Origin of the sequence: Rhodococcus sp. MSC1_016, from assembly GCF_023667485.2 — a bacterium.
GTDB classification, from domain to species: Bacteria; Actinomycetota; Actinomycetes; order Mycobacteriales; family Mycobacteriaceae; genus Rhodococcus_F; species Rhodococcus_F oxybenzonivorans.
The window spans coordinates 3735943-3849076 of the sequence record NZ_JAMOZI020000001.1 but is presented as its reverse complement, the minus strand read 5'-3'; the positions used below and the strand labels follow the sequence as shown (position 1 = coordinate 3849076).

118 protein-coding genes, 4 tRNA genes and 1 pseudogene (2 of these 123 running past the window's edge) are annotated in these 113134 nt (G+C 66.2%); 88 read left to right on the top strand and 35 right to left on the bottom strand.

The window, feature by feature from the left end; translation table 11 throughout:
* Nucleotides 1–185 carry the beginning of a class I SAM-dependent methyltransferase gene (locus L1080_RS17840; protein WP_159920232.1) on the bottom strand. Its footprint begins 649 nt before the window's first position, so the window shows 185 of its 834 coding nt (coding positions 1–185); it begins with the start codon at nt 183–185; its stop codon lies off the left edge, out of view.
* Between the two features lie 57 nt (nt 186–242).
* On the opposite strand from L1080_RS17840, the gene deoC reads away from it, so the two are divergent.
* Nucleotides 243–908, top strand: coding sequence for a deoxyribose-phosphate aldolase (gene deoC / locus L1080_RS17835; protein ID WP_250772744.1), 666 nt, complete (start codon nt 243–245; stop codon nt 906–908).
* Nucleotides 909–921: 13 nt separating this feature from the next.
* Here the strand turns inward: deoC and L1080_RS17830 are convergent, their stop codons facing one another.
* A complete protein-coding gene (locus L1080_RS17830; RefSeq protein WP_109327789.1) occupies nt 922–1689 on the bottom strand; it encodes an LmeA family phospholipid-binding protein in 768 nt (255 codons plus the stop codon).
* A 113-nt stretch (nt 1690–1802) separates the two neighbouring features.
* Here L1080_RS17830 and L1080_RS17825 point away from each other — a divergent pair, with 113 nt between their 5' ends.
* Nucleotides 1803–2420: a type IV toxin-antitoxin system AbiEi family antitoxin domain-containing protein gene (locus L1080_RS17825; RefSeq protein WP_159920236.1), complete on the top strand. Its 618-nt coding sequence runs from the start codon at nt 1803–1805 to the stop codon at nt 2418–2420.
* Nucleotides 2421–2502: 82 nt separating this feature from the next.
* Here L1080_RS17825 and L1080_RS17820 read toward each other — a convergent pair whose 3' ends face one another.
* The 3 genes from L1080_RS17820 to L1080_RS17810 all read right to left on the bottom strand — a co-directional run bounded on the left by L1080_RS17820 (nt 2503) and on the right by L1080_RS17810 (nt 4431).
* Nucleotides 2503–3327, bottom strand: coding sequence for a class I SAM-dependent methyltransferase (locus L1080_RS17820; protein ID WP_159920238.1), 825 nt, complete (start codon nt 3325–3327; stop codon nt 2503–2505).
* Between the two features lie 21 nt (nt 3328–3348).
* Entirely contained in the window at nt 3349–3849 is a 501-nt protein-coding gene (locus L1080_RS17815; protein WP_109327795.1) for a DUF2505 domain-containing protein, read from the bottom strand.
* Nucleotides 3850–3933: 84 nt separating this feature from the next.
* On the bottom strand, nt 3934–4431 hold the full coding sequence (locus L1080_RS17810; protein ID WP_201453525.1) for a DUF2505 domain-containing protein: 498 nt from the start codon (nt 4429–4431) through the stop codon (nt 3934–3936).
* A 25-nt stretch (nt 4432–4456) separates the two neighbouring features.
* Between L1080_RS17810 and L1080_RS17805 the strand changes: the two genes are divergently transcribed.
* Nucleotides 4457–5548 carry a UDP-N-acetylmuramate dehydrogenase gene (locus tag L1080_RS17805; protein WP_374434348.1) on the top strand — a complete coding sequence of 364 codons (1092 nt, stop codon included), beginning with the start codon at nt 4457–4459 and terminating at the stop codon, nt 5546–5548.
* Between the two features lie 34 nt (nt 5549–5582).
* Nucleotides 5583–6767 (top strand): L,D-transpeptidase, encoded by a 1185-nt coding sequence (locus L1080_RS17800; protein ID WP_250772833.1) that lies wholly within the window; start codon nt 5583–5585, stop codon nt 6765–6767.
* A gap of 228 nt (nt 6768–6995) precedes the next feature.
* Here the strand turns inward: L1080_RS17800 and L1080_RS17795 are convergent, their stop codons facing one another.
* Entirely contained in the window at nt 6996–7742 is a 747-nt protein-coding gene (locus L1080_RS17795; protein WP_250772742.1) for an SDR family NAD(P)-dependent oxidoreductase, read from the bottom strand.
* A gap of 23 nt (nt 7743–7765) precedes the next feature.
* Nucleotides 7766–8728 (bottom strand): TauD/TfdA dioxygenase family protein, encoded by a 963-nt coding sequence (locus L1080_RS17790; RefSeq protein WP_250772740.1) that lies wholly within the window; start codon nt 8726–8728, stop codon nt 7766–7768.
* 373 nt (nt 8729–9101) lie between these two features.
* Here L1080_RS17790 and L1080_RS17785 point away from each other — a divergent pair, with 373 nt between their 5' ends.
* Nucleotides 9102–10376, top strand: a complete 1275-nt coding sequence (locus L1080_RS17785; RefSeq protein ID WP_250772738.1) for an ROK family transcriptional regulator — start codon at nt 9102–9104, stop codon at nt 10374–10376.
* An 81-nt stretch (nt 10377–10457) separates the two neighbouring features.
* Here L1080_RS17785 and L1080_RS17780 read toward each other — a convergent pair whose 3' ends face one another.
* The gene (locus tag L1080_RS17780) at nt 10458–11489 is read right to left on the bottom strand and encodes a tocopherol cyclase family protein (RefSeq protein WP_250772830.1); all 1032 of its coding nucleotides are present in this window, start codon (nt 11487–11489) and stop codon (nt 10458–10460) included.
* Between the two features lie 120 nt (nt 11490–11609).
* Nucleotides 11610–12383 (bottom strand): PIG-L family deacetylase, encoded by a 774-nt coding sequence (locus L1080_RS17775; RefSeq protein WP_250772736.1) that lies wholly within the window; start codon nt 12381–12383, stop codon nt 11610–11612.
* A gap of 53 nt (nt 12384–12436) precedes the next feature.
* Between L1080_RS17775 and L1080_RS17770 the strand changes: the two genes are divergently transcribed.
* The 7 genes from L1080_RS17770 (at nt 12437) to L1080_RS17740 (ending at nt 19759) form a co-directional block, all read left to right on the top strand.
* On the top strand, nt 12437–13264 hold the full coding sequence (locus L1080_RS17770) for an alpha/beta fold hydrolase (protein WP_250772734.1): 828 nt from the start codon (nt 12437–12439) through the stop codon (nt 13262–13264).
* Between the two features lie 25 nt (nt 13265–13289).
* Complete coding sequence (gene mshA / locus L1080_RS17765; RefSeq protein ID WP_374434313.1) at nt 13290–14660, top strand: D-inositol-3-phosphate glycosyltransferase; 1371 nt, start codon at nt 13290–13292, stop codon at nt 14658–14660.
* On the top strand, nt 14657–15148 hold the full coding sequence (locus tag L1080_RS17760) for a type III secretion system chaperone family protein (RefSeq protein WP_109327811.1): 492 nt from the start codon (nt 14657–14659) through the stop codon (nt 15146–15148). Before mshA ends, L1080_RS17760 begins: the two co-directional genes overlap by 4 nt.
* A gap of 149 nt (nt 15149–15297) precedes the next feature.
* Nucleotides 15298–16887 (top strand): AMP-binding protein, encoded by a 1590-nt coding sequence (locus L1080_RS17755; protein ID WP_250772732.1) that lies wholly within the window; start codon nt 15298–15300, stop codon nt 16885–16887.
* Nucleotides 16888–16958: 71 nt separating this feature from the next.
* Complete coding sequence (locus L1080_RS17750) at nt 16959–17714, top strand: phosphoglyceromutase (RefSeq protein ID WP_201453526.1); 756 nt, start codon at nt 16959–16961, stop codon at nt 17712–17714.
* Nucleotides 17715–17864: 150 nt separating this feature from the next.
* The gene (locus L1080_RS17745) at nt 17865–19073 is read left to right on the top strand and encodes a sensor histidine kinase (RefSeq protein ID WP_308202163.1); all 1209 of its coding nucleotides are present in this window, start codon (nt 17865–17867) and stop codon (nt 19071–19073) included.
* Nucleotides 19070–19759, top strand: a complete 690-nt coding sequence (locus L1080_RS17740) for a response regulator transcription factor (protein WP_109327819.1) — start codon at nt 19070–19072, stop codon at nt 19757–19759. The genes L1080_RS17745 and L1080_RS17740 overlap by 4 nt, the downstream gene beginning before the upstream one ends.
* Nucleotides 19760–19766: 7 nt before the next feature.
* On the opposite strand, the gene L1080_RS17735 is transcribed toward L1080_RS17740, so the two are convergent.
* Together L1080_RS17735 and L1080_RS17730 are read right to left on the bottom strand one after the other, a co-directional pair.
* Nucleotides 19767–20111 (bottom strand): hypothetical protein, encoded by a 345-nt coding sequence (locus tag L1080_RS17735; protein WP_250772730.1) that lies wholly within the window; start codon nt 20109–20111, stop codon nt 19767–19769.
* 97 nt (nt 20112–20208) lie between these two features.
* Nucleotides 20209–20994 (bottom strand): hypothetical protein, encoded by a 786-nt coding sequence (locus L1080_RS17730; protein ID WP_109327823.1) that lies wholly within the window; start codon nt 20992–20994, stop codon nt 20209–20211.
* 66 nt (nt 20995–21060) lie between these two features.
* Between L1080_RS17730 and L1080_RS17725 the strand changes: the two genes are divergently transcribed.
* From L1080_RS17725 to L1080_RS17680, 10 genes are all read left to right on the top strand, one after another.
* Complete coding sequence (locus L1080_RS17725; RefSeq protein WP_250772728.1) at nt 21061–22014, top strand: Ppx/GppA family phosphatase; 954 nt, start codon at nt 21061–21063, stop codon at nt 22012–22014.
* Nucleotides 22011–23369, top strand: a complete 1359-nt coding sequence (locus L1080_RS17720; RefSeq protein ID WP_250772726.1) for a hypothetical protein — start codon at nt 22011–22013, stop codon at nt 23367–23369. Before L1080_RS17725 ends, L1080_RS17720 begins: the two co-directional genes overlap by 4 nt.
* Before the next feature lie 7 nt (nt 23370–23376).
* Nucleotides 23377–24318, top strand: a complete 942-nt coding sequence (locus L1080_RS17715; protein ID WP_159920275.1) for a sugar phosphate isomerase/epimerase family protein — start codon at nt 23377–23379, stop codon at nt 24316–24318.
* Between the two features lie 111 nt (nt 24319–24429).
* Entirely contained in the window at nt 24430–25062 is a 633-nt protein-coding gene (locus L1080_RS17710; protein WP_250772724.1) for a MerR family transcriptional regulator, read from the top strand.
* Nucleotides 25059–25901 (top strand): thioesterase family protein, encoded by an 843-nt coding sequence (locus tag L1080_RS17705; protein WP_250772722.1) that lies wholly within the window; start codon nt 25059–25061, stop codon nt 25899–25901. Before L1080_RS17710 ends, L1080_RS17705 begins: the two co-directional genes overlap by 4 nt.
* Nucleotides 25902–25937: 36 nt before the next feature.
* On the top strand, nt 25938–26753 hold the full coding sequence (gene proC / locus L1080_RS17700; protein ID WP_159920281.1) for a pyrroline-5-carboxylate reductase: 816 nt from the start codon (nt 25938–25940) through the stop codon (nt 26751–26753).
* Between the two features lie 124 nt (nt 26754–26877).
* Nucleotides 26878–27114 carry a helix-turn-helix domain-containing protein gene (locus L1080_RS17695; RefSeq protein WP_109327837.1) on the top strand — a complete coding sequence of 79 codons (237 nt, stop codon included), beginning with the start codon at nt 26878–26880 and terminating at the stop codon, nt 27112–27114.
* A 194-nt stretch (nt 27115–27308) separates the two neighbouring features.
* Nucleotides 27309–27410, top strand: a complete 102-nt coding sequence (locus L1080_RS17690; RefSeq protein WP_003402602.1) for a 30S ribosomal protein bS22 — start codon at nt 27309–27311, stop codon at nt 27408–27410.
* Nucleotides 27411–27572: 162 nt separating this feature from the next.
* Complete coding sequence (locus L1080_RS17685) at nt 27573–28649, top strand: NAD-dependent epimerase/dehydratase family protein (protein WP_201453527.1); 1077 nt, start codon at nt 27573–27575, stop codon at nt 28647–28649.
* Entirely contained in the window at nt 28646–29671 is a 1026-nt protein-coding gene (locus L1080_RS17680) for a lysophospholipid acyltransferase family protein (protein ID WP_159920283.1), read from the top strand. The genes L1080_RS17685 and L1080_RS17680 overlap by 4 nt, the downstream gene beginning before the upstream one ends.
* 44 nt (nt 29672–29715) lie before the next feature.
* Here the strand turns inward: L1080_RS17680 and L1080_RS17675 are convergent, their stop codons facing one another.
* Nucleotides 29716–30693: an HAD family hydrolase gene (locus tag L1080_RS17675; RefSeq protein WP_159920285.1), complete on the bottom strand. Its 978-nt coding sequence runs from the start codon at nt 30691–30693 to the stop codon at nt 29716–29718.
* A 179-nt stretch (nt 30694–30872) separates the two neighbouring features.
* On the opposite strand from L1080_RS17675, the gene L1080_RS17670 reads away from it, so the two are divergent.
* From L1080_RS17670 to L1080_RS17630, 9 genes are all read left to right on the top strand, one after another.
* The gene (locus L1080_RS17670; protein WP_159920287.1) at nt 30873–31133 is read left to right on the top strand and encodes a glutaredoxin family protein; all 261 of its coding nucleotides are present in this window, start codon (nt 30873–30875) and stop codon (nt 31131–31133) included.
* A 140-nt stretch (nt 31134–31273) separates the two neighbouring features.
* Nucleotides 31274–32143, top strand: a complete 870-nt coding sequence (locus L1080_RS17665; RefSeq protein ID WP_250772822.1) for a redox-sensing transcriptional repressor Rex — start codon at nt 31274–31276, stop codon at nt 32141–32143.
* Nucleotides 32140–33561: a glutamyl-tRNA reductase gene (locus L1080_RS17660; RefSeq protein WP_213573108.1), complete on the top strand. Its 1422-nt coding sequence runs from the start codon at nt 32140–32142 to the stop codon at nt 33559–33561. Before L1080_RS17665 ends, L1080_RS17660 begins: the two co-directional genes overlap by 4 nt.
* The gene (gene hemC, locus L1080_RS17655; protein ID WP_109327851.1) at nt 33558–34523 is read left to right on the top strand and encodes a hydroxymethylbilane synthase; all 966 of its coding nucleotides are present in this window, start codon (nt 33558–33560) and stop codon (nt 34521–34523) included. Before L1080_RS17660 ends, hemC begins: the two co-directional genes overlap by 4 nt.
* A 75-nt stretch (nt 34524–34598) precedes the next feature.
* Entirely contained in the window at nt 34599–36164 is a 1566-nt protein-coding gene (locus L1080_RS17650) for a bifunctional uroporphyrinogen-III C-methyltransferase/uroporphyrinogen-III synthase (RefSeq protein ID WP_109327853.1), read from the top strand.
* Between the two features lie 78 nt (nt 36165–36242).
* Entirely contained in the window at nt 36243–37220 is a 978-nt protein-coding gene (hemB, locus tag L1080_RS17645; RefSeq protein ID WP_250772720.1) for a porphobilinogen synthase, read from the top strand.
* 37 nt (nt 37221–37257) lie between these two features.
* Entirely contained in the window at nt 37258–37881 is a 624-nt protein-coding gene (locus L1080_RS17640) for a hypothetical protein (protein WP_250772718.1), read from the top strand.
* Between the two features lie 259 nt (nt 37882–38140).
* A complete protein-coding gene (locus L1080_RS17635; RefSeq protein ID WP_250772715.1) occupies nt 38141–38620 on the top strand; it encodes a hypothetical protein in 480 nt (159 codons plus the stop codon).
* The gene (locus L1080_RS17630; RefSeq protein WP_236603399.1) at nt 38617–38952 is read left to right on the top strand and encodes a hypothetical protein; all 336 of its coding nucleotides are present in this window, start codon (nt 38617–38619) and stop codon (nt 38950–38952) included. Before L1080_RS17635 ends, L1080_RS17630 begins: the two co-directional genes overlap by 4 nt.
* On the opposite strand, the gene L1080_RS17625 is transcribed toward L1080_RS17630, so the two are convergent.
* Nucleotides 38884–40830, bottom strand: coding sequence for an acyl-CoA dehydrogenase family protein (locus L1080_RS17625; protein ID WP_250772713.1), 1947 nt, complete (start codon nt 40828–40830; stop codon nt 38884–38886). The genes L1080_RS17630 and L1080_RS17625 overlap by 69 nt on opposite strands.
* Nucleotides 40831–40865: 35 nt before the next feature.
* Here L1080_RS17625 and L1080_RS17620 point away from each other — a divergent pair, with 35 nt between their 5' ends.
* Nucleotides 40866–41672, top strand: a complete 807-nt coding sequence (locus tag L1080_RS17620) for an amidohydrolase family protein (RefSeq protein ID WP_250772710.1) — start codon at nt 40866–40868, stop codon at nt 41670–41672.
* On the opposite strand, the gene L1080_RS17615 is transcribed toward L1080_RS17620, so the two are convergent.
* Nucleotides 41627–42109, bottom strand: coding sequence for an Lrp/AsnC family transcriptional regulator (locus tag L1080_RS17615; protein ID WP_159926982.1), 483 nt, complete (start codon nt 42107–42109; stop codon nt 41627–41629). The two genes, L1080_RS17620 and L1080_RS17615, sit on opposite strands and share 46 nt — an antisense overlap.
* Nucleotides 42110–42227: 118 nt before the next feature.
* Here L1080_RS17615 and hppD point away from each other — a divergent pair, with 118 nt between their 5' ends.
* The 9 genes from hppD (at nt 42228) to L1080_RS17570 (ending at nt 51628) form a co-directional block, all read left to right on the top strand.
* Nucleotides 42228–43436 (top strand): 4-hydroxyphenylpyruvate dioxygenase, encoded by a 1209-nt coding sequence (gene hppD, locus L1080_RS17610; protein ID WP_250772708.1) that lies wholly within the window; start codon nt 42228–42230, stop codon nt 43434–43436.
* 80 nt (nt 43437–43516) lie between these two features.
* Complete coding sequence (locus L1080_RS17605) at nt 43517–44002, top strand: VOC family protein (RefSeq protein WP_250772706.1); 486 nt, start codon at nt 43517–43519, stop codon at nt 44000–44002.
* Between the two features lie 75 nt (nt 44003–44077).
* Nucleotides 44078–45403 carry a glutamate-1-semialdehyde 2,1-aminomutase gene (hemL, locus tag L1080_RS17600; RefSeq protein WP_250772704.1) on the top strand — a complete coding sequence of 442 codons (1326 nt, stop codon included), beginning with the start codon at nt 44078–44080 and terminating at the stop codon, nt 45401–45403.
* 73 nt (nt 45404–45476) lie between these two features.
* Nucleotides 45477–46136, top strand: a complete 660-nt coding sequence (locus L1080_RS17595; protein WP_109327872.1) for a histidine phosphatase family protein — start codon at nt 45477–45479, stop codon at nt 46134–46136.
* A complete protein-coding gene (locus L1080_RS17590) occupies nt 46133–46732 on the top strand; it encodes a TlpA disulfide reductase family protein (protein WP_159920309.1) in 600 nt (199 codons plus the stop codon). Before L1080_RS17595 ends, L1080_RS17590 begins: the two co-directional genes overlap by 4 nt.
* Nucleotides 46729–47559: a cytochrome c biogenesis CcdA family protein gene (locus L1080_RS17585; RefSeq protein WP_159920311.1), complete on the top strand. Its 831-nt coding sequence runs from the start codon at nt 46729–46731 to the stop codon at nt 47557–47559. Before L1080_RS17590 ends, L1080_RS17585 begins: the two co-directional genes overlap by 4 nt.
* Nucleotides 47556–49220, top strand: coding sequence for a cytochrome c biogenesis protein ResB (gene resB / locus L1080_RS17580; protein ID WP_250772701.1), 1665 nt, complete (start codon nt 47556–47558; stop codon nt 49218–49220). The genes L1080_RS17585 and resB overlap by 4 nt, the downstream gene beginning before the upstream one ends.
* Complete coding sequence (gene ccsB, locus L1080_RS17575) at nt 49217–50188, top strand: c-type cytochrome biogenesis protein CcsB (protein WP_250772699.1); 972 nt, start codon at nt 49217–49219, stop codon at nt 50186–50188. Before resB ends, ccsB begins: the two co-directional genes overlap by 4 nt.
* Before the next feature lie 96 nt (nt 50189–50284).
* The gene (locus L1080_RS17570) at nt 50285–51628 is read left to right on the top strand and encodes a nucleotide-binding protein (protein WP_159920317.1); all 1344 of its coding nucleotides are present in this window, start codon (nt 50285–50287) and stop codon (nt 51626–51628) included.
* 25 nt (nt 51629–51653) lie between these two features.
* Here L1080_RS17570 and L1080_RS17565 read toward each other — a convergent pair whose 3' ends face one another.
* Together L1080_RS17565 and L1080_RS17560 are read right to left on the bottom strand one after the other, a co-directional pair.
* A complete protein-coding gene (locus L1080_RS17565) occupies nt 51654–51857 on the bottom strand; it encodes a hypothetical protein (RefSeq protein ID WP_159920319.1) in 204 nt (67 codons plus the stop codon).
* 170 nt (nt 51858–52027) lie between these two features.
* Complete coding sequence (locus L1080_RS17560) at nt 52028–52255, bottom strand: BldC family transcriptional regulator (protein WP_109327888.1); 228 nt, start codon at nt 52253–52255, stop codon at nt 52028–52030.
* 187 nt (nt 52256–52442) lie between these two features.
* Here L1080_RS17560 and L1080_RS17555 point away from each other — a divergent pair, with 187 nt between their 5' ends.
* On the top strand, nt 52443–52826 hold the full coding sequence (locus tag L1080_RS17555) for a DUF4229 domain-containing protein (protein ID WP_250772696.1): 384 nt from the start codon (nt 52443–52445) through the stop codon (nt 52824–52826).
* Nucleotides 52823–53932 (top strand): L-cysteine desulfhydrase Cds1, encoded by a 1110-nt coding sequence (cds1, locus tag L1080_RS17550; protein ID WP_159920323.1) that lies wholly within the window; start codon nt 52823–52825, stop codon nt 53930–53932. Before L1080_RS17555 ends, cds1 begins: the two co-directional genes overlap by 4 nt.
* Before the next feature lie 31 nt (nt 53933–53963).
* On the opposite strand, the gene L1080_RS17545 is transcribed toward cds1, so the two are convergent.
* A complete protein-coding gene (locus L1080_RS17545; protein WP_159920325.1) occupies nt 53964–54509 on the bottom strand; it encodes a GNAT family N-acetyltransferase in 546 nt (181 codons plus the stop codon).
* Between the two features lie 129 nt (nt 54510–54638).
* On the opposite strand from L1080_RS17545, the gene L1080_RS17540 reads away from it, so the two are divergent.
* From L1080_RS17540 to L1080_RS17525, 4 genes are all read left to right on the top strand, one after another.
* Entirely contained in the window at nt 54639–55391 is a 753-nt protein-coding gene (locus L1080_RS17540; RefSeq protein WP_250772694.1) for a lysophospholipid acyltransferase family protein, read from the top strand.
* 62 nt (nt 55392–55453) lie between these two features.
* Nucleotides 55454–55669, top strand: coding sequence for a helix-turn-helix domain-containing protein (locus L1080_RS17535; RefSeq protein WP_109327895.1), 216 nt, complete (start codon nt 55454–55456; stop codon nt 55667–55669).
* 6 nt (nt 55670–55675) lie between these two features.
* Nucleotides 55676–56239, top strand: coding sequence for a Clp protease N-terminal domain-containing protein (locus L1080_RS17530; RefSeq protein WP_250772692.1), 564 nt, complete (start codon nt 55676–55678; stop codon nt 56237–56239).
* 62 nt (nt 56240–56301) lie between these two features.
* Nucleotides 56302–56682: a phage holin family protein gene (locus tag L1080_RS17525; protein WP_109334935.1), complete on the top strand. Its 381-nt coding sequence runs from the start codon at nt 56302–56304 to the stop codon at nt 56680–56682.
* A 6-nt stretch (nt 56683–56688) separates the two neighbouring features.
* Here the strand turns inward: L1080_RS17525 and L1080_RS17520 are convergent, their stop codons facing one another.
* The 3 genes from L1080_RS17520 to L1080_RS17510 all read right to left on the bottom strand — a co-directional run bounded on the left by L1080_RS17520 (nt 56689) and on the right by L1080_RS17510 (nt 59910).
* On the bottom strand, nt 56689–57558 hold the full coding sequence (locus L1080_RS17520; RefSeq protein WP_159920333.1) for a 1,4-dihydroxy-2-naphthoate polyprenyltransferase: 870 nt from the start codon (nt 57556–57558) through the stop codon (nt 56689–56691).
* A 94-nt stretch (nt 57559–57652) separates the two neighbouring features.
* Entirely contained in the window at nt 57653–58393 is a 741-nt protein-coding gene (locus L1080_RS17515; protein ID WP_250772690.1) for an IclR family transcriptional regulator, read from the bottom strand.
* Entirely contained in the window at nt 58393–59910 is a 1518-nt protein-coding gene (locus tag L1080_RS17510) for an APC family permease (RefSeq protein ID WP_250772687.1), read from the bottom strand. Before L1080_RS17510 ends, L1080_RS17515 begins: the two co-directional genes overlap by 1 nt.
* 226 nt (nt 59911–60136) lie before the next feature.
* Here L1080_RS17510 and L1080_RS17505 point away from each other — a divergent pair, with 226 nt between their 5' ends.
* The 4 genes and pseudogenes from L1080_RS17505 to L1080_RS17490 all read left to right on the top strand — a co-directional run bounded on the left by L1080_RS17505 (nt 60137) and on the right by L1080_RS17490 (nt 62879).
* Nucleotides 60137–61717: a flavin monoamine oxidase family protein gene (locus L1080_RS17505; protein WP_250772685.1), complete on the top strand. Its 1581-nt coding sequence runs from the start codon at nt 60137–60139 to the stop codon at nt 61715–61717.
* A gap of 26 nt (nt 61718–61743) precedes the next feature.
* Nucleotides 61744–62418: a Rid family hydrolase gene (locus L1080_RS17500; RefSeq protein WP_250772683.1), complete on the top strand. Its 675-nt coding sequence runs from the start codon at nt 61744–61746 to the stop codon at nt 62416–62418.
* Nucleotides 62418–62585, top strand: a pseudogene (tatA, locus tag L1080_RS17495) (Sec-independent protein translocase subunit TatA). Before L1080_RS17500 ends, tatA begins: the two are co-directional and overlap by 1 nt.
* 144 nt (nt 62586–62729) lie before the next feature.
* Nucleotides 62730–62879, top strand: coding sequence for a hypothetical protein (locus L1080_RS17490; protein WP_308202162.1), 150 nt, complete (start codon nt 62730–62732; stop codon nt 62877–62879).
* A gap of 796 nt (nt 62880–63675) precedes the next feature.
* On the opposite strand, the gene menE is transcribed toward L1080_RS17490, so the two are convergent.
* The 8 genes from menE to L1080_RS17450 all read right to left on the bottom strand — a co-directional run bounded on the left by menE (nt 63676) and on the right by L1080_RS17450 (nt 68909).
* Nucleotides 63676–64845: an o-succinylbenzoate--CoA ligase gene (menE, locus tag L1080_RS17485; RefSeq protein WP_284708187.1), complete on the bottom strand. Its 1170-nt coding sequence runs from the start codon at nt 64843–64845 to the stop codon at nt 63676–63678.
* Nucleotides 64818–65117, bottom strand: a complete 300-nt coding sequence (locus L1080_RS17480) for a DUF3349 domain-containing protein (protein ID WP_250772671.1) — start codon at nt 65115–65117, stop codon at nt 64818–64820. Before L1080_RS17480 ends, menE begins: the two co-directional genes overlap by 28 nt.
* A 3-nt stretch (nt 65118–65120) precedes the next feature.
* Nucleotides 65121–65468, bottom strand: coding sequence for a DUF3349 domain-containing protein (locus L1080_RS17475; protein ID WP_250772669.1), 348 nt, complete (start codon nt 65466–65468; stop codon nt 65121–65123).
* Nucleotides 65469–65515: 47 nt separating this feature from the next.
* Nucleotides 65516–65785 (bottom strand): hypothetical protein, encoded by a 270-nt coding sequence (locus L1080_RS17470; RefSeq protein WP_250772667.1) that lies wholly within the window; start codon nt 65783–65785, stop codon nt 65516–65518.
* Between the two features lie 12 nt (nt 65786–65797).
* Complete coding sequence (locus L1080_RS17465; RefSeq protein ID WP_159920347.1) at nt 65798–67012, bottom strand: inorganic phosphate transporter; 1215 nt, start codon at nt 67010–67012, stop codon at nt 65798–65800.
* A 79-nt stretch (nt 67013–67091) separates the two neighbouring features.
* Entirely contained in the window at nt 67092–67487 is a 396-nt protein-coding gene (locus L1080_RS17460; RefSeq protein ID WP_159920349.1) for a VOC family protein, read from the bottom strand.
* A gap of 3 nt (nt 67488–67490) precedes the next feature.
* Complete coding sequence (locus L1080_RS17455) at nt 67491–67940, bottom strand: hypothetical protein (RefSeq protein WP_159920351.1); 450 nt, start codon at nt 67938–67940, stop codon at nt 67491–67493.
* Nucleotides 67941–68015: 75 nt separating this feature from the next.
* Nucleotides 68016–68909 carry a 1,4-dihydroxy-2-naphthoyl-CoA synthase gene (locus tag L1080_RS17450; RefSeq protein ID WP_159920353.1) on the bottom strand — a complete coding sequence of 298 codons (894 nt, stop codon included), beginning with the start codon at nt 68907–68909 and terminating at the stop codon, nt 68016–68018.
* Nucleotides 68910–68981: 72 nt separating this feature from the next.
* Here L1080_RS17450 and L1080_RS17445 point away from each other — a divergent pair, with 72 nt between their 5' ends.
* From L1080_RS17445 to L1080_RS17435, 3 genes are read left to right on the top strand one after another with little or no spacing between them, the layout of a single operon-like run.
* Complete coding sequence (locus tag L1080_RS17445; RefSeq protein WP_250772664.1) at nt 68982–69635, top strand: PaaI family thioesterase; 654 nt, start codon at nt 68982–68984, stop codon at nt 69633–69635.
* 4 nt (nt 69636–69639) lie between these two features.
* Nucleotides 69640–70641: an o-succinylbenzoate synthase gene (locus tag L1080_RS17440; RefSeq protein WP_308202161.1), complete on the top strand. Its 1002-nt coding sequence runs from the start codon at nt 69640–69642 to the stop codon at nt 70639–70641.
* A 45-nt stretch (nt 70642–70686) separates the two neighbouring features.
* Entirely contained in the window at nt 70687–71133 is a 447-nt protein-coding gene (locus L1080_RS17435; RefSeq protein WP_109327928.1) for a DUF6918 family protein, read from the top strand.
* A 56-nt stretch (nt 71134–71189) separates the two neighbouring features.
* Here the strand turns inward: L1080_RS17435 and L1080_RS17430 are convergent, their stop codons facing one another.
* Entirely contained in the window at nt 71190–72017 is an 828-nt protein-coding gene (locus L1080_RS17430; protein ID WP_250772662.1) for a siderophore-interacting protein, read from the bottom strand.
* Nucleotides 72018–72076: 59 nt separating this feature from the next.
* Complete coding sequence (locus L1080_RS17425) at nt 72077–72673, bottom strand: flavin reductase family protein (RefSeq protein ID WP_250772659.1); 597 nt, start codon at nt 72671–72673, stop codon at nt 72077–72079.
* 93 nt (nt 72674–72766) lie between these two features.
* Between L1080_RS17425 and menD the strand changes: the two genes are divergently transcribed.
* The 4 genes from menD (at nt 72767) to L1080_RS17405 (ending at nt 76855) form a co-directional block, all read left to right on the top strand.
* Nucleotides 72767–74392 (top strand): 2-succinyl-5-enolpyruvyl-6-hydroxy-3-cyclohexene-1-carboxylic-acid synthase, encoded by a 1626-nt coding sequence (gene menD, locus L1080_RS17420; protein ID WP_109327934.1) that lies wholly within the window; start codon nt 72767–72769, stop codon nt 74390–74392.
* The gene (locus L1080_RS17415) at nt 74389–74826 is read left to right on the top strand and encodes a DUF3592 domain-containing protein (protein WP_250772657.1); all 438 of its coding nucleotides are present in this window, start codon (nt 74389–74391) and stop codon (nt 74824–74826) included. Before menD ends, L1080_RS17415 begins: the two co-directional genes overlap by 4 nt.
* 73 nt (nt 74827–74899) lie before the next feature.
* The gene (locus L1080_RS17410) at nt 74900–76045 is read left to right on the top strand and encodes a glycosyltransferase family 4 protein (RefSeq protein ID WP_250772655.1); all 1146 of its coding nucleotides are present in this window, start codon (nt 74900–74902) and stop codon (nt 76043–76045) included.
* Nucleotides 76046–76156: 111 nt separating this feature from the next.
* Nucleotides 76157–76855, top strand: coding sequence for a demethylmenaquinone methyltransferase (locus L1080_RS17405; protein WP_159920367.1), 699 nt, complete (start codon nt 76157–76159; stop codon nt 76853–76855).
* A gap of 6 nt (nt 76856–76861) precedes the next feature.
* Here the strand turns inward: L1080_RS17405 and L1080_RS17400 are convergent, their stop codons facing one another.
* Complete coding sequence (locus L1080_RS17400; protein ID WP_250772652.1) at nt 76862–78124, bottom strand: geranylgeranyl reductase family protein; 1263 nt, start codon at nt 78122–78124, stop codon at nt 76862–76864.
* Between the two features lie 129 nt (nt 78125–78253).
* Here L1080_RS17400 and L1080_RS17395 point away from each other — a divergent pair, with 129 nt between their 5' ends.
* Nucleotides 78254–79309: a polyprenyl synthetase family protein gene (locus tag L1080_RS17395; RefSeq protein WP_159920371.1), complete on the top strand. Its 1056-nt coding sequence runs from the start codon at nt 78254–78256 to the stop codon at nt 79307–79309.
* Nucleotides 79310–79450: 141 nt separating this feature from the next.
* Nucleotides 79451–80314, top strand: a complete 864-nt coding sequence (gene htpX / locus L1080_RS17390) for a zinc metalloprotease HtpX (protein WP_159920373.1) — start codon at nt 79451–79453, stop codon at nt 80312–80314.
* 68 nt (nt 80315–80382) lie between these two features.
* On the opposite strand, the gene L1080_RS17385 is transcribed toward htpX, so the two are convergent.
* Nucleotides 80383–80874, bottom strand: coding sequence for a YajQ family cyclic di-GMP-binding protein (locus tag L1080_RS17385; protein WP_109327953.1), 492 nt, complete (start codon nt 80872–80874; stop codon nt 80383–80385).
* A 199-nt stretch (nt 80875–81073) separates the two neighbouring features.
* On the opposite strand from L1080_RS17385, the gene L1080_RS17380 reads away from it, so the two are divergent.
* From L1080_RS17380 to L1080_RS17265, 24 genes are all read left to right on the top strand, one after another.
* A tRNA-Tyr gene (locus tag L1080_RS17380) sits at nt 81074–81156 on the top strand.
* 203 nt (nt 81157–81359) lie between these two features.
* Nucleotides 81360–81432, top strand: a tRNA-Thr gene (locus tag L1080_RS17375).
* Between the two features lie 45 nt (nt 81433–81477).
* Nucleotides 81478–81550, top strand: a tRNA-Met gene (locus tag L1080_RS17370).
* A 61-nt stretch (nt 81551–81611) separates the two neighbouring features.
* Complete coding sequence (gene rpmG, locus L1080_RS17365) at nt 81612–81779, top strand: 50S ribosomal protein L33 (RefSeq protein WP_005252089.1); 168 nt, start codon at nt 81612–81614, stop codon at nt 81777–81779.
* Between the two features lie 88 nt (nt 81780–81867).
* Nucleotides 81868–82431: a (3R)-hydroxyacyl-ACP dehydratase subunit HadA gene (gene hadA / locus L1080_RS17360; RefSeq protein WP_109327955.1), complete on the top strand. Its 564-nt coding sequence runs from the start codon at nt 81868–81870 to the stop codon at nt 82429–82431.
* Nucleotides 82418–82843 carry a (3R)-hydroxyacyl-ACP dehydratase subunit HadB gene (gene hadB / locus L1080_RS17355; protein ID WP_109327957.1) on the top strand — a complete coding sequence of 142 codons (426 nt, stop codon included), beginning with the start codon at nt 82418–82420 and terminating at the stop codon, nt 82841–82843. The genes hadA and hadB overlap by 14 nt, the downstream gene beginning before the upstream one ends.
* 185 nt (nt 82844–83028) lie before the next feature.
* A tRNA-Trp gene (locus L1080_RS17350) sits at nt 83029–83101 on the top strand.
* 32 nt (nt 83102–83133) lie between these two features.
* A complete protein-coding gene (gene secE / locus L1080_RS17345; RefSeq protein ID WP_159920374.1) occupies nt 83134–83583 on the top strand; it encodes a preprotein translocase subunit SecE in 450 nt (149 codons plus the stop codon).
* A gap of 58 nt (nt 83584–83641) precedes the next feature.
* Nucleotides 83642–84472 carry a transcription termination/antitermination protein NusG gene (nusG, locus tag L1080_RS17340; protein WP_250772650.1) on the top strand — a complete coding sequence of 277 codons (831 nt, stop codon included), beginning with the start codon at nt 83642–83644 and terminating at the stop codon, nt 84470–84472.
* Between the two features lie 59 nt (nt 84473–84531).
* Complete coding sequence (gene rplK, locus L1080_RS17335; protein WP_109327963.1) at nt 84532–84966, top strand: 50S ribosomal protein L11; 435 nt, start codon at nt 84532–84534, stop codon at nt 84964–84966.
* Nucleotides 84967–85094: 128 nt separating this feature from the next.
* Nucleotides 85095–85811 carry a 50S ribosomal protein L1 gene (gene rplA / locus L1080_RS17330; protein ID WP_005252097.1) on the top strand — a complete coding sequence of 239 codons (717 nt, stop codon included), beginning with the start codon at nt 85095–85097 and terminating at the stop codon, nt 85809–85811.
* A gap of 429 nt (nt 85812–86240) precedes the next feature.
* A complete protein-coding gene (gene rplJ / locus L1080_RS17325; RefSeq protein WP_109327965.1) occupies nt 86241–86798 on the top strand; it encodes a 50S ribosomal protein L10 in 558 nt (185 codons plus the stop codon).
* 78 nt (nt 86799–86876) lie between these two features.
* On the top strand, nt 86877–87266 hold the full coding sequence (rplL, locus tag L1080_RS17320) for a 50S ribosomal protein L7/L12 (RefSeq protein WP_012688867.1): 390 nt from the start codon (nt 86877–86879) through the stop codon (nt 87264–87266).
* 301 nt (nt 87267–87567) lie between these two features.
* A complete protein-coding gene (locus tag L1080_RS17315; protein WP_109327967.1) occupies nt 87568–88656 on the top strand; it encodes an ABC transporter ATP-binding protein in 1089 nt (362 codons plus the stop codon).
* Between the two features lie 9 nt (nt 88657–88665).
* The gene (locus tag L1080_RS17310; RefSeq protein ID WP_109327969.1) at nt 88666–89460 is read left to right on the top strand and encodes an MlaE family ABC transporter permease; all 795 of its coding nucleotides are present in this window, start codon (nt 88666–88668) and stop codon (nt 89458–89460) included.
* A 4-nt stretch (nt 89461–89464) separates the two neighbouring features.
* On the top strand, nt 89465–90325 hold the full coding sequence (locus L1080_RS17305; RefSeq protein ID WP_159920377.1) for an MlaE family ABC transporter permease: 861 nt from the start codon (nt 89465–89467) through the stop codon (nt 90323–90325).
* Entirely contained in the window at nt 90322–91680 is a 1359-nt protein-coding gene (locus L1080_RS17300; protein ID WP_159920379.1) for an MCE family protein, read from the top strand. The genes L1080_RS17305 and L1080_RS17300 overlap by 4 nt, the downstream gene beginning before the upstream one ends.
* Entirely contained in the window at nt 91677–92756 is a 1080-nt protein-coding gene (locus tag L1080_RS17295; protein WP_109327975.1) for an MCE family protein, read from the top strand. The genes L1080_RS17300 and L1080_RS17295 overlap by 4 nt, the downstream gene beginning before the upstream one ends.
* Entirely contained in the window at nt 92753–93748 is a 996-nt protein-coding gene (locus L1080_RS17290) for an MCE family protein (RefSeq protein ID WP_109327977.1), read from the top strand. Before L1080_RS17295 ends, L1080_RS17290 begins: the two co-directional genes overlap by 4 nt.
* Nucleotides 93748–95007 (top strand): MCE family protein, encoded by a 1260-nt coding sequence (locus L1080_RS17285; protein ID WP_250772648.1) that lies wholly within the window; start codon nt 93748–93750, stop codon nt 95005–95007. Before L1080_RS17290 ends, L1080_RS17285 begins: the two co-directional genes overlap by 1 nt.
* The gene (locus L1080_RS17280; protein ID WP_159920383.1) at nt 95004–96287 is read left to right on the top strand and encodes an MCE family protein; all 1284 of its coding nucleotides are present in this window, start codon (nt 95004–95006) and stop codon (nt 96285–96287) included. The genes L1080_RS17285 and L1080_RS17280 overlap by 4 nt, the downstream gene beginning before the upstream one ends.
* Nucleotides 96284–97531, top strand: coding sequence for an MCE family protein (locus L1080_RS17275; protein WP_159920385.1), 1248 nt, complete (start codon nt 96284–96286; stop codon nt 97529–97531). The genes L1080_RS17280 and L1080_RS17275 overlap by 4 nt, the downstream gene beginning before the upstream one ends.
* Nucleotides 97532–97665: 134 nt before the next feature.
* Nucleotides 97666–98328, top strand: coding sequence for a hypothetical protein (locus L1080_RS17270; protein ID WP_159926984.1), 663 nt, complete (start codon nt 97666–97668; stop codon nt 98326–98328).
* An 80-nt stretch (nt 98329–98408) separates the two neighbouring features.
* Complete coding sequence (locus L1080_RS17265; protein ID WP_250772646.1) at nt 98409–99350, top strand: hypothetical protein; 942 nt, start codon at nt 98409–98411, stop codon at nt 99348–99350.
* Between the two features lie 113 nt (nt 99351–99463).
* On the opposite strand, the gene L1080_RS17260 is transcribed toward L1080_RS17265, so the two are convergent.
* Nucleotides 99464–101635, bottom strand: a complete 2172-nt coding sequence (locus L1080_RS17260; protein ID WP_250772644.1) for an MMPL family transporter — start codon at nt 101633–101635, stop codon at nt 99464–99466.
* A 420-nt stretch (nt 101636–102055) separates the two neighbouring features.
* On the opposite strand from L1080_RS17260, the gene rpoB reads away from it, so the two are divergent.
* Together rpoB and L1080_RS17250 are read left to right on the top strand one after the other, a co-directional pair.
* A complete protein-coding gene (gene rpoB, locus L1080_RS17255; protein ID WP_109327991.1) occupies nt 102056–105562 on the top strand; it encodes a DNA-directed RNA polymerase subunit beta in 3507 nt (1168 codons plus the stop codon).
* Nucleotides 105563–105681: 119 nt separating this feature from the next.
* Entirely contained in the window at nt 105682–109638 is a 3957-nt protein-coding gene (locus L1080_RS17250) for a DNA-directed RNA polymerase subunit beta' (protein WP_109327993.1), read from the top strand.
* 112 nt (nt 109639–109750) lie between these two features.
* Here L1080_RS17250 and L1080_RS17245 read toward each other — a convergent pair whose 3' ends face one another.
* Nucleotides 109751–110263 (bottom strand): SixA phosphatase family protein, encoded by a 513-nt coding sequence (locus L1080_RS17245; protein ID WP_250772642.1) that lies wholly within the window; start codon nt 110261–110263, stop codon nt 109751–109753.
* Between the two features lie 68 nt (nt 110264–110331).
* Between L1080_RS17245 and L1080_RS17240 the strand changes: the two genes are divergently transcribed.
* Complete coding sequence (locus L1080_RS17240; protein ID WP_250772640.1) at nt 110332–111201, top strand: alpha/beta fold hydrolase; 870 nt, start codon at nt 110332–110334, stop codon at nt 111199–111201.
* On the opposite strand, the gene L1080_RS17235 is transcribed toward L1080_RS17240, so the two are convergent.
* Nucleotides 111198–112214 (bottom strand): aldo/keto reductase, encoded by a 1017-nt coding sequence (locus tag L1080_RS17235; protein WP_250772638.1) that lies wholly within the window; start codon nt 112212–112214, stop codon nt 111198–111200. The two genes, L1080_RS17240 and L1080_RS17235, sit on opposite strands and share 4 nt — an antisense overlap.
* 134 nt (nt 112215–112348) lie before the next feature.
* On the opposite strand from L1080_RS17235, the gene L1080_RS17230 reads away from it, so the two are divergent.
* Nucleotides 112349–113134, top strand: the 5' portion of a protein-coding gene (locus L1080_RS17230; RefSeq protein WP_159920397.1) for a helix-turn-helix transcriptional regulator. 51 nt of this gene lie beyond the right edge of the window; 786 of the gene's 837 nt are visible here — the first part of the coding sequence; its start codon is at nt 112349–112351; its stop codon lies beyond the right edge, outside the window.

The window sequence follows — 113134 nt, the reverse complement described above, 5'->3', positions numbered from 1 at the left end:
GGCCCCACGGCGGTAGCGGCGGGGATCGCCGAAGCTCCTGCACCGCAACACACGTCGAGCACGGCATCGCCGGGGTGCAGTCCGAGCTGGAAGACGAGGGACTGCCCGGCCGGTGACCACACTGCCGTGGTGAGTCGATCGAACTCCTGGCGGGCCTCGTCGAAGATCGCTCCGGGATTGGTCATACCGCGATGCTAGGCCGTGGACGCGGGTCGCCGGCGGCGTTGTGCGAAGCTCGGAGCATGCCGGACGTTGCACTGACCCGTTCCGAGGTGGCCGCCCTCGTCGACCACACACTCCTCAAACCCGAAGCGACCACCGCCGACGTCGACGCGCTCATCACCGAGGCCCGCTCGCTCGGCGTTCTCGCGATCTGCGTGTCACCGTCGATGCTGCCCGTCCGGGCCGCGGGTCTGGTCACGGCGGCAGTGGTCGGGTTCCCGTCGGGAAAACACCACTCACTCGTCAAGGGTGCCGAAGCCCGGCTCGCGGTCGATCAGGGCGCGCAGGAAATCGACATGGTGATCGACATCGGCGCCGCGGTCGCGGGTGATTTCAACGCCGTCCTCGCCGACGTGCTCACCGTGCGCGAGGCCATCGGCGACGGCCCGGTGCTGAAGGTGATCCTCGAAACAGCGGTCCTGACCGACCATGCCATCGTGGAGTCGTGCCGCGCCGCCGAACGCGCAGGTGCCAACTTCGTCAAGACCTCCACCGGATTTCATCCTGCAGGCGGAGCGTCGGTCGACGCCGTACGGCTGATGGCCCAGACCGTCGGGGGACGGATCGGCGTGAAGGCGAGCGGGGGCATCCGCACCGCCCAGGCAGCGATCGACATGATCGACGCCGGAGCGACGCGACTAGGCCTGTCGGGAACCCGCGCCGTCCTCGACGGGCTGCCCGACTGACCCGTCCGCTCGATTAGACGAGCAGTCCGCAGCTGCTCTGCTGCTGTTCCTGCTGCTGCTGGGTACCGGCTGCCGGCATCGTGTACGCGCCGCCCTCGAGGGTGATCTCGATGGCGTCGTCGGTGACCTCCAGCGAGGTCGGCTGCATTCCGAGCGGGTACGTCTGCAGGCTCGAGGTGAGGGTCTGCACGATTCCGTCGACCAGGTCGGTGGGAAGACCGAACCCGAGGATCTCGGCGTTCACCGTCTTCACCTGAACCGTTCCGCCGCCGGCCTCGGGCCGGACGGTCAGCTCGGCGAGTCCGGCAGGACCGACCGAGAAGGTCAGGGTCCCGGCGTCCGCATCCGCCTTGACGGCGCTGACGAGGGAGCCGAACGCCTGCTGCTGCAGCGTCGCCAGAATTCCCTCGGTCGACCAGTGAATGTGGGCGTCCGAGCTGCCGATGGTGCCGCTGCTCTCGGGGGTGTCCTCGATGCGGATGTCGTTGATCTGGGCGTTGACCTGCATTCCCACTGCGGGACCGAACTTCGTGTCGTCACTGTCGATGGTGATGTAAGGGACGTTCTTGTCCAGCGATTGCAGCAACACGGGTTTCCAGCTCAGGCCCACGTCCACCTTGGACCCGAGCTGGCTCTCGAACTGATCTGCCATGCAGCTCTTCACGCTGTGGCGGACATAGAGTTCACCGCCGACCAGCACGGCGACGAGCGCGGCGATGACGATCAGCGAGATGACGAGCACACGGTTACTTCGGGATGCGGAGTTCGTTCGGGCTGCCATTGCACGGATTCTTCCCGACAACTCTGAACAATTTCTGTGAATACCGCCGCGGGGCGCACGCGAAGTTCGCGAGAAAGTGTGATTCACGACACAGGAGACCGTAATGTGAGGGAATGTCCGGATGGTTGGCTCCACGTCCCGGCGGCCCCGGGCGTGACGGTGTCGGTGAAGAACTGACACGTCTCGCTACGGCGCAAGCCGGATATTTCACCACGGCGCAAGTACTGCGCCTCGGCTTCACGGCCGATGAGATCGGTGAGCACGTCAGCGCAGGATCTTGGGACAAGATCGAGCGAGACCTGTTCCGACTGAACGACAGTCCCCACTCCGACCTCGACGAGTTCGCGAAGTGGTGCACGTGGTTCGGTGCCGCCGCGGCCGTCTCGCACCAGAGCGCGGCCGAACTGCACGGTCTCGGGCACCTGTACCCGCGGTTCATCCACCTCTCCACCGTGCTGTCGCCACCCTCGCCCACGCAGCAACTGGCGCTGCACCGCCGTTCGCTTCGCGCGGAGGACTGCGAGCAGGTGGGACCACTGCGGATCACCACACCGACGTGTACCGCGCTCGACCTCGCCGCCAGCGGCATCTCACAGGAACTGCTCGACGAGGTGGTCTCCGACGGGGTCGCGATCGGTCGCCTGGATGTGCGGACCCTGCACGGCGAGTGTGGGTCGCTGCCCGCGCAGGTCGCTCAGCGCGTCGAGCATGCGCTGGCCACCTGCACCTGACGAAGGCTCCGCCGAACAACCCCGACGTGCAACGTCTTTCGGCGAGGAACGTGACGGGACGGCTCTGTGGGGGAGTGCGGGATTACCTCGGCGACTGCGCCGGCGCCACCAGGTCCCACGGAACGGTGAGCACGTTGTCGCGAATACGCCTGCGCTGCGGTTGCACCGGTACACCCTGCGCACGTAGCAGCTGAAGGGACGCTCGCCACCGCACCCGGGGGCCGAACGAGCCGTGCGGTGCGGCGATGGCCCAGGCCCGGTCGACGGCGGCGAGCAACGCGTGGATCGGTTCGCCGGGAACGTTGCGGTGGATCAGCGCCTTCGGCAGGCGTTCGGCGATGTCCGATGGAGTCTCGACGTCGAAAGGATCCCAGGCCAGCGTCAGCGACAGGGGGCGGATGGCGTCGAGCAACACCCAGGCGCAGCGTCGGCCGAGTTCGTCACACGTGCCCTCGAGAATCAGCCCGCCCGGCGCAAGGCCGGACTGCATGAGCGCCCAGGCCGGCCCGACCGACTCCTCCGGATACTGCCGCAGCACATTGAATGCGCGGACGAAGACCGGACGCAGGCCGGACAATTCGAAACCGCCCCGCGCGAAACTCACTCCGTTGCCGCCCTCGACCACCCGTTCGGGATCGATCTCGAGACCCACCACCCGTCGATCACGCCGTACCGAGAGGAGTCGGTCGGCGAGTTCGAAGGTGGTGTGCGGGCGATTGCCGTAGCCGAGGTCGACGACGAGTGGGTCGGCGCTGTCCCCGAGCGTGCGGCGCACCAACGCGTCGTTCACAAGCCAGCGATCGCTGCGCCGCAGACGGTTGATGCCGGTAGTGCCCCGAGTGATGACACCTCGGGGGGTGAGGCCGGCCTGGGCACCACGGGGCCGCCTCAGCGTCGCTGAAGTCATGGGAACTGTGTGCTGTGGAAGCTACTGCTGGGATAACCAGTTCTCGGTGATCTCGGCCTCGGCGCGGAAGAGGTCGATGAGGTTGACGAGCATCAGCTGCTCGAGCTTCCCGCCGATGAACGGCAGGTACACCTTTGCCTCGGACGACGTGCGGAACGTGCATCCGGTGTCGGTGGCGAACAGTTTCATGGTGCCCGTCAGGCTGCCGGGTCCGGCGGGGATCGATGCCTCGTACGTTCCGGTGGTCGGGTCACCGAACGGGGTGTACGACTCCTTACGAGTGATGACCATGTCTTTCTTCATCACGGTCTGCGCGATCTCCGGGAGTTCGGAGCGCGGCAGGATGTGGTGAAGGACGATGTCGATTCCGTCGTCGCTGACCTCGAAGTGCTCGATGTGGTTCTCGGAGTACTTCCGCATCTCCTCGATGCGCGCGTCCCAGTAGTCGCGGTTGGTGAACGCGCCGTACACCTCTTTCGGGGTGTACTTGTAACGGGCTGAGTAGTCGATGCGGCGAGCCATGATCGTCAAGGTTACCGGACTGTGACCGAACACAATCGACGCCCGCCCCAGGTCGGGGACCGTCGAGACGCCGCTCGGCGGGTATCAGGCGCCGAGCCACCGCTGCGTGAACTCCTGCTCCTTGTCGATCAGGCGCAGCACCTCGTCTCCGATGGCGCCTTCGATCTTGCCGCCGATCAACGGGATTTTGACCTCGGCCTTGCCGGTGACCTGGACTTTCGTGCCGGAGCCCTCGCTGGTGAGGGTTTGCGAACCCGAGATCTCAGCCGGTGCGCCGGTGACCCGAGCAGTGAAGGTGCCGGACGCGCGACCGCCGTCGAGCGCGTTCCACGTTTCGGTGCGCGTGATCACGAGGTCCCCCGATCGGACCTTCGCGACGATGCTCGGCAGATGGTCGGCGGGAATCGACTGCGTCATGGACACCGAGATGGTCCCGGGCCCGGTCGTGACCTCGTCGAGCGTGGCTCCCGGCCCGCCGACCTCGGCGATCCGGTCGCGCCAGTACTGCTCGGTGGTCAGGCCGGCGTGGACCTGTTCGACGGGGAAGGAGTAGGTCGAGGAATGCTCGATGCGGCGGCTCACGGTGCGCAGGCTACCGTTTGCGGATGTGTGGGATGTGAGCATTGTCAGTCAACTCGTCGATTCCGGCGCCTTCGTGTCCGAGAATCTCGACTTCTCGGAAATGACCACCCTGCGGGTGGGCGGGCCGGCGCGCATTGTGGCCGAGTGCCCGACCACCGAGGTGCTGGTCGATGTGGTCCGCCTGCTCGACGCCAGTGGCATACCGACGCTGATTCTCGCGGGCGGCTCCAATCTGGTGATCGGTGACGACGGTTTCGACGGTGTGGTGGTCCGTGTGTCGAACACCACCGTGGAATTCGACGAGGGATTCGTCACTGCCGAGGCCGGTGCCGAGTGGGATCAGGTCGTGGCGCAGACCGTCGCCGCCGAACTCGGCGGGCTCGAATGTCTGTCTGGGATCCCCGGCTCGACGGGTGCCACTCCGGTGCAGAACGTCGGGGCGTACGGCGTCGAGATCGGCAGCATGTTGCGGCGCGTGCGGCTCCTCGACCGCCGCACCGGCGAGGTCCGATGGGTGCAGCCCGACGCACTGGGACTCGGGTACCGCACGAGCGTCCTGAAACACACCGACGCCGCCCTCGTGCTCGCGGTGGAACTGACAGTGCACCGGGACGGTTTGAGCGAGCCGTTGCGCTACCGGGAACTGTTCTCTGCCCTGGAGGCGGAGGAAGGGGACCGGCGACCGTCGATCGAGGTCCGCAACGCCGTCCTCGACCTGCGCAGAAGCAAAGGCATGGTGCTCGACCCCGACGATTACGACACCTGGAGTGCCGGGTCCTTCTTCACCAATCCCGTCGTACCCGACAGCGAACTGGCCGCCGTTCTCGCTGCCGTCGAAGCTCGACTCGGTGACGTCTCGGTGCCGCAGTATCCGGCCGCCACGGGCACCAAGCTCTCCGCCGGATGGCTGATCGAGCGGGCCGGGTTCTCGAAGGGGTATCCCGCCGAAGGCGCCGCAGCCCGCTTGTCCACCAAGCACACCCTGGCACTCACCAATCGCGGCGCGGCGAAGACCGAGGATCTCCTGGCCCTTGCGCGGGACGTGCGGGACGGTGTCCAGTCGGCGTTCGGTGTCCGCCTCGAACCGGAACCCGTCACGGTGGGCTGCGCGATCTGAAAGGTTGGTCCGTAGCGCAGGTAACGTGTCAGTCGTGCATGAACTGGGTTCTCGGACAAGCAGGAAGCGGGTCGCGTATGTCGCGGCGGCGCTGATCGCTCTCGTCGCCTTGCTCGCCGGTTGCACGGTGGGCTCGCAGTCCGGGACGCCCGTCGCCCCGCCCGAACCGGTGGTTCAGGTCACCCAGAATCCGGAGTCCGGTTCGCAGGACGTGAACCCGGTGTCGCCGGTCTCGGCCACCGCCGCCGAGGGCACTTTCACCGATATCGCTCTCGTCAATGCGGAGGGCCGTGTCGTACAGGGGGTCCTGTCGCCCGACCGAACCACGTTCACTGTCGGTGAGGCTCTCGGCTACGGATCCACTTACACGTGGCAGGGCACTGCAGTCGGTACCGACGGCAAGACGGTCACCGTCGACGGCAGCTTCACCACCGTGCAACCCGAGCAGACGATCTCGGCCAACCTGAACATCGGTGACGGTCAAGAGGTCGGTATCGCCGCGCCCATCATCGTGCAGTTTCACGACACCGTCGAAGACAAGGCCGCGGTGGAGAAGGCGATGACGGTGACGACGACGCCGCCCACTCCGGGGTCGTGGGCCTGGCTGCCGGACGACAACGGGTCGCGCGCGCACTGGCGACCGCAGAACTACTGGGCACCGGGCACCACCGTGAATCTGGACGCCAGGCTGTACGGGCTCGACTTCGGTGACGGAGCCTACGGAGCAGAGGATCTGTCGCTCGACTTCACCATCGGCCGCAGCCAGATCGTGATCGCCAACGCGCCCAGCCACCGTATGCAGGTGGTGCGGGACGGCCAGACCATCATGGACATCCCGGTCAGCTACGGCGAGGGCAACGAACCGCGCAACGTCACGCGAAGCGGCATCCATATGGTGACGGAGAAGCACGAGGACTTCCTCATGTCCAACCCGCCGTTCTACGAGAACGTCCGCGAGCGGTGGGCGGTGCGCATCTCGAACAACGGCGAATTCATCCACGCGAATCCCGAGACGCTCGGTGTGCAGGGGTCGTCGAACGTCACCAACGGCTGCATCAATCTGTCGCTGGGCGACGCCCAACAGTATTTCGGCACGGCCATGTACGGCGATCCTGTGGAGGTCACCGGCACCTCCATCGCATTGTCGGCAGCCGACGGCGACATCTACGACTGGGCCGTCGATTGGCCGACCTGGCAAACGATGTCCGCGCTCGCGTAGGGGAACCGAACCGGCCCCCGCTGCGTCTACCTGAACGAGTCCCGATTTTCGGGACAGGTCGAACGGTAGGGGGCTGCGGTGGCGGGATGGATGCTGTTGGGATCGGTGGCGTTGATCGTTGCCGCGGTGTGGGCCGTGGTCCTACTGCTCGAATATCAGGATCGCCGCGCCGACGGACGGGACCGGTGACGAGCCGCAGTGAGGCTCGTCGGTTCCTGACGTCTCGGGTCACGTCGTGCGGTGGAAACGTCCCGAGGAGGCCTGATCTCGGGGCTTGACGACGATCTGGTCGATGTTGACGTGCGAGGGGCGCGATGCCACGAACCCGATGATGTCGGCGACGTCGGCGGCTACCAGCGGAGTGATCCCCTCGTACACCTTGTCGGCGCGCTCCTTGTCGCCCTCGAACCGCACCAGCGAGAACTCCGTCTCCACAGCGCCCGGCGCAACCTCGGTGAGGCGAACGGGCTTGCCCAGCAACTCTCCACGCAGCGTCCGATGCAGCACGGCCTGTGCGTGTTTGGCCGAGGTATAACCGGCGCCGTTGTCGTAGGCCTCGAGCGCCGCCACCGACGTGATGGTGACGATCAGCCCGTTGCCCGAGTCGACGAGTTTGGGCAGGAGCGCCCTGGTCACCCGCAGGGTTCCCAGGACGTTCGTCTCCCACATCCAGCGCCAGTCGTCGAGGTCGGCGTCGAGGACCGGCGCCAGCCCCTTGGCCCCACCCGCGTTGTTCACCAGTACATCCACCCGGGGCAGGACTGCCGTGAAGGCGTCCACCGAGTCGTCGTCGGTGACGTCGAGCTCGAGCGCCGTACCCCCGATGTCCTCGGCGATCTTTTCCAGTCGATCCACCCGCCTCGCTCCGATGACCACATGAAAACCCTGGTCAGCCAGTGTGCGGGCGGTGGCTTCGCCGATTCCGGAGCTCGCTCCGGTGACAACGGCGACGCGGGTGTCGGGTGAGATGATCATGCGGCCATGGTAGGGCGGGGGCCCTACTCGCGAACGGGCGCGGGCTCGTCGATGACCGAGTAGCTGCTCGCGTCGCCTGCGATGCTGCGGCTGCGTTCGCCGTGGATGTCGACGGGCACGTCCCCGGCCAGGGTGATGCGATTGAGCCGGCGGTACTGATCCCCGTAGTCGGCGACGGCGTAGTGCTGCGTTGCGCGGTTGTCCCAGACGGCGACATCGCCCGGCTGCCAGTTCCACCGGGTCGTGTACTCGAGGGAGATGGCGTGATCCTGCAGAATCCGGAACAGCGCCTGCGATTGCGCAGAGCTCAGGCCGACGAGATTCTTCACGAAATGGCCGAGCAGCAGGGTGCGTTCGCCGGTCTCCGGGTGCACCCGCACCACCGGGTGCACCGTCTCGAAGTAGGTGGACTGGAACTCGGCGCGGTACTCCTGCGTCTTCTCGTTCTGCGCCCGCTCCGCGCTCGTCGCGGCGTAGTCGTAGACGTTGGTGTGGGTGGCCCACAGGTTCTCGGCGAGAATCTTGAGAGGCTCCGGTAGCGCGTTGTATGCCGCGACCCCGGACGCCCAGGTGGTGGAGCCGCCGTAGGTCGGAAGTTGCACGGCACGCAGAATCGACGCTTTCGGGATGCGGTCGACGAAGGTCACGTCCGTGTGCCAGCTGTTGGCCTTGCCGTAGTCGGAGTCGATGGGCAGCACCGTGGTTCCCCGGGAGGTGACGGTGGGGTGCGCGGTGGTGGGGGAGCCGAGCAGCTGCGCGAACTCGTACTGGGAATCGTCCGTCAGGTGCTGCTGTCCGCGGAAGAAGATCACTTTGTGGGTGAGCAGCGCCCGGTGGATCAGCGACACCGTGGCGGGGTCGAGGTCGCCGCCGAGCCGAACACCGTCGATCCGGGCCCCGATGTGTTCGCCCAGTTGTACGACGCCGGCAGCACCCGGAACGGCAGGGGAGTCGGCAACCTGATCGGGCGCGAAATCGATAGACATGATGGGCCTTTCGGGTATCGGAAGCGATGTGCAGTCCTGCAACCGAACCATCGGCGCGGCACCGCTGGAAGGTTTGGCGTCACTCTGATCGCAAGAGTCGCGGGGACCGCCGAATCGGCAGAGATTGGTGAAAGCGACCGAAGGTGCTATTTTTCTTGGCATGTCCTCAGGCCAGCCGACCGCTCCGCGGGTCACCTATGTGACTTCCGCGCTGGGATCGCGGCTGCCGTTGGCGCGGGAACTGTGTTGTCGCTGTTTCAGCGTCTCCAGCTGACCCGCGCAGTCTTCTCCTGATCAGCCGTCCGCGTCCCCGCAGGGACGACGCCGTGTTCGGACGAAGGTGCGCACCGCCTCCGTACGCAAGGACTACTCCGTGTCTACCCCCACTCTTTCCAGTTCGAACCTGAGCGCCTCTCCCCGGTTCCAGCGTCCCCTGTCTCGTCCGCGCCTGACCATCGTTCCTCCCGAATTGCGGATCAGCGACGGTCCCGCCGCCGGTGTCCTGCGTGTGGCCCGTGCTCGCGGCCCCCTGTCGCGGGATGTGGCCGCCAAGGCGACCGGCCTCAGTATTGCGACCGTCAATCGTCAGGTATCGACGCTTCTCGATCTCGGGTTGCTCCGCGAGCGCGGCGATCTCACGCCCTCCGGTGCGATCGGTCGTCCCCGCGTCCCGTTCGAGGTGAACCACGAGCCGTACCTCACCGTGGGAATCCACATCGGCGCCGTGGTGACCAGCATCCTCGCGAGCGATCTGCGCGGGAAGGTGCTCGGGGCTGTGGAAGTTCCGACGCCGCGCGGTCCGTCCGCCGAGGCCCTGACCGGTATCGCCCGCAGCGCACGGGCTTTCGCGTCCCGCTGGCACCGGCGCCGTCCGCTGTGGGCGGGCGTCGCTCTCGGTGGACGCGTCGATGCACAGACGGGTGTGGTCGATCATCCCCGGTTGGGGTGGAAGTCGGCGCAGGTCGGAGCCATCATCGCCGCCGGCCTCGGATTGCCGGTGTCCGTCGCCGCCCACGTCGAAGCGATGGCCGCGTCGGAACTGTTACTGAGCCCGGACAGTGAGGATTTCGTGGCGCAGGGTGAAACGGGGCTGTACTTCTACGCGCGCGAAACCGCGGGAATTGCCATCACCATCGACGGCCGGGTGCACACGCCGTCGAGTGGGCCGGGTTCCATCGCGCACCTCCCCACCGGTTCCTCGGCGCAGTGCTCCTGCGGCTCGAGCGGATGCCTCGAAGCCACGATCAGCGATCGTGCAATTCTCGGCGCCGCAGTGTCGGCGGGCATCCTGCCGGAGTCGGCACGGCTGCCGTCGATGAGTGCGCTGTACAAGGTGGCGGCGTCCGGATCGGTTGCTGCGCACGGTCTTCTGGTCGAGCGCGCCCAGGTGCTGGGTAAGACGGTGGCAATGCTGCGGGACCTGTTCAATCCGGATCGGGTGATACTCGGTGGTCAGGCCTTCACCGAGTATCCGGCCGGAATTCCGCACGTAGCCGACGCGTTCGCTCGAGCGTCGTCGTTGGAGCGCAAGGACATTCGCATCACGGGCTTCGGGAACCGGGTGCAGGAGTATGCGTCGACGGTGGTGTCATTGAGCGCTCTGTACTCGGACCCGGTCGGTGCGATGCGGCGTGTGTCTCTCGAGTAGGTGCGGATGGATTGGTCAGCCGCGCGCGTACTAGGCTGCGCAGCTGACTTTTCCGTCGGCAACGGCGCCGTCGGACAGCGGTCAGCTGAGGGGTGGCGCCGACGTCGCGTCCGGCGCGGCTCCGCGTCGCCGCAGTTCCTCGCGGGCGCGCTCGATGCCCCCGTGTTCGAGCGCTGCCAGAGGAGATTCGTCTGCCCACACGAGACGACCACGGCGACGGACCGTGACGCTCATCGACCCGGCGAGATGTTCGAGGGCGCCCGCGATGTTGCGACGTTCCTCGGGCAGTGGGACCGGCAGCACGTGTGCGGAGCCCAGCGGTGAAGTGCCCTCGACCTCGACGCTCCAGGTGCGGTTTCGCCCCCGCAGCGACCAGCGATCTTCGGTCACGTGCGCTCGTACCGGGGAGGTGACGGGGTTGCCGAGGCGAAACACGGTGCCGTCGGGCAGGGCGACGACCACGGCGGTCACCTCGGTCCGCAGCGGACCTGCGGAGATCTCGCCGCCCGCGAACGCCACGCACGCCTGGCGGTCGGCGAATCCCTGAGCCTGCCCCCACCACCAGGAGTCGGGGAAACCGCCCTTGCCCCAGTTCTTCTCGGCGTACACCTGTGCGCCGCCCAGATCGATTTCGGTGTCGCCGAGCACCGCAGTGCCCTCGGCTCTGCCGCCGAGCAACCACGGATGCCAGTACTGGTTGAGCGCCGGAACGCTCTGGAACACGCTGGATCCGCCGAAGCGGCGATGCGGCCACCCGACCCGATCGGTCACCCGGACGTCGAGTCGCGCATCCGGTCCGAGATCTACCTGCACGCGGTCGGCGGTGCCGCGGAACGCCTTGCCGGCGAACGCTCCCAGACCAGCGGACTCCGCGTGTCCCTCCGGGTAGGCGTCGGTGCGCAGGAACCGGCTGGGATGGGCGGCCAGGCCGAGCGTCGACCACTGGCCGTCCGTAGCGTGGTTGATGCCGGCCAGCGCGACGACCACCTGGCCAGTGGCCGGCTGGGTGAACCGCCAGAAGTAACCCTCCATTGCGACGCCGTGCGCCGCGAGGAGGTTGCCGAACGGCAGGTCGGCTCCCGTGGCGCGGTAGGCGCGCAGCAACGAAGACATCGGATCAGCGCGCCGGTCGCAGGCCCGCCTGACGTTGGTGAGGAGATCAGCGGGTCCCATACCCGTGGATGCTAGGCGCGGAGTCCGGTCCCCGCAGGCAGTTCACAGGCCTCGAGTTCCTCAGAGCGGGAGCGACGACTCCGCGAGACCGTCCGGCGCCCCGCGGCGGCGGAACCACTCCTGGCCGAACACCGCACGGAGCTGCTCGTCCGGCATGGCGAGGAAGGGCCCGAAATCGCCGATCTGGGTGGCGTGCGCATGCATCGCCGCCCGCTTGACCTCGAGAACTCCACTGACATCGACGACCGTGGTGATCTCCGACTCGGGTAGGCCGAAGCTGTCGAGATCCGGCGGCTGCGCGTCCTCGGACCATTGAGGGTTGGCGGCCAGCAGACCCCGGATGTGGTCGCGGCTCACGGCGGCCTCGTACACGTGCGGCACACCGGCCATCTCCGCGGCGCGGACTCCCACGTGGTGCACCTGGACGTGGTCGGGGTGCCCGTACCCGCCGTTGGGGTCGTAGATGGTGACGACGTCGGCGGCTTCCTCGACGAGTACGGCGGCCAGCCGGGCGGCCGCCTCCTCGACGTCGGCGTTGCAGAACGCCGCCGGGTTGTCGTTCTCCGGCGTCCCGGCCATCCCCGAGTCCGCGTAGTGGAGCATCACGACCCGCGCGGCGCCGAGGAGGGCGGTCGAGTGCTCGAGCTCGCGCCTGCGCCGTTCGGCGAGCGATTCGCCTTCGCTCAGGATCCCGTCGGGAACCTCGCCGAGCGCCCCGTCCGTGGCCGTGACGACGACCACGCGATGACCGGCATCCGCGGCCTGCCGCATCACACCGCCCGTCGTGAACACTTCGTCGTCGGGATGGGCGTGGAAACACACCAGGACACTCATGAGGGCAATACTTGCACGCGCCCGGCAGGGCGGCGGCCCCCTAGGGTGGCCGCATGGCTATTCGTGAAACCTTCGGCGTCGACGGAACGCCGCTCGTCTACTCGGTCACCGGCGCCGAGGACGCGCGCCCCCTCCTCCTGCTGCACGGTTGGGCGCAGTCCTCGAAGTGCTGGGGCACCGAGGTGCTGGACGAACTGGCGGCCCGGTACCGGGTGATCGCTCCCGATCTGCGCGGGCACGGGTATTCGGGCGTGCCCACCACCGGCTACGACGACTCCGCGGTCTGGGCCGGAGACGTGCGCGCGGTCCTCGCCGCCGAAGACGTCACATCCGGGGCCGTCCTCCTCGGATGGTCGTACGGCGGGCTCGTCATCTGCGATTATCTCGCCACGCACGGGAGCGCCGCGGTCGACGGGGTGGTGCTCGTCGGTGCGATCACCAGCATCGGCCGGGGTGAGAAGGGCGGCAAAGTCGGCCCCGCGATGCGGGAAGCGGTTCCCGGTGCGATGTCGGAAGAGCCGCGCGTCGCCATTCGCGCGCTCGGCGCGTTCGGGAGCGCCCTCACCGGCCCGCCCGAAGGAAAGGGTGCGCAGTCTCAGGCGTTGTTCGGTGCGAGCCTCAGCACCCCGCCGCGGGTACGTGCGGCCCTCTTCGACCGCGCTGCTAGTCATGACGACCTGCTGCGGCGGCTCGACGTCCCTGTTCTGGTGATCCACGGCACCGAGGACTCCGTCGTGGACGTCGCGGCAGGCAGGCACGCCGCCGACCTCGTGCCGAACGTGCAGGCGTCGTTCTGGGACGGCTGCGACCACGGACCGTTCGTCGAGGATCCGGCCCGGTTCGTCAAAGAGATCGGCGAGTTCGTCGGCAACCTCGATTAGAAGCCCCGCCGAGCGAGGGGGCAGTATGGAGCCCGTGACGCCCATGTACAACGACCTCGGCGGGCTCGGCCGGGGTGCGCGCCCCCGCAGGGTGGCCGTGCTTTCGGTCCACACCTCACCGTTGGCGCAGCCGGGTACCGGCGATGCGGGCGGAATGAACGTGTACGTCCTGCAGACCGCCATGCAGATGGCCCGGCGCGGGGTCGAGGTGGAGATTTTCACCAGGGCCACGTCGTCCGCTGATCAGGCGGTGCAGGAGGCGGCACCCGGCGTGCTGGTCCGCAACGTGGTGGCCGGCCCGTTCGAGGGACTGGACAAGCAGGACCTGCCCACGCAGCTCTGCGCGTTCGTTGCGGGTGTGCTCCGCGAGGAGGCGCGCCACGAACCGGGCTACTACGACGTCGTGCACTCGCATTACTGGCTGTCCGGTCAGGTCGGCTGGCTCGCCCGCGACCGGTGGGGCGTGCCGCTCGTGCACACCGCGCACACCCTGGCCGCGGTGAAGAACGCGTCGCTCGCCGAGGGCGACACCCCCGAGCCTGCCGCTCGCCAGATCGGCGAACAGCAGGTCGTTGCCGAATCGGACCGTCTCGTCGCCAATACCGCCGAAGAGTCCGAGCAACTGGTCCGGCATTACGGCGCCGACCCGAGCCGGATCGATGTCGTGGCCCCCGGTGCCGACCTCACGCGGTACCGGCCCGGCGACAAGGGTGCGGCCCGGCGCGCGCTCGGCATCGACCCCCGCGAGACCGTGGTGACCTTCGTCGGCCGCATCCAGCCACTCAAGGCCCCCGACGTGCTGCTCTGTGCCGCCGCGGAACTCATCGCCCGCGATCCCGAGTCGAGCCTGCGGGTCCTCGTCGTCGGTGGTCCGTCCGGTACCGGGCTGGCCCGACCCCACGCACTGATCGAACTCGCCTCCTCGCTCGGTATCGCGGCCCACGTCACCTTCCTTCCACCGCAGGCACCCGACAGACTCGCCGACGTCTACCGCGCATCCGATCTCGTTGCGGTACCCAGTTATTCGGAATCATTCGGTCTGGTCGCCATCGAGGCGCAGGCCTGCGGCACCCCGGTGATCGCCGCGAACGTGGGCGGCCTCGGTGTCGCGGTACGCAACGGCGAGACCGGACTTCTGGTGGACGGACACCGTACGGGGGACTGGGCGACGGCGTTGCACTCGCTGGTGTCCGATCCCGGGCGGCTGGCTGCCTTGGCCGCCGAGGCACCGCGGCATGCCGAGAATTTTTCGTGGGAGCACACCGCGGACGGGCTTCTCGAGAGTTACCGGAAAGCGACAGTCAACTACAACTACGGAATCGGGCCGAGCGAGTTCTCCCCGCGCCGCGGACGCGGATTGTGGAAACTGCGCCGGGTCGGGGGAGTGCGCGCATGAGCGATCTTGCCGAAGTCATCGAGTCTGCCCTTACCGAGCGTGAGATGGAGTTCACCAGGAAGGACTCGACGCATTTCATCGTCGAGTTGCCGGGTGAGCGCAAGTTGAAGACCACCACCCTGCTGACCGTCGGCACGCATGGTGTTCGGGTGGAGGCGTTCGTGTGCCGCAAACCCGACGAGAACTTCGAGGGCGTGTACAAGTTTCTGTTGCGCCGCAATCGGCGGCTGTACTCGGTGGCGTACACGCTGGACAAGATCGGCGACATCTATCTGGTCGGGCAGCTTGCCGGCCACGCCGTGAACGAGGACGAACTGGACCGCGTGCTCGGGCAGGTCCTCGAGGCAGCGGACGGCGATTTCAACACCCTCCTGGAGTTGGGATTCGCCAGCTCGATCAAGCGGGAATGGGACTGGAGGGTCTCCCGTGGGGAGTCGCTCGCCAACCTCAAGCCGTTCGAGCATCTGATCGACGACACGGAGGAATGAGGTCTCGACAACCGCCCGCGGCACCGAATTACGCGCGGGTAGAGTTGCTGCAGCCTGTGACTGTCATCACAGGATAGGTACATGTTTCTGACTTTCACAGAAACTTGTGTCGACAACTGCTGCTGCAACATTTCGAGGGAGAGGCCCCAGTGAGCTTCAAGAGCCCGTTTCCGGACGTCGAGATTCCGAACCTCAGCGTCTACGACTTCCTCTTCGGCCAGGTCGATGCGGCCGATGGGGATCGGCCGGCGCTGATCGACGGCGCTTCCGGTGCGGTCACCACCTATCGGGCGTTGATCGCCCAGATCGACGGGGTCGCGGGGGCGCTCGCCGCGCGCGGGTTGGCCGTCGGTGAGGTGGCGGCGTTGCATTCGCCGAACGTGCCGGCGTTCGCGTCGGTGTTCCACGGGATCCTGCGGGCCGGTGGGGTCGCGACCACGATCAACGCGTTGTACACCGCCGAGGACATCGCCAAGCAGCTCACCGACTCGAAGGCGAAGTTCCTGTTCACCGTCTCCCCGCTGCTGCCGCAGGCGAAGGCCGCGGCCGCGCAGGTCGGGATCCCGGCCGCGCACGTGATCGTCCTCGACGGTGCGGACGGGCACCCGTCACTGCAGGATCTGCTGGCCGAGGGGGCGCCGGCGCCGGAGGTGTCGTTCGACCCGGGCACCCAGTTGGCGGTGCTGCCGTATTCGTCGGGCACCACCGGCCGGCCGAAGGGGGTGATGCTCACCCACCGCAACCTGGTGGCCAATGTCTGCCAGATCGACCGGCCGATCGGGATCGGTGCCGACGACAAGCTCCTGGCGGTGTTGCCGTTCTTCCACATCTACGGGATGACGGTGCTGCTCAACGCCGCCCTGCGTAAGCGGGCGGCGCTGGTGACGATGCCGAAGTTCGACCTGGTCGAGTTCTTGACGATCGTCGCGGAGCAGAGGTGCACGTATGTGTTCATCGCCCCGCCGGTGGCGGTGGCGTTGGCCAAGCATCCGCTGATCGATCAGTACGACCTGTCGAGTGTGCATTCGATCTTCTCCGGGGCCGCCCCGCTGGATCAGGAACTGGGTAAGGCGGTGGCGAACCGGCTCGGGTGCCGGGTGCGGCAGGGGTACGGGATGTCGGAGATGAGCCCGGTCTCGCATGCGATTCCGTTCGACCGGGACGATATTGCGCTGGACTCGGTGGGTCCGACCATCGCGAACATGGAATGCAAGCTGGTCGATCCCGGGACCGGTGCGGAGATCGAGCAGCCGGCCGAGGGGGTCAGTGCGGCGGGGGAGTTGTGGTGCAAGGGCCCGAACATCATGGCCGGGTATCTCGGTAACGAGGAGGCGACCGCGGAAACCCTGGATGCGGATGGGTATCTGCATACCGGGGACATCGCGACGGTGGATTCGGAGGGGGTGGTGACGATCGTGGACCGGATGAAGGAGTTGATCAAGTACAAGGGTTATCAGGTGCCGCCCGCGGAGTTGGAGGCGTTGTTGTTGACGCATCCGCAGATCGCCGACGCCGCCGTGATCGGGGTGCTCGACGAGGAGGGTGAGGAGGTGCCCAAGGCGTTCGTGGTCCGGCAGCCCGGCGCCGACCTGGACGAGGACGCGGTGATCGCGTTCGTCGCCGAGAAGGTCTCCCCGCACAAGAAGGTCCGCAGGGTCGAGTTCATCGACCTGGTGCCGAAATCGGCCGCCGGCAAGATCCTCCGCAAGGACCTACGCGCCGCCGAGGCCGCAAAGTAGACACTCCCGGCCGGCCTGTGGGCGGGCGGTAGAGGGGTTCAGGACGCAAGGGTTCCGGGACGCATGCCAGGATGAACGGCATGAGTACCGGAACCCTTGTGCTGCTCCGTCACGGCGAGAGCGAATGGAATGCACTCAACTTGTTCACCGGCTGGGTGGACGTTCACCTGACCGATAAGGGCATCGCCGAGGGCAAGCGCGCCGGCGAACTGCTCCGCGAGCACGACCTGCTTCCCGACGTGTCGTACACGTCGCTGCTGCGCCGGGCGATCAGCACGGCCAACATCGCGCTCGACGCAGCCGATCGGCACTGGATTCCGGTGGTGCGCGACTGGCGTCTCAACGAACGCCACTACGGCGCCCTTCAAGGGCGCAACAAGGCTCAGGTGAAGGAAAAGTACGGCGACGAGCAGTTCATGCTGTGGCGCCGCAGCTACGACACCCCGCCGCCGCCGATCGACGCGGGTAGCGAATACAGCCAGGACACCGACGCCCGGTACGCGGGGCTCGACGAGGTACCCCTCACCGAGTGCCTCCTCGACGTCGTCAAGCGCCTCATCCCGTACTGGGAAGACACGATCTCCGCCGACCTGCTGGCGGGCAAGACCGTCCTGGTCACCGCCCACGGCAACTCGCTCCGAGCCCTGGTCAAGCACCTCGACGGCATCTCCGACGACGCCATCGCCGGGCTCAACATTCCGACGGGGATCCCGCTGCGTTACGACCTGGACGAGAACCTGACACCCCTCAACCCGGGTGGTACCTACCTCGATCCCGAAGCGGCGGCCGCGGGCGCTGCCGCGGTGGCGAATCAGGGCGGTAAGTAGTCCGTGTGGGCCGGCCGGGTGCCCCGTGCGCGGGGCGCCCGGCCAACAACGGGTGAACGACGGGCGAAGAGTGCGGTTCCGACGTGTGACGTGCACGGAAATGGCTGAACCCTGCATCACCAGCGGTTCCCGCGAACGTACGATTCAGGCGTGAGCGTTGTTCAAGGCGTACTGCTTGCCGTCATGGGCGGCTTCGTCGGTTACCTGATCGGTGGTGTGCTGATTCCCATGCTGTCGACACGGCACTCGCAGCGGATGGCGGAGCAATCCGGTCTGACCATGTCGCAAGTGCTCGACCTGATCGTGCTGGCGTCGGAAAGCGGCATCGCCGTGGTCGACCAGTTCCACGACGTGGTTCTGTTCAACCCCCGCGCCGAGGAACTCGGCCTGGTCCGCAACCGGCTCGTCGACGACCGCGCCTGGGTGGCGGCTCTGCGCGTCCTCGAGACCGGTGAGCCCGTAGAAGTCGATCTCAGCGCGAAGACCCCCCAGCGCGGACGTGACCGGATCGCTGTCCGGGGTACCGCACGGCTGCTCAGCAAGGAAGACCACAAATTCGTGGTCCTGTTCGCCGACGACGATTCCGAACAGGTGCGGATGGAGGCGACCCGCCGCGATTTCGTCGCGAACGTCAGCCACGAACTGAAAACCCCGGTCGGGGCCATGGGACTGCTCGCCGAGGCACTTCTCGAGTCGGCGGACGACCCGGAGTCGGTGCGACATTTCGGGGAGCGGGTGCTCCACGAATCGGTCCGCCTCGGCAAAATGGTCACCGAACTGATCGCACTGTCCCGGCTGCAGGGCGCCGAGAAGCTCCCCGACCTCGAGGCAGTGTCGGTCGACGAGGTGGTGGACGAGGCCCTGCAACGGTGCAAGATCTCTGCGGAGGCGGCCGGCATCGAGGTCACCACCGATCATCCCAGCGGCTTCGAAGTGCTCGGTGACCGTGCACTGCTGGTCACCGCCCTCACCAACCTGGTGCAGAACGCCATTGCCTACTCACCGAAGCGGACACCGGTGTCGGTGAGCCGCTCGATGCGGGGCGCCAACGTTGCGATCTCGGTCACCGACCGCGGCGAAGGGATCGCCAAAGCCGACCAGGAGCGGGTGTTCGAGCGCTTCTTCCGGGTCGACAAGGCCCGGGCACGGGCGACCGGCGGCACGGGACTCGGACTCGCCATCGTCAAGCACGTCGCCGCCAACCACAACGGATCCATCGAACTGTGGAGCAAGCCCGGAACGGGTTCGACGTTTACCCTGCAAATACCTGCACACATCGAGACAGTAGATCCGAACGGCGGGGACGCCGACGGCGGAAACGTCGGAAAGAGAGAAATCGGTATGGAGGCCAAGCGATGACAAGTGTGCTGATCGTGGAAGACGAGGAATCCCTGGCCGACCCGTTGGCATTCCTGTTACGCAAGGAAGGGTTCGAGACGACCGTCGTCGGCGACGGACCCTCGGCCCTTGCCGAGTTCGATCGTTCCGGCGCGGACATCGTCCTCCTCGACCTCATGCTCCCGGGTATGAGCGGCACGGACGTGTGCAAGCAGTTACGCAGCCGATCCGGTGTTCCCGTCATCATGGTGACGGCGCGCGACAGCGAAATCGACAAGGTGGTCGGACTCGAACTCGGAGCCGACGACTACGTGACCAAGCCGTACTCCGCGCGGGAACTGATCGCCCGGATCCGCGCGGTCCTGCGCCGCGGCGTCGACAACGACCTCGACGTGGCGCAGGACTCGGCGGTCCTCGAGGCCGGCCCGGTCCGCATGGACGTCGAACGTCACGTGGTGCAGGTCAACGGCGAGGCGGTCACCCTGCCGCTCAAGGAATTCGACCTGCTCGAATACCTGTTGCGGAACTCGGGCCGGGTCCTCACGCGGGGTCAGCTGATCGACCGCGTGTGGGGTGCCGACTACGTCGGCGACACCAAAACCCTGGACGTCCACGTCAAGCGTCTCCGCTCGAAGATCGAAACTGACCCGGCCAAGCCCGAGCACCTGGTGACCGTCCGCGGCCTCGGCTACAAGCTCGAGGCCTGAGCCGACCTCAGAACGGGTTGTAGACGTAGACGGGCCGGAACGGGACGAACATCACCTGCGTGATGGCGTGCTCGCGTGCCTGGTCGTCGAACTGACGGCACGACACGGCGACATAGTGTCCGTCGCCCTTGCACTCGATGACGCGGGACGTGCCGAAGGGGCTCAACACGATGGCCTTGTCGCCCCTGTCGCCGAATGCGCCGGGGTCGAGCGGCGCGACGAAGTTCGCGGTCTTGTCGTGATAGGTGTTCCAGCCGTACGGGTCGTCGGCAGGGTTCGCGGCGGCCACCGGGGCGAGGGTCAGTGCGGCGGCGGCGGTCAACAGGGCAGCGGACAGAATTCGAGCAAGCATGTTCTCTCCCATCGTGGCTGTGCCCGCGAACGGGCCGTGCCGTGGCTGTGCCCGCAAGCGGGCCGTGCCTGGGAAATCGACCGCTGGGTCCGATCCGTTACCGGGCCGGGTTCCGTTGCGCGATAGAGGTGGCGGGATGGACGGCGATGAGACCGAGTCCTGCACGGCGAGCACACAACTTCGCCAACTCGGCGTAGGCGGCCTTACCGAGCAGTTCCGCCAGTTCGGGCGCATACGACTGCCACACCGCCTTGGCGCCGACATGGGCGTCGGGTGAGCCGGAGCAGTACCAGGCGAGGTCCTCGCCACCCTCGCCCCAGCCGCGCCGGTCGTACTCGGTGATCGTCGTCTTGAGTATCTGCTCACCGTCCGGGCGTTCGACCCATTCCTGGGTGCGGCGGATCGGCAGCTGCCAGCACACGTCCGGCTTCACTTCGAGGGGCTCGATCCCTCGCTTCAACGCCATGGAGTGCAACGCACACCCGACGCCGCCCGCGAATCCGGGGCGGTTGAGGAAGATGCACGCGCCTTTGTATCGGCGGGTGCGCAGGGCGGGCTCGTCCTCGAGGTCGTCTTCTTCGACGTAGCCCTTCTTGCCGAGACCCTTGTCCATGAACTGCCAGTCCTCGGGTGTGAGCAGCTTCACCGACTCGTTCAGCTTCTCGAGATCCTCATCGTCGGAGAGGAAGGCCCCGTGCGAACAGCAACCGTCATCGGGCCGGTCCTCGAGAATTCCCTGACACGCCGGCGTGCCGAACACGCAGGTCCAGTGGGAGAGCAGCCACGTCATGTCGGCAGCGATGATGTGCTCGGCGTTGTCCGGATCGGGGAATTCGACCCACTCGCGAGCGAAATCGAGGGGAACTTCGGGGCTGGGCGTCATCTTGTGGGAACGCCCTGCTTTACCTGCTGTCACAAAGACCGACGGTAGACCCAGTACCGTGTCAATGTGCGACTAGGGGTACTCGACGTCGGAAGCAACACCGTCCATCTGCTCGTAGTGGACGCCCACAGGGGCGGCCACCCCACACCGATGAGCTCCACCAAGTCGACATTGCGGCTGGCGGAGAACACGGACGAACTCGGTGACATCACAGCTGCGGGCGCAGACCGCCTGGTGGCGACGGTCGCCGACTTCGCAGCGATCGCGAAGACCTCGGGCTGCGGCGAGCTGATGGCCTTCGCAACCTCGGCCGTGCGTGACGCGAAAAACTCGGATGCCGTTCTCGGCCGTGTACATGTCGAGACCGGGGTGAGACTCGAAGTGCTGTCCGGCGTCGACGAAGCGCGGCTGACTTTTCTCGCCGTGCGCCGCTGGTACGGATGGAGCGCGGGGCGCATCCTCAACATCGATATCGGTGGCGGATCCCTCGAACTGACGAGCGGGGGCGACGAGGACCCGGACGTCGCGCTGTCGTTACAGCTCGGGGCGGGCCGCCTCACTCGTGACTGGCTCGAGGCCGACCCGCCGGGGAAGCGCAGAGTCGCGGTGCTGCGCGACTGGCTCGACGCCGAACTCACGGTCCCGTCGAAGGAGCTGCGGGCGGCAGGGGAGTGGGATCGTGCCGTCGGCACGTCGAAAACCTTCCGTTCCCTGGCCCGGCTCACGGGTGCCGCGCCGTCCGGTGCCGGTCCCCGTGTGAAGCGCACGCTGACCTCGAGCGGTCTCAGGCAACTCATAGCTTTCATTTCGAGGATGACGGCGGCGGACCGTGCAGAATTAGAGGGAGTGAGCTCCGACCGGTCGCAGCAGATCGTCGCCGGAGCACTCGTCGCGGAGGCCAGCATGAGAGCTCTCGGGGTAGACGAATTGGAGATTTGCCCCTGGGCTCTGCGGGAGGGTCTGATCCTCCGAAAGCTCGACACGGAAATGGGCGGTGAATTGATGGTGGGTGCTCGATGACCGAGGACAGTCAGCAGATATCTGTTTCAGAACTGCTCAAACGCAATGGGCAGCAAGTGGAGTCCCGTGGGGGAAGACGTCGTCGCGGCGTCAAGGGCGGAATCTCCGTTGCCGAGCTGACCGGTGAGATCCCGGTCGTCCGGGATTCATCCGAGTCGCGGGCACTCGATTCCGAGTTGGAGCCCGAACGTAAGTCCGAGCCCGAACGTAAGTCCGAGCCCGAACGTAAGCCCGAGCCCGAACGTAAGCCCGCGCCCGAACCTGCGGCGACGCCCACGCGGGCCGCCCCGCGATCGGTGACGGCAGATGAGCGCACTGCCGCATTCAAGGCACCGTTCGACGATGACGACGATGACGAGCCCATCGCCAGTCGCCCTGCCGCCCGTCGCCCCGCCGCCGGTCGCAATGGCGCCTCCGCCACGGGAACATCACGTGATCATCAGGGCGCCTGGGTGAGTCGGTCCGTCACGCAGGAGCGCTCGAAGCCGGCCGCCGCACCTGTCGCGCCGGCGGCCGCCGAACCCGCTTCGGTGTCGAAAACGCCGGAACCGGCGCCCACCGTCGCCGCACCCCGCGTGCAGCCGACTCCCGCCAAGCCTGGCCCCGCCGGCAAACCTGGCCCCGCCGGCAAGTCTGGTCCCGCCGCGAATCAGGCTGCTACCGCCAAGCCGGCTCCGGCGGCGAAGCCGGAGGCGGAGACCAAGGCCGTCCCGAACGGCACGCCGGCGCCAGCCGCTGCCGGCATGCTCGTCAAGACACCGAAGAAACCCGAGACCGCACCCCAGAACAAGGCGGCCGAGCAGTCGGGAGTCAAGCAGTCGGGGGTCAAGCAGTCGGGAACACAGCAGGAGCCTGGGCTGCTGTCCGGCTCGACGCTTGCCGGCGACCTGATGCGGCAGTCGCGCGACGCGGACGCCGCGAAGGCCGGTGAGGACACCGAATTGATCGCCGCCGCCGCCGCCACCGACGAGGCGCCGGAGGCGGAAGCCGAACAGGCCGACACTCCCCGTCGCTCGCGTAAAGAGGCGAAAGCGGAAGCCGCCAGAGCTGCCAAGGCCGCGAAGGACGTCGACGGCGCCGAGCAGGAAAGTAGTGCCGCCCGCGAGTGGGCGGTTCTGGCGGGTCAGGGTGTGATCGCGGTGATCGCCGGCGCCCTGTTGTTCAAGGGCTTCGAGAAGCTGTGGGACGTGTTCCCGTGGGTCGCGCTGATCCTCGCCTTGCTCGTCATCGTTGGGTTGGTGGCTATGGTGCGCATCCTGCGCCGCACCGACGACATCACCAGCTTCGTGATCGCCGTCGTGGTCGGAATGATCGTCACTCTGGGGCCGCTCGCCTTCATGCTTGCGTCGGGCTGAGTTGCTCATGGTCGGGGACAGTGGGTACGTGCAGGCGCGGCAGACACCGCGCGGGCGCAAGGTTCTGGTCGGGCTGTCGACGGCGTCGGTGTATCCGGAGAACACTGAGGCCGCCTTCCGATACGCGGCGGAGCTGGGGTACGACGGCGTCGAGTTGATGGTGTGGGCCGAGTCGGTGAGTCAGGACATCGGTGCCGTGGCCGCGCTGGTTCGCAAGTATGCGATGCCGGTTCAGGCGATTCACACCCCGTGTCTGCTGATCTCGCAGCGAGTGTGGGGCGCCGACCCGGTCGCGAAGCTCGACCGTTCGGTGCGCACCGCGGAGGCGTTGGGCGCGACGAGCGTCGTGGTGCATCCACCGTTCCGCTGGCAACGCCGGTATGCGGAGGGGTTCAGCGACCAGGTCGCCGCGCTCGAGGAGCGCAGCGACGTGATCGTCGCAGTCGAGAACATGTTCCCGATGCGGGCGGACGGCTTCTTCGGAAGCAAGGAGCGTTCGGCCGAGCGGCTTCGTCGTCGCGGCGGTCCCGGGGCCGCGTTGTCGGCGTTCAGTCCCTCCTACGACCCCACCGATTCCGGTCATGCCCACTACACGCTCGATCTCTCGCATACCGCGACTGCGGGTATGGACGCGATGAAGCTGGCGGAGCGGATGGGGTCGGGGCTGGCGCATCTGCACCTCGCCGACGGCCGGGGAGCCTCGATGGACGAACACCTCATTCCCGGGCACGGTGGACAGCCGTGCGCAGAGGTATGCCGTCACCTCGTCGACTCCGGCTTCGAGGGACAGGCTGTGATCGAGATCAACACTCAGAACGCGCGGACCCGGCGCGAGCGGGCGTCGATGCTCGGTCAGGCGCTGGCCTTCGCCAGGGAACACCTCGGGACGGGCCGTGCCACGTCCGGTTCGGCACGTAGCCGCCCCGGCGGCGATCACGACGACACCTGACCTGCACCCGCGGGCGATGAGGCCATTCCTGCTGCGGTAAGCTGACACCACCATTGGATAGCTGGAGTATCCAAGGATGGAGTCCCTGATCGAGTCGCGGTAGGAGGCACCGTGCGCGTGTCGGAACTGGTTGCCTGCACCGGCGTTCCTCTGGCAACCGTGAAGTACTACCTGCGCGAGGGTCTGCTGATGCCGGGCGAGGCGACGAGCGCGACTCAGGCCAGGTACGGCGAAGAACACGTTCGGCGCCTCGGGCTGGTGAAGGCACTCGCCGGGGCCGGACTCCCGATCCCGCGCATCCGGAAGGTCCTCCAGCTCATCGACCACCCCGACGGCTCGCTGTTCGAGGTGCTCGGCCAGGCGATCGGTCAACTACCGCCCTACCTCGACATTCCGGCCGATCCCGTTGACTATCCGCGGGCGCGCGTCGTGCTCGAGAAACTCGGGCAGATCTACGACCCCCGGTACGTGGCGGTCGCGCAACTCGAACGCGCGCTCGAGGCCTTGGAAGATGCGGGTATCCCGATGACCGAGGAGCGCCTCGACGCCTACGGGCGGCACATCCGGGGTATCGCCGAGGTGGACATCGGGCTCATGCCCACCGGCTCGGCAGAGGATGCTGTGCGCTGCGCGGTGCTCGGGACTGCGATCTACGAACCGGTGATCGCCGCGATGCGCCGACTCGCCCATCAGGACATTGCCCAGAATTTCTTTCAGAACACCGATGAACAGGACGTTTCGTGAGCTCTGCACCCTTCCGCGACCTCAACGCCCTCACCCCCGGCGGTGACGGCACGTTCCAGGCGCACATCGATCCCATCTGGACCATCGGGCCGAAGGTGCATGGCGGCTCCATGATGTCGCTGTGCGCGGCGGCCGCACGCGCCCGCCTGGTCGACGACGGCGGTGCAGGCGATCTCGCCCGGGTTCAGCCACTCGCCGTGGGGGCCAACTACCTGGCCGCTCCCGACCCCGGCGAGGTCACCCTCTCGACCACGGTGCGCAAGCTAGGCAAGCAGGTGTCGTTCGTCGACGTCGAGCTCCGGCAGGGCGACCGGGTCGCGGTCCATGCCTCGGTCACGCTGGGTGTCCCCGACGCGGGTGAACCCCACTACAGCGTCGATCATGCGCTGGCCCAGCTCCCGGTGGAGCCGCCCGCCGACGCGGTGACACTCACCCCCGACCACCCGATGGGCCAAATCGTGCACGTGGCTCAGGGATGCGACATGCGCGTCGACGGCACGTCCGCCCACTTCCTCGCCGGCAATCAGGGCGAGCCGGAGGTGCGCATGTGGGTCCGACCGCGTGCCGACGACGAGAACGACCCCGACACCGCCGCACTGTTCGCCATCATGACGGGCGACATCAGTGCACCCGTGACGATGAACCGCGGAATGTTCGGGTGGGCACCCACCGTGCAGCTCACCACCTATCTGCGCAGGCAGCCCGCACCGGGGTGGCTCCGCGTGATGGCCAGCAGCACGGTGCTCGGCAGTGCGTGGTTCGAGGAGGACCACACGGTCCTCGACTCGACCGGTGCAATCGTCGTGCAAAGCCGTCAGCTGGCCATGATCCCCCGCTAGAAACACGCCGCCACGGGTCGTGGCAGGCTGTCCGGCATGACGAGAATTGCGGTTATCGGAGGCGGCCGGATCGGCGAGGCGCTCATCTCGGGCCTCCTGCAATCAGGACACGCGGTGAAGGATCTCGTGGTGGCCGAGCAGCATCCACCGCGGGCCGCCGAACTGGCAGCCGAGTACTCCGTGTGTGTGAGCAGCCCCCAGGACGCCGCCGAGGGAGCCGACGTCATCGTGGTGGCCGTCAAGCCCGGTGACGTCGAGTCCGCGCTCACGGCGGTGTCGAAGGCCGACCTCGACGGTGAGCGTGAACAGATTCTCGTGTCCCTGGCGGCGGGCATTCCCACCTCGTACTACGAGAAGCGCCTGCCTGCCGGGTTCCCCGTCGTCCGGGTCATGCCGAACACGCCGATGCTGGTAGGGGAGGGCGTCAGCGTGCTCGCTCCCGGCCGCCATGTGAAGAAGGACCACCTCGACCTGGTGCGTGGGGTGTTGTCTGCCGTGGGCAAGGTCGTGACGGTGCCGGAGTCGCAGATCGACGCGGTCACTGCCGTCTCCGGGTCCGGGCCCGCCTACTTCTTCCTCGTCGCCGAGGCGATGATCGACGCCGGTGTGGGTCTCGGGCTGACCCGCGCGACGGCGTCCGAGCTGGTCGTGCAGACGATGGTCGGTGCCGCGGCCATGCTCGACCAGTCGGGGGAAAGCACGACGGAACTCCGCGCGGCGGTCACCTCGCCCGGTGGAACCACTGCCGCCGCGATCCGTCAGCTGGAAAAGAACGGTCTCCGATCGGCGTTCTACGACGCGCTGGAGGCGGCGAAATCGAGATCGGCCGAGCTCGGCACTTCTACCGAATGATATTCGATTGCCCACACCCGTCGCAGTAACCCCATCCGTCCCGCTAAGCTCGAAGTAGCACGTGCGTGTCTGTTCCGCCGGAGGGGAAGCCGGCGGCGCGAGACGTGCCGGAGGTAAGTGTTTGATGACGTCTGGAAAAAAGCCGTCGAAGGGCTCAGCCCAAGACGGACAACCGGCCCTGGCCGGAACGCAATTTCTCACCGTCGCCGAGGTAGCGACGCTGATGAGAGTGTCCAAGATGACTGTGTATCGGTTGGTGCACAGCGGCGAACTGCCTGCCGTCCGGGTGGGCCGTTCGTTCAGAGTGCATGCGAAAGCGGTGCACGACTACCTCGAAACCTCGTACTTCGATGCCGGTTGACCGATCGGCACGAAGAGGGTGACCTCGGTTTCTCCCGGGCGAACCTCACCGGTACGATTAGCGACTGTCGTACCAGCCAGCTGGTGTCGTAAGGCGCTGAGCTAGTTAAAACGAGGCCCAGGCGCCAGAGAGGCGCAGGCGTACGTGACCGGCGTGCGCAGGAACGCTAGAGAAGAACGTGAGGGACACCCGCTATGGGTTCAGTGATCAAGAAGCGACGTAAGCGTATGTCGAAGAAGAAGCACCGTAAGCTGCTTCGCCGCACCCGAGTGCAGCGCAGGAAACTCGGTAAGTAAAGAGACACGACGCGATGCCCGCCACCTCGAGTGGCGGGCATTTCGTCGTTTCGGACGGGTCGACTTCTGGGCGACCGACCAAATGTCGTTGTGCGAAGCGCTATCCTCCCGCTGCACGTATCGTTGACCTCACTCGCTACGTGATCGGGGGTTCTAGTGGTTGTGAGTGACGATGGCAGCTCTGAGCGTACGGCGCCACCGCGCGTCGCGCTGGTCACCGGCGCGAGCCGGTTCCTCGGGGGATACCTCGTCACCAGGCTGGCACAGAACCCGGATATCGAGCGGGTCATCGCGGTAGACGCGGTGTCGCCGAGCAAAGACATGCTGCGGCGAATGGGCCGCGCTGAGTTCGTGCGCGCCGACATCCGCAATCCGCTGATCGGCAAAGTGATCCGCAACGCCGGGGTCGACACGGTAGTGCATGCCTCCACTCTGGCTCGTCCGCCGAAAGCGGGCAGCCGGGCGGCGATGAAAGACATGAACGTCATCGGCGCCATGCAATTGTTCGCGGTCTGCCAGAAGGCGCCCACGGTGCGGAAGGTGGTACTGCGCTCGGCGTCCGTCGTCTACGGCAGCACGGCGCAGGACCCGGCGAAGTTCACCGAGGAGATGAGCGCGCGCCGCCGTCCCGGCGGCGCCTACGCACGGGACTGCATCGAAATCGAGGGCTACCTGCGCGGCATGGGACGCCGGCGTCCCGACATCGCGGTGTCCATCCTGCGCCTCGCCCCGCTGGTCGGTCCCCGCCTCAACGCGACGGTCGCGCGGTACCTGACGTCGCCGTTGGTACCGACGATCCTGGGCCGCGACGCACGCCTGCAGGTACTGCACGAAGAGGACGCCCTCGCGGCTCTGGAACGCGCAACCGTGTCGGGTCCTGCCGGAACGTTCAATGTGGCAGGCGACGGCGTCGTCATGTTGTCGCAGGCGATCCGCCGGGCCGGACGTGTCGAGGTGCCGATGCCGTTCAGTCTGTTCCGCAACGTCGGCCGTGCGCTGATGGGGCCGGTCATGCGGTCGTATTCCAACGAGCAGCTCGAGTACTTCCACTTCGGTTGCGGACTGGACACCACGCGCATGCGAACCGAACTATCCTTCGAGCCACGGTGGACCACGATGCAGGCGCTCGACGACTTCGCGCGCGCCGCGGGGGTCACCGCCATCATCAAGAACGAATGGATCGACGCAGCAGAGAACGCACTACTCGCTCTGACCGGTACGGCGAAAGGGGAGAGGTGAACGAAGTGGCGAAGGTCATTCCGTTGCACGGTGCATCAACCGCGCGCGGGGCTGCACTGGGACGTTCGAGGCGCGAGCAGAGCGAGAGCCGACATCCGTCCGCAATGCCCCCACCGGCCGTGATCAGCCCGCCGGAGCCCCAGCCCGACACCGGATCGTCGGCGGTCGACGCCGTCCGGCGGGTCCTTGCCGATCAGATCGTCAATACCGCGGAGTTCGTGCGCCGACGCCTGTCGGGTGACTATCACGTCGACGACTTCGGTTACGACCCGCACTTCGCCGAGAACGTGTGGTTGCCGATACTGCGGCCCCTGTTCGACAAGTGGTTCCGCGTCGAGGTCAGTGGTCTGGAGAACATTCCGTCGACCGGTGGCGCCCTGGTGGTGGCCAATCATGCCGGTGTCCTTCCCCTCGACGGCCTGATGACCTCGGTCGCCGTGCACGACCACCACCCCGCTCATCGGCCGCTGCGCATGCTGGCGGCCGATATTGCGTTCGAGATGCCGGTGGTCGGTGACCTCGCCCGTAAGGCCGGGCACACCCTGGCGTGCAACCCCGACGCTGTTCGCCTGCTACAAACCGGTCAGGTCGCGGCCGTGTTCCCCGAAGGTTTCAAAGGGATCGGCAAACCGTTCAGTGAGCGCTACAAGCTGCAGAGATTCGGTCGCGGTGGTTTCGTGTCCGCCGCCATGCGGACCGGGGCACCGATCATTCCGTGCTCGATCGTCGGTTCCGAGGAGATCTATCCGAAGATCGGTGACCTCGGAACGCTCGCCCGCCTACTCGGCATGCCCTACTTCCCGGTGACACCACTGTTTCCGCATTTCGGGCCGCTCGGGCTGGTTCCGCTGCCGTCCAAGTGGTACATCGAGTTCGGCAAGCCCATCGTCACTGATACCTACGACGCGTCGGCCGCCGACGACCCCATGGAGCTGTTCGAGGTCACCGACCACGTTCGTGAGACCATCCAGCAGACGCTCTACCGGCTCCTCGCGAAGAGGCGCAACGTCTTCCTGGGCTGACACCGACACGTCGTAGCCGGGGTCGAAACCGGCGCAGTGACGGGTCAGATCGCGTGCTCGCGGCGGCGGGCGACCACGGCCGCCAGCGCGCCGCCGGCCGCGCCGAGCAGCAACGCGGTGGGGACGCCGATCTTGGCGGCCTTGCGGCCGGTGCGGAAGTCCCGGATCTCCCAGCCCCGGTTCTTGGCCAGCTCGCGCAGGTCGGTGTCCGGGTTGATGGCGACGGCCGTGCCGACGAGCGAGAGCATGGGCACGTCGTTATGGCTGTCCGAGTAGGCGGTGCAGCGTTTGAGGTTGAGGCCCTCGCGGACGGCCAGCGCACGCACCGCGTGGGCCTTGCCGAGGCCGTGCAGGATGTCGCCGACCAGACGTCCGGTGAACACGCCGTCCTCGCTTTCGGCGACGGTGCCGAGGGCCCCGGTCAGGCCCAGCCGCTTCGCGATCACCTGGGCCAGTTCCACGGGAGTGGCCGTCACCAGCCACACCTGTTGTCCGGCGTCGAGATGCATCTGCGCGAGTGCCCGGGTACCGGCCCAGATCTTGTCGGCGATCACCTCGTCGTAGATCTCCTCGCCGAGCCGGGCGAGTTCGGCGGTGGACCGACCGGCCACGAACGAGAGGGCCTTCTCCCGGCCGGAGGCGACGTCGACGCTGCTCTCCTTGCCGGTCACGCGGAACTTGATCTGCTTCCACGCGAAGTCCAGGAGGTCGGCGGACTTCAGATACTTCCTGGCGGCGAGTCCGCGGGCGAAGTGGATGATCGACGCACCCTGGACCATCGTATTGTCGACGTCGAAGAAGGCCGCGGCGGTCAGGTCCAGGGGAACCTGGGGCTCTTCGGTCTCTGGTCCGGCTTCGTGGAGGGCCAGCGCGGCGTCGGCGCTGGCCTCGCCCGCAACGTTTGCACGTACCTCGGCCTCACTCGGGCCCAGCGGATTCCTGAACTGCCGACGGCCCGGAAGGATCATCCCCGCCAGTCCTGAACCGAAACCCGAGCCGTTCGGTAGTGATCGCGCAGGCACTCGCACCTCCCCTATCGCTGAAGCCTCTGGACGCAGCCTATCCCTCGGTTCCGACCCTGGGCGGGCGGATGGCTGCGTGCACCGAATCGTGTGACGTTCATCTCCGAGCCGGGTGGCGTTACCGGCCCCGGAAACGGCACAGTGAGTCCCGTAGAGGTGGCGAAAGGAAAGTATCCGACATGAGTACCAGCGAACACGAGGTGACGCTCCTCACGCGGGCGGGCTGCGGGGCGTGCACGCCGGCACGCGAGCAGTTGCTGATTCTGTGTGAGGAGTTCGGGCTGGAACTGACGTGCATAGACGTCGACGAGGCGGCTTCCACGGACCCGGAACTGCGGGCGGAATTCGGTGACCGATTGCCGGTCGTCCTGCTCGACGGACGTGAGCACAGTTACTGGGAGGTCGATGAAGAGCGCCTCCGATCGGATTTACGCAAGTAAGGCGACCCTAAAACTGCGAACTTCGGATGCTGTGCAGGTAGGAGTGCATGTCGCGCAGTCGCAGCGACTTTGTGCATGGGTTCACAAGCAGTTACCGTGGTGTGAACAATTCCCCGGAGCATCGTGGAGAACGGCAGCGAATGCCGGTCGGACGAGGAGCCAACGACGTGACCGAAACGCACCAGACGCATGGGTCTGTGGCCCATGGCGTCACGGGCGCAGTCGGTCCGTCCGCCGTCGAGTCACCAGCCCCCGGATCGCCGCTCCCCGAATCGCGGGACATCCCCCAGGCTACGGTCACGCGGCTGGCGACGTACTTGCGGGTCCTCGGAATGCTGGCGGACCGCGGCACGATCATCGTCTCGAGTGAGGAACTCGCCGCCGCTTCCGGTGTGGGTTCGGCCAAGCTCCGCAAGGACCTGTCTTTCCTCGGCCCCAACGGAGTGCGGGGGGTCGGCTACGACGTCACGCGGCTGCGGGCACGCATCGAACGAGCACTCGGTCTGGACCGCGGGCACAAGGTCGTCCTCGTCGGTGTCGGAAACCTCGGCCAGGCCCTCGCCGGTTACGGCGGTTTCGGACGCCGCGGATTTTCGATGGTGGGTCTCTTCGACAGCGACCCGGAGCGTGTCGGCACCCCGGTAGGCGACCTGGTGGTCCGCCACGTCGACGAACTCGAACAGGCCTGCGCCGAACTCGAAGCCACCATCGGCGTCATCTCGACTCCGGACGAGGCCGCACAGGACGTGTGCGACCGCCTCGTCGGCGCCGGGCTGCGGTGCATCCTCAGCTTTTCGCCGACCGCACTCGACGTCCCGGACCACGTCGAGATGCGCCGCGTCGACCTTGCGGTCGAGATGCAGGTCCTCTCGTTCAACAGCGCACGCAACACCGAGTCGGCTCCTGGCGCTCGGGCCGCGGAGGTCGTACCCACGGCCCCGCGCGTGCGCATCGGACATTCGGCTGTCCCGTCCACCGCACCAAGAAACGGATCAGTGATCGCGCCGTGAGTGTTCTGCTTGTCGGGGTCTCGCACCGGACGGCTCCCGTGCCGGTTCTCGAGCGGGTTGCTGTCACCGAGACCGATCGCCCGAAGCTGACGGACAAGCTTCTGGCGTCGACGCACATCTCGGAAGCGATGATCGTCTCGACCTGCAACCGGGTGGAGATCTACGCCGTCGTCGACGCGTTCCACGGTGCGCTCACCGAGGTCGGTGAACTTCTGGCGGATCATTCCGGGCTCGACCTCACCGACCTGCACCGTCACGCCTATGTGCGGTACAGCGAGGCGGCCGCGGAGCACCTGTTCGCGGTGGCCAGCGGACTCGATTCGATGGTGATCGGCGAACAGCAGATTCTCGGTCAGATCCGGACCGCCTACGCGTCCTCGGACGCCCAGCAGGCCGCCGGACGCACGTTGCACGAGCTCGCCCAGCAGGCGTTACGCGTCGGCAAGCGGGTTCACGCGGAGACGGGAATCGACTCGGCGGGCGCGTCGGTCGTCTCGGTGGCCCTCGACCGCGCCGCCGGCGTCATCGGCGCCGGTGGGCTCAGCGGCCGGACCGCGGTGGTCGTCGGCGCCGGCTCGATGGGCGGGCTCTCGGTCGCATACCTCACCCGTGCCGGCATCGGCCGGATCCTCGTCGTCAACCGCACCGCGGAGCGGGCCGAGCACCTGGCCGACACGGCCCGGTCGGGCGGGGTCGAAGCGGAGGCGTTCGAGCTCGGTCACCTGCCCACGGCGATGGCGCAGGCGGATGTGCTCGTGACCTGTACCGGCGCGGTCGGTGCCGTCGTCACGCTCGCGGATACGCACCGTGCGCTGGCCCAGCCCGACCGCGACCCCGAACGTCCACTTGTCATCTGCGACCTCGGTCTGCCCCGCGACGTCGAGCACGCGGTCTCGGGACTGCCCGGGGTCACCGTGCTGGACATGGAGTCGCTGCAGCGCGACCCCGCCGCGGGGGCCGCCGCGTCGGACGCCGATGCCGCTCGGGCCATCGTGGCGAGTGAGCTCGCCCAGTATCTCGCCGGCCAGCGGCTGGCGGAGGTGACGCCGACCGTCACCGCCCTGCGTCAGCGCGCCGCGGACGTCGTCGAAGCCGAGTTGCTGAGACTCGATTCCCGGCTCCCCGGGCTCGACGACCCCGAGCGCGACGAGGTGGCCCGCACCGTCCGCCGAGTGGTCGACAAGCTGCTGCACGCTCCTACCGTGCGGGTGAAACAGCTCGCGTCGGCGCCGGGTGGCGACTCGTACGCCGCCGCGCTACGCGAACTGTTCGAGCTGAGCCCCGGATCCGTGGAGGCGGTGGCAAAACCGACCGACCTCGGTGCCATCGACATCACCGACGGATTCATCGCGGGTCAGGACCCCCGTCTGCGCCGTTTCGTCGCGGGCGACAACCAAGGGAAGGAACCGCAGGCATGAGCGCCGTCGGCACCCGCACCCTGCGGATCGGTACCCGCGGAAGCGAACTCGCCACCACCCAGGCCGGCACCGTGCGTGACGCACTGATCTCCGCCGGACACGAAGCCGAACTCGTCATCATCAAGACCAAGGGCGATCAGTCCATGGAGTCGGTGGAGAAGATCGGGGTCGGTGTCTTCACCGCGGAACTTCGGGAAGCGCTGGTCGACGGCCGCGTCGACGTGGCCGTGCACTCGTACAAAGATCTGCCGACCGCCCGGGACGAACGGTTCACCATTGCCGCGATTCCGCCGCGCGAGGACCCGCGTGATGCGCTGGTCGCCCGCGACGGACTCGTTCTCGGTGAACTTCCGGTCGGGTCGAAGGTCGGTACGTCGGCGCCGCGCCGCACCTCGCAACTGCGGGCACTCGGCCTCGGTCTCGACATCCGCCCCCTGCGCGGCAACCTGCAGCGTCGGCTCGGCAAGGTGGAGTCGGGCGAGCTCGATGCCGTCATCCTGGCGCGGGCGGGGTTGGCGCGTATCGGCCGACTGGACCTGATCACCGAGTCCCTCGAACCCGTCCAGATGCTGCCTGCACCTGCCCAGGGTGCGTTGGCCGTGGAATGCCTGTCCGGCAACACCGCGCTCGTGTCGATCCTGGCCGAGCTCGACGACCCGAACAGCCGCGCCGCCGTCACCGCGGAACGTGCTCTCCTCGCCGAACTCGAGGCCGGATGCACCGCACCTGTCGGGGCAATCGCGGAAGTCGTCGAATCACTCGACGACGACGGCCGCAGCTTCGACGAACTCTCCGTCCGTGGTTGCGCAGCAGCCATCGACGGTTCGGACGTCATACGCACGGGGGCAGTGGGCTCCCCGGACAACGCCGAAGAACTCGGCCGCTCGGTCGCACGGGAACTCCTCGAACTCGGGGCGCGCGAGCTGATGAACGTCACCGAGGCCGGTGATGCCGATGTTTGATGTGCGAAGGCCGACCGATCGGCCGGCCCGCCCCCTGTACCCATCTCGACACATGATCGCACTGGAGAATTACCGATGAGCCGAGTCCGAAAGAACACCCCCGGACGGATCCTGTTCGTGGGATCCGGACCGGGCGATCCGGCCCTGCTCACTGTGCACGCACGGGACGTCCTTGCCGCAGCGACGCTGGCCTTCACCGACCCCGACGTCGACAAGGGCGTCACCGTCCTGGTCGGCACCGACCTGGGCGTCGACGCGGAAACCGGTGAGCCGCTCGCCGAGGTCCGCCCGGCTCTCGGTGAACCGGCCGAGGTCGCGAAGACCCTCGTACACGAGGCCCGCAACGGCCACGACGTCGTCCGCCTCGTGTCCGGTGACCCGCTGACCACCGATTCGGTGATCGCCGAGGTCGCGGCAGTGGCGCGCACTCAGGTGCAGTTCGAGGTCCTGCCCGGACTCCCTGCCGCGTCTGCTGTGCCGTCGTACGCCGGCATGGCGCTGGGCTCGGGACACACCGAGGCCGACGTCCGCGGTGAGGTCGACTGGGCGGCGCTGGCCGCGGCGCCCGGACCGCTGGTGCTGCACGCCACGTCGGGGCACCTCGCCGAGACGGCGAGCGCGCTCGTCGAACACGGTCTTGCTCCGCAGACCCCGGCCGCGATCACCGTTCGCGGCACCACCCGGCAGCAGCGCACCGTCGAGGCCACCCTCGCCACCCTCAACGAGGCCGGTTCCGAACTGGTCGGCTCGCTCGTCGTGACGGTCGGCAAGGTGGTGGCCCAGCGCAGCAAGATGTCGTGGTGGGAATCGCGTGCCCTGTACGGCTGGAAGGTCCTCGTGCCCCGCACGAAGGATCAGGCCGGGGAGATGAGCGACCGCCTGGTCACCCACGGCGCCATCCCGATCGAGGTGCCGACCATCGCCGTGGAGCCGCCCCGCAGTCCCGCGCAGATGGAACGTTCCGTCAAGGGCCTGGTCGACGGCCGGTACCAGTGGGTGGTGTTCACCTCCACCAACGCGGTGCGTGCGGTGTGGGAGAAGTTCGAGGAGTTCGGGCTCGACGCCCGCGCGTTCTCCGGCGTCAAGATCGCTTGCATCGGCGAGGCCACGGCCGCCAAGGTCCGGTCGTTCGGGATCAACCCCGAACTCGTGCCGTCCGGTGAGCAGTCGAGCGAGGGTCTGCTGGCCGAGTTCGCTCCGTACGACGACGTGTTCGATCCCGTCAACCGGGTTCTGTTGCCCCGCGCTGACATTGCCACCGAGACACTCGCCGAGGGTTTGCGTGAACGCGGCTGGGAAATCGACGATGTCACCGCCTACCGCACCGTCCGGGCTGCGCCGCCGCCGGCCGAGACCCGCGAGATGATCAAGACCGGTGGGTTCGACGCGGTCTGCTTCACCTCGTCGTCGACGGTCCGCAATCTCGTCGGTATCGCAGGAAAGCCGCATGCACGGACCCTCGTGGCCTGCATCGGTCCCAAGACCGCGGAAACCGCAGTGGAGTTCGGACTTCGCGTGGACGTACAGCCGGAGACCGCTCAGGTCGGCCCGTTGGTGGAGGCTCTCGCCGAGCACGCCGCGCGACTGCGCGCCGAGGGTGCACTGCCCCCGCCGCGCAAGAAGTCCCGCGCCCGGCGATAGGCGCTACGCGCCTGTGCGCCTTTTTGGTTGTTCCCACTACCAAAAAGGCGCACAGGCCCGACGAAGGAGGGCCCTTCCGTGTTCCCGACCCACCGGCCGCGGCGATTGCGCCGCACACCGGCGTTGCGCAGACTCGTCGCCGAGACTTCGCTCGAGCCACGACATCTGGTTCTGCCGATGTTCGTGGCGGACGGCATCGACGAGCCGCGCGAGATTTCGTCGATGCCCGGCGTCTTCCAGCACACGCTCGCATCGTTGCGGTCGGCTGCCATCGAGGCTGTGGAGGCGGGTGTCGGTGGGCTGATGTTGTTCGGTGTGCCGCGTCCCGACGACAAGGACGCCGAGGGTTCCGGCGCCAGCGATCCGGACGGCATCTTGAACCGTGGGTTGCGCTCCCTTGCAGAGGAACTCGGTGACGCGACCGTCATCATGGCGGACACGTGCCTGGACGAGTTCACGGAGCACGGTCACTGTGGGGTGCTCGACGACAGCGGCGCGGTCGACAACGATCGGACGCTGCTCAGGTATGTGGACATGGCCGTTTCACAGGCCGATGCCGGTGCCCACCTGCTCGGTCCGAGCGGGATGATGGACGGTCAGGTTGCCGCCATCCGGAAGGCGCTGGACGCCGCGGGTCACACCGAAGTCGGTCAGCTGGCGTACTCCGCGAAATACGCCTCCGCTTTCTATGGGCCGTTCCGTGAGGCTGTGGGCTCGTCCCTGCAGGGTGACCGGAGAACGTATCAGCAGGACTCGGCCAATCGGCGGGAGTCGCTGCGCGAAGTGGATCTCGATATCGAGGAAGGTGCCGACCTCGTCATGGTCAAGCCGGCGATGTCGTATCTGGACATTCTGCGCGACGTGGCGGACAGGTCACCGGTTCCCGTTGCGGCATACCAGATTTCGGGTGAGTACTCAATGATCACGGCGGCTGCGCAGAACGGCTGGATCGATCGGGACGCCGCCATCCTCGAATCGTTGACGAGCATTCGGCGGGCGGGCGCCGACATCGTTCTCACCTACTGGGCCACCGAAGCGGCGGGCTGGCTGGGATGAATGCGGCGCGGCGTCCGGTGGCGGATACGGTGGTGCCATGACTTCGCAGTGGCCGCACACCCCGCCACACCAGACACCGCAACACCAAATTCCGCAACAACAGGCACCGCCGCAGGGTCCGAATCAGTACGGGGCCTATCCGCCGCCCGTGCCGCAGCCGAAGCCTGAGCGCCCCGCCCCGGTCGATGTGGGCACGGCGGCGCAATTGCTGTGGGTGGTGGCCGTGCTCGGTGTGATCCAGGCGGTGGCGGCGATGGTCCTGGTGGTTCGTGAGAAGTCGACCTTCGTCGACGAACTGATGACCAATCCCAGCGTGAAATCCGGCGAGGTCGCGATGACGCGGGAGAACGTGGAGATGCTCTTCTACGTAGGCATTGCCGTCACTGGTGTCGTCATTTTGCTCCTGACGGGCCTGTTCGTCCTTTTCGTCCATTTCATGAGGAAGGGCAGGAACTGGGCGAGATCCTTGCTGACGGTCGTGAGCGTCACGATGGTGGTCTGGACGGTGCCGGTGCTGTTCGGAATCGGATCGGACGGCAGTAGTATCGCTCTCGCCGTCGGAGGTGTGCAGATCCTGCAGGCTGTGGTGGCGGTGGGTGCCGTCGTGCTGATGCACCGGAAAGACTCGAACAGTTATTTCTCGAAGCTGCCCGCGTCGTAGCTCGAGTTTGATCGTGAAACATAAAGATGTACCGTGAAGTACGTCACAACAGCACACGGCAGACTTCTTCTACCGAAGGGCTTTTCTACATGCGCGCTGAAGATCGGGCACACGGGTCACGCAGGGAAGCACTGATGTTCGCCATTATCGTGGCCTTCGTACTGCTGACCCTGCTGCTCGTCGTCATTCCCGGTGCCGTTTCCTGAGGTGATCCCGCCGGGCGTGGACCACCGCGCGACCGCAAGAATCCGGGCGGTCCGTGGCTGAGGAGATTTTGTTCAGTGAGCCCGGCGCGCGCTGGCGGTTGGTGGCATTCGGCCCGGTGTTCTGCACTGTCGCGCTGGTAATCGAACTTTTGACGGGCCCGGTGGTGCACTGGTTCGCCCTGCCGTTGTTCGCCGCCCTCCTCAGCGGGTTCCTCTACGTGCAGGTAGTTGCCGCCCGCCGGCACGCGAGCGTGGAACTCACACCTACCATGCTGCGGCAGGGCACCGAGGAGCTACCGATCACCGAGATCGTGAAGATCCTGCCTCCGCCGGACACCGAGTCGTACGCACCCCAGCCCTGGGAGACGGCCCGGACGCTCGGTGAGCTGTCCGCGGTGCCCCGGCGACGATCGGGTATCGGGCTTCGACTGCGGGGCGGCGCACTGGTGCAGGCTTGGGCGAAGGACGACGAGGGGTTGCGGGCACAGCTCGAGTCGCTGCTCGCAAAGGCCGACGGAGGGGCGGAACAGTGAATCGACGCGCCATGGGGTCGGCGGGGGAGATCGCCTCTGCCGTCGTCCTATCAATTCTGGCGGTGTGGTGCTGGACGTCGGCACGAGTTACCTCCGATTTCGGCCCGGTCGCGCCGGGCGCGCCGTCCTACCAGGGAACCGAGTATTCGGGTTCGTGGATCGCCGGCGCCGCCGCCCTCGTCACCGTTGCGGGCCTGTTGGTGATCGACGCGATCCGCAGGTGGGTTGCCGGCCCGGCGGGTCACCCCGCCGAGCCGTCGACGTCACCGGAAGATCTGAGTCTTGCGGATCGTGTCGGTTCCCGGCCCGTCGATCATCGCGGAGCCGAGTAGCGCCTCCGGCACTCCCAGTCCCTCGACGAGCGTCGCCGCGTGGGGGCGCAGCTTGCGGCAACGGTCGTTGATTCCCCGCTGCACCGCTTTGGACCGCTCGACCGACAGGTGGCGGTGTTCCATGAACCACGCCTTGTCTTCCTCGATGATGCTGAGCGCGTAAAGGTCGCAGACGTCGCTCAGAAGGTTGCGTGCTTCCTCGTCCTGACATTCGTCGATACCGGCGATGAATGCTTCGAGCACCACCCGGTCGATGTGCGCCTGCGCGGCGTGCATCACGTGATCCTGGACGAAGTTGAACGCGTCGAACGGGTTTTCCTCGCGCTTCTGCGCACCCTGGAGCCGGCGAGCCGCGGTCGAGAGCAGGTACTGCTCGCGGTCCTCGAACATGGTGAGCTGTGTCCCGCGGTTGAAGAGGCTGCCGTCCTCTTCGTTGTCCTGACGCGTGTCGAGGATGGTCTGAATGATCTGCTGCGCCGCTGTGCGGGTCTTGACAACGTCCGACACGGTCGTGGCAGCGAAACGCATCCACTCGACGGGACTCATCCCGCGGACCTCGTCGGCGTAGGACGTGAGCAGTTCCTTGGCAACCAGTTGGGTGAGCACGTGGTTGTCGCCCTCGAAAGTGGTGAACACGTCGGTGTCCGCCTTGAGAGCCGTCAGCCGGTTCTCCGCCATGTACCCGGCGCCGCCGCACGCTTCCCGGGCTTCCTGGATGGCGCGGGTCGCGTGCCAGGTGTTCGCTGCCTTGAGGCCGGCCGCCCGACCTTCGAGTTCGCGCTGCTCCTGCGGATCGGCATCCTCGATGCTCTGGATGTCATGCATCTTCGATACCAGCTCGTTCTGCGCGAACTGCAGCGCGTAGGACCGTGCGATCAACGGGAAGAGCCGTCGCTGGTGCACGAGGTAGTCCATGAGCAGAACTTCGTCTTCGCTCTGCGGCGCACTGAACTGGCGGCGCTGCAACGCGTATCGGGTCGCGATCGACAGTGCGACGCGGGCCGCGGCGCCGGCTGATCCGCCGACGGTGACGCGTCCCCGCACGAGGGTTCCCACCATCGTGAAGAAGCGGCGATTGGCGTTGTCGATCGGGGAGGAATAGGTGCCGTCCTCCGCGACGTCGGCGTACCTGTTGAGCAGATTCACCCGCGGAATGCGCACCTGATCAAAGGTGATGCGGCCGTTGTCGACTCCGGGGAGCCCACCCTTGTAGCCGCAATCGGAGGTATGAACGCCCGGAAGGTCGTTGCCGTTCTCGTCGCGAATCGGGACGAGGAAACAGTGCACGCCGTGGTGTTCACCCTGCGTCACCAATTGCGCGAAGACGGCCGCCATCGTCGCGTGTTGTGCGGCCCCGCCGATGTAGTCCTTGCGGGACGACGGGGTGGGGGAGTGGACGACGAATTCACCGGTGGCCGCGTCGTAGGTGGCAGTGGTCTCGAGTGCCTGGACATCGCTGCCGTGGCCGGTCTCCGTCATCGCGAAGCAACCGAGTAGGTTCAGGTCGATGAGAGGCTTGACGTATGCCTCGTGGTGGCGAGCGGTGCCCAGATTTTCGATGGCTCCGCCGAAAAGTCCCCACTGCACGCCCGCCTTGACCATCAGCGACAGGTCGGACATCGCCAGCATCTCGATGCTCGTCACCGCGGCCCCTGCGTCCCCGGTGCCGCCGTGGTCCTTCTTGAACCCGTCGGCTGCATAGCCGTTGCCCGCAAGTAGACGCATCTGCTCTAGCGTCTTGGCTCGCGCTTCTTCCAGATCGGGGGTGTAGTGCGGAGCGAAATCGGGCGTGGCGGACAGTTCCGCCCGCACGCGCTCGCGTACTTCCCTCCAGCGCCCGTCGAGTGTGCTTCTCAGGTGGTCAGCTGTGGTGGCCATGAGTCGACCCTAGCGGGAGCCCTACAGTTGCGGGTGTGAGTACCGGCAACGACGGCACGGGCGGACGACGGGTTTTCGACGCACATCTGCACGTCGTGGATCCCCGCTTCCCACTCGTCCCGAACGACGGCTATCTGCCGCCGGAGTTCACCGTGTCCGACTACACGAGACGGGTGGCCGGACTCGGTGTCGTCGGGGGCGCCGTAGTGTCCGGATCGTTCCAGGCATTCGATCAGACGTATTTGCTGGACGCGCTGGGAGCGCTCGGTGACGGCTTCGTCGGGGTGACGCAGCTGCCCGCCTCGGTGGCGGACGAGGAGATTCTGAGTTTGGACGCGTGCGGAGTACGAGCCCTGCGGTTCAACGTCCGCCGGGGTGGGTCCGAGTCGTTGTCGCACCTCGACACTCTCGCCCGGCGAGTGCACGAACTCGCCGGATGGCACGCGGAGCTGTACATCGATGCCCGCGATCTCGACGACCTCGGTGATCTCGTGGGGGCACTTCCGGTGGCGAGCATTGATCACCTCGGTCTGTCCGCAGAGGGTCTGCCGCACCTCCTGTCCGTGGTCGAGAAGGGGATCCGGGTCAAAGCGACAGGCCTAGGCCGGGGAACTCTAGATGTCGCCGCCGCGCTGACGGCGCTGGTGGCAGTGAACCCGCGCGCCGTGATGTTCGGGACCGACCTCCCGTCCACCCGGGCGCCGCGACCGTTCGCCGACTCCGACCTCGAGATCGTCGCCGACGCCGTGGGGAGTGAGCACGTCGAGGCGGTGTTCTACGGGAACGCGGCCGAGTTCTACCGCATGGCGGAACCGTTGGCCGCCGCCCGGACGAGTTGCTGATGGCGTAGTGCGATCTGGGTCTGCGTGGCGATCACGGTGGACGAGCGTAAGACGTTGCGGCCGTCGACGATCGAATTGATCACACGTTGCAGATCGGCATTCGTGCGCGCCACTACCCGCACCAGGACGTCACCGGCGCCCGTGATCGTGTGCGCTTCCAATACTTCGGGGATGGCGGTCAGATGCTCGACCACGGCGGCGTGTCCGGTGCCCTGGGCGATCTCGAGAGTGGCGAATGCGATGACCGGAAAGCCCAGGGCCTCGGGATCGAGGGTCGGCGCCGAGCCGGTGATCACCCCGGAGCGTTCGAGGCGGTCGAGCCGCGCCTGGACTGTGCCACGCGCCACCCCGAGTCGGCGTGAGGCCTCGAGGACCCCGACCTTTGGTTCGTCATGGAGAAGATCGAGGAGTGCGGCGTCGAGCCGGTCGAGAGCCATCGTCATCCCCTGGTCATCTTGTACGATGGAATGCGGATACTGTCCAGCATTGTGTACACATTGACCATCCTAAAATCGCACAGTTGCGCATGGCAGTGATCTGAATCACAGTTTTTGCATGACTACTGCCGACATTCGACTGACTCCGCGTGAAGTGGCCGCCCGGCTCGACACCGCCGGGCTCCGGCAACTGGTCGGCCTCGTCGAACACGACGACGCCTCGGATCCCTTTCCCGTAGTCGCCTTGGACGCCGTGGTGTTCGTGTGCGGCAATGCGACGCAAAGCATGCAGTACTACGTGTCTACCTGGGGGATGACACTCGTCGCGTACGCCGGACCCGAGACCGGTCAGCGCACGCACAAGTCGTTCGTGCTCGAGTCGGGTTCGGCGCGATTCGTGCTCCACGGTGCGGTGGACCCGAAAAGCCCTCTCGCTGATCATCACCGGACGCACGGCGACGGCGTCACGGATCTCGCGATGGAGGTGCTCGACGTCGACCGGTGCATCGCCCACGCGCGCTCGCAGGGCGCCACGATCCTGGAAGAGCCGCACGACGTCACCGACGAGTTCGGTACCGTCCGGCTGGCGGCGATCGCCACCTACGGCGACACTCGGCACACCATCGTCGACCGCAGCCGGTACGACGGCCCGTACCTACCGGGATACGTCTCGCGCAGTGGCACTTTCGTACCGAGGCCGGGAAGGCCGAGGCGGTTGTTCGAGGCGCTCGATCATGCGGTGGGCAACGTCGAGATGGGCCGGATGGACCATTGGGTCCGCTTCTACAACCGGGTCATGGGATTCACGAACATGGCCGAATTCGTCGGTGACGACATCGCCACGGAGTACTCGGCGCTCATGTCGAAAGTGGTCGCCAATGGAAATCATCGCGTGAAATTCCCGCTCAACGAGCCCGCCGTCGGCAAGAAGAAGTCGCAGATCGACGAGTATCTCGAGTTCTACGGTGGGCCGGGATGCCAGCACCTCGCACTGGCGACAGGCGACATCCTCGCGGCCGTCGACGCGCTGCGAGCGGAGGGCGTCGAATTTCTGAGCACCCCCGATGCGTACTACGAGGATCCAGAGCTTCGCTCCCGGATCGGCAAGGTCCGAGTGCCGGTGGAGGAATTGCACAAACGCGGAATCCTCGTCGACCGGGACGAGGACGGCTATCTGCTCCAGATTTTCACCAGGCCGCTGGGCGACCGGCCCACCATGTTCTTCGAACTGATCGAGCGGCACGGATCTCTCGGTTTCGGAGCGGGAAACTTCCGGGCGCTGTTCGAGTCCATCGAGCGGGAGCAGGCGGCGCGCGGCAATCTGTGAGTCCCCGAATGGCGAACAGGGCATCATCCAGGAATGAACAGGAAAGCCGAATCTCCGCGCGGCCTGACGGAGCCCGGGGCATGAGCCTCGTCACCGGACCGATATTTCAGATCTGCTGGGTGGTCGAGGACCTCGACGCGGCGGAGCGCCATTTCACCGACCAGTTCGGAGTCGCGAAATGGTTGCGACTGCCGAATGTGCATTTCGGTCCCGATCACTGCACGTACCGCGGGGAGCCCGCCGACTACGTCGTCCACGTGTCGCTCGGGTACGCCGGAGGGCAGCAGCTCGAACTCATCGAACCGGTGTCGGGCCGCAACCTCTATGTCGAGCAGTTGGAGAGGAGCGGTCCCGGAGTGCACCACGTGGCGTGGGTTCCCGACGACTTCGAGGCCACGCTGGCGGAGGCGGCGAGCCGCGGGCTGCCCATCGTCCAGCAGGGGCGGTTCGAGGGAGTCGGGATGGAATTCGCCTACCTCGACGGCGGCCCCCTCGGCGGCTACGTCGAGCTGATGAAGCTGTCCGAGGTGATGCGGGCGATGTTCGACTCCCTCGTCCCCGAGTGACCGCACGGAAGTGATACTGGCCACCCACTACACCCTGTCGTTGGCAAATTCGACAGAACTGGGACACTGGAGGCCGTGACTGTTTCCTCCGGTGGCCCCGACGTGCACGCTTCCCGTTCCGCTCAGCTCTTCGACCGGGCCGACGTGGTCATTCCCGGCGGCGTCAACTCGCCGGTGCGGGCCTTCGGCTCGGTCGGCGGAACCCCGCGTTTCATCGAGAAGGCTGCCGGTTACACGCTCACCGACGTCGACGGCAACGACTACGTCGACCTCATCTGTTCCTGGGGTCCGATGATTCTGGGCCACGCCCATCCCGCTGTCGTCGAGGCAGTCCAGAAGGCGGCCGCCACGGGGCTGTCCTTCGGAGCACCCACCGAGGGTGAGATCGAACTGGCCGAGGAGATCGTCGCCCGCGTCGCGCCGGTGGACAAGGTGCGGCTGGTGAATTCCGGCACCGAGGCCACCATGAGCGCGGTCCGACTTGCCAGGGGATTCACCGGCCGGACCAAGATCGTGAAGTTTTCGGGTTGCTACCACGGCCACGTCGACGCCCTGCTCGCCGACGCCGGTTCCGGCCTGGCCACGTTCGGCCTGCCGACGTCGCCCGGCGTGACCGGCGCCCAGGCGGAGGACACCATCGTCGTGCCCTACAACGATCTCGAGGCCGTCGCGCAGGCGTTCGCCGCCAACGAGGGCCAGATCGCATGCGTCATCACCGAGGCTGCCGCAGGAAACATGGGTGCCATCGCACCCCAGCCCGGATTCAACGATGGACTGCGCACGCTCACCCGCGAGCACGGCGCGTTGCTGATCATGGACGAGGTGATGACGGGATTCCGCGTCAGCTCGGCCGGCTGGTACGGACTGGAGGGTGTCGCAGGCGACCTCTACACGTTCGGCAAGGTGATGAGCGGCGGCCTGCCCGCCGCCGCCTTCGGTGGCCGTGCCGACGTCATGGCTCATCTGGCGCCCGCCGGTCCCGTCTACCAGGCGGGCACGCTGTCGGGAAACCCCGTCGCCGTCGCCGCCGGTCTCGCGAGCCTGCGCGCAGCCGATGCGAGTGTCTACGAAGCCCTCGAGCGCAACAGCGTCACCCTGCAGAACCTGCTGTCCGAATCGCTGACCGCGGCAGGTGTGCCCCATCGAGTGCAGACCGCCGGAACGATGCTCAGCGTCTTCTTCACCGAAGAACCGGTCACCAACTACGCCGAGGCGAAAGCGGCGCAGACGTGGCGGTTCCCGGCCTTCTTCCATGGACTGCTCTCGCGCGGGGTGTACCCACCGCCCAGCGCGTTCGAGGCCTGGTTCGTCTCGGCGGCCATGGACGACAATGCCTTTTCCATCATCGCCGACGCCCTGCCGCATGCAGCGAAGGCCGCCGCGGCGGCCACCCAGCCCTGACCGTCTGTCCAGTCCTGACGCGCCGCGTCGATTCAGCCACCCGACTCCCCGCCCCGACCCGAGGAACCGCACCGTGACCGATGCCGCTCACCCCGACCACACCCAGACCCGCACGATCGTGCACGTGCTCCGGCACGGCGAAGTGCACAACCCGCGAGGAATTCTCTACGGCAGGCTTCCCGGTTTCCGCCTGTCGGTGACGGGCGAGGCACAGGCCCGCGCCGTAGCGTCGGTCCTGGCGACCCACGACATCACCCACGTGGTCGCATCGCCGCTACAGCGGGCGCAGGAAACGGCGGCGCCGATCGCCGAGAAGCACGGACTCGAGATCGCAACCGACGAGAACCTCATCGAGGCGGGTAACGAGTTCGAGGGACTCAAGGTGTCGGTGGGCGACGGCGCGCTCGCACGCCCCCGACACTGGTGGAAGCTGCGAGATCCGTTTACTCCGTCCTGGGGTGAGCCGTACCTGCAGATCGCGCACCGAATGCTTGCCGCCGTCAACAGCGCGCGCGTGGCCGCCGTGGGTCACGAGGCCGTGGTCGTCAGCCACCAACTTCCCGTCTGGACGCTGCGCCGATTCCTGCAGGGCGAGCGGTTGTGGCACGACCCGCGCCACCGCCAGTGCTCGCTGGCGTCGCTGACGTCGCTCGTCTACGAGGGCGACACACTCATCGACATCGTGTACTCGGAGCCCGCGGGCGCATCGGATCCGAGGGTGAGCGGGGCATGATTCGGGGGCGCTTCGCCGGGCTTCTCGCGGTGATCTGCATGGCCGCGGTGTCGCTGTCGGCGTGTGCGTCCGGCGACGACGCCGTGGCCCAGGGAGGCACGTTCGACTTCGTGTCCCCGGGCGGTCAGACGGAAATCTTCTACGATCCACCGGCCGATCGAGGCACCATCGGCACCGTGTCCGGACCCGACCTCATGACGGAGGGCAAGACCATCTCCCTCGACGACTACGAGGGCCAGGTAGTGGTCCTCAACGTCTGGGGGCAGTGGTGCGGGCCGTGCCGCGGCGAAGCGAACGACCTCGAGCAGGTCTACGAGGCGACCAAAGACCAAGGTGTCGCGTTTCTCGGGATCAATGTCCGGGACAATCAGCAAGACAAGGCGCAGGACTTCGTGATCAACAACAACGTGTCGTATCCGTCGATCTACGACCCCGCCATGCGGACGATGATCGCCCTGGGGGCGAACTACCCGACGAGCGTCATTCCCACCACGGTCGTGCTCGATCGTGAACACCGTGTCGCCGCGGTGTTCCTGAAGGAATTGCTGGCGGACGACCTGCAGCCGGTAGTCGAACGGGTGGCGCAGGAATCGTGACTACCGGTACCACCCTTCTCGCCGCCGGCGTCGGCGACGCCTTCCAGTCCACCGCCTCGTCGGGACCTCTGTTCCTTGCGCTCGGAGCCTGCGTTCTCGCCGGTCTGGTCTCGTTCGCCTCGCCGTGCGTAGTTCCGCTCGTCCCCGGTTACCTGTCCTACCTGGCCGGTGTCGTGGGCGCCGACGCTCCGGCCGTCACCGCCGAAGAAGCCGCGACGCGCACGAAGACGGTGACAGACGGACGCCTGCGCGTCGCCGGGGCCGCAACTCTGTTCGTGGCCGGTTTCACGGTCGTGTTCGTCCTGGCCACGGCGTCGGTCTTCGGCGCCATCTCGGTCCTCTCCGTCAACCGCGAAGTATTGATGCGGGTCGGAGGTGTCGTGACGATCGCCATGGGATTGGTGTTCATCGGCCTGATCCCGGCGTTGCAGCGTGACACCCGGCTCGAGCCGCGGCGCATCTCCAGCCTGGCGGGAGCCCCGCTGCTGGGTGCGGTATTCGCACTGGGGTGGACGCCCTGCCTCGGTCCGACACTGGCCGGTGTCATCTCCCTTGCTGCCGGCACCGACGGCGCCACCGCGGCCCGCGGCGTAGCCCTGATCGTCGCCTACTGCCTCGGCCTGGGCCTGCCCTTCGTGATCCTGGCCCTCGGCTCCTCCCGCGCGCTGCGGGGTGTGGGCTGGCTACGCCGCAACGCGCGAACCATTCAAATCTTCGGCGGCATCATGCTCGTGGCGGTGGGCATCGCCCTCGTCACCGGCGCGTGGGATCAATTCGTCGGCTGGATTCGCGACGCCTTCATCTCGGAAGTGACCCTGCCCATATGAGCGACACCCAGACCCCCGAAGCCCCGGAAGCCGCACCGGTACCCCGCCAATCGCTGCCGGGCCGCGCTTTCGCGCTGGTCCGCAACACCTGGCGTGGGCTCACGTCGATGCGGACGGCGCTTGTGTTGCTGTTCCTGCTGGCACTCGCGGCGATACCCGGGGCCTTGCTGCCCCAGCGCAGCCTCAATGCAGGCAAGGTCGACGAGTACATCGCGAATCGGCCGACCCTCGGTCCCTGGATGGACCGGCTCGAACTCTTCGACGTATTCGGCAGTTTCTGGTTCACCGCGGTCTACGTCCTGCTCTTCATCTCGCTGGTCGGCTGCATCCTTCCGCGTTGCGTCGATCACGCGAAAGCACTGCGCACGCGTCCGGTGGCGGCGCCCCGCAACCTCGCGCGTCTGCCCCACCACGTCGAGCGCCGGGTCGACGAGACGCCCGAGGAACTCGCCGCCCGCATCCGTACTTCGCTGAAAGGGTGGCGGGTGGAGACCCGCACCGGCGGCGCACGCCCGGTCCGCGACGGTGAGATCACCCTCTCCGCGGAGAAGGGTTACACGCGCGAACTCGGCAACCTCGTCTTCCACCTCTCGCTCGTCGGTCTGCTGGTGGCCATCGCCGTCGGCAAACTGTTCGGGTACGAGGGCAACGTGATCGTGGTCGCCAACAACGGTCCCGGCTTCTGCACCACGTCCCCCGCCGTGTTCGATTCGTTCAAGGCAGGGAACACGCAGGACGGCACGGGAATGACCCCGCTGTGTCTCAAGGTCAAGGATTTCACCGCCGACTACCTCGACAACGGTCAGGCCGAGATGTTCACGTCGAACATTTCGTACCAGGCCGGTGACGACCTCGAAACCGGTACCTGGCGCGACGATCAGTTGCAGGTCAATCATCCTCTCCGCGTCGAGGGAGACCGTGTCTACCTGCAGGGACACGGATACGCGCCGACATTCACCGTCACGTTCCCTGGCGGCGAGACGCGGACCGAAACGCTGCAATGGCGACCCGACGATGCGACGACGTTCCTCAGCAGCGGGGCCATGCGATTCGATCCGCCCGGCGGCATGTACCCCGACACGGACGAGCGCCGTAAGAATCAGATCGCGATCGAAGGCTTGTTCGCCCCCACCGCGCTGTTCCACGGCAACCTGCTCGCGTCGAGTCATCCGGCGATGAAGGACCCGGCGGTGGCCATCGACATCTACAAGGGCGACACCGGCCTCGACACCGGCAACCCGCAGTCGCTGTTCTCCCTCAATACCGAACTGATCAACCAGGGCCGGCTGGTGAAGCAGGACCGCGTCAACCTCATGCCGGGGGAGAGCGCCACGCTCGCCGACGGCACTCAGGTGCGGTTCGACGGCGCCGTGGACTTCGTCAATGTGCAGGTGTCGCACGATCCGGCGCAACAGTGGGTGCTGGTGTCGGCTCTGACGATGATGGCAGGACTGCTGGTGTCGCTGCTGATCAAGCGGCGCCGCATCTGGGCCCGCATCTATCCCGCGGACCCCGCCGACCTTGACCCACGACGTACTGTAGTAGAGCTTGGCGGACTCGCCCGGACCGATCAGGCCGGCTGGGGTGACGAGTTCGACCGGCTCTGCGCCCGTCTGCTGACGGACGACACGAAGCCTGACGCGCAGGAGAAGCGACGATGACGACCAACGAGACACTGGCGCAGTACAGCGACTGGGCCTTCCGATCAGCGTTCACGGTGCTCGCGCTCGCGCTCGTGCTGCTGATCGTGCAGTACGCGTCGACGAGGGCGCGCGCCGTGCAGGACAAAGAGCTCGTTGCGGCGGGTGCCAGGCCCGCCGGCTCGGCGACGGTTCCCGGACGCGTGGTCGAGCAGCCGAAGAAGCCGATGGCCGAACGCTTCGGCGGCATGGGGTCTGCGGTGCTCGTGGTAGGCACTGTTCTCATCTTCGCGTCGATCGTGCTCCGCGGATTCGCGACCGACCGTTTCCCGCTCGGCAATATGTACGAGTTCGTCACCATGGCCTGCGGGGCGGCGCTCGTCGTGGGGCTGGCGCTCCTGTCGAAGCCGGCATACCGGCCGATGTGGGTTTTCCTGCTCGTCCCCATTCTCATCCTGATGTTCCTCGCCGCCACGGTGCTCTACGCGGATGCGGCACCGGTGGTGCCGGCGCTGCGGTCGTACTGGCTTCCGATCCACGTCACCATCGTCAGCGTGGGTTCGGGCGTCTTCCTGGTGTCGGGCATCGCCAGCCTGTTGTTCCTGCTGCGGATGCGTTACCCGCGCGGCGAGGAAGGAACGGGCATCTTCGCGCGGGTGGCGGAGCGCCTGCCCGACGCGCAGACCTTGGACCGATTGGCGTACAAGACCACGATCATCGGGTTCCCGCTGTTCGGCGCCGGTGTCATCCTGGGGGCGATCTGGGCCGAAGCCGCCTGGGGGCGGTTCTGGGGATGGGATCCCAAGGAGACGATGTCGTTCATCGCCTGGGTGATCTATGCGGCATATCTCCACGCCCGAGCGACCTCCGGATGGCGCGATACCAAAGCCGCGTGGATCAACATCGCCGGCTTCGTCGCGATGCTGTTCAATCTGTTCATCATCAACATGGTGGTGTCGGGACTGCATTCGTATGCGGGCCTGACCTGACGGTCACCACCGACTGATATTCTTCCGCCGCGACGTCTCCCAGCGGTGTGAAGCGGTGGGGACTACGGAGACTTCATCTAGGGGGGATGTTCGGCCATGTCCGAAAACAACGCTGGCGGGTGGGAGCCGGTGCGGCCGGCATCGAACCCGCCCGCCGACACCACCGTGGGATCCACACCGCACAACGCCGCGCGGCAGGCGCCGTACGTTCAGCCGCAGGGTCCCAACCCCTTCGCGCAGCCGGGGCACCAGGCCCCCGCCGCGACGCCGGCGCGTCCTCAGACGCAGCCCCCGGCCGCGGCTCCTACTCAGGCACCGGCGCCCACACTGGCTCCCGCATCTCCGCAGCCCGCCCCGGCTCCGACGTTCACGGCCCCCGCGCAGCAGCTGCCGTCGCACACGCAGCAACCTGCTCCCGCCGCGTACACGTCGGCTCCCCAGCAGCATCCGGCGAGCCGTCCGCAGACCGTGCGTCCCGAGCAGCAGCAGTACGCGGTGTCCGCGCGAGACCTGTCCACGTCACTTCTGCTCAAGCAGGTCAAGCCAGCGCCCACGACGGGGTGGCGCAGAATGCTGTACCAGGTGTCCGGTCGCTACATCAACCTGGGGAACAGCGCCAAGGAACAGCGCCGCATCGAGCTCACCAAGCAGGTCAACCAGCCGTTGCAGGGCTGCTACAAGATCGCTTTGCTGAGCCTCAAGGGTGGAGTCGGCAAGACCACCACCACGGCCACACTGGGATCGACGTTCGCATCGTTGCGCGGTGATCGAGTGATCGCGGTCGACGCCAACCCGGACCGCGGCACGCTCAGCCAGAAGATCCCCCTGGAAACCCCCGCCACCGTGCGGAACCTGCTCCGCGACGAACACAGCATCGAAAAGTACAGTGACGTCCGCAGTTACACGTCACAGAGTCGGCATCGGCTCGAGGTACTCGCATCGGACAGCGACCCGGCAGTGTCGGAGGCGTTCAGCGCGGACGACTACGCGCGCACGGTCGCAATGCTCGAGAAGTTCTACAGCATCGTCCTCACCGACTGCGGCACCGGGCTGATGCACTCCGCGATGCAGACGATTCTCGAAGAGGCCGACGCACTCGTGGTGGTCAGCTCGGGGTCGGTCGACGGTGCCCGCAGCGCCTCGGCGACGCTCGACTGGCTCGATGCGCACGGCTACCGCGAACTCGTCGCGAAGTCCGTGGCCGTCGTCAACGCCGTCCGCCCGCGCTCCGGCAAAGTTGATCTGCCGAAAGTGGTCGAACACTTCGAACAGCGGTGCCGGCTGGTCCGGCTCATCCCGTTCGATCCACACCTCGAAGAAGGCGCCGAGATCGAACTCGATCGCCTGCGGCCCAAGACGCGCAATGCCCTACTCGAACTCGCTGCAGCGGTGGCGTCCGACTTTCCAGCCTCCACCTTCGCGCTCCAGGATCATCGCTGACGCAGGAGCCGAACCGCTGCGGAAATCACCCAGTGGTATCCGGCGAACCCGTGTCGGGCTCGTCCGACTTCCTCCGTCGGGCGTCCCGACTCATGCGCCACAGAAAATCTGGATCGTCGTCGGGTCCGAGAACCCTGTCGTCGAGAACTGGCTTCGTATTCGGGCCGAACGCTTTCCAAAGTAGAAACGCCACGACCACGAGCCCGATGAGCGCCAACAAATACAGCACCGCGCACCTCCTTACACCGCTCGGGTAGCCGGTATCCCTCGAGCGTAGCCGTGTAAGAAGCCGACGGCACCTACCCCCTCAGGGGCGAGCCCGTCCACCTGTTCAGGGTCGCGCAGCCGCCGTGTTCAGGGTCGGGAGCCTCCGTGTTCAGGGTCGGGTAGCCAAGGTGTTCAGGGTCGGGCAGCCTCCGTGGTGAGCGAGCGGAGCAGTTGCATCACTTCGGCCTCACGGAACCGGCGGTGGCCACCGGGTGTCCGGAGCGAGCCGAGCCTGCCCGCGTGCGCCCACCGGGTGACGGTTTTCGGGTCGACGTGGAACAGAGCGGCCACCTGGCCCGGGGTCATGAGGGCTTCGTTCGGTCCGCTGAAACCGGATCCGTTGTAGGTGGGTGCGCTCATCGACGGTCCTCCGCTGTTTTCGTTCTGTCAGTGCTGCAGCTGGTCGCAATCGCGACCGAATACGGTCATCGTGGCACCACAACCCCCAGGTACTCGAACGATCTAATGTTGGTAAAGGGGAGGTAATAGACAAATCGGATAAGTCGGACGTTCGAGCGCGCCCCGGTGGGTGGGTAATCTGGGGGTCGTGAGCGAGCCCAGTGAGAAGCCGAAGAACCCGAAGCCAGCCGATCAGGCCAAGCCCCCCGTGACCGCAGGGTCGGCGGCCCCACAGCCGGCCGAACGGGTCACCAAGGGTCGTCTGGCTCGCGACATCGCGCTCTACTCCTTCGCTCGACTGCTCCTCGTCGTCGTCATCGCGGGCATCATCCTCGGAGTCGCCGCCCTGGTCGGGGTGACGATTCCGCTGCTCGTCGCCGCCATTTTCGCGGTCCTGATCGCCCTTCCGCTGTCTCTGCTGCTGTTCGCGACACTTCGGCGCAGGGTGAACGAGGGGATCGCTGCGTTCGACGCGCAGCGCCGCGCGGACCAGGCTGACCTGCGCGCGAAACTCCGCGGCGAGGACCGGTGACGGACGCCGACTGCGTCGTCATCGATCGGAGCCGGTCCCGAGACTGGGTGGACAATGCGGTTCGTCTGATCGAGGCCGACGCGCAGCGCAGCGCCGACACGCATCTCCTCCGTTACCCGCTTCCCCCGGCGTGGGGCGTGCAGCTGTACCTGAAGGACGAGTCGACGCACATCACGGGAAGCCTGAAGCACCGGTTGGCCCGTTCACTTTTTCTGTACGCGATCTGCAACGGGTGGATCACCGAGGGAACCACGGTCATCGAGGCGTCGTCCGGTTCGACAGCGGTCAGTGAGGCCTACTTCGCCAAGATGCTGGGCCTCGACTTCGTGGCGGTGATGCCGCGCAGCACGAGCGGCGCCAAGGTCGCGCTGATCGAGGCGCAAGGTGGGCGCTGTCACTTCATCGACCGCCCGCCCGAGATCTACAGCGAGGCCCGCAGGCTCGCGGCGGAGTCGAACGGCCACTTCATGGATCAGTTCACCCACGCCGAGCGGGCCACCGACTGGCGGGGCAACAACAACATCGCCGAGTCGATCTACCAGCAGATGGCGCGTGAGGAACACCCGGTGCCGGAGTGGATCGTGATGAGTGCCGGTACCGGAGGCACCAGCGCGACGCTGGGGCGTTATATCCGGTACCGCAGGCACGCCACCCGACTCCTCGTGGTCGATCCCGAGAACTCGGCGTTCTTCGGCGGGTACGACACCAATTCCTGTGACTACGCGACCGGGCTGCCGTCCCGTATCGAGGGCATCGGCAGGCCTCGCGTGGAACCTTCGTTCGTCGGACAGGTCATCGATCGGATGATGCGCGTACCTGACGCCGCTTCCATTGCCACCATGCGCCATGCCAGTTCGGCACTGGGCCGGCGTGTGGGTGGTTCCACCGGCACGAACCTGTGGGGCGCGTTCTCGGTGGTGGCAGAGATGATCGCGGCCGGCCGCTCCGGCAGCGTCGTGACCGTCCTCTGCGACGGCGGTGAGCGCTACGCGGACACCTATTACGACGACCGGTGGGTCAGCGCTGAGGGCATCGACCTCACCGGGCCGACTGCATTGCTGGACGACTTCGCGCATACCGGAGTCTTGCCAGGTCACACCGCCTGAGAGTGGCTGAGTCGGACCGGGAGTGCCTGAGTCAGGCCGGCTGACTCGTCGGCTGCGCCCGGCGTGCGGGCGTGGCCACCGGTCGCGTCATGGTGACGCGCGGCCACGCTGCCAGTCCGTTGCGTGCCTCGTCCGCGCGGATCTGTGACAGCCCGGGGGTGAGTTCGCAATCCTGCAGGGGCCGAAAGCCCAGCCGCTCGTAGTACGGCGCATTCCAGGGAACGTCGACGAAGGTGGTCAGTGTGAGGGCCGGAAAGCCGCGTTCCGCCGCCCAGGACGAGATCTCGTCGAGAAGGAGCGCCCCGAGTCCCTGCCGGGCGGCGCTGGGATGGACCGAGACCTGTTCGATGTGCGCGGCGCCGTCCACGAGCGCAACCAGGGCATATGCGACCGGGTCGCCGTCTGCGTCCGCGGCGACCCAAATCCTCCCCGCATCCAGAAATTCCCTCAACTCGTCGAGTGAGGGCGGCGGATCCTCCGCGATCGCGTCCATTCCGATGTCGCGGAACGGAGCTCCTGCGGCAACTTCGATCTGTTGGAGAGTGGGCAGGTCGGTGACGATGGCCGAGCGGATCACAGGTCTGTTTTACCCGAAACCAGTCAATTCACACACCTTTGCAGCATGATCCCAGTACCTACGCCTCCGTAGGCTACGCAACCGTAGGTTGGTAGCCTGAGGTCAGGACGATGCGATCGGGGACTAGGTATGGACAGGCCCGAGGTAACCCTCGAGAACTACCGTGCGGTGTACGACTATTACCGCGATCATCAGCAGAACCGGGTGCTGGCCAAGCTGGCGTACGCGATGTTGAGCATGAAGTACCGGCCGCGGGTCCGGTATGCCGAAGGCGCCGAGGAGCAGCTGACCGAGCTCGTCAAGTCCGGAGCGGTACTGCTCGTGGCCGCCAATCATGTGACGCACAGCGATCAGTACACGCTTGCCGCGACCGCGTGGAAGACGCCTCTGCGCCGAGTGATCGGCAGGACCCGCGTACTGGCCAAGGACGAGTTGTTCACCGACCCCGATCTCCGCAAGAAGGTCGACATGATGGGCGGCATCCCGGTGTTCCGCAGTAAGAACTACGGCTTGCGCGCCGTGGCGGATGCGGGGCGTCTCATGATGGACGTGGCGGCCGAAAGGTTGTGCCGGGGAGACAACCTCGCGATCTTCCCGGAGGGCACCTGCAATGAGGGCGACCCGACACGGCTCCAGCGCATCAACAGTGGCATCGGTCATATCGCCAAACGCGCTGTCGATCGAGGTGTCACTCCCGCGCTGCTCTCGATCGGCATCGGCTACGGCCCGGACGCGCACGGCGCCGATACCGAGCTGGTGAAGGGTGCGAGTGTGTATGTCGCTCAACCGCTCACTGCTCTCCCCGTCAAGCCGATGGACATTGCCCACATCGCGCAGTGCGAGCTGCAGAAGGCGGTCGACGGGGCGGTCGCCGCGTACTGAGCCGTCGACAAGGCGTCAAGAAAGGTTGACACCCGACCCGGTGTCAACCTAGATTGACATGTATGACGGAGGCAACGACACTCGCAGCTGCAGCGGGAAGCCCGGACCCCGCCGAGGGGTTACGGGCCGTGCGTGCCCTGCGACGTCTTCTGGAGCGGCTCGAAGCTATTCAGGTCGACAACGCTCGCGCTCAGGGCTGGTCCTGGCAGGCGATTGCCGACTCGCTCGAGGTGAGCAGGCAAGCGGTCCATCAGAAGCACAATCGGAAAGGGAGGTAGCTCCCCATGTTCGAACGATTTTCGACGGATGCCCGTGCTGTGGTGATCGATGCCCAGAAGGAGGCTCGCGCTCTGAAGTCGCCGCGGATCGGTCCCGAACACCTCGTTCTCGGGCTTCTGTCCGTGCCGACCGAACCCGTCCAGGGCATCCTCGCCGATTCCGGCATCGTCCTCGCGGCCGCGAGACGCACTGTCGCGGAACGGGGTATAGCGCTCAGCGAGGCGGACGCGGACGCACTCGGATCGATCGGCATCGATCTCGACGCCGTCCGCCGCAGTCTCGAACAGACCTTCGGGAAGGGCGTCCTCGATCCCGAGCCGCCCAAGGGGCCGCGCGGCTGGTTCGGGCGCAAGTCGGGCCACATCCCGTTCACGAAGGACGCCAAGAAAGCGCTCGAACTGTCCCTACGGGAAGCCCTGGCCCGCAAAGACAATCACATCGGACCCGAGCACATGCTGCTGGGAGTGCTCCGAGCCGCGGACGGCACGGCCCGCGAGATACTCGAGGTTTCGGTGACTGTGGACGAACTCCGGCGTCGGGTGCACGCCGCGCTCGACCGGGCAGCCTGAACCGGGCTCTCCGCGAATGGGGGCGATGCCCGTGTGTCGCAGTGATGTGCCAGCATGCACAGATGACCTTCTTGGTACGTCTCGTCGTCAACGCGTTCGCGATCTGGCTCGCGGCCGCCTGGGTGTCGGGCATAGACATCTCGAGTTCGGGCAACGGCACTGCGTGGGACATCGTGGTGCTGCTCGGTATCGCGCTGGTATTCACGGTGGTCAACATCTTCGTCAAACCGCTGGTGAAGCTGTTGTCGTTGCCGCTGCTGATTCTCACGCTCGGACTTTTCACCCTGGTGATCAACGCGCTGATGTTGATGCTCACCGCTTGGCTGAGTTCACAGACCGACTACGGCATGACGGTCGACGGCTTCTGGACGGCTCTCTGGGGCGGCCTGATCATCTCGGTGGTCAATTTCCTGGTCAACATCGTCGTTCCGGACCGCGACTGAGCTCGGTCAGGCCAGCGACAACGCCACGGCCGTCGCTGCGCCCCAGATGAGCATGGCCAGGCCCGAATCCCGCAACGCCGGTATCAAGGCCAGGCCTGTGGCGCCGGAACGAACCGGCGAGTTCGCCCGGATCGCAAGGGGCACGGCCAATAGTCCGAGAAGCGCCCAGGGGGTGCGCGCAAGGAGGACGAGAGTCGCGATGAACGGGACTGTCAATGTGACGAGGTGCAGGATGCGGGTGCGGGAATCGCCGAGACGGACAGCGAGTGTGCGTTTGCCCGATTCGGTGTCCGTGGGGATGTCCCGGAGGTTGTTCGCCACGAGCACCGCGCTGGAGAACGATCCGACGGCAACGGCCGTCACGAGTCCCGCCCAGTCCACCGTCTCCGCCTGCACGTATTGGGTGCCGAGGACGGCGACGAGACCGAAGAATACGAAGACGGCAACCTCGCCGAAACCGCTGTACCCGTAGGGTTTTTTGCCGCCTGTGTAGAACCAGGCGCCTACGATGCACAGCGCGCCGATCAGAACCAACCACCATGCGGTGGTGACGGCTAGTACGAGTCCGGCGGCAGCTGCGACGGCGAAGCAGGCGATGGCAGCAGCTTTCACCGCCGACGGCTTCGCCAACTTGGAACCGACGAGCCGCAGCGGTCCGACCCGTTCGTCGTCGGTGCCGCGAATGCCGTCGGAGTAGTCGTTGGCGAAGTTGACCCCGACGATCAACGCGAGAGAGACGACGAGCGCCAGTAACGCCTTCCACCACACTGCGCCGCCGAGCGACGCCGCTGCGCCTGTGCCCGCCAGCACTGGGGCGATCGCGTTCGGGAGGGTGCGCGGACGAGCGCCTTCGATCCATTGAGCAGCCGTTGCCATGTGTCGATCTTTGCACTCCGCACCACCGCCGAATGCGGTGGACCAGTACCTGAGTGTTACCGGCCGGGGCGAACCGGTAACGGCTGCGATCTGTTCAGGCCGACACACCGGCGCCGAGGCGGTGGGCGCAGGCGTGTAGGAGGTCGGTCAACTCCGGATCGCCGACGGCCAGCCGTCCAGTCTTCCCGATCGCGGCGAGGCAGCCGACCACGCCGTGTCGGGAGTCGTGCACGGGGACGGCGACGGAACTGCGGCCGATACGAATCTCGTCCACTTCCCGGGCCGAACCGGTGTGCCGAATGGTCTCCAGCTCGGCGTTCAGCATCGAGATGTCGGTGATCGTGCGGGACGTGACCCGGCGTAGTTGCTGCTGTACGAGTTCGGGGTGCGCCGCGAGGAGGATCTTCCCGATGGCGGACGCATGCGGATGCGCCGTGATGGTGCCTTCACCGCTGAGTTCGTGGTCGGGGTCCTTGTCGACGAGCCGGACCGCGCCCCCCGTGAACGATGCAAGGTAGACACCGAACCGCACCTGAGACCGCAGTCCCTCGACGATCGCGTGCTGATCGACTGGGTCCGGCGTGTCGGCGCCCGCGAGTTGCCGGGTGCGGCGACCGAGTGCGAATCCGGAGAGGTCGGAGATTCGCACCAGATAGCCGTCGGCGGTGAGCAGATTCAGAAGCCGATAGGCCGTCGCCTGGGGGATACCCGCATGGGCGGCGACGTCCTTGGCGGTTGCTCCCGAGCCCAGTTGGGCGACGGCCTCGAGTAGTGCGAGTGCTTTCTGCACGGCGCGGGGTTCGTGGCCCGCGAGCTCCCCGGTCCTCCTCGCCATCAGCGCATCTCATGGGTTCGCGCACTCGCGGTCAATGCCAGGTTGCCCGTCGCGTCGGTGGCGAACACGCCCGCACCCGGCAGTACGTCCTCCGTTTCCGCGCTGTCGAACACGCCGATCGACATCAGACTCGCGGGATGGTGCCACTGGAGGAAAAGGTGCCAGGCAGAACCGGACAGCAGCAGCGTGAGCATCACCGCGGGCACCATGACGAGGCCGTGTGAGGCAGTGGTGAACAACAGGTAGGTGAGGACGGTTCCACCGGCTGCGCTGCCCGCGACCCCGGCGCACAAGGTCAATGCGGTGTGCTCCTGAATTCGGCGGAGGAATTGCACCGACGCCACCGCGACCAGAACATAGGCGGCGATCACCGCCGTGCGTGCTGCCAGTTGAACGTGACCGAAGGCGGTCGACTTGCCGACGATTCCGAAGGTCGCTGCGCCCACGCATACGGTGCAGACAATCAGGGCCAGTGCGGCATACGGAGTGCGGTAGCCGCGCTGCACGCGCGCGAACAGCCGCGGAACCACTGATTCGACGCCCATCGAATACACGAGGCGTGAGGCGGCGTTGGACGACGCCATCGCCGAGGCAAGCCACGACGTCCCGAGCCCGATATTCAGCGCGATGACGACCGCTGGGGCGACACCGGTCGACGTGCCGTGGAGGTAGGCGTTGACGAGGGTGTCGGCGCGGCCGGACCACGCGGCCCAGCCGGCGAAGATGAACAACGCACCGCAGATCATCGGGGTGAGGAGGACGGTCCGGGTCACCGTCGCGAGGGGCCGCTTGGCCTCGGGTCCGAAGAAAGTGGCGCTCTCGAAACCGGCGAGAGCGAACACGGCAACGAGCGCCATGGTCAGGAGACCGTGCGACGACGAGCCTTCGGACGGCACCACGGCGTGTTGCCCGCCCGCGCCCGTCACCACCATCAGGCCGACGATGAAGAGCAACGAACATGTTTCGACGGCGAGGATGGCGAGGGCCGCGAACCGCACCCCGCGGACCAGGCAGCCGAGGATCACTATCGCGATCCCGGCGTACACGAGGAGACGTTCGGCGGGTTCGCGCAATTCCAGCCCGAAGAAGCCGAGCGTCGCGATCACGGCCTGGCCACCGTGGTACAGCGTCATCACCGCACTGCCCACGTACTTGGTCAGCATGGCGACCCCGGCGGTCAGCGCGGCACGCGTGCCGAGGCCTTGGAACACGAAACTGTAGAGGCCGCCCGCGGCCGCCATGCGTCGCGTGAACTGCGAGACACACACCGCGATCAGGGACACCACCACCGTGGCGACGACGATCGTGATCAGACCGCTCAGCAGCATCTGGTGGGTGAACATGGTGACGGGCAGGACCACCATCGACACCGCCGGAGCCGTCGTGGCCACCGACTGGGCGAGAACCTCGAAGCCCGACAACTGCCGCCGGCCCAGCGCACGCAGCGGCGACACGGCCTGACGTTCGGGCTCGCCGGTGGCGAACGAACGCGCGATGGCGTCGGAAAGGGCTGACATGCGCGTGAAACTAGCCGGGTCGTGTTGCCGAAAAGTTTCGGTTTCGGGTCGAACTCCGCTTCGGGAGTGAGAACGGCCCGCGACCGTTCTCGCTCGCCGGCCTCAGACTGTTTCGCCGCCGACAACTTCCCGACTCGCGTTCCTCCCAGGATGAATCCGGACAAGTTACCCGGGTCGCCGGGCGCAAGAATGGGAGCGCGAATTGGCATTCACACGTAGATCTTTCATGAAGGGCCTCGGGGCCACCGGGGGCGCGGGACTCGCGTACGGTGCGATGTCGACGCTCGGGCTCGCACCGTCGACCGCCGCTCCCGCCCGCGCGTTCCAGCCGCTCGCGGCCGGCGACCTGATCGGGAAGGTGAAGGGCAGCCACTCCGTGGTCGTGCTCGGCGGCGGCCCCGCCGGCCTGTGTTCGGCGTTCGAACTGCAGAAGGCCGGATACACGGTGACGGTCCTCGAAGCCCGCACTCGGCCCGGTGGCCGCGTCTGGACCGCCCGGGGCGGTACCGAGGAGACCGACCTGAACGGCGAGACGCAGAAATGCACGTTCTCGGAGGGGCACTTCTACAACGTCGGCGCCACCCGCATCCCGCAGAGCCACATCACGCTCGACTACTGCCGCGAACTCGGCGTCGAGATCCAGGGCTTCGGGAACCAGAACGCGAATACGTATGTGAACTACCAGAGCGACACGTCGTTGTCGGGCCAGTCCGTCACGTACCGGGCCGCGAAGGCCGACACGTTCGGCTACATGTCGGAACTGTTGAAGAAGGCAACCGATCAGGGCGCGCTGGACCAGGTGCTGACCCACGAGGACAAAGACGCGTTGTCGGAGTTCCTCAGTGACTTCGGTGACCTGTCCGACGACGGCCGATACCTCGGATCCTCGCGTCGCGGTTACGATTCCGAGCCCGGCGCCGGGTTGAACTTCGGCAGCGAGAAGAAGCCGTTCGCGATGCAGGAAGTGATCCGCAGCGGCATCGGCCGAAACTTCAGCTTCGACTTCGGCTACGACCAGGCGATGATGATGTTCACCCCGGTCGGCGGCATGGACCGCATCTATTACGCCTTTCAGGACAGGATCGGCACCGACAACATCGTCTTCGGCGCCGAGGTGACGTCGATGAAGAACGTGTCCGAGGGCGTCACCGTCGAATACACCGCAGGCGGCTCGAAGAAGTCGATCACCGCCGACTACGCGATCTGCACGATTCCACCACACCTGATCGGACGTCTGCAGAACAACCTGCCCGCCGACGTGCTCACCGCGCTGAAGGCGGCCAAGCCGTCGTCGTCCGGCAAGCTCGGCATCGAGTACTCGCGCCGGTGGTGGGAGACGGAGGACCGCATCTACGGCGGCGCGTCCAACACCGACAAGGACATCTCGCAGATCATGTTCCCGTACGACCACTACAACTCCGATCGAGGCGTGGTCGTCGCCTACTACAGCAGCGGCAAGAGGCAGGAAGCGTTCGAGTCGCTCACCCACCGGCAGCGGCTCGCCAAGGCGATCGCCGAGGGCTCCGAAATCCACGGTGAGAAGTACACCCGCGACATCTCCTCGTCGTTCTCCGGCAGCTGGCGTCGCACCAAGTACTCCGAGAGCGCGTGGGTCAACTGGGCGGGAAGCGGTGGCTCCCACGGCGGGACGGCCACCCCCGAGTACGAGAAGTTGCTCGAACCGGTCGAGAAGATCTACTTCGCCGGCGACCACCTGTCCAATGCGATCGCCTGGCAGCACGGCGCTCTGACGTCCGCCCGCGACGTCGTCACCCACATCCACGAGCGCGTGGCCCAGGAAGCCTGACCTTCCCCTCTAACAAGGAGTTCTTCATGAAGTCGTTCCGTATCAAGGCAATTACCACTGCCCTCGCGGCGTCCGCTGTTCTCGCAGGGGCCACCTCCTGCTCCTCCGACGAGGCCGCAGCAGAGGCGCCAGGCAGCACCTTCGTCTCGAAATCCGCTCTCGAAGCGGGCGAGGCGAATCCGATGATCGCGCAGGGGGTGGCGATCGGCGGTGGCACCGCGGTCTACAAGTCGAGCGGAATCGGACCGGGTGCGTCCAACAAAGCTGCGCCCGAGGGAACCCCGGAGTCGTACATCGACACCGACGTGTTCACGGGCGGCACACTCCCGGCCGGGGTCACGATCACCGAAGCGCAGGGCATCAACGCGCTGAAGCGAATTCGCGACAATCTCGAGGCGCAGGGGCTGACGCTCGAGGACGTCGTGACCATGCGGGTGTTCCTCGACAATGCCCCCGGAACGGACCGCGCCGATTACGCCGGCTGGAATCGCGCCTACCGGCAGTTCTTCGCGAACACCAACCTCGACACTGGCGACACCGAACTGGTTCCCCTCGGCACCGCGGAACCGGCCGCGCCGATGGAACGGAACTCCGCGCGTCCCAGCCGATTCGCGCTCGAGGTGGCGAGCCTGCCGGCAGCGGGATGGCTCGTCGAGGTCGAGGTGGACGCCGTGTACCCCGACGGTGAGGAGCCGCAGTAATGGGAGCGATGAGCCCGTCACACTGGGCGATTGTCGCGGTGGTTCTGGTGGTGCTCTTCGGATCGAAGTAATTGCCCGACGCTGCGCGCGGTCTCGGCCGATCCATGCGAATCCTCAAAACCGAGGTGGGGGAGTTGCAAGCGGACGCCCCCGAACTGGAGAAGTAGGCGCCCGGGCGGGAGGTGAACCTGCACTTGCAGGGACATTGGTCGGATGCGCAGCAATTGCGTCGGAAGGTAGCCAATGTCTTTGCAAGTGTCCTTCACTTCGAACCCGGCGTCACGAATTGCGTCCTCGCGCAGTTTCTCCCGATGCATGGCCACGGCCGCCTGCCCACCGTCGACGCCGTATTTCCCCAGGCCATCGAATTCTCCGACCACGCCGTCAGCTTCCCAGAAGAAGTCGACGCGGCCGAGGAAGGCGCCACTGCTGTCGTGGAGAACTCGTTGCAGTTGAGGTGAGGGTAGTCCGTGCCGGCGTATCCGAATGCGGCTCAGCGATTCTCCCGGGCTCTCGCTGCGACCCTCGAGGAATCCCACTGCTCGTCGCGCCGTCGCGATACCTTTTCGTGGTCCGGACCGATCGATCACGTCCCCGATGTGGTCGAGTGTGACAAGCCGGCGGTGCAGCGCCGAGTCACCGACCACGACGGCCTGGTCGAACGTCGAGATGCGCGCTGTGTCCACCACTGTTCGCGCGGCGGAGGTGACCGGCAGCCCGCCCACGACGACGACGTCGGACGCGTCGAATGGTGCGGCGTGGACGTGTACTCCAGCAGTTCGGCCGCCGCCGGACGTGTGATTGCGAGTCAGATGTACCCGCTGGAGCGGGATGTCACCGACATCCATATCGTGCAGCAGCGCCGCGGAGGCGTGGCTCACCACGACACCGGGTGGCCGCGACTGCAGGGCCGCAGCGATGCGTATTCGGTGCAGTGCACACGCGTCGAGTCCGGCGAAGTGCGCGTCGGAGACGTACGCGCCCGCGGCGATCCGCACAAGTTGTCCGGACCTTCGCGCGCGTCGGATCTCGGAGTCGGTGATGCCGTCAGCCAAGGCTCGGCGTCGAAAGATCAGATCGTCGGTCATGGCGGACATCGTGCAACACGCGGCAGACAGGGCTGGCGTGCTCACCAGGACTTCAGCGCGACCCTGTGGATGGAGCGCAACCTGTGGACAACTCGATCCGCGGAGACATTGGCCAGACGCGCGACCATTGCGACCGCGGCTGGCGGAAATCAGCGCAAACAGGTGCGCCTTACCCGAACCTGGACTCCAGGGCGCGGCGGTCGACCTTGCCGGGACCGCGGAGGGGGAGGGCGTCGACGAGGTGCAGTTCGCGGGGCGCAGCGGTGGGGTCGAGGGTGCGTTCGACGAACTGCCGCAGTTCGTCGAGCGTGGGGAGGGTTCCGGATTCGGCGACGACGGCGGCGGTGACACGCCGGCCGAGTCGTTCGTCGGGGAGGCCGAAGACGGCGCATTCACGCACGGCCGGGTGCTCGTTGAGTGCGCGCTCGACGACTTGCGGTACGACGGTGAGGCCGCCGGTGGAGATGGCCTCGTCCAGTCGGCCGGTGATGCTGAGGATTCCGTCGGTGAGCGACCCGGAGTCGTCGGTGCGGAACCAGCCGGGTTCGGCGAACGCGGGGTGGTCGGGAATGCCGCGGTAACCGGTCGCCAGCATGGGTCCGCCGAGCAGGACGCGGCCGTCGTCGCCGATCCGGATCCGCGCGCCGTCGAGAGGGATGCCGTCGTATACGCATCCGCCGCACGTTTCGCTCATGCCATAGGTGCGCACGACGGTGATCCCAGCCTCCTGGGCACGTTGCAGCACCGGGGCCGGTGTCGCTGCGCCGCCGAGCAGGACGGCGTCGAGGGAGGCCAGTGCCGCCACCGCGCCGGGGTGGTCGAGGGCCTTGACGAGCTGCGTCGGAACCAGAGACGTGTAGCGGCGACGCGAGGACATGGTCTCGACCGCGGCGGGCAGCGCTGCGGGATCGAAACCTCCCGTCACATCGACCACGACCGGTTCGGTGCCTGCCAGCGCACTGCGCAGGAGCACCTGCATCCCCGCGATGTGGTGGGCGGGCAGCGCCAGGAGCCAGGAGCCGGGCCCCCCGAGTCTCGCGTGTGTCGCCTCACCGCTCGCGCGCAGCGCAGCCGCCGTGAGCATCGCGCCTTTGGGCACGCCCGTCGTACCCGAAGTCGCCACGACGAGTGCGACGCCGTCGTCGATCGGCTCCCCAGGGCGCAAGGCGTCGGTCAGTCGCCGGGTCTCCCGCTCGTCCGCGGCGGGGACGGGCAGCGCGGCGGGGGCGGTTCCGTCGAGCATCTCCGACAGCTGCGGCAGGATACCGACAACCCCGACGCCCGACGGGACGGGAAGGATCTGGAGTTCGCTCACTGGGCGGGCCCGGCCAACGGCCATCCGCCCGCGGCAAGGTTGTTGCGAACCCGGTCGACATCCGATTCGAGTGGCAACTCGTCGGTGACCTTGGTGATCAGGACCTGGATGTCCGTCTTCTCGATGGGGAGGTCACCTTCCTCGACGAGAGCGTCGGCGACGGCATCCACCTCGTCCTCGGACAGGCGGCGAGTGAGCAAGGCGAACAACGGGATGTAGTCCTGCTCGGGCACACCATTGGGATAGCCGGCTCGCAGCCACCCGACGATGGAAGTGAGGAACGGTGGAAGGCTCATCGGCTATCCCGCGTCGCGTGTTTCTTTCGGATCGCCCGCACCCTCGTCGGTGTCGCCAGCGACCGGCCACCCTCCCGCGGTGAGGTTCGCGGTGACCCGCGCAACGTCCTCCTCCGACGGCTCTTCGTGGGTGATCTCACTGATGAGGCGCCGGATGCTGTCGTAATCGACGTGGCGATTCGGGTGTTCGTGGGCCGTTTCGATCGACAGCTCCACCACTTGCTCGATTTCCTCATCGGTGAGTCGACGACGCAACACGGCCAGCAACGCGAAATGGTCCTTCGCCGGAATCCCTTCGGGGTATCCGGCGCGGAGCCAATCGAGTACGGAACGAAGTGAGTATTTGGGCACGCGTTCGGCCTCTTTCGTCGATGGAGTGGGAACCTCGCGGTCGCCGCTCAGAAGATGTGGATACCGAACGTGCTGGCCAGGAAGTCGCTCATCAACAGCAGTATCCCAGTGATGATCGCGATCAGCACGACGGCGAAGCAGGCCACGGCACCGATCCGGCCTGCGACGGACGGCTGCGGCGCCGAGGTCTCACCTTCGGCTCCTGCGCTGAGCGACTTCAGTCCGAGAGCGAAGATGGCGGGCAGTCCCGCACCGAACAGCAGTCCGACGAGGATCACTTGCCAGAGCGAGTTGACGGTGGTGGTCAAGAGGGTCATGAGCAGCTCCCGTCAGTGGTTGGTGATGGTGGGTCTGGGCGACTCGGAGATCTCCGAGCCGGCCGGGGGTGGTACAGCCGTGGTCGCGGGATGCTCTGCACCCGGCTCCCACTCGGCGTTGACATTGCCGGAGTGCACCGGCTGCTTGCGGGACCGTAGGTACATGAACCCGGCGAGGAGGATGAGTGCCGCGAACACCACCAGCACGCCGGCGAGGCCGCCGATGATGTGCGCGAGGAACCAGCACACGGCGCCCACGAACGCGGCCGAGGGGAGAGTGATGAGCCACGCGACCGCCATACGTCCGGCGATGCCCCAGCGAACCTCGGCGCCCTTGCGGCCGAGCCCCGTGCCGAGGATGGAACCGGTGGCGACGTGTGTGGTGGACAACGGAAGCCCGAGGTGGCTCGACGTCAGGATGATCGCGGCCGACGAGGATTCGGCGGCCATGCCTTGCGGGGCGGCGATCTCGACGAGGCCCTTGCCGAGGGTGCGGATGATCCGCCAGCCGCCGAGATAGGTGCCGAGGGCAATGGCGACGGCGCAGCTGAGCTTGACCCAGAACGGCATCTCGTCGTCGGCGGTGATGCTGCCGTGCGCGACCAGTGCGAGGAAGATCACACCCATCGTCTTCTGGGCGTCGTTGGTTCCGTGCGCCAGCGACACCAGCGAGGCGGAACCGATCTGACCGACGCGGAACCCGTGCTCCTTCGTTCCCTCCGGCACGGTGGAGGTGATGCGGTACACGAGTTTAGTACCTGCCGTGGCGACCAGTGCTGCGACGACAGGGGCGAGAAGAGCGGGAATGACGACCTTGCCGAGGACCCCGCCCCACTCGACACCACTCATGCCGATGGACGCGATTGCCGCACCGATCAAGCCACCGAACAGCGCGTGCGAGGAGCTCGACGGCAGACCGAGCAGCCAAGTCGCGAGGTTCCAGATGATGCCGCCGACAAGTCCCGCGAAAACGATGAGCAGGAGATCTTCACCGCCCACCGTTCCCAGGTTCACGACACCTTTGGCCACTGTCGCGGCGACCTCGACCGACAGGAATGCGCCGACCAGATTCAGCGACGCGGAGAGCACGACCGCGGTCTTGGGTCGCAGAGCTCCCGTTGCGATCGAGGTGGCCATTGCGTTTCCGGTGTCGTGGAAGCCGTTGGTGAAGTCGAAAGCGAGGGCGGTGACGACCACCACCAGAAGAACTACGAGCTCTGCGGTCACACCCAGATTGTGCGGATCGAAGTTCGAAAAGTACAGCTGAGGTCGGACACCTCGAGGTGGCCCGGCGTTTGGCCCCGTGTCACCCGTCGTTCACCGGCCGGGTGTCGCGCCGGAGGGGGTGATCCTCCGGAATCTGCACCAGCACGATCGGTATTCCGTCGGGGTCCGCGATCCACATTTCGTGCAGTCCCCACGGTTCCTGCCGGGCTTCGCGGTTGATCTTGACCCCGGCGAGTACCAGTTCGGTCTGCGCTGCGGTGAGGTCACGGACCTGCAGCCACAGGGCACCGTCGAACGTCGACGGAGTGTCCGCGGCGCCGTGGGCGGCCACCTCGATGAGTCCCTGCCCCGCGAAGAACACCGTGCCTCCAGGATATTCGCGGGCGGTGGCGAGTCCGAGGATGTCGCGGTAAAAACTCAGCGTCGTCGCGTAGTCCCGTGGCCGCAGGATCGTCCTGCTGCTGAGGATTTCCACCCGTCACTCTCCTTTGCTCGGGCGGGCTTCGTGACCTGCCCGGCCGTGTGTGCGTCGCGCTTCCTTCATCTCCGCCTCGAACAGGTGGCGACGACCGTCCAGCAGTTCGTCACGGGCGGCGCGCTCGAGTTCACGGAAGGTGGACCAGTACCCGTCGTCGAACTCTTCCACGACCTGGAAGGTCCACCGTCCGTCGAGCACGTTGAGGCCGACCAACTCGGTCTCCAGGCGGTCCGCCGTCGCGTCGTGACCGGCCGACCGCAACGCGTCGACGGCGTCACCGAGCTGAAGGTCGGCGTGCCCGATCAGCTGGTGGAACGAGTACAGCAGTCCGCGGGCCCGCTCGACGGTTTCGAGGGATTCGGACAACTTCCCGAGCGCGGCGACGGTGTCGTCACCGGTTCCGGGCGGACGGCGGTGTTCCGGGGCCGGGAGCTCGCGGTCGGTGCTCATGTGGTCAGTGTGCCGGAATCGGTGAATCCGCGCTGGCACGTGGCCAATTCCACGATGCCCGGGAAGGGGAGCGGCTCAGAAGTACCAGGGATACGGCTTCCAGTCGGGTTCGCGCTTTTCGAGGAAGGAGTCGCGACCTTCGACGGCCTCATCCGTCATGTACGCCATGCGGGTTGCCTCTCCCGCGAACAACTGCTGTCCGACGAGTCCGTCGTCCTGCAGGTTGAACGCGTACTTCAGCATGCGCTGCGCCTGCGGGGACTTTCCGTTGATCCTGGCGCCCCACTCGATTCCGACGTCCTCGAGTTCGGCATGGTCGACGACCTTGTTGACGGCGCCCATCCGGTGCATCTCCTCGGCGGTGTACGTCTCGCCGAGGAAGAAGATCTCGCGGGCGAACTTCTGCCCGACCATCTTGGCGAGGTAGGCGCTGCCGTAGCCGCCGTCGAAGCTGCCGACGTCGGCGTCGGTCTGCTTGAAGCGGGCGTGCTCGCGGCTGGCGAGTGTCAGATCGCACACCACGTGCAGGCTGTGGCCGCCGCCTGCGGCCCAGCCGTTGACGAGACAGATGACGACCTTCGGCATGAACCGGATCAATCGCTGAACCTCGAGGATGTGCAGGCGCCCGGCGCGGGCCCGATCGACGGTGTCCGCGGTTTCCCCTTCCGCGTACTGGTATCCGCTGCGGCCGCGGATGCGCTGATCTCCGCCCGAGCAGAACGCCCAGCCCTGATCCTTCGGGCTCGGCCCGTTGCCGGTGAGGAGGACGGCGCCCACGTCGGAGGTCATCCGGGCATGGTCGAGTGCCTGGTAGAGCTCGTCGACGGTGTGTGGACGGAAGGCATTGCGCACCTCGGGACGGTCGAACGCCACCCGGACGATGCCCTCGCTGACATGCCGGTGATAGGTGATGTCCGTGAGGTTCTCGAAGCCGGGTACGGGTCGCCAGTGCTGCGGGTTGAAGGTCACGGCTCCGAGATTATCGGGTGCCGCCGGTGGGTGTCCGCGCGCGGGAGTTCGGCCCGGGTTTACCGTGCAGGTATGAGCGAACAGGCTGCGGACGTCACCAGTGTCGACGGGAAGCGCGACGACGACTACGAGCACCACGGCGGGTTCCCCAAGTACGAGGCGATCACCCCCGGCCCGGATTGGGCGCGGTTCGTGGAAGGAATGCGCACCCTGCAGGATCTGGCGGTGTCGGTGGACGCCCCCGACGACGTTGTCGCGCAGGCGGCTGACCAGGTGGAGAAGCTGGCCGCAGTGCTCACACCGTACGTGGTTCCCGAGGGACGGTCGCCCGCCGGGCGGACTATCGAGCTGCCGGGCCGGGGGAGCCTGCTGATGCCGCCGTGGCACATCGAGAAGTTCGGACCCGACGGGGTGCGCAGCGCGGGCGAGTTCCGTCGCTACCACCTCGGTGGCAACGGCGCCGCGCACGGCGGCACGCTGCCGCTGCTGTTCGACGACCTGATGGGAATGATCGTCCACGCGTACGGACGGCCCATCAGTCGCACGGCATACCTCCATGTGAACTATCGGGCGATCACACCGCTCAACACACCGCTCACCGTCGAGGGCAGCGTCGACCGGGTCGAGGGGCGCAAGACGTTCATCACCGCGCAGCTGAAGAAGGGCGACACGTTGCTCGCCGACTGCGAGGCCCTCATGCTCGAGCTTCTGCCCGGACAGCCCTGACCTCGTGTCCTCTCTGCCGACCCTCGACGAGGTCCTGGCCGACGCGGTCGTGGTGAGTCTGCCTATGCGGGTGCGCTTCCGCGGCATCACCACCCGAGAAGCCATGCTCGTGCGTGGTCCCGCGGGGTGGGGCGAGTTCGCTCCCTTCCCCGAATACGCGGACGACGAAGCCTCGCACTGGCTGCAGTCGGCGATCGAGGCCGCCTGGCTCGGTCCGCCGCCCGCGCTCCGCGACCGGGTGGCTGTCAACGCGACCGTTCCCGCGGTGGACGCCGCACAGGTGACCGCGCTCCTCGAGCGATACCCGGGGGCCCGAACCGCGAAAGTGAAAGTAGCCGAGGGCGGTCAGACTCTCGCCGACGACGTCGCACGGGTGAAGGCCGTCCGCGCACACATTCCCTGCGTGCGCGTCGACGCGAACGGTGGATGGTCGGTCGACGAGGCGGTGACGGCGCTGCACGCACTCACGGCAGACGGGCCGCTCGAGTACGCGGAACAACCGTGCGCGAGTGTGTCGGAGCTGGTGGAGGTGCGTCGACGTGTGCCCGCTGTGCGCGTGGCCGCCGACGAGAGCATTCGACGTGCGGACGACCCGCTGAAGGTGGTTCGCGCAGGCGGCGCCGACGTCGCCGTCGTGAAGGTCTCCCCCCTCGGTGGAATGCGCCGCCTCCTCGCGCTCGCGGACGAGTTGTCCGAGTACGGGGTCCCGGTGGTCGTGTCGAGTGCGTTGGACACCGCCGTGGGAATCGCCGCCGGTGTCGCCGCCGCGGCCGCACTGCCCGACCTGCATTTCGCGTGTGGACTGGGAACCGGTGGACTCTTCGAGTCGGATGTGGCCGAGCCCAGAGAGCCCGTGGACGGTGCACTGGGAGTCGCATCCGTGACTCCCGACCCCGCCCGGGTCGCCGACCTCGCGGCAACGCCCGAGCGTGCCCGCTGGTGGATCGAGCGGGTGCGCCGGTGTCATGGCCTGCTCGAACAACGCGACCCGCAGCTTTTCGTATAGTGTCTGGCCGGACCTGATCGCTCAGTCAATACGGAGGCATTGAAAGTGGTTGCAGCTCTGAACGAAACCCTGCTCGACGAGGCACGCGTGCCGGCGGTCATCGCCGATGTGCAGGCTCTGATCGACGCGGAGGTTTCGGACAAGTCGGGGGCCTCGGGACTGGCATTGAAGGGTGGTTACGCCGCGGTCAAGAAGGTGGGACCGTCCATCGTGCCGGATGCTATCGAGGGCTTGCTGCCCGAGTTCGTCACCAAGCTCGAGCCGTACTGGCAGGATTTCACCGCCAGCGGCCAGGATTCGTTCGCCGATTACCTCGTCGCCCGCGGTGACGACGTGTCGGACTCGCTCCTCGGTGTCACCGACGAGCGCATCGAGAACAGTGACCGTGGCGCGGTCAAGAAGGTGTACAACTCGCTGCGCCCGTCCGCGAAGAAGAATGTGATCGAAGCACTTCCGCGTCTGGGCGCACTCGTCCAGAAGCACGCCAACTGAACGAACCTCTGGAAGTGGCGAAGTGCGCGTCCGCGTACTTCGCCGCTTCCCTGTGGTCAGTAGGCGGCGTGGCCGTGGCGCCAGTAGCCGGTGAACGAAATGTGTGTCTTGGGAACGTGCCGGTCGTTCACGAGGTGGCGTCGAAGAGCCGTCGGTAAGTCACTTTCTCCGGCGACGAAGGTGTACGACGGCCCGGTCGGAAGATCTGCCTGCCGCACCGTCTCCAACGCAAGCAGTCCCGGACGGGCATCTGCGTTTGCGCGGACCAGCCAGTGCACATTCACTCCGTCGCCCACCGAAACGTCCTGTGCGTCGGCGGCTTCCGCGATCTCTATGAACACCTCGGCTCGAAGGTCCCGCGGCGCCGATCGTAGAATCCCGACGATCGCCGGCAACGCGCTCTCGTCACCGACCAGGAGTTGCCATTCGGCGCCGGGCGCCGGGTTGTAGATCCGGCCCTCGTCGAGGATGGCAACCTCGTCGCCCGCCGACGCGGCCTCGGCCCAGGCCGAGGCCGGACCCAGATCGCCGTGCGAGGCGAAGTCGATGTCGATCTCCGTCTCGTCGCCGAACAGTCCGGTGCCAGCGGCGCGGTAGTCGCGGATCGTGTAGTTGCGCACGACGGGCCGGGTGTCCTTCGACATCAGCTTGTACTGCGCGTACCAGAGGTTGCTCGCGCTGGTCGGCAGCCGCAGCGTGGTCTGTCCGGGTTGGGGGATGAACATCCGGAACCACTGGTCGTAGCCCATCGGCGTCACGGAGTCCAGTTCGGGTCCCGCCACGGTGACGCGGATGAAGTTGGGGCTGATCTGCTTGCCGGCGACCACCCGGGCGGACGCAATTCGGCGAGTCTCGGGTTTGACGAACTTGCTGCGTTGGGCCATGGATGGTTACTTTCCGGCTAGGGAATCGATTTGTCAGGTAAGCCTAACCAATCGATCGGCTATTCGGGTCGTTGCGGTCGGTCCAGCAACACGACTTCGGGCGGCAACCCCCACTCGTTGCGGCCCAGGCGGCTGAGCGGGGCGAGGGCCGCGAAGTCGGGCAGACCGTCCTCCGCGACCGCCTCGTCCCGCACCGCAACCGCGAGCACGTCGCCCATCACCACGAACGAATCACCGACCGGAACGATCTGCGCGAGGCGGCATTCGATTGCCACCGGCGAGGCGGCCACCCGCACGGGACGCACGTGCTCGCTCGGCTCGGTCTCGATCCCCAGCGCCGCGAACTCGTCGACGTCATGGTCGTAGGTGGCCGAACTGGCGTTCACCACCTTCATGAGAGGTTCGGTCGCCACGTTGATCACGAACTCCCCGGTGGCTTCGATGTTGCGCAGGCTGTCCTTGCGGGTGACGGACGTGAACTGCACCACCGGTGGGTTGGTGCTCGACACCGAGAAGAAGCTGTACGGGGCCAGATTGGCTACCCCGTCCTCCGAGAGGGTGGACACCCAGGCGATCGGTCGCGGCACCACGGACGCGGTCAGTACCTGGTACATGCGGCGGGGCGGAAGTTCGGCGGGGTCGAAGACTGTGCGCATCTGTTCATCGTGTCAGCGGAGGGGGTGTGGCCGCGAACTCACCTGACGAGGTCGCCGACAGAACCGGCCGGTGGATCTGACACTCTGGATGGTGTGAATCCGTCCACTGCACAAGCCACCGCGGTCGTCGACGAACTGGTCCGCGGGGGAGTACGCGAGGTTGTGCTCTGCCCGGGTTCGCGCAACGCACCGCTGGCCTTCGCGCTGCAGAAGGCAGACCTCGAGGGTCGACTGCGCCTGCACATGCGCATCGACGAGCGGACTGCGGGGTTCCTCGCTCTGGGATTGGCCGTCGCCGGTCGTCGGCCGGTGCCCATCGTGATGACCTCGGGTACTGCCGTGGCAAACCTCGGTCCGGCCGTTCTCGAGGCCAACTACGCCCGGGTCCCGCTCGTGGTTCTCAGTGCCAACCGCCCCTACGAAATGCTCGGTACCGGTGCGAACCAGACCATCGAGCAACTCGGCCTGTTCGGGAGCCAGGTCCGCGCCACCATCAGCCTGGGGCTGGCCGAGGACGACGCCGGTCAGAACAGCCAGTGGCGTTCGGCCGTGTGCCGGGTCCTCGCCGCCGCGCGCGGCACGAGGTCGGGCAATGCCGGTCCCGTGCACTTCGACATTCCGCTTCGGGAACCGCTCGTTCCCGACGTCCACGCGCAGGGGCCGATCCCGCAGGGACGGCCGGGTGGGGCGGCGTGGACCACCACTCAGCACGCGACGCTCGACGTGCCGGTCGAGCTCGACCTCACCCCCGACACCATCGTCATCTCCGGTCACGGGTCGGCTCTACGGCCCGAGCTCGCCGGACTCCCGACGGTCGCCGAGCCGACGGCGCCGCTCCACGGCATACCGGTGCACCCGATGGCGCTGCCCCAGCTCAAACCGCGGCAGGCAATCATCACCGGCCGCCCCACCCTGCACCGGCCGGTGTCGAAACTTCTCGCCGATCCAGTGGTGGCCGTGTACGCGCTCACCACCGGCCCGCGCTGGCCCGACGTCTCCGGCAACGTTCTCGCCACGGGCACCCGCGCCGTGGTCTCGGGTGAACCGGACCCGGCCTGGATCGCCCGCTGCCGGACCCTCACCGAGCACACGGACAAAGCGGTGCGGGCCCAGCTGGCGTCCCATCCGAAGGCAACCGGCCTGCACGTCGCCGCCACCGTGATGGACGCATTGTCCGACGGCGACCAACTGCTCCTCGGGGCGTCCAATCCGGTGCGAGATGCCGCGCTCGTCAGCTACCCGTCGCCGCGGATCCGGGTTCTGTCCAATCGGGGAGTCGCCGGGATCGACGGCACGGTGTCGGCCGCGGTGGGGGCGGCCCTCGCCTACGAGGAGGGCCGCACGGTGGCTCTGCTCGGCGATCTGACGTTCTTGCACGACGCCTCCGGGCTGCTCATCGGACCGGGAGAACCGCGTCCCCGTGATCTCACCATCGTGGTGGCGAACGACGACGGCGGCGGCATCTTCGAACTGCTCGAACAGGGCGACCCCCAGTACGCGGGCGTGTTCGAACGGGTCTTCGGCACACCACACGGCATGGACCTCGCCGCCTTGTGCGCCGCCTACCGTGTGGAGCACCACCTCGTCGGGCTCGAAGAATTGTCCGCCGAACTGCACAACCCCGGGACACCCGGTGAACGCGGAATCCGGGTGCTCGAGGTGACCACCGAGCGTTCCGGCCTGCGCGAACTCCATGCAGCGGTCCGGGCGCAGCTGTGAACCCACGGGTGACGCGCCGGGTGCGGCGCGGCATCGCCGTCACGGCCGCCGGCATCTCGATCCTCGCCGCGCTGTTGGTGGTGGCAGCGTGGCGAAACGACCGCACGATCCAATCGGACATGGGTGTCGCGACGGCCGAGGTGCTGTCGGCCGGCTCACTGCGGTCGGCGATCAGCTTCGTGACGCCCGACGGTGTGACGCACAATCCGGAATTGGGCGTGCTGTACCCGACGCGGTTGACGGCCGGACAACGGATCGACGTCGAGTACGCACGGGCCGACCCGGACCTCGTCCGGGTATCCGGCCGGGATGCGAGTGTCGCCGTGATCCCTGCCGGGTCGCTCATCGTCGTCACCTGGCTCATCGCGGGACCGCTGATCTGGTATCTACGCAGACAAGAGGACGCGGCGGTTTCTCCGGCAATGTCATCGTGAGTTCGCCGGAACTTCGCGCGTCGGTCATATCGTCCTCGCCGCCGTGACCACGGGCACTGCCACGCTGTGCGTCGTGAGAGTAGCGATCGTCGCGGAGTCGTTCCTGCCCAACATGAATGGTGTGACCAATTCGGTGCTCCGAGTTCTCGAGCATTTGCAGCGGGACGGACACCAGGCGATGGTCGTCGCCCCGGACACCGTCGGTTCACAGCCTCCTGCTTCGACGGAACACGACGGTGTGCCCGTCTATCGGGTGCCCGCGGTCATGGTTCCGAAAGTCAGCTCCCTCCCCGTCGGACTGCCGCAACCGGGACTCACGGCGGAACTGCGTGCGTTCGAGCCCGACGTGATTCACCTGGCGTCGCCGTTCCTGCTCGGCGCGGGCGGGCTCGGCGCGGCGCACCGGCTGGACGTGCCGACGGTGGCCATCTATCAGACCGACGTCGCGGGTTTCGCCGAAAGCTACGGCCTGGGAATTACCAGCCGCGCGGCGTGGGCCTGGACCCGCCGCATCCACAAGGGATGCACGCGAACCCTCGCGCCGTCGACGTCTGCGGTCGAGGCCCTTGCCGAGCAGCGCATTCCCCGCGTGCACCGCTGGGCCCGCGGAGTCGAGACCAGCCGATTCGCGCCGTCTCGCCGCAGTACGGACCTGCGCGACTCCTGGTCGGCGGAGCCGGACCGTCTGATCGTGGGGTTTGTGGGCAGGCTCGCTCCGGAAAAGCATGTGGAGCGACTCGCCGCGCTGGCCGGACACCCCGGAATCCAGCTCGTGGTGATCGGCGACGGGCCGGAGCGGGGCCGTTTGCAGAAGCTGATGCCCGATGCCGTCTTCACCGGCCAACTCGGCGGCACCGAACTCGCGGAGGCCTACGCCAGCCTGGACGTGTTCGTGCATCCGGGTGAGCACGAGACGTTTTGCCAAGCCGTTCAGGAAGCGCTGGCCAGTGGCATTCCGGTAATCGGCCCGGACGCCGGAGGGCCACGCGACCTCGTCACGCACTGCCGCAACGGGTACCTGCTGCCGGTCGAGCGATTCGCCGAGCTGCTACCCAGTGCCGTCGAGGCGCTGAGTGACCGGCGGATGCGGGCGCGCTTCGGTGAGGCGGCCCGGCGATCGGTGCTGCACCGCACGTGGCCTGCCATCTGCAGCGAGCTGCTCGACCACTACGCCGAGGTCACCGGGTCTGCGGGCTTCCGCGCGTCCCGGGCTGCCTGACGACGGCACGGGGATCGTTACCCGAGCATGCGCGGCCAACCCAGACATCGGCCGGGCAGGCGTCGACTAGCGCCGATCCCGGCACCCGACGAGGTTGGTAGCGTTCCGGGTGTGGCAACTACACACGGTTCGCGGGCATCGCTCGAAAAAGATCCGCACGAAGTCGCGTCGATGTTCGACGGCGTCGCGAAGCGTTACGACCTCACCAACACCATCCTGTCCTTCGGGCAGGACCGCAGTTGGCGCAAGGCGACTCGGTCGGCCCTCGACTTGAAGCCGGGGGAGCGGGTTCTCGACCTCGCCGCGGGCACCGGTGTGTCGACCGTCGAACTCGGGCGGTCGGGGGCGTGGTGCGTGGCCACCGACTTTTCCAAGGGAATGCTGCAGGCGGGCATCGGCCGGCAGGTTCCCATGGTGGCGGGGGACGCGATGCACCTGCCGTACGCCGACGCGGTGTTCGACGCGGCCACCATCTCGTTCGGCCTCCGCAACGTCTCGGACTTCGATGCCGGGCTGCGGGAGATCGCCCGTGTCACCAAGCCGGGCGGCCGCCTTGTTGTCAGCGAGTTCTCCACGCCGGTGTTCGGGCCGTTCCGGACGATCTACATGGAGTACCTGATGAAGGCGCTGCCGCGGGTCGCCCGCGCGGTCAGCAGCAACCCTGATGCGTACGTGTATCTCGCGGAGTCCATTCGCGCCTGGCCGACACAGTCCGAACTCGCCCAGCGCATCGAGGCGGCAGGGTGGCGACACGTCCAGTGGCGCAACCTCACCGGCGGGGTAGTCGCCCTGCACCGCGCCACCCGCTGACCGGCCTCAACCGAACAGCGGCCGGGTGTCCGCCTTCTGCGACGCCAGGCCGGACGCACGCCATGCCCGGGCGGTGAGGTCGTTGTCCTCCTCGGTGACGAGGTTGCCCATCACGCGCACGGCGATGGTCATGAGCGCGCGCGAGCGCATCGCCACCGGACCCGACGCCGGGAGAACCCGGGGCACGGTCAGCAGTCCGGCGAGCCGACGCGCCACCGAGAACGCCCGCCCGTAGCGCTCGCGGAGGATGGTGGGCCACAGCTCCGTCAGATCGTCCGCATCGAGGACTTCGGCCACGAGACGTCCACCCTCGAGCCCGTAGTCGATCCCCTCGCCGTTGAGCGGGTTCACGCAGGCCGCGGCGTCGCCGATGACGGCCCAGTTGCGCCCGGCGACGTGGGACACCGCGCCGCCCATCGGTAGCAACGCGGACGCCACCGCCCGCAGTTCGCCGTCCCAGGCCCACTCCGCGCGCCGCTGTGCCGTGTACAGGTCGAGCAGTGGCCGGAGCGCGCCCGGAGCCGGCCGTTTGGCGGTGGCGAGGGTGCCGACCCCGATGTTCACCTCGCCGGTGCCGAGGGGAAACACCCACCCGTACCCCGACTGCAGAGTGCCGGCGCTATCACGCAACTCCAAGTGGGAGGTGATCCACGGATCGTCACTGCGCGCCGTAGCGATGTAGGCGCGCGCGGCGACGCCGTACGCGGTGTCGCGGTGCCATTCCCGGCCCAGCTTCTTGCCCAACGTCGACCGGACCCCGTCGGCCACGATCAGGGTGCGGCACTGGATAGTGTGCGTCCCGTCGCCGGTCTGCACCGTCACCGCGCTCACCCGGTCGCCGTTCCGCTCGACGCCGACCGCCTTGGCCCCCTGCACCATCACGGCGCCCGCCTCGACCGCAGTCGTCCTGAGCTTGTCGTCCAATTCGGTCCTGGCCACCGCGCTCCCCACGGCGGGGAACGACCGTCCGGGCCATTCGAGTTCGAGTTCCTGCCCGAATCCACTGAGCCGGAGCCCGCGGTTGGTGCCCTTCGACCGCACCCACTCACCGAGGCCGAGGTGATCGAGTTCAGCGACGGCACGCGGGGTGAGGCCGTCACCACACGTCTTGTCCCGGGGAAACACGGCGGCGTCGACGAGTACCACGTCGCGGCCGGCACGCGCGGCCCAGGTGGCGGCGGAGGAACCGGCGGGACCAGCGCCGATGACCAGGACATCGGCGGCGACGGGAAGCGGGGACCCCGCGGGCGACTGTTCTGCTACGACCACACCTACATCCTGTCAGGCCACGCCCGGGGACCGCGGCGAGGCCGATGGCCGCCGCAACCGCTAGGTTCTCTACCGTGGGTACCAGCCGTCACCGACGGCGCGGGAACCGAGCCGTCACTGACGACAGAAATGGGTACTGAGAACGTGAGCACCGAGGGCGCAGCACACACCGCTGCCGACGCTGTAGAGGGCACTACGGTCGCCGGGATCGATCTCGGCGACACTCAGCTCGCTGCCACGGTCCGCGACAGGCTGAAACAGGTCGAGGAACTGCTGGTCAGCGAGCTCTCCGACGGCGAGGATTTTCTCACCGAGGCCGCGCTGCACCTCGCGAAGGCCGGCGGCAAGCGCTTCCGCCCGCTGTTCACCGTGCTCACCGCTCAGCTGGGTCCGAAAGCGTCCGATCCGTCGGTGGTCACCGCCGCCACCGTCGTCGAACTGGTCCATCTGGCCACGCTCTACCACGACGACGTGATGGACGAGGCGTCGATGCGCCGAGGCGCGCCCAGTGCCAACTCGCGGTGGGGCAACAGTGTCGCGATCCTGGCGGGCGACTACCTGTTCGCGCACGCCTCCCGCCTCGTGTCCACGTTGGGTCCCTCTGCTGTCCAGATCATCGCCGAGACGTTTGCCGAACTGGTGACCGGGCAGATGCGCGAGACGATCGGCCTCCGCGGCGAGCAGGACCCGATCCAGCACTATCTCAAGGTGGTGTGGGAGAAGACGGGTTCACTGATCGCTGCGTGCGGACGTTTCGGCGGCACCTTCTCCGGCGCGGACGCCGCCGACGTGGAGCGGCTCGAACGACTCGGCGACGCGGTCGGCACGGCCTTCCAGATCTCCGACGACATCATCGACATCTCCTCGGTGTCGGCTCAGTCCGGCAAGACACCAGGGACGGACCTGCGTGAGGGCGTGCACACCCTTCCGGTGTTGTATGCGCTGCGCGACGAGGGACCCGAGGCCGACCGGCTGCGTGTGCTTCTCGACGGCCCCGTCACCGACGACGACGACGTCGCCGAGGCGCTCGAGCTCCTCGCGCGGTCGCCTGGAATGGCGCAGGCCAAGGCGAAGCTGGAGGAGTTCGCCGTGGAGGCGCGTGCGCAGCTCGCCCAGCTACCCCAAGGTCCCGCCAACGACGCACTCGTCAAGCTGGTCGATTACACGGTCGAACGCGTCGGCTGAGCCGTATCGTCGAACCTGATTGCTCGCGCGATTTACACGCTGTACACACCGGGAACCGTCTCACCACCCTGCTTCGTTGAATGATCAAGATCCGGTATTCGGGCGATCGTGATCGGGTGACAACGACAAGGAAGGCGAGCCGTGCGCGGGTACGCAAACGGGGCCAAGACCCTGGTTCTGCTGGTCGGCATGTCGGCGCTGATCGTGTTCATCGGCGCGTTGTTCCGCAACACGACCATCCTTCTGCTGGCCATCGTGTTCGCGGTCGGCATGAATGCGTACGCCTACTTCAACAGCGACAAGCTGGCCCTCAAAGCCATGCATGCGCAGCCGATCACCGAGGTGGAAGCGCCCGCCATCTACCGCATCGTGCGGGAGCTGGCCACCACGGCTCATCAGCCGATGCCCCGGCTCTACATCAGCCCCACCAGTGCCCCCAACGCGTTCGCCACGGGCCGCAGCCCTCGGCATGCCGCGGTCTGCTGCACCAGCGGCATCCTGCAGATTCTCAACGAACGAGAGCTGCGGGCGGTCCTGGGACACGAGCTGTCGCACGTCTACAACCGCGACATCCTGATCTCGTCGGTAGCCGGGACAATGGCCGCCGTCGTGTCCGGGCTGGCGAACTTCGCGATGTTCGCGAACATGTTCGGCGGGCGGGGTGGGGGACAGGGCGCCAACCCGCTCGCGCTGCTGCTGGTGTCGTTGCTCGGCCCCATCGCGGCCACCATCGTCAAGCTGGCGGTGTCGAGGTCCCGGGAATACCAAGCGGACCAGTCGGGCGCCGAGCTGACGGGTGACCCTCTCGCCCTGGCGTCCGCGCTACGCAAGCTCGAGCGGGGCACCCAGGCGGCCCCGCTCCCCCCGGAACCTCAGCTCGCGGCACAGTCGCACCTGATGATTGCCAACCCGTTCCGCACCGGCGAGAAGATGAGCCGCATGTTCTCCACCCACCCGCCGATGGCCGAGCGCATCGAGCGTCTCGAGCGGATGGCCGGCCGGTAGGCGGCTTCGCCGCCCGTGCGCCTTTCTGGTTGCTCCAGCTACCAGAAAGGCGCACGAGCGCGGAGCGCCTACCGGTAGTTCACGAACTGCAGCGCGATGCCGAAGTCCTCCCCCTTGAGCAGGGAGATGACCGCCTGTAGGTCGTCGCGCTTCTTACTGCTCACGCGCAGCTCGTCGCCCTGAATCTGCGCCTTGACGCCCTTGGGTCCCTCGTCGCGGATCTTCTTCGTGATCTTCTTGGCGTTCTCCGTGGTGATGCCCTGGACGAGCGTGCCGGTGAGTTTGTAGATCTTCCCCGACTGCGCGGGCTCGCCGGCGTCGAAGGCCTTCAGCGAGATGTCCCGGCGGATCAACTTCTCCTTGAAAACTTCGAGGGCGGCGAGCAGTCGTTCCTCGGTGTCGGCCGTCAGCGTGATGGATTCCTCACCGGACCACTCGATGGACGCGCCCGTGTTGCGGAAGTCGAAACGGGTCGACAGCTCCTTGCCGGCTTGATGCAGGGCGTTGTCCACCTCTTGACGCTCCACCTTGCTCACCACATCGAAGGACGAATCAGCCACTGCACACTCCCGGTTTCCGTCTGTTTCCCCCGCCGCGATCCGGACGGGCGCTCACCTGAATGCTAGTGAGCAGATTCGACGCTATCGGTTTGCAACCGCCCGTATCCACCCGGTTTGCAAAACGGGGGGCCGTTCGTTGTATTCTTCTTTCCGCAGTGGAGAGCGATCTCGCAGAGATTTCGCGCTCCTCGTGCAACCCGGCAGATTGCCCGAGCGGCCAATGGGAGCGGACTGTAAATCCGTCGGCTTATGCCTACGTAGGTTCGAATCCTACATCTGCCACACACAGAACCCCGGTGAGCACCAGCTCACCGGGGTTCTGTCGTTGGGTACCTGTGGTTCGGGCGTTCCGCGTTCGTTCCCGGAGTGCGTAACGTCCGGTGGGTGGGGTTTCGGAGAACCGTGACCAGGCAATTTGGTTCTCGGCGCGAACTCTGTGTAATCTCGTCAAGGCTTCAGCGCACAGCGATGTGCGAGTGAAGCACGCCCCCTTAGCTCAGTCGGCAGAGCGTTTCCATGGTAAGGAAAAGGTCAACGGTTCGATTCCGTTAGGGGGCTCGCTGGATTGTGGTGAAGCGCTTCGTGCGCGACACTCGACACCGAGGCGGTGTAGCTCAGTTGGTAGAGCAAACGACTCATAATCGTTGCGTCGCCGGTTCAAGTCCGGTCACCGCTACACAATATGCATGATCCACCCTGATTGCTCGTAATCAGATACACCCGAAAGAAGGCATCCCGTGGCCTCCTCGACTGACGTTCGGCCCAAGATCACTTTGGCCTGCGAGGTATGCAAGCACCGTAACTACATCACCAAGAAGAACCGGCGTAACGACCCCGATCGCCTGGAGATCAAGAAGTTCTGCCCCAACTGCGGAACCCACCAGTCGCATCGCGAGTCGAAGTAGCACGGTTCCGGCCGGGAGTTGAGTTCGCGAGGGAAGCTTCGAGGCTGCCCTCGCGTTCCCACGCCCAGGGTAGAAGAGGTTCTTTCGCGTGACTGACACTGTGACAGAGATCGAGACGAGCGTGTCTCCGGACGTTCCCGAGGATCCGGCTGCGCACGCGCTGGCGATGGTGGGGCACCACTACCGCGTCGACGACTTCTACGAGGTCGGTCGCGAGAAGGTGCGCGAGTACGCGCGGGCCGTGCAGGACTGGCACCCCGCTCACCACGATGAGGACGCCGCCCGCGGCCTCGGCTACGACGGCCTGCTCGCTCCGCTCACGTTCATCTCGCTTGTCGGCATCATCGCTCAGAGCCGCCTCTTCAAGGAGATCGTCACCGGTTACGACCCGAGCCAGATCCTCCAGACCGATCAGCGTCTCGTGTTCCACAAGCCGATCAAGGTCGGGGACCGCTTGTTCTGCGACGTCTATCTGGACGGCTTCCGTCAGATGGGTGGCAGCGACATCATCACCACCAAGAACATCGTCACCGACCAGAACGACGAACTCGTGCAGACCACCTGGACCACACTTGTCGCGCGGACCGGCGGCGAGGTCGACGAGAACATCGCTCACGCAGTCAAGGACGTGATCATGCATGGCGCTTCGTAAGTTCGAGGACGTCTCGGTGGGTGACGAACTTCCCGAGCGCATTGTGCGCCTCACGCGTGGCGACCTGGTCAACTACGCGGGCGTCTCGGGTGACCCCAATCCGATCCACTGGAGCGACGAAGTCGTCAAGCTCGCCGGCCTGGACAATGTGATTGCCCACGGGATGCTCACCATGGGTCTCGGTGGTGGATTCGTGACCTCATGGCTCGGTGACCCCGGCGCGGTCACCGAATACAATGTACGCTTCACGAGCTCGGTGTACGTCCGCGAGGACGAGGCCGCCGAGGTCGAATACACCGGCAAGGTCAAGTCGGTGGACGAAGAAAGCAAGACTGCAGTAGTCGCTATCGTGGCGCGCTCCGAAGGAAAGAAGATCTTCGGTCGTGCCACGGCAACGGTCCGTCTGGCCTGACCGCCGGGTGGATTGGGTTTGTTCCGGGGCTTTGAAGTACACTGAGATTTCTGGGATTACTTAGCGCTGCGCGCTGCCCTACGGTGCTGTTCGGCCGACACAGGGTGGCGCGCGTGTCATGTAATCACAGAGAGGTCGGGCAAGAATTGGTCCAGAGGTAACTCGGGACCAGGTCACCCGACCAAAGGGGCGTAGCTCAACTGGCAGAGCAGCGGTCTCCAAAACCGCAGGTTGCAGGTTCAAGTCCTGTCGCCCCTGCCCCCGGATTGCCAGCGACTGAGAGGAACGACGTGAGCGAGGAGCGCGCCAAGCGCGACGGCGACACTTCAGGGTCGACGCGCCCGGACGGTGTCGACGACACCGCGGCCGACGCCACCACGCGTTCCGAGAGTCCCTCGGCAAGGCCGAGCGGCAAACGTCAGAGCCGTCGGTCGCAGGCCGGCACCGGCGTCGCTGCCAGTTCCGTGAAGACGCCGGAACGCGCGAGAGCCGAGACGATCACCAAGGCCCGTCCCGCGACGAAGGACCGTGCCGACAAGCCGCAGAAGGAGAACATCTTCAAGCGGCTGCGCCGGTTCCTACGCGAGGTCATCGCGGAGCTGCGCAAGGTCATCTGGCCCAACCGCAAGCAGATGATCACCTACACCAGCGTTGTGCTCGTATTCGTGGTGTTCATGGTGGCGTTCATCGGTGTACTCGATCTTGCGGTCATCAAAGGCGTCACCTGGTTGTTCGGTTGACGGAGTCCGCCCCGGTGGATCCGAAGTATGTGAGTGACGAGAGGAAGCGAGTGCCCCAGTGAGCACCCCCGAGAACGACACGAATGAGGCCTTGGCCGAAGAGCGTGTTTCTGCCGAGGCGGCAGCCGAAGTGGATGTCGAGGCTGCCGACGAGGGCACCGATGCTCCGAACACTGCCGGTGACGAGGTAGCCGAGCCGTCGAACGACGACGCTGCCGTCGCCGAAGAGGCGCCCGCTGACGACGCAGTCGTCGCCGAGGAGCCCGAGGATCCGGTCGCCGAGCTGAAGGCCGCCCTGCGCCGTGCGCCTGGTGACTGGTACGTCATCCACTCCTACGCGGGCTACGAGAACAAGGTGAAGGCCAACCTCGAAACTCGTGTCCAGAACCTCGATGTCGGTGACTACATCTTCCAGGTGGAAGTTCCTACCGAAGAGGTCACCGAGATCAAGAACGGCCAGCGCAAGCAGGTCAACCGGAAGGTTCTGCCCGGTTACATCCTCGTCCGGATGGAGCTCAACGACGAGTCCTGGGGAGCCGTGCGCAATACGCCCGGTGTCACCGGATTCGTCGGTGCCACCTCCAGGCCGTCGCCGCTGACGCTGAACGAGGTCGTCAAGTTCCTGCTGCCACAGCAGGAGCAGAAGAAGCAGGCTGCCGCCGCGGCAGTGTCCGCCGGTGACACCGGGGGAGAGAGCTTCGCGAAGCCGCTCATCGAGGTCGATTTCGAGGTCGGCGAGTCGGTCACCGTCATGGACGGCCCGTTTGCGACGCTTCCCGCCAGTATCAGCGAGGTCAACGCGGAGCAGCAGAAGCTCAAGGTTCTCGTCTCGATCTTCGGTCGCGAGACGCCCGTCGAGCTGTCCTTCACGCAGGTCGCGAAGATCTAGCGCCACACACTTGCACTGCAGTAGCAAGAAACACACCCAGCAACAAATAGGAAATCGAGATGCCCCCCAAGAAGAAGAAGCTCGCAGGGCTCATCAAGCTTCAGATCCAGGCCGGTCAGGCTAACCCTGCACCGCCCGTGGGTCCCGCGCTTGGTCAGCACGGCGTGAACATCATGGAATTCTGCAAGGCCTACAACGCGGCGACTGAGTCTCAGCGCGGCAATGTTGTGCCGGTCGAAATCTCGGTCTACGAAGACCGCAGCTTCGATTTCAAGCTGAAGACCCCTCCGGCTGCCAAGCTGCTGCTCAAGGCTGCAGGCGTCCAGAAGGGCTCCGGCGAGCCGCACAAGACCAAGGTTGCCTCGGTGACCATGGACCAGGTGCGCGAGATCGCGAAGACCAAGCAGGAAGACCTCAACGCCAACGACATCGAGCAGGCCGCGAAGATCATCGCCGGCACCGCCCGGTCGATGGGCATCACGGTCGACGGCTGAGCCGTTTCCGTATGACGGCCACGGCCGTCGTGAGAACGCGTGGGAGGGCCGGCCAGGCCCCGACCACTACTGAACCATTCACCACTGCAGTTGGTCACACACTGTGGTGAGAAGTTAGGACAGAAAACATGGCAAAGCGCAGCAAGGCGTACCTCGCCGCCGCTGAGAAGATCGACTTCGACAAGCTGTACAGCCCGCTGCAGGCTGCGAAGCTGGCGAAGGAAACGTCGTCGAGCAAGATGGACGCGACCGTCGAGGTTGCCGTTCGTCTGGGCGTCGACCCCCGCAAGGCGGACCAGATGGTCCGCGGAACGGTCAACCTGCCGCACGGCACCGGTAAGACCGCCCGCGTCATCGTGTTCGCAGTCGGAGAAAAGGCCGCTGAGGCGGAGGCAGCTGGAGCCGACGCCGTCGGTGCCGAGGACCTCATCGAGCGGATTCAGGGTGGCTGGCTCGACTTCGACGCCGCGATCGCAACCCCCGACCAGATGGCCAAGGTCGGCCGCATCGCCCGCGTCCTCGGACCGCGTGGTTTGATGCCGAACCCCAAGACGGGCACCGTGACCGCCGATGTCACGAAGGCTGTCGCGGACATCAAGGGCGGAAAGATCAACTTCCGCGTCGACAAGCAGGCCAACCTGCACTTCGTGATCGGCAAGGCGTCGTTCGACGACGCCAAGCTGGTGGAGAACTACGGCGCCGCGCTGGACGAGATCCTGCGTGCGAAGCCGTCCTCCGCGAAGGGCCGTTACGTCAAGAAGGTCACCGTTTCGACCACCACCGGACCGGGCATCCCGGTGGACCCGAACCGCACCCGCAACCTTCTCGAGGATGCCGACGCGTAAAGTTCGTCACCTGTGCACAGCTCGGCCGGTACGGAGATCTCCGTACCGGCCGAGCTGTTTTTGCGCGGCGTCGACCCTGGTCGTGAAGACGCCGATTTGGTGGCGCGGCCGGGGATGCCGTAGTCTGTGCTGCGGAGTTCATGCAGGATTCGAACTCCACCCCAAATCATGTTCTACCCAAGACCGTTGGTGATCGTCCCCGCGAGGGTGCGATTGAAAGTCCGGGAATGTCCGGCGGCCCACGCAGGAGGACGAGGTAGGGGGATGCGTCTCGGTCGCGGTTTCGTACCCGGCTGAATGCCTCCTTTTCCGCCCCGTGTGCCCTGCACCGGGGCGTTTTGCATGTCGTGGACTGTGCACCGTCCGGATTCTCGGACGTGCGCAGCGGCTCCGAAGTGGGATAACGACTGTCATGAGAGGAGGCGAAGTATGGCAAAGCCTGAGAAGGTTTCCGCAGTTGCGGAGATCACCGAGCAGTTCAAGGGTTCGACCGCTGCTGTGATCACGGAATACCGTGGTCTGACGGTGGGCAACATCACGACACTGCGACGCGCTCTCGGAGAGGGTGCCACCTACTCCGTCGCCAAGAACACCCTGGTCAAGCGTGCCGCTGCTGAAGCGGGCGTCGAAGGCCTTGACGACCTTTTCGTCGGTCCGACCGCCATTGCATTCATCAAGGGCGAGCCGGTCGATGCAGCGAAGGCTATTAAGAACTTCGCGAAGGACAACAAGGCTCTCGTCATCAAGGGCGGCTACATGGACGGCGCTGCGCTGTCCGTGGATCAGGTCAACCGGATTGCGGACCTCGAGTCCCGCGAGGTCCTGTTGGCCAAGCTTGCCGGCGCGATGAAGGGCAACTTGGCAAAGGCCGCAGGCCTGTTCAATGCTCCTGCCTCGCAGGTGGCTCGTCTGGCTGCCGCACTGCAGGAGAAGAGGGCCGCCGAGGGTGGAGCAGAAGCTCCGGCCGAGGCTCCCGCCGAAAGCTGATCCGCACCCGCGCATCACAGCTATAACCCCGCCCGGTCGCGGATCAGCGACATGGGACTTACAGGAAGGACCGCCATCATGGCGAAGCTCAGCACCGAAGAGTTGTTGGACCAGTTCAAGGAGCTCACCCTTCTCGAGCTGTCGGAGTTCGTGAAGGCATTCGAGGAGACCTTCGAGGTCACCGCGGCTGCTCCGGTCGCCGTTGCCGCTGCGGGCGCCCCGGCTGCTGCCGGCGCCGACGCTGCCGAGGAGCAGGACGAATTCGACGTCGTCCTCGAGTCGGCTGGCGACAAGAAGATCCAGGTCATCAAGGTCGTTCGTGAGGTCGTCTCCGGCCTCGGCCTGAAGGAAGCCAAGGACCTCGTCGAGGGTGCTCCGAAGGCCATCCTGGAGAAGGTTGCCAAGGACGCGGCCGACGCCGCCAAGGAGAAGCTCGAGGCTGCAGGCGCGAAGATCACCGTCAAGTAAGACGGTTTCGCGCTGCTCTACCCGAGCGGACGAACGAGGGCCACTTCCCACTTGTGGGGAGTGGCCCTTTTTCATGTCCGGACGGAGTCCGGAGTGTCGAAATTCAGAGCGAGAAACTGAACGTGCGACCAGCTCAAAACGCCCTCGTCATCGCAGCTCAGCGGGTATGTTTTGCATTGTGGTACCCCGTGTTGGCATGCTTTCTTACCGGTGAGTAGCATACTCTGTCACAGGTAACACTTCGATGCGATAGAGTGACCCAACCCACACGGGGTGAATGCATCGAACGGTCGCGGAGGTAATGGTGGGTGTCGAGGTAGCCGTCGAGGGACTGACCAAGTCGTTCGGCTCGCAGAGGATCTGGCAGGACGTCACGTTGACCCTTCCGGCAGGTGAGGTCAGTGCGCTGCTGGGCCCGTCCGGTACGGGTAAGTCGGTGTTTCTCAAGTCGTTGATCGGTCTGCTCCGCCCGGAACAGGGCTCGATCGTGATCGACGGCACCAACATTCTCGAGTGCTCGTCCAAGGAGCTCTACGAGATCCGGAAGCTGTTCGGTGTGCTGTTCCAGGACGGCGCCCTGTTCGGGTCGATGAACCTCTTCGACAACGTGGCGTTCCCGCTGCGGGAGCACACGAAGAAGTCCGAATCCGACATCCGCAAGATCGTGATGGAGAAGATGGAACTCGTCGGCCTGCTCGGGGCCGAGGAGAAGCTGCCCGGTGAGATCTCCGGCGGTATGCGCAAGCGTGCCGGCCTGGCCCGCGCCCTGGTGCTCGATCCGCAGATCATTCTGGTCGACGAGCCGGACTCGGGTCTGGATCCGGTGCGTACCACCTATATTTCGCAGACGTTGATCGACATCAACGCCGAGATCGACGCGACCATTCTGATCGTCTCGCACAACATCAACCTCGCGCGGACGGTGCCGGACAACATCGGCATGCTGTTCCGTCGGCATCTGGTGATGTTCGGTCCGCGGGAGGTGCTGCTCACCAGTGAGGAGCCGGTGGTCAAGCAGTTCCTCAACGGCACGATGATCGGTCCGATCGGGATGTCGGAGGAGAAGGACGAGGCGCAGATGGCGCAGGAGCAGGCGATGGTCGACGCCGGTCACCATGCCGGTGGTGTCGACGACGTCGAGGGCATCGTCCCGCAGATGAAGGCGACGCCGGGGATGCCGTTCCGGCAGGCCGTGGCCCGCCGGCAGGAACGCGTCCGGCACATCATGCACACCCTGCCGCCGAGCGCGCAGGCCGCAATTCAGGAAAGCCTCGACGAAACATCCGGCAACGGCGGCGACTACGACTACGCCTACAGCCAGGAAGATACGCAGGTCCTCCCGGCATACCGGGGCGAAGGATACGAGAACACCACTCACGGGCAAGGGTAGGCATAACGGATGGGGGTTACCCGCAGCTCCGTCTTGCGGCCGGTCAACGGTGCGCTGACGCAGGCCGGAAACATCGTCGAGCTTTTCGTCGACGTCGCACGAAACACGTTCAAACGACCGTTCCAGTTCCGCGAGTTCATCGAACAGGCCTGGTTCATCGCGAGCGTGACGATCCTGCCCACCGCTATGGTGGCGATTCCGTTCGGCGCAGTGGTGTCACTGCAGACGGGGTCGCTGATCAAGCAGCTCGGCGCCGAGTCGTTCACGGGAGCGGCCAGCGTGCTCGCTGTCATTCAGCAGGGTTCCCCGCTGGTGACAGCACTCCTGGTGGCCGGGGCTGCGGGCTCGGCTGTCACGGCGGATCTCGGTGCGCGAACAATTCGCGAAGAGATCGATGCCATGGAGGTTCTGGGTATCAACCCCGTGCAGCGCCTCGTGGTGCCCAGGGTCCTCGCGATGGTTCTCGTCGCGATTCTCCTCAACGGATTGGTGTCCGTGGTCGGTATCGCCGGCGGCTACTTCTTCAATGTGATTCTCCAAGGGGGCAATCCCGGTGCGTACCTGGCATCGTTCTCGGCCTTCGCGCAGCTCCCCGACATCTGGGTGGGTGAACTCAAGGCGGCCGTCTTCGGCGTCATCGCCGGTGTCATTGCGGCGTACAAGGGTTTGCATCCGAAGGGCGGTCCCAAGGGTGTCGGTGACGCCGTGAACCAGTCGGTGGTCATCACGTTCCTGCTGCTGTTCTTTGCCAACCTGATCTTGACCATGGTGTACCTCCAGATCGTTCCGGCGAAGGGATCGTGACCCGATGACAATTGCAAAGGGACGCGGTGACCGGACGCTCATGGCTGCGCGCCGTGTCGGGCGTGCGCCACTCAACGTGCTCGACCGGGCCGGCGAGCAGATGTCGTTCTACGCCAGGGCGATCGCGTGGTCGCCGCACACGCTCGTGCACTACCGCAAGGAAGTTCTGCGGTTGCTCGCCGAAGTGACCTTCGGCAGTGGGGCGCTCGCAGTCATCGGCGGAACCATCGGCGTCATCGCGATGATGTCCGGGTTCACCGGCGTAGTCGTCGGATTGCAAGGTTTTGCAGCCCTGGAGCAGCTGGGCAGCTCCGTGCTCACCGGCTTCCTGTCCGCCTACGTCAACACCCGTGAGATCGCACCCATCGTCGCGGCTCTCGCGCTGTCGGCAACAGTCGGTTGTGGTTTCACGGCGCAGCTGGGTGCGATGCGTATCTCCGAGGAGATCGACGCACTGGAAGTCATGGCGGTGCCGAGTGTTCCGTTCCTCGTCACCACGCGCATGGTCGCCGGGTTCGTTGCAGTCATTCCGCTCTATATCGTGGGTCTTCTTGCGGCATACCTTGCGTCCCGGCTCATCAGCACTTTGTTCAATGGTCAATCGACCGGTTCGTACGATCATTACTTCAACTTGTTCCTGCCACCGCAAGACGTCCTCTACTCCTTCGCGAAGGTCCTCATCTTCGCGTTCGTCTTGATCCTGATCCACTGCTACTACGGCTATCACGCCTCGGGCGGCCCCGCCGGCGTGGGCGTGGCCGTGGGCAGGGCAGTCCGCACCGCGATCGTGACGATCGCCGTACTCGACTTCTTCCTGAGCCTCGCCATCTGGGGCACGACGACCACAGTGAGGGTGGCCGGATGAGCAACACATCATCTGTTGTGGGTCGACGGGTGCTGGGGCTGGTGTTCTTCCTTGTCCTGGCCCTGTTCCTGGCCGTCACGATCGGCATGTTCAACAAAACGTTCACCAAGGTGGTCAAGATCGGGCTGGTCACCGACACCGTCGGAAATGCGCTCCCGCCCAATGCGGACGTCAAGGTGCGTGGCCTGATCGTCGGAGAGGTGCGGTCGGCCTCCACCAAGGAGGGTGAGGTCACCTTGGATCTGGCCATTCAGCCGGACAAGGCCGAGCTCATTCCGTCCAACGCGACGGCGCGATTGCTGCCCAAGACCCTGTTCGGCGAACGGTACGTATCGCTGATCGTGCCGGAGGGGGACACGGCTCCGCCGATCCAGGCCGGTGACGTTCTCGAGCAGGACAAGAGCGGGAACGCCGTCGAAATCGGCGAGGTCCTCGACGGCTTGCTGCCGCTGCTGCAGGCGATCCCGCCGCAGGACCTGGCGAACACGCTCGGCGCACTGTCGCAGGGACTCAGTGGGCGCGGCGCCGAACTAGGTCTGACGCTCGACCGGCTCGAGGAGATCTTCGCCGGACTCAACACGGAACTTCCTGCGATTCAGGAAGACCTGCGGGGTATCGCGGACTTCTCACAGACGTATTCGGAGGCGGCGCCGGACCTGGTCAACGCGCTCGACAACCTCAGGACCACAGGGAACACCGTGGTGGAGAAGCAGAACGAGCTCTCCACACTGCTGGTGTCCCTGACCGCGACGGGTGCGAGCACGGCGGACCTCCTGCAGACCAACGCGGAGTCGATCGTGAACATCGCGGCCGATTCCCGTGAGGCGCTGCAGATTCTCGGCCGGTATTCGCCGAGCTTCGGCTGCACGTTCGCCGGATTCGCGAAGACGGCTCCCATCGCACGTGCACTGCTTGCGCCGGACGACCCGAACCCGGGTGTGCGTGCCAGCGTGCAGTTCGTCAATCCGAAGGGCCGATACTTGCCTAACCAGGACGAGCCGCGCCTGCTCGACAACCGCGGACCCGCCTGCTACGACAACGTCACCGCACCCGGCGGCAAGTTCCCGCAGTATCCGGGTGGGTCGTCGTACAACGACGGTGCCTACCAGGTGCCTTCGCGTAACCCGGGACCGTCCACCATCGACTTCTTCCCCGCGCCCGCCGGCGTACCGGACCAGGTTCCGGGATGGGGAGCCGAGGTCACACCCGCCAGTTATGCGGGTTCGAAGATGGAACAGGACACGCTCGACGTCGTGTACGGCGAGGCAGGAGGCATGGCGCCCGAGGACGTGCCGAGCTGGACGACACTCGTCGGTGCACCGACCATGAGGGGGACTGAGGTGAGTTTCAAGTGAGGGGCCTCCTTGCGCCGCTGATCAAGCTGATCATCTTTGCTGTGGTCACGATCCTGGCCACAGGTCTGCTCGCGGCCACCATCGCCAACCTCGGTGGTGGCGGCGGCACCAAGTTCAACGCGATCTTCTCGGATGTCACCTCGCTCAACGAGGGTGACGAAGTGCGTATCGCAGGAGTGCGAGTCGGCCAGGTCGAGAAGATCGCGATCGTCGACGACCGCGAAGCCGAGGTGCAGTTCACCGTGGCTGATCGAGATTGGTTGCCCGCGAGCACCACTGCGACGATTCGGTTCCGAAACCTTGTGGGGCAGCGGTACATCTCGCTCCAGCAGGGCGAGGGCCAGCAGGGGAAGAAGATCACCGCCGGTGACACCATTCCCCTCGAGCGAACCAAACCCGCAGTCAACCTCACGACGCTGTTCAACGGATTCCGTCCGCTCTTCCAGACGCTCAGCGCCGAGGACGTCAACAAGTTGTCCTATCAGATCATCCAGGTGTTCCAGGGCGAGTCGGGAACCATCACCGAACTCGTGCGGAACACAGCGAGTCTCACCAACACGGTGGCAGACAAGGACCGGGTGATCGGTGCGGTGATCAACAACCTCAACGATGTGCTCGCCACGGTCAACCAGCGCGACGACCAGCTCGATGCCCTGATCGTGAACACACAGCAGCTCGTCACCGGGTTGTCCGAGGAGCGCGGTACCGTCGGGTCGGCGGTCACGTCCCTCGCCGGCCTCACCGACGCGACCGCAGATCTCCTCGAACCCACGAGGCCGTCCATTCAGGAGTCCATCACTTCGCTCAATACGCTGGCGACGACGTTGAACCGCAACTCCGATACGGTCAACGGCGTTCTGGAAACCCTTCCCGTCAAGCTCGAGAAGCTCGGGCGGGCGGCCAGTTACGGCTCGTGGTTCCAGTTCTACCTGTGTGGAATCGACATCGTTGCAGGCCCGGGAACGGCACCTCAACTGAACTTGCCCACCGGCCTGCCGACCGTGAACCAACCGCTGTACACCAACTCGGCGAAACGGTGCTCGCTGGACGGCCTACGGGAGTTGCAAACACGATGAGAAAACGTCGCAGCCCGGCAGTGGCTGGTGCCCTCGGCATCCTCGTGGTGCTCTTGGCGACCCTGTCGGCATTCTTCCTCGACTCGCTGCCCTTGATCGGCGCCGGATCGACCTACACCGCGCAATTCTCCGAGGCTGCAGGCCTGAAGCCGTCCAACGAGGTGCGCATCGCCGGTGTGAAGGTCGGCAAGGTCACCGCTGTTGAACTCGACGGAGACCACGTCAACGTCGACTTCAAGGTCACCGATGCGTGGGTTGGCAACGAAACCTCGGCATCGATTCAGATCAAAACGATTCTGGGCCAGAAGTATTTGGCTCTCGACCCCCGGGGTTCCGACTCGTTGAATCCCAATGACCCGATTCCGCTGGAGCGCACCACCTCTCCCTACGACGTGGTCGAAGCGTTCTCGGCGGCAGCGGAGACGGTGGGCGACATCGACTCCGATCAGCTGGCGGAAAGCATGGTGACGTTGTCGCAGGCCTTCGAGGGCACGCCGTCGGAGATCCGCGCGTCGCTCGACGGCGTCAGCAGGCTGTCGGAGACCATCGCGAGCCGCGACCAGGAACTGCGGAAGTTGTTCGACGCGACCGGTACGACGACGAAAGTACTCGCCGACCGCAACGCCGAATTCAACCGGCTGATCACTGATGCCGGCCTTCTGCTCGCCGAACTCAACAGTCGCCAGCAGTCGATCTCACAGCTGCTGACCGGAACCCAGAGGCTGTCGCAGCAGTTGACAGGTCTCGTACGCGAGAACGAAGCCACGATCGGTCCCGCACTCGAACAACTCAACGGGGTCGTCGAAATTCTGAAGGCCAACAACGAGAACCTGGACAGGGCGATGAAACTGTACGAACCGTTCGTCCGCCTGTACACGAACGTGGTCGGCAACGGGCGCTGGTTCGACCAGGTCGTGGTCAACCTTCTTCCGCCGGGTCTCCCGGACATTCCCAGACCCCGTGATCCCGTCCGTACGTTGGGGGGTAACTGATGGCTGACACCGACAACGGAGAAACCCGGGGAACCAACCGCGGTCAGATCGCAGTAGTCGCGGCGATCGTCATTGTCGCGCTGGTGGTCGCGGGGGCGCTGTGGTGGGTGTTCACCCGCGCAGGCACCACCAAGATCACCGCCTACTTCGACAAGTCCGTAGGCATCTACGAGGGTTCCGACGTCCGTGTCCTCGGAGTGAAGGTCGGATCGATCAACTCGGTGGAGCCACAGGGTGATCAAGTGAAGGTCGAGATGCGGGTCGACCGCGGCATCGACATTCCCGCCGACGCGAAGGCCGCGCAGGTCACACCGTCCGTGGTCGCCGACCGCTACGTTCAGCTCACGCCCGTCTATACCGGCGGGGAGACGATGGAGAGCGGTGCCGTGATCCCGCGGGATCGCACGGCTACGCCCGTCGAGGTGGACGAGCTGTACGCGAGTATCGAGAAGCTGTCGGCCGCCCTGGGTCCGGAAGGCGCGAACAAGGAAGGTGCACTGACCGAATTCGTCGAGACCGGCGCCGCGAACCTCGATGGCAACGGTGAGGCGTTGGGGCAGAGCATCAATCAGCTCTCGGACGCCGCACGTACGCTCAACGAGAGTCGTGGCGACCTGTTCGACACCGTCAAGAACCTCCAGGTGTTCGTCAGTGCTCTGGCTGCCAACGATCAGCAGGTCCGGGAATTCAACACGCAGTTGGCCGACCTGTCCGGATTCCTCGCCGGCGAGCGCGAAAACCTCGGTGCGGCGCTGAACCAGCTGGCCATCGCTCTCGGTGACGTCTCGAAGTTCGTCGCCGACAACCGGGAGCTGCTCGCCGAGAATCTCGACGATCTCGTCCCGGTCACCCAGACGCTGGCCGACAACCGCGACTCGTTGGTGAACTCGCTGACATTGCTCCCGTTGGCCGTCAGCAACCTGGCCAACTCGTACGACGCGGAGTCCGGGAACCTGGCGTCGCGCCTGGCGTTCCCCGAACTCCAGGATCCTGCCGGTGTGATCTGCAAGTTGATCGACCTCGGCAGGCTCGTGCCCGGTGATCCGCGTTTCGAAGCGCTGGGGCGTCAGATGCAGCCGTTGATCGACAACTGCAAGAACATCACCTCGCAGATCACGGCATCGGTGACCTCGCCGACGCTCGTGCTCCCGTTCGGAATCCTGAGCGGCGAGAACATCCAGCGAACGGTCACTCCCGGCACGGTGCCGGGTGTCGTGTCGCCACGGTTCGACGACGCAGTAGGCGGTGAGGGCGAATGAGGCGTTCGGTCATTGTCGGTGCCGGGGTGTGCGCTGTCGCCCTCGCAGTGAGTTCCTGTTCGTCGGAAGGTATCTACGGTGTTCCGCTGCCCGGTGGGCCGGACGTCGGGAGCGACCCCATGCACCTGACGATCCAGTTCGACGACGTGCTCGACCTGGTACCCCAGTCGGCCGTCAAGGTGGACGGTGTGCCGGTGGGTCGGGTGGAGTCGATCAAGGTGGCTCCGGACGGCTGGTCGGCCGATGTCGAGGTCATCCTCGATTCGTCGGTGGACCTGGCTGCGAATGCAGTCGCGGCAATCGAACAAACCAACCTCCTCGGTGAAAAGTTCGTGCAGTTGTCCGAACCTCCGGAGGACAAGGATCCGGACCGGTTGCAGAGCGGCGACACGATCAGCCTCGATCGCACCCGGCACGCCACCGAAATCGAGCAGGTCCTCGGCGCGCTGTCGCTGTTGCTCAACGGCGGTGGTGTCGGGCAGCTCCAGCCGATCGTGCACGAACTGAGCACTGCACTCGACGGTCGTGAAGGCCGGGTGCGCAGTTTGCTGGAGCAGGCCAACACGCTCATCGACGGTCTCAATCAGCAACGGGACGACATCACGCGGGCGCTCGACGGCCTCGACGCCTTGACGACGCGCGTGAACGAGCAGAACGAGAAGATCGGGCTCATCCTGGATGACCTGCCGATCGCTGCCCAGGTGCTCAACGAGCAACGCCCGCAGCTGACGCAGATGCTGGTGCAGCTCGATCGGCTCGGTGCGGTCGGCACGGATGTCATCACCCGATCGAAGAACGATCTGATCGCCGACCTCCTGGCGCTTCGTCCGACACTCAAGGCGCTGGCCGATGCCGGCGACGACCTACCCAACTCCCTGGCGTTCATCCCGACGGTTCCGTTCCCGGACGGAGTCGAGCAGATCGCTCTCGGTGGCTCGGTCAACCTTTTCCTGTCGGTCGATCTCCAGATCGGCGACGCGCTGAGCGCGCTCGGTGTCGGGCAGGGCAATCCGGTGTACGTGTCACCGAAATTCGGCGAGCCGAAGCCGATCGTCGACCCGACCAACCCGTACTACAACGGCAACGGTCCGCGACCGGGCTGGCCGACGATCTCACTGCTGCCGGTGCCTCCGATCGTTCCAGTCCCGACTTCGGGCCTGCGGCTCCCGGCGCTGCCCGGCACCGCGCCCGCCGGCGCAACCCCGGGCGCGGAGACACCGTCCCCGCAGAACCCGATGGGGGGACTGCTCGAGCAGTTCGGAATTGGGGGTGGACAGTGAGATCGCGACTGGTCAAGATTCAGCTCGTCGCTTTTGCCGTGGTCGCGCTGTTGGGCCTCGTCTACGTGGGCGCCAAGTACGTCCGTCTCGACAATCTGCTCGGGTTCGGCGAGTACGACGTGAACGCACAGTTCAGGGATTCCGGCGGCATCTTCACCAATGCCGAGGTGACGTACCGGGGAGTGCCGGTCGGCCGGGTCGGCGAGCTGTCACTCACGTCGGACGGACTGAACGTCGAACTCAAGCTCAAGAAGGGCGGCCCCGAGATCCCCGCTTCGGCGAAGGCGGTCGTCGCAAACCGTTCCGCGATCGGTGAGCAGTACGTCGACCTCCAGCCGGACAGCGACGAGGGCCCGTACCTCGCCGAGGGCTCGATGATCACCGAGGCCAACACCTCGACCCCCGTGCCGGTGGAGCAGGTGTTGATGAGTGTCAACGGGCTCGTCCGGTCGGTTCCGACGGACGCGCTGCGTACGGTCACCACTGAACTGGGAACGGCATTGAACGGCAAGGGCGAAGATCTCCAGACGCTGGCGGATGCTCTGTCCACGCTGACCGATGACGGGCTCGACGTTCTACCGGAAACCCTGACCTTGATCCGCGACAGCCAGACGGTATTGGCAACGCAGTCGGATCAGTCGTCGGCGATCATGCAGTTCAGCTCGGATCTCGACGCCGTCGCCGCGCAGCTGCGCACCAGTGACCCCGACGTGCGGGCGGTCATCGACAACGGCATTCCTGCCAGTGACGAACTCGGCCTGCTGGTCGATCGGACGGGGCCCAGTCTCACGACCGATCTGACCAATCTGTCGGCGCTGGGTCAGAAGCTGGCGCCTCAGGCGATCGCATTGCGGCCGATCCTGATGTTCCTTCCGGCGATCGCCGCTTCCGCGTCGACCGTCGCGCCGAACGACGGAACGGTGCACCAGGGCATCGTGCTCGAGACGAACAACCCGCCGTCGTGCACGATCGGTTACGAGGGGACGCATGAAATCCTCGCCGAAATGCAGCGGCGGGATCCGAACTTCGACGACACCCAGCAGGACTTCCCGTACAACACGGAGGCCAATTGTGACGTGCCTCAGGGGAGCGTGACCGGTGTGCGAAGTGCAGACCGAATCGTGTTCGCCGATCCGGACACGATTCAGCCCTGGGATTTCAAGCCGAAGGTCATGCCGGACACCCTCAACTTGAATCCCATTGCAACGCAGCTCGCTCCGCTTCTCGGGGTTACTCCCAAGTAGCATATCGGGTTCCATTCGAGCGAGCCGAAGAAAACAATCAGTAGGGTATTGGTGTGACGCGAACTACCACGCCCCCGGAGTCGAACTCATCGGCGCCGGGGAAGGACAGAACTCTGAAGGCCTCGTTTGCTGCGGTGACCGCACTGGTGGTGGTCGCGGTGATTGCAGCCGGATGGTTTGGCTTCGGGTGGGCGCGAGCGCTCTTCGTGGACAAGCCGATCGCCGACGCACGGGATTCCGCGTTGAACGGTGCGCAGCAGGCGGCGATCAACCTCAATTCGGTCGACTCCGCAAACCTCGAAGGTTCCTTCGAGAACATGAAGTCGTCCATCACGGGCGACAAAATGAACCAGGATCTTCAGGCGACCATGGACGGGTTCACCGACCAGATGCGCCAGTCGGGTGCGACGAGCAAGGCCGAACTGATGCAGGGCACTCTGACGGAGCTGAACACGGATGACGGCCTCGCGAAGGCACTGGTCGTCGTAGCGGTCACCACGACGTGGCCTGACCGTTTCGACAAGTCCAAGGTCACCATGAGGTTGGACGTGCAGGACGTCGACGGTGTCTGGAAGGCGTCTTCCGTCGAGCCGGTGGGTGCGCGTATCCCCCTCGAAAACGGCCCGCTGCCCGCCGACGGCGCCGCACCGGCACCGGCAGAGCAGGCACCGGTACCGGCACCGGCAGAGCAGGCACCGGTACCGGCACCGGGGGAGCAGGCCCCGGTACCGACCGATGGTCCGGCCGCCCCCGCGCCCGAGTTGGTTCCGGCGCCCGGTGACACCGGCGGTCAGTAGTTGTGATGAGCCGCGCCGGATTCGTCGCCGCGGTGCCCACGTCGACGAGAGTTCGTCGTGCAATGAGAAAGTGGTGAACTATGCCCCCCAAGCGCCGTAACAACGTGCCGGACAGCGCTGCAAAGGGCAGGCGTCCCCGGGTAGCGGGAACCCGCAACCGTGTCAACGACCCGGCATCGCGAGTAACTCCGCCGCCTTCGCCCACGACGAAACTTCCGAAGAAGTCGTCGACTGATCCCGAGCAGGATCCGACCGCGATAAGCCCCGTCGGGCAGGAGAATGTGGCGGCAGCGGCTGCCGTCGACACCGCCGCGACGCCGGACACGAAGACCGCTGACACGAAGCCCGCGGAAACGGGCGAGCCGGTGGCGATGGCGAAGTCGACGTCGGTGAAGAAGGCAGCGCCGGGCGCCAAGACGGTGTCCACGACCAAGGCAAGTGCGGCAGGGAAGGCGAAGGTCCCCAACCTGCAGCCGCGTATCAGTACCCAATCGGCTCCGAAGGTGACCCCCGAGAGCGGCAGTAGCCGTATCACGTGGAAGCTCGTGGGGATACTGGGTGCCGTCGCAGCGGTGCTGGGCATCTTCGCGGTCGTGGCGGCATTTCAGCCGGGCGGGCACATCACCAACACCGCGTGGGTGGACGAGAGTGGCACCGCGGAGGTGACCAAAGCCGGAACCGATGCGATCGAGTCGCTGTACACCTACAACTACGAGACGATCGACCAGGACTTCGACAAGGCCCGTGGTTACTTGAACGAGGCCAAGCGTGCCGAGTTCGATCAGACTGCGGCGACGACGAAGGACGCGGCCATCCAGACCAAGACTGCCACCGAGGCGTCGGTCACCGACATCGGTGTCACCTTCCTCGAAGGAGACAGGGCGGAACTCTTGGCGCACATGAACGTAAGTGCCACGGGAGACGCTGTGGCGCAGGGCAGTGCGGCAACTCCGTTGTCGGTCAAGCTGGAGAAGGTCGACGGCAAGTGGGTGCTGTCCGACATCTCGGACAGCGAAGGCTGAGCTGATTAACGCTCCCGGACGAGCGGCCTCGGGAACTGTGTAGTCAGCTGAACGGTGTAGTCAGCTGAACAACGAGTTCGGCAGTGCGACTGGGGTAGTGCGGTTCGGTGTGCCTATCGGGGTGACGTGTCGACCGGAAAAGTCTGTGCCGCAACGGTTTTCGAGTTCCCATTCGCGTCGGGCGGTACCCGTCGCGGCGTGAGGAATCCGGGCGCCCACCAGTTCGCCTCACCCATCAGTGCGACGAGGGCGGGGACGAGCATCATCCGGATCACGGTGGCGTCGATGATCAAGGCCACGATCATGCCCAGGCCGATGAACCGCATCATCGTCAGGTCCGAGAGGGTGAAGGCTCCCGTGACAACGATGAGAAGTGCGGCCGCGGCCGTGACGATGCGGCCGGTGTGCGCGGTGCCGATCCGCACGGCATCTTCCGTTGACGCGCCCTGCTCGTGGGCCTCGACCATCCGCGACATCAGGAAGATCTCGTAGTCGGTGGAGAGTCCGAACACGACGGCGATGATGAGGACGACCATCGTCGCGGGCAGTGGGCCCGGCGTCACACCGAGTAGTTCGGCTCCGTGACCGTCCTCGAAAATCCACGTGAGGATGCCGAACGAGGCGGCGAGGCTGAGGGTGGCCATCGCGATCGCCTTCAGCGGCAGGACGACGGAGCCGAAAGCCGGGACCATCAGGGCGAAGGTGACGGCCACCATGATCCCGATCATCCACGGCAGTGTGGCGCCCATCGAGTCCAGCCCGTCGGCGGTGAGGGCGTTGAGTCCGCCGATGTGTTTCTCGGTGCCTGCCGGCGCCGGGAGCTCGCGGAGAGTCGCTGCCGTCGTCATCGCCCCTTCCGTTCTGTCGGCGTCGTCGAAGATGGCCCGGATTGCGGTGAAGCTTTCCGTGGTGCCGACCGGAACCACGCGGCGAACGCCCGCCACCTCCGCCGTCGCCTGAAAGAACTCCGCGGTCGCCGAAGCCGGCGGAGCCTTGCCGTCGGTGCCGAACAGGACGAGAGTCGCACCGTTGTTGGCGAGCGGGAAGTCGGTGGCCAGATCGTCGACGGCGAGACGGGCCGGATGACCCGCCGGCAGCCCGGTGTGATCCAGGTCGCCGAGCGAGGCGCCGACGAGCGGGGCGGAGAGGACCAGCAGTCCGGCGACGATACCGACGGCAACAGCGACGGGCCGCCGCATCACCCGGGCGGCGACACCGCCCCAGAATCGGTGTGCCCGGTCCTCGCTACGTTCGACCACCCCCGGGCGCCAGGTGAGCGAGTTGATTCGGGGGCCGAGGACGGTGAGTGCGGCGGGTAGCGCCGACAGCGACAGGACTGCGGCGATACCGATGGCTGCCATGCCCCCGTAGGCGAACGACCGGACCAGCGCCTGCGGGAAGACGAGCATGCCCACGAACCCGCAGACGAGGAGGAGTGCGGAGAACCCCACGGTCCGTCCAGCGGTGGCCATCGTGCGCTGAACAGCGTCCGAGGTCTCGGCCCCGGACCGCAGTTCCTCGCGGAAGCGGGTTACGACGAACAGCCCGTAGTCGACGGACATCCCCAGCCCGACGAGGCTGGCGATATTGATCGAGAACGCGCTGACCTCGGTGAAGTAGGAGATTCCTCGCAGTGCACCGAGTGCGCCCAGGATTGCGAGGCCGCCGATGCACAGCGGGACGGCGGCGCCCACGAGTCCGCCGAAAATGACAAGGAGCAAGACCAGGAGGATCGGGAAGGAAATGGCTTCGGCCGTGATCAGGTCGCTCTCCGACTCCTCGTTGTACGCATTGGCGATCACGCTGAATCCGCTGAACTCGGTATTCACACCGTCGATGAGGAGAAGGGGTGCGAGATCGTGGTACGCGGCGATCCTGGTGTTCTCGCTGCCGCGTAGAGACAGGACGACGAGTCCCTCGGTGCCGTCGGTGGAGCGCAGAAACTCCCGGGCCTGCGCCGGCGCCGTCCAGTACGAGAGGGGAGTGTTGGCGAGCGCAGCCGGATCGATCTGCGCCAGCCGCGCGGACACCTCGGGACCCAGGGCGTCGATCGACTCTCCGGGACGTGCCGTGTAGGTCACCGCGAGGTCGGGCGTCTGGCGGCCGAACTCCTCCTCGATCAGGTTCTCGACGCCCGCCGATTCGCTCCCTGGGTCGGTGTACCCACCCAGGCTCAGCCGGTCGAACACACCCGAACCCCAGGCGCCGCTCGCCAGCACGAGAAAAATCACCGCCGTCAGGACCAGCTTCGGGCGGGCAACGACGAGAGCACTCCAGCGCGTCACGGCCCTCCTTCCCCCGAGGTCTCGGCGATCGCGTGGGCATATTGTTCACCGCCCCCGGGCTGCGGGGAAGGGGTGGTGAACAGGCGCGGCGGGCGGTTCTCGACGACGCGGAGACGACGCGACACGCACGCTGACTCTTGACGCCGGGGTGATCACGCGTCACTCTGATGCGTGAACATGCGCTTCCGGCGCATGGCCGAGCGCCCGGCTGGGTGCTCCTTCGGCTGCCCGACTCGACATCTGCTGAGTTTGGGTGTACTTTTGGACGTTGCGCTGGCTGCCTCCTGTCCACCTCTCGTCTCAACTGCTGTGAAGTGTTTCCACTTCTCGCCTCTGTGACGGGTTTCGTTCGGGTTGTAACCAGCGAAATTCAAAGCAGATACAGCGGCGGTCGCAACAGCACAGAGCGGCCCGCGTGAGGTGCTGGAAGGACGCATCTTGGCAGTCTCTAGCCAGACCAAGGCAGTTTCCGGAATCCCCGGAGCCCCGAAGAGGGTTTCGTTCGCGAAAATTCGCGAACCCCTCGAAGTTCCCGGGCTTCTTGATGTACAAACCGATTCGTTCGAGTGGTTGATCGGTGCGCAGAGCTGGCGCGAGCGCGCCGCCGCTCGTGGCGACAGCGCAATCTCCGGCGGTCTCGAGGACATTCTCGCGGAGCTTTCTCCGATCGAAGACTTCTCGGGCTCGATGTCTCTGTCCTTCTCGGACCCACGCTTCGACGAGGTCAAGGCCTCGACGGACGAGTGCAAAGACAAAGACATGACCTACGCGGCGCCGTTGTTCGTCACCGCGGAGTTCATCAACAACAACACCGGTGAGATCAAGAGCCAGACGGTCTTCATGGGTGACTTCCCGATGATGACCGACAAGGGCACGTTCATCATCAACGGCACCGAGCGCGTCGTCGTCTCGCAGCTGGTGCGTTCCCCTGGCGTGTACTTCGACCATTCGGTCGACAAGGGCACCGAAAAGGACCTGCACAGCGTCAAGGTCATCCCCGGCCGTGGTGCATGGCTCGAGTTCGACGTCGACAAGCGCGACACCGTTGGTGTCCGCATCGACCGCAAGCGTCGTCAGCCCGTCACCGTGCTGCTGAAGGCCCTCGGCTGGACCACCGAGCAGATCACCGAGCGTTTCGGCTTCTCGGAGATCCTCATGGCCACGCTGGAGAAGGACAACACCGCGGGCACCGACGAGGCGCTGCTCGACATCTACCGCAAGCTGCGCCCGGGCGAGCCGCCCACCAAAGAGAGCGCGCAGACGCTGCTGGAGAACCTGTTCTTCAAGGACAAGCGGTACGACCTGGCACGCGTGGGTCGCTACAAGATCAACAAGAAGCTGGGCCTGAACACCGGGCAGCCGATCGTGGCGTCGACCCTCACCGAGGAAGACATTGTCGCCACCATCGAGTACCTGGTGCGCCTGCACGCCGGTGACACCGAGATGACCGCCCCCGGCGGCGTCACGGTCCCCGTCGAGGTCGACGACATCGACCACTTCGGTAACCGTCGCCTGCGCACGGTCGGTGAGCTCATTCAGAACCAGATCCGCGTGGGCCTGTCCCGCATGGAGCGTGTGGTTCGTGAGCGCATGACCACCCAGGACGTCGAGGCGATCACGCCGCAGACACTGATCAACATCCGGCCCGTCGTCGCTGCGATCAAGGAGTTCTTCGGAACCTCCCAGCTGTCGCAGTTCATGGACCAGAACAACCCGCTGTCGGGGCTGACGCACAAGCGTCGTCTGTCCGCCCTCGGCCCGGGTGGTCTGTCGCGCGAAAGGGCTGGTCTGGAGGTGCGAGACGTTCACCCGTCGCACTACGGCCGCATGTGCCCGATCGAGACCCCTGAGGGTCCGAACATCGGTCTGATCGGTTCGTTGTCGGTGTACGCACGGGTCAACCCGTTCGGCTTCATCGAGACGCCGTACCGCAAGGTCGTCGACGGCCAGGTCACGGACCAGGTCGACTACCTGACCGCGGACGAAGAGGACCGCCACGTCGTCGCCCAGGCCAACTCGGCCATCGACGCCAACGGTCACTTCACCGACGACCGCATTCTGGTTCGTCGTAAGGGCGGCGAGGTCGAGTTCGTGTCGTCCGCCGACATCGACTACATGGACGTCTCGCCGCGACAGATGGTGTCCGTCGCAACCGCGATGATCCCGTTCCTCGAGCACGACGACGCCAACCGTGCCCTCATGGGCGCGAACATGCAGCGTCAGGCGGTGCCGCTCGTTCGCAGTGAGGCTCCGCTGGTCGGCACCGGCATGGAGCTGCGGGCTGCAGTCGACGCCGGCGACGTCATCATCACCGAGAAGACCGGTGTCGTGGAAGAGGTCTCCGCGGACTACGTCACGGTCATGGCCGACGACGGAACCCGCAAGACCTACCGGATGCGCAAGTTCGCGCGTTCGAACCAGGGCACCTGCGCCAACCAGCGTCCGATCGTGGACGAGGGACAGCGTGTCGAGACCGGACAGGTCCTCGCCGACGGCCCCTGCACCGAAAACGGTGAGATGGCCCTCGGGAAGAACCTGCTCGTCGCGATCATGCCGTGGGAAGGCCACAACTACGAGGACGCGATCATCCTGTCGCAGCGCCTCGTGGAGGAGGACGTTCTCACCTCGATCCACATCGAGGAGCACGAGATCGATGCCCGCGACACCAAGCTCGGTGCCGAGGAGATCACTCGGGACATCCCGAACGTCTCCGACGAGGTCCTCGCCGACCTCGACGAGCGTGGCATCATCCGTATCGGTGCCGAGGTTCGTGACGGTGACGTGCTGGTCGGAAAGGTCACGCCCAAGGGCGAGACCGAGCTGACCCCCGAGGAGCGCCTGCTGCGCGCCATCTTCGGTGAGAAGGCTCGTGAGGTCCGCGACACGTCGCTCAAGGTTCCGCACGGTGAGACCGGCAAGGTCATCGGCATTCGCGTGTTCTCGCGCGACGACGACGACGATCTGCCCCCCGGTGTCAACGAGCTGGTCCGCGTCTACGTGGCACAGAAGCGCAAGATCCAGGACGGCGACAAGCTCGCCGGCCGCCACGGCAACAAGGGCGTCATCGGCAAGATCCTCCCCCAGGAGGACATGCCGTTCCTGCCCGACGGCACCCCGGTGGACATCATCCTGAACACCCACGGTGTTCCGCGTCGTATGAACATCGGTCAGATCTTGGAGACCCACCTCGGGTGGATCGGCAAGACGGGCTGGAACGTGCAGGTCGCCGGCGACGGCTCGCGTCCCGATTGGGCCGAGCAGCTGCCGGAGGAGATGCTGTCCGCTCCCGCCGACTCCAACATCGCCACCCCCGTGTTCGACGGTGCCAAGGAAGACGAGCTCACCGGTCTTCTCGGTTCGACACTGCCGAACCGTGACGGCGAAGTGATGGTCGCGTCCGACGGAAAGGCCACCTTGTTCGACGGCCGTTCCGGCGAGCCGTTCCCGTACCCGGTGTCGGTCGGCTACATGTACATCATCAAGCTGCACCACCTGGTCGACGACAAGATCCACGCTCGTTCGACCGGTCCGTACTCGATGATCACCCAGCAGCCGCTCGGCGGTAAGGCCCAGTTCGGTGGCCAGCGCTTCGGTGAGATGGAGTGCTGGGCGATGCAGGCCTACGGCGCGGCTTACACGCTGCAGGAACTGCTCACCATCAAGTCGGACGACGTGGTGGGTCGAGTCAAGGTGTACGAGGCCATCGTCAAGGGCGAGAACATCCCCGAGCCGGGTATCCCGGAGTCGTTCAAGGTGCTCCTCAAGGAGCTTCAGTCGCTCTGCCTGAATGTGGAGGTGCTGTCCTCGGACGGTGCGGCCATCGCGATGGCGGACGGCGACGACGAGGACCTTGAGCGCGCCGCGGCGAACCTGGGCATCAACTTGTCCCGGAACGAAGCGGCCACGGTCGACGACCTCGCGAACTAGGTTTCGGTCTCCGGGCCCGTGAGAAATCAGGGGCCCGGGGGCGTAGTTCACATTTGAATTGGCAGTCAGGTATCGGCGGCCACCGCTGATCCACAATCCCTCTGGGGAAAGGAAGTTACGTGCTCGACGTCAACTTCTTCGATGAACTCCGCATTGGCCTCGCCAGTGCAGAGGACATCCGCAATTGGTCCTACGGCGAGGTCAAGAAGCCGGAGACCATCAACTACCGCACGCTCAAGCCCGAGAAGGACGGCCTCTTCTGCGAGAAGATCTTCGGCCCCACCCGGGACTGGGAGTGCTACTGCGGTAAGTACAAGCGTGTCCGCTTCAAGGGCATCATCTGTGAGCGTTGCGGCGTCGAGGTGACTCGCGCCAAGGTTCGCCGTGAGCGCATGGGCCACATCGAACTGGCTGCCCCGGTCACCCACATCTGGTACTTCAAGGGCGTGCCCAGCCGGCTCGGCTACCTGCTCGACCTTGCGCCGAAGGATCTCGAAAAGATCATCTACTTCGCCGCATACGTCATCGTCGGTGTCGACGAGGAGTTGCGTCACAACGAGCTCTCCACGCTCGAAGCCGAGATGCAGGTCGAGAAGAAGGCTGTCGCGGATCAGCGTGACGCCGACCTCGAGGCTCGCGCGCAGAAGCTCGAGGCCGACATCGCCGAACTCGAGGCCGAGGGCGCAAAGTCCGACGTCCGCCGCAAGGTCAAGGACGGCGGCGAGCGCGAGATGCGTCAGCTCCGCGATCGCGCCCAGCGGGAGCTGGATCGTCTCGACGAGATCTGGACCACGTTCACCAAGCTGAGCGTCAAGCAGCTCATCGTCGACGAGCTGCTCTACCGCGAGCTGGTCGACCGCTACGGCGAGTACTTCACCGGTGCCATGGGCGCCGAGTCGATCCAGAAGTTGATGGAAAACTTCGACATCGACGCCGAAGCGGAGAACCTGCGTGAGACCATCCGCAGCGGCAAGGGGCAGAAGAAGCTCCGCGCACTGAAGCGTCTCAAGGTCGTCGCAGCTTTCCAGACGAACCAGAACTCGCCGATGGGCATGGTTCTCAACGCCGTTCCGGTGATCCCGCCGGAGCTGCGGCCGATGGTGCAGCTCGACGGTGGACGTTTCGCCACGTCCGACCTGAACGACCTGTACCGCCGCGTCATCAACCGCAACAACCGCCTCAAGCGACTGATCGACCTCGGTGCCCCCGAGATCATCGTCAACAACGAGAAGCGGATGCTGCAGGAGTCGGTGGACGCACTCTTCGACAACGGCCGTCGCGGCCGTCCGGTCACCGGTCCCGGTAACCGCCCGCTGAAGTCCCTGAGCGACCTGCTCAAGGGCAAGCAGGGTCGATTCCGTCAGAACCTGCTCGGTAAGCGCGTCGACTACTCGGGTCGTTCCGTCATCGTCGTCGGTCCCCAGCTGAAGCTGCACCAGTGTGGTCTGCCCAAGCTGATGGCTCTCGAGCTGTTCAAGCCGTTCGTGATGAAGCGTCTGGTCGACCTGAACCACGCGCAGAACATCAAGTCCGCCAAGCGCATGGTGGAACGTCAGCGCGCACAGGTGTGGGACGTCCTCGAAGAGGTCATCGCCGAGCACCCCGTGCTGCTGAACCGTGCACCGACGCTGCACCGCCTGGGCATCCAGGCCTTCGAGCCGCAGCTGGTCGAGGGCAAGGCCATCCAGCTCCACCCGCTGGTGTGTGAGGCGTTCAACGCCGACTTCGACGGTGACCAGATGGCCGTGCACCTTCCGCTGTCCGCGGAGGCGCAGGCCGAGGCGCGCATCCTGATGCTGTCGTCGAACAACATCCTCTCGCCCGCGTCGGGTCGACCGCTCGCCATGCCGCGTCTGGACATGGTCACCGGTCTGTACCACCTGACCCGGTTGGACGAGGGCGCCACTGGCGAGCTGAAGGCTTCCGACGGAGAGGGCGCCGAACAGGGCGTGTACTCCTCGCCTGCCGAGGCTCAGATGGCCGTCGATCGTGGTGCGCTGGTCGTCCAGGCGAAGATCAAGGTGCGGCTCACGCAGCAGCGCCCGCCTCGTGACCTCGAGTCGGAGCTGTTCCCCGAGGGCTGGAACTACGGTGACGGCTGGACCGCGGAGACGACCCTGGGTCGGGTGCTCTTCAACGAGCTGCTCCCGGCGGACTACCCGTTCGTCAACGAGCAGATGCCGAAGAAGCGTCAGGCGACGATCATCAACGACCTCGCCGAGCGTTACCCCATGATCGTGGTCGCGCAGACCGTCGACAAGCTGAAGGACGCCGGCTTCTACTGGGCCACGCGTTCCGGTGTCACGGTCTCCATCTCCGACGTCCTCGTGCCGCCGGAGAAGGCTCAGATCATGGAGTCCTTCGAGGCTCAGGCCGATCAGATCGAGAAGAAGTACCAGCGTGGTGCCCTGAACAAGACCGAGCGCAACAGTGCCCTGGTCAAGATCTGGTCCGAGGCCACCGACGAGGTCGGTAAGGCCATGGAGGCCCACTTCCCCGACGACAACCCGATCCCGATGATCGTGAAGTCCGGCGCCGCCGGCAACATGACTCAGGTTCGTTCGCTCGCCGGTATGAAGGGTCTGGTGACCAACCCGAAGGGTGAGTTCATCCCGCGTCCGATCAAGTCTTCCTTCAAGGAAGGCCTGACCGTTCTCGAGTACTTCATCAACACGCACGGTGCCCGTAAGGGTCTGGCCGACACCGCGCTGCGTACCGCCGACTCGGGTTACCTGACCCGTCGTCTGGTGGACGTGTCGCAGGACGTCATCGTTCGTGAGGTCGACTGTGGAACCGAGCGTGGCATCGTCACCACCATCGCGGAGAAGCAGCCCGATGGCACGATGATCCGCGATGCTCACGTCGAGACCAGCACGTACGCCCGTACGCTGGCCGCCGACGCGGTCGACGCGAACGGCAACGTCATCGTCGAGCGTGGTCACGACCTGGGCGACCCGGCTATCGATGCGCTGCTCGAAGCGGGCATCACGCAGGTCAAGGTCCGTTCGGTGCTCACCTGCACCACCGGCACCGGCGTCTGCGCCACCTGCTACGGCCGCAGCATGGCCACCGGCAAGCTGGTCGACATCGGTGAGGCCGTCGGTATCGTCGCCGCACAGTCCATCGGTGAGCCCGGCACCCAGCTGACCATGCGTACGTTCCACCAGGGTGGTGTCGCAGGAGACGACATCACCGGTGGTCTGCCGCGTGTTCAGGAACTGTTCGAGGCCCGCGTCCCCAAGGGCAAGGCCCCGATCGCCGACGTCACCGGACGTGTCCAGCTCGAGGACGGCGACCGCTTCTACAAGATCACCATCGTCCCGGACGACGGTGGCGAAGAGGTTGTCTACGACAAGCTCTCGAAGCGTCAGCGTCTGCGTGTCTTCAAGCACGAGGACGGCACCGAACGCCTTCTGGCCGACGGTGACCACGTCGAGGTCGGTCAGCAGCTCATGGAAGGTGCTGCCGATCCCCACGAGGTGCTGCGAGTCATGGGCCCCCGCCAGGTGCAGATCCACCTCGTCAACGAGGTCCAGGAGGTGTACCGGAGCCAGGGTGTGTCGATCCACGACAAGCACATCGAGGTCATCGTGCGCCAGATGCTGCGTCGCGTGACGATCATCGACTCGGGTGCCACGGAGTTCCTGCCCGGTTCGTTGACCGAGCGGGCCGACTTCGAGGCGGCCAACCGTCGGGTCGTGTCCGAAGGTGGCGAGCCTGCGGCCGGTCGTCCGGTGCTCATGGGTATCACCAAGGCATCGCTGGCCACCGACTCGTGGCTGTCTGCGGCGTCGTTCCAGGAGACCACTCGCGTGCTGACCGATGCGGCAATCAACTGCCGCTCGGACAAGCTGATCGGTCTGAAGGAAAACGTGATTATCGGAAAGCTGATCCCCGCCGGTACCGGTATCAACCGTTACCGCAACATCCAGGTTCAGCCCACCGAAGAGGCACGTGCGGCGGCGTACGCGGTTCCGTCCTACGACGACCAGTACTACAGCCCGGACGGCTTCGGCCAGAACACCGGTGCTGCAGTGCCGCTGGACGATTACGGGTTCAGCAACGATTACCGGTAGGGGCGCAGCCCCTGTGAGTGGTTGACGAGTCTCAGGACTCGTCGGCCGTTCACCCAGACCAGGCCCCACCCCTTTCTCTTCGGGGGTGGGGCCTTTCTGTGTCGGGCCTGTGCTACCGCGGAACGTGGAACGTGGTCAGCGACGCCGAGCTCGAGGTGAGTTCGGTCCAGCTGCACGGGACGGTGAGCACGGCGAGTGCGGATGTCGGGAACTTCTCGCGTATCGCCACCGCATCCCCGGTGTCGGGGTTGCCCGCCAGATCGAGTGCGGTTGTGGGCATTCCGGGGTCGTGTCCGACCACCAGCAGAGTGCGCACCGATGCGTCGGTCTCTGCGATCTCGGCGAGCACCTGCGCGGGGTACGCACCATAGAGCGCCTCGCTGAAGGTAGTTGGTGCAGTGACCCCTGCGGCGGCGAGGGTGTCGCGGGTGCGCACCGAGGTCGAGCACAACACCGCATCGACGGGTGGCTGCATCGCCCTGAGCCAGTCTCCGGCCATCGCGGCCTGGCGTCGGCCCCGAGGGGCGAGCGGGCGGTCGTGGTCGGCGACTCCTGCCGGGTATGCCGACTTCCCGTGCCGCATGAGGATCAGCGTGCGGCTGTGCGGGGTGTTGTGCGTGGCCATGGCTAGACGCTAAGGCATGGTTTCGGATTGTCGAGACGGGCCCCGCAGGGGCCGGTAGCGTCGCAGCCGTGGCCTCCCTCCAGCTAGCCGACGGTCGGACACTCGCGTACGAAAAGTGGGGCGACGTCGACGGCATGCCCGTGTTCTTCGCCCACGGCACCGGGGACTCCCGTCTCGCCCGGTACCCCGACGACACCCTCACCCGGTCGCTCGGCTTGCGGCTGATCACCGCTGACCGCCCCGGCGTCGGGGGCTCCACCCAGCTGCGGGGCCGGAGTCTGCTGGACTGGCCGCAGGATCTCGCCGCTCTCGCGGACGAGCTGGAGATCGAGCGATTCGCCATCGCCGGCTGGTCCGGCGGTGGACCGCACGCGTTGGCCGCAGCGCACCTGCTCGGTGACAGGGTCACCCGGTTGGTGCTGGCCTCCCCGCTCGGCCCGTTCGACGAGGGAGGCTCCCGGGACCTCGTGCTCAATCGCGACCTGCGCATGATCTGGCGACTCAACCATGCTCGTTTCGTCGCCACCGCTGCAGCGCGACACGAGTCGAAGGCGTCCCGCCGTGATCTGCAGAAGTTCGTCACCCATCTTGCCGAGGAGGCCCCCGCGGACCGGGACGTGCTGCTCGACCCGGTGCTGGAGCCGATGTTCGAGGAGGAGATGGGAGAGGCGTTGGTGCAGGGTGGCGTCGGAGTTCTCGACGACATGTGGGCGTTCCTGGAGTGGGGGTTCGTGCCCGAGGACATCACCCAGCCGGTCGACGTGTTCTACGGCGACGCCGACGACATCCTGGCCCCGGAGATGTATCGGCGCCTCGCCCAGCGACTCGGCGCCGCCGACACCCATGTCTGGGTGGGCGGCGGCCACTACCAGGTGTTCGCCCGCTGGGCCGAGTTCCTGCAGCCGTTGGTCGCCGGCCGCCGCGACGCTGTGAACTAGCTTTGCCCGACGGTGGTCCGTTCACTGTCGAGCTGGGCCATCTGCGCGGGTGCGTAGCGGTCGCCGGCGACCGCGGAACCGGGAACCGCTCCTGCGATGCCGGCCAGGTCCGCGGCGCTCAGGTGCACGTCGAGCGCGCCGAGCGTTTCGGTGAGGCGGGTGACCTTGCGGGCGCCGACGACCGGGACGATGTCGCCTCCCTGCGCGAGCACCCAGGCGATCGCGAGTTGTGCGACGGTCACCCCGTGTTGCGCGGCGAGTTCGGCCATCGTGTCGACGAGCCGCAGATTCTGTCGGAGGTTCTCACCCTGGAAGCGCGGGCTGTAGGCGCGGAAATCGTCGGGCGCCAGCGCGGAATTCGATCGCAGTGAGTCGCTGAGCAGACCGCGGGACAGCACCCCGTACGCGGTGACGCCGATGCCGAGTTCGCGGCACAGGGGGAGGATCTCGTTCTCGATGCCGCGCGAGATCAGCGAGTACTCGATCTGGAGGTCGGCGATGGGATGCACGGCGGCTGCTCGGCGGATCGTCTCGGGGCCCACCTCCGACAGGCCGATGTGCCGCACGTAGCCGGCCTCGACCAGTTCGCCGATCGCGCCGACAGTGTCCTCGATCGGCACGCTGGGGTCGAGGCGGGCGGGACGGTAGATGTCGATGTAGTCGACGCCGAGTCGCTGCAGCGAGTAGGCGAGGAAGTTGCGGATCGAGTCGGGCCGGTTATCGACTCCGCCCCACGTGCCTCCCGGTCCGCGCATTGCGCCGAACTTCACGCTCAACGTGACGTCCTCGCGCCTGCGTCCGGACAGCGCTGCCCCGATCAGGGTCTCGTTGTGACCGGACCCGTAGAAGTCGCCGGTGTCGATGAGGTCGATTCCCTCATCGAGGGCGGCGTGGATCGTTGCGGTCGACTCCGCGTCTTCCGACCGGCCGTACATCCCGGACATGCCCATGGCACCGAGTCCGATCCGGCTGACGGTGGGACCTGTGGTTCCGAGTGAGGTTGTGGGGACCATGATGTGCTCCTGACGGTCGTCGTGGTGTGGGACCGACACCAGCGTGATCCGCTCGGGACACGACAACCAGAGACCCTTCATCGGGGGACCGGCGATCCCTGGCAGAGCATTCGGGTGTGGGGCACAGTTGGTCCATGGACCGCACCGAGCTGGCCGACTTCCTCCGCCGTCGCAGAGAGCAGTTGGTCCCGGCGGATGTGGGCTTACCGCCGGGTGTCCGGCGCCGGACACCAGGACTGCGACGCGATGAGGTCGCGCTGCTCGCAGGTATGTCCACCGACTACTACACCCGGCTCGAGCAGGCTCGCGGGCCGCACCCGTCGACCTCGGTACTGGCCTCCCTTGCGCGGGCACTGAGGCTGAACGATGACCAGCGTGACCATCTCTACTTGTTGTCGGGACAGGTGCCACCGCTGCGAGCGGCAGGGGACAAGCACGTCGGACCGGGACTTCTGCACCTGCTGGACAAGCTCGACGACACCCCTGCCTGCGTCATCTCCGACCTCGGTGAGGTGCTGATGCAGAACCGCATGCACGTCGCCCTGTTCGGGGACGCGTCCGCGTTCTCCGGTCTCGACCGCTACCTTCCGTGGCGGTATTTCGTGCACCCGGAGGAACGCTCCATGTTCCCCGACGATGAACACGAGCGGCTCGCCGCAAACCAGATCGCGGATCTGCGGGCTACCGCGGCGCGTCGGGCGGGCGACGCCGACGTGACGGAATTGGTGACTCGACTCCGCGAGCGCAGCCCCGAGTTCGCCGCACTGTGGGACCGTCATGACGTGGCGGTCCGCCGCTCCGACACCAAGAGCGTGCTCCACGCGGAGGTCGGACGGATCGACCTCGTGTGCGAGACGCTTCTGACGCCGAGCGCCTACCAGCACCTGCTGGTGTACCTGCCGCAACCGGGTTCGGACGCC

What these genes read in the sequence shown, in the direction of transcription:
- deoC (WP_250772744.1), top strand. Translation starts at nt 243, where the DNA reads ATGCCGGACGTTGCACTGACCCGTTCCGAGGTGGCCGCCCTCGTCGAC.
- L1080_RS17830 (WP_109327789.1), bottom strand. Translation starts at nt 1,689, where the DNA reads ATGGCAGCCCGAACGAACTCCGCATCCCGAAGTAACCGTGTGCTCGTC.
- L1080_RS17825 (WP_159920236.1), top strand. Translation starts at nt 1,803, where the DNA reads ATGTCCGGATGGTTGGCTCCACGTCCCGGCGGCCCCGGGCGTGACGGT.
- L1080_RS17820 (WP_159920238.1), bottom strand. Translation starts at nt 3,327, where the DNA reads ATGACTTCAGCGACGCTGAGGCGGCCCCGTGGTGCCCAGGCCGGCCTC.
- L1080_RS17815 (WP_109327795.1), bottom strand. Translation starts at nt 3,849, where the DNA reads ATGGCTCGCCGCATCGACTACTCAGCCCGTTACAAGTACACCCCGAAA.
- L1080_RS17795 (WP_250772742.1), bottom strand. Translation starts at nt 7,742, where the DNA reads ATGATCATCTCACCCGACACCCGCGTCGCCGTTGTCACCGGAGCGAGC.
- L1080_RS17790 (WP_250772740.1), bottom strand. Translation starts at nt 8,728, where the DNA reads ATGTCTATCGATTTCGCGCCCGATCAGGTTGCCGACTCCCCTGCCGTT.
- L1080_RS17780 (WP_250772830.1), bottom strand. Translation starts at nt 11,489, where the DNA reads ATGTCTTCGTTGCTGCGCGCCTACCGCGCCACGGGAGCCGACCTGCCG.
- L1080_RS17775 (WP_250772736.1), bottom strand. Translation starts at nt 12,383, where the DNA reads ATGAGTGTCCTGGTGTGTTTCCACGCCCATCCCGACGACGAAGTGTTC.
- L1080_RS17770 (WP_250772734.1), top strand. Translation starts at nt 12,437, where the DNA reads ATGGCTATTCGTGAAACCTTCGGCGTCGACGGAACGCCGCTCGTCTAC.
- mshA (WP_374434313.1), top strand. Translation starts at nt 13,290, where the DNA reads ATGGAGCCCGTGACGCCCATGTACAACGACCTCGGCGGGCTCGGCCGG.
- L1080_RS17760 (WP_109327811.1), top strand. Translation starts at nt 14,657, where the DNA reads ATGAGCGATCTTGCCGAAGTCATCGAGTCTGCCCTTACCGAGCGTGAG.
- L1080_RS17750 (WP_201453526.1), top strand. Translation starts at nt 16,959, where the DNA reads ATGAACGGCATGAGTACCGGAACCCTTGTGCTGCTCCGTCACGGCGAG.
- L1080_RS17740 (WP_109327819.1), top strand. Translation starts at nt 19,070, where the DNA reads ATGACAAGTGTGCTGATCGTGGAAGACGAGGAATCCCTGGCCGACCCG.
- L1080_RS17735 (WP_250772730.1), bottom strand. Translation starts at nt 20,111, where the DNA reads ATGCTTGCTCGAATTCTGTCCGCTGCCCTGTTGACCGCCGCCGCCGCA.
- L1080_RS17730 (WP_109327823.1), bottom strand. Translation starts at nt 20,994, where the DNA reads ATGACGCCCAGCCCCGAAGTTCCCCTCGATTTCGCTCGCGAGTGGGTC.
- L1080_RS17720 (WP_250772726.1), top strand. Translation starts at nt 22,011, where the DNA reads ATGACCGAGGACAGTCAGCAGATATCTGTTTCAGAACTGCTCAAACGC.
- L1080_RS17715 (WP_159920275.1), top strand. Translation starts at nt 23,377, where the DNA reads ATGGTCGGGGACAGTGGGTACGTGCAGGCGCGGCAGACACCGCGCGGG.
- proC (WP_159920281.1), top strand. Translation starts at nt 25,938, where the DNA reads ATGACGAGAATTGCGGTTATCGGAGGCGGCCGGATCGGCGAGGCGCTC.
- L1080_RS17695 (WP_109327837.1), top strand. Translation starts at nt 26,878, where the DNA reads ATGACGTCTGGAAAAAAGCCGTCGAAGGGCTCAGCCCAAGACGGACAA.
- L1080_RS17690 (WP_003402602.1), top strand. Translation starts at nt 27,309, where the DNA reads ATGGGTTCAGTGATCAAGAAGCGACGTAAGCGTATGTCGAAGAAGAAG.
- L1080_RS17670 (WP_159920287.1), top strand. Translation starts at nt 30,873, where the DNA reads ATGAGTACCAGCGAACACGAGGTGACGCTCCTCACGCGGGCGGGCTGC.
- L1080_RS17665 (WP_250772822.1), top strand. Translation starts at nt 31,274, where the DNA reads ATGCCGGTCGGACGAGGAGCCAACGACGTGACCGAAACGCACCAGACG.
- hemC (WP_109327851.1), top strand. Translation starts at nt 33,558, where the DNA reads ATGAGCGCCGTCGGCACCCGCACCCTGCGGATCGGTACCCGCGGAAGC.
- L1080_RS17650 (WP_109327853.1), top strand. Translation starts at nt 34,599, where the DNA reads ATGAGCCGAGTCCGAAAGAACACCCCCGGACGGATCCTGTTCGTGGGA.
- L1080_RS17640 (WP_250772718.1), top strand. Translation starts at nt 37,258, where the DNA reads ATGACTTCGCAGTGGCCGCACACCCCGCCACACCAGACACCGCAACAC.
- L1080_RS17625 (WP_250772713.1), bottom strand. Translation starts at nt 40,830, where the DNA reads ATGGCCACCACAGCTGACCACCTGAGAAGCACACTCGACGGGCGCTGG.
- L1080_RS17615 (WP_159926982.1), bottom strand. Translation starts at nt 42,109, where the DNA reads ATGGCTCTCGACCGGCTCGACGCCGCACTCCTCGATCTTCTCCATGAC.
- hppD (WP_250772708.1), top strand. Translation starts at nt 42,228, where the DNA reads ATGACTACTGCCGACATTCGACTGACTCCGCGTGAAGTGGCCGCCCGG.
- L1080_RS17605 (WP_250772706.1), top strand. Translation starts at nt 43,517, where the DNA reads ATGAGCCTCGTCACCGGACCGATATTTCAGATCTGCTGGGTGGTCGAG.
- L1080_RS17590 (WP_159920309.1), top strand. Translation starts at nt 46,133, where the DNA reads ATGATTCGGGGGCGCTTCGCCGGGCTTCTCGCGGTGATCTGCATGGCC.
- resB (WP_250772701.1), top strand. Translation starts at nt 47,556, where the DNA reads ATGAGCGACACCCAGACCCCCGAAGCCCCGGAAGCCGCACCGGTACCC.
- ccsB (WP_250772699.1), top strand. Translation starts at nt 49,217, where the DNA reads ATGACGACCAACGAGACACTGGCGCAGTACAGCGACTGGGCCTTCCGA.
- L1080_RS17570 (WP_159920317.1), top strand. Translation starts at nt 50,285, where the DNA reads ATGTCCGAAAACAACGCTGGCGGGTGGGAGCCGGTGCGGCCGGCATCG.
- L1080_RS17560 (WP_109327888.1), bottom strand. Translation starts at nt 52,255, where the DNA reads ATGAGCGCACCCACCTACAACGGATCCGGTTTCAGCGGACCGAACGAA.
- L1080_RS17540 (WP_250772694.1), top strand. Translation starts at nt 54,639, where the DNA reads ATGGACAGGCCCGAGGTAACCCTCGAGAACTACCGTGCGGTGTACGAC.
- L1080_RS17535 (WP_109327895.1), top strand. Translation starts at nt 55,454, where the DNA reads ATGACGGAGGCAACGACACTCGCAGCTGCAGCGGGAAGCCCGGACCCC.
- L1080_RS17530 (WP_250772692.1), top strand. Translation starts at nt 55,676, where the DNA reads ATGTTCGAACGATTTTCGACGGATGCCCGTGCTGTGGTGATCGATGCC.
- L1080_RS17525 (WP_109334935.1), top strand. Translation starts at nt 56,302, where the DNA reads ATGACCTTCTTGGTACGTCTCGTCGTCAACGCGTTCGCGATCTGGCTC.
- L1080_RS17520 (WP_159920333.1), bottom strand. Translation starts at nt 57,558, where the DNA reads ATGGCAACGGCTGCTCAATGGATCGAAGGCGCTCGTCCGCGCACCCTC.
- L1080_RS17515 (WP_250772690.1), bottom strand. Translation starts at nt 58,393, where the DNA reads ATGGCGAGGAGGACCGGGGAGCTCGCGGGCCACGAACCCCGCGCCGTG.
- L1080_RS17510 (WP_250772687.1), bottom strand. Translation starts at nt 59,910, where the DNA reads ATGTCAGCCCTTTCCGACGCCATCGCGCGTTCGTTCGCCACCGGCGAG.
- L1080_RS17505 (WP_250772685.1), top strand. Translation starts at nt 60,137, where the DNA reads ATGAAGGGCCTCGGGGCCACCGGGGGCGCGGGACTCGCGTACGGTGCG.
- L1080_RS17500 (WP_250772683.1), top strand. Translation starts at nt 61,744, where the DNA reads ATGAAGTCGTTCCGTATCAAGGCAATTACCACTGCCCTCGCGGCGTCC.
- L1080_RS17490 (WP_308202162.1), top strand. Translation starts at nt 62,730, where the DNA reads ATGCATGGCCACGGCCGCCTGCCCACCGTCGACGCCGTATTTCCCCAG.
- menE (WP_284708187.1), bottom strand. Translation starts at nt 64,845, where the DNA reads ATGGCCGTTGGCCGGGCCCGCCCAGTGAGCGAACTCCAGATCCTTCCC.
- L1080_RS17480 (WP_250772671.1), bottom strand. Translation starts at nt 65,117, where the DNA reads ATGAGCCTTCCACCGTTCCTCACTTCCATCGTCGGGTGGCTGCGAGCC.
- L1080_RS17470 (WP_250772667.1), bottom strand. Translation starts at nt 65,785, where the DNA reads ATGACCCTCTTGACCACCACCGTCAACTCGCTCTGGCAAGTGATCCTC.
- L1080_RS17455 (WP_159920351.1), bottom strand. Translation starts at nt 67,940, where the DNA reads ATGAGCACCGACCGCGAGCTCCCGGCCCCGGAACACCGCCGTCCGCCC.
- L1080_RS17445 (WP_250772664.1), top strand. Translation starts at nt 68,982, where the DNA reads ATGAGCGAACAGGCTGCGGACGTCACCAGTGTCGACGGGAAGCGCGAC.
- L1080_RS17430 (WP_250772662.1), bottom strand. Translation starts at nt 72,017, where the DNA reads ATGGCCCAACGCAGCAAGTTCGTCAAACCCGAGACTCGCCGAATTGCG.
- L1080_RS17425 (WP_250772659.1), bottom strand. Translation starts at nt 72,673, where the DNA reads ATGCGCACAGTCTTCGACCCCGCCGAACTTCCGCCCCGCCGCATGTAC.
- L1080_RS17395 (WP_159920371.1), top strand. Translation starts at nt 78,254, where the DNA reads ATGGGTACTGAGAACGTGAGCACCGAGGGCGCAGCACACACCGCTGCC.
- hadB (WP_109327957.1), top strand. Translation starts at nt 82,418, where the DNA reads ATGGCGCTTCGTAAGTTCGAGGACGTCTCGGTGGGTGACGAACTTCCC.
- rplK (WP_109327963.1), top strand. Translation starts at nt 84,532, where the DNA reads ATGCCCCCCAAGAAGAAGAAGCTCGCAGGGCTCATCAAGCTTCAGATC.
- rplA (WP_005252097.1), top strand. Translation starts at nt 85,095, where the DNA reads ATGGCAAAGCGCAGCAAGGCGTACCTCGCCGCCGCTGAGAAGATCGAC.
- rplJ (WP_109327965.1), top strand. Translation starts at nt 86,241, where the DNA reads ATGGCAAAGCCTGAGAAGGTTTCCGCAGTTGCGGAGATCACCGAGCAG.
- rplL (WP_012688867.1), top strand. Translation starts at nt 86,877, where the DNA reads ATGGCGAAGCTCAGCACCGAAGAGTTGTTGGACCAGTTCAAGGAGCTC.
- L1080_RS17315 (WP_109327967.1), top strand. Translation starts at nt 87,568, where the DNA reads ATGGTGGGTGTCGAGGTAGCCGTCGAGGGACTGACCAAGTCGTTCGGC.
- L1080_RS17310 (WP_109327969.1), top strand. Translation starts at nt 88,666, where the DNA reads ATGGGGGTTACCCGCAGCTCCGTCTTGCGGCCGGTCAACGGTGCGCTG.
- L1080_RS17305 (WP_159920377.1), top strand. Translation starts at nt 89,465, where the DNA reads ATGACAATTGCAAAGGGACGCGGTGACCGGACGCTCATGGCTGCGCGC.
- L1080_RS17300 (WP_159920379.1), top strand. Translation starts at nt 90,322, where the DNA reads ATGAGCAACACATCATCTGTTGTGGGTCGACGGGTGCTGGGGCTGGTG.
- L1080_RS17290 (WP_109327977.1), top strand. Translation starts at nt 92,753, where the DNA reads ATGAGAAAACGTCGCAGCCCGGCAGTGGCTGGTGCCCTCGGCATCCTC.
- L1080_RS17285 (WP_250772648.1), top strand. Translation starts at nt 93,748, where the DNA reads ATGGCTGACACCGACAACGGAGAAACCCGGGGAACCAACCGCGGTCAG.
- L1080_RS17280 (WP_159920383.1), top strand. Translation starts at nt 95,004, where the DNA reads ATGAGGCGTTCGGTCATTGTCGGTGCCGGGGTGTGCGCTGTCGCCCTC.
- L1080_RS17265 (WP_250772646.1), top strand. Translation starts at nt 98,409, where the DNA reads ATGCCCCCCAAGCGCCGTAACAACGTGCCGGACAGCGCTGCAAAGGGC.
- L1080_RS17245 (WP_250772642.1), bottom strand. Translation starts at nt 110,263, where the DNA reads ATGGCCACGCACAACACCCCGCACAGCCGCACGCTGATCCTCATGCGG.
- L1080_RS17235 (WP_250772638.1), bottom strand. Translation starts at nt 112,214, where the DNA reads ATGGTCCCCACAACCTCACTCGGAACCACAGGTCCCACCGTCAGCCGG.